Raw genomic sequence first — 115,343 nt, forward strand, 5'->3', positions numbered from 1 at the left:
CCGAAGGCTACGATCTTTGCTTTTGAATCAACCGCAATCAGCGCAACTGAAACCAGGTGGTTTTCAACTGGGTGTATTTGTCGAACGAATGCAGCGACAGGTCACGGCCGAATCCCGATTGCTTGCCACCGCCGAACGGCACCGTCACGTCGAGGGCATCGACAGTGTTGACCGACACTGTGCCGGCACGCAGTCGTCGCGCCACGCGGTGTGCGCGATGCAGATCATCGGTCCACAGCGACGACGCCAGCCCATACACACTGTCGTTGGCCAGGCGCACCGCCTCGTGTTCACCATCGAACGGCACCACCGCCAGCACTGGGCCGAACACCTCATCGCGAAACAGCGACATGTCGGCACTCACGCCGGTAAAAATTGTCGGCTCGATAAAGTTGTCCGAGCCATTCAAGCGCCGCTGCCGACCACCACACACAAGACTCGCACCCGCCTGCTCGGCACCGCGAATGGCGCGCATGATGCTCGCCGTCTGCCGCTGATCGACGATCGCCCCGGCACGACTCTGCGGGTCGAGCGGATCACCCGGCAGCCAGCGCTCGGCCTGGGCTTTCAGGCGCTCGACAAACTCATCATGAATCGAACGCTCGACCAGCAACCGCGAGTTCGCCGAGCACACTTCGCCCTGGTTGAAGAAGATCCCGAACGCCGCTTTTTCCGCTGCCAGATCCAGATCCTTGCAATCGGCAAACACCAGATTGGCACTCTTGCCGCCGCACTCCAGCCACACCTGTTTGAGGTTGGATTGCGCCGAGTACTGCATGAAATACTTGCCGACCTGCGTTGAGCCGGTGAATACAAGGCAATCGACATCCGGGTGCAGGCCCAAGGCTTTGCCGGTCTGCTCACCCAGCCCCGGCAACACGTTGAGCACACCCGGCGGCAGGCCCGCTTCCAGCGCCAGCTCGGCCAGACGCAACGCGGAAAACGGTGATTGCTCGGCCGGCTTGAGGATCACTGAGTTACCCGCCGCCAGTGCCGGCGCGAGCTTCCACGCGGCCATGTCCAACGGAAAATTCCACGGCACCACCGCCGCCACCACGCCCAGCGCTTCACGGGTGATGGTCGCCAGCACATTGGCGGCGCCGGGGGCGATCTGGTCGTAGAGTTTGTCGATGCTTTCGGCGTACCAGCGAAACACCCCGGCGGCGCCCGGCACATCAATGTTGTAAGCGTCCATCACCGGCTTGCCCATGTTCAGCGAATCGAGCAGGGCCAGCTCTTCGCGATGCTCCATCAGCAGATCGGCCAGCCGCAGCAGCACCTGCTTGCGCTCGGCAGGCGGACGTTGTGCCCAGATGCCGGCCTCGAACACTTGTCGCGCATTAGCCACCGTCGCGTCGACATCGTCCTCGCCACACGCGGCGACATTGGCCAGTAACCGGCCGGTGGCGGGATTGATCGCGGCGAAGGTCTGCCCCGATTGCGCGGCGCAGTGTTGACCATTGATTACGGCTTTATCGGGAAACTTCAAGGCAACGGCCTGGCGCTGCCACTCTGCAAGTTCGAACACGTCGAATGCTCCTTGGACGTTATTGTGCAGTCGATGGTGGCGCAGGCCCGGACGGGCGAAAAATAGTAAAAATGTCTTCGCAGGCAATGAAAAAACTGCTCAATCGGTTTCCCCAAAAACGCTGTGGGTGACTACTGTTCAAGGACAAAAACATCGTCGCGCAGCGGACGCGGCGGCGCACAAATTGCTTGGAAGTCGAGTCCGCTCGTCCTGAGGTTTGCCGTGGCCGCCTACAATTTGCGTCAGCTGAAATACTTCATCACCACCGTCGAATGCGGCAGCGTTGCCGAAGCCTCGCGCAAGCTGTATATCGCGCAACCGGCGATCTCTACGGCGATCAAGGGTCTGGAAGACAGCTTCGCCGTGCAACTGCTGATCCGCCATCACGCCCAGGGCGTTTCCCTGACGCCCAGCGGTGCACGGTTTTTTCGCAAGGCGCAGGAGCTGTTGCGCATGGCCCGGGAGTTCGAGCAGAACGCCCTCGCCGACAACGATATCGTCGCCGGACAGATCGACATCGGCTGCTTCGAAACCGTCGCGCCGCTGTACCTGCCGCAGTTGATTGCCGGATTTTCCGCGCTGTATCCGGGAGTGAAAATCCGCATCCGCGACGGCGAGCAGCAGGAACTGGTGCAAGGCCTGACCTCGGGTACGTTCGATCTGGTGATCCTCTACGAACACGAACTCGATGCCACCATCCAGACCGAACCGCTGATGCCGGCGCAACGCCCGTATGCGCTACTGCCGGCCGATCATCGCTTCGCCCAGTACAAGCAAGTGTCGTTGCGCGATCTGTGTCTGGAACCGATGATTCTGCTCGACGTGCAGCCGAGCCGAACCTACTTCGTCAGTCTTTTCGAAGAACTTGGCCTGACCCCGCGCATCGAGTTCAGCTCGCCTTCGATCGAGATGGTGCGCGGCATGGTCGGCCAGGGTTTTGGCTTCTCGGTGCTGGTGACGAAGCCGCACTCGGAGTGCACCTATGACGGCAAGAAAGTGGTGTGCGTCGACATTGTCGAAGATGTCACCGGTTCAGGCCTGGTTGCCGCGTGGCTCAAACGCGGGCAACTGACCAAACCGGCGCAGTTGTTCGCCGATTATTGCCGGGAACAACTGACGGGCAAGGCTGCGATCTTTTGATCTTCAGGTGCCGCGTGGCTTGGCCCGTGCCGTGGCCTCGGCCACCAACGGATCGTCCGGCCAATAATGCTTCGGATAACGCCCCTTCAGATCCTTTTTCACCTCGGCATAGGTGCTGCGCCAGAAGCTGGCCAGATCCTGCGTCACCTGCACCGGCCGGCGCGCCGGGGACAACAGGTGCAGCTTGACCACTTGCCGGCCGCCGGCAATTCGCGGCGTCTCGGCGAGGCCGAACAGCTCCTGCAAACGCACCGCGAGAATCGGTGGCTGTTCGCTGTAATCCAGACGAATCGATGACCCCGACGGCACGCTGATGTGGTGCGGCGCCAGCTCATCAAGCTTCTGCGGCAACGGCCACGGCAGCAGATTGCGGACGATGCTCGACAGGTCAAGATTGGCGAAATGGCTGAGCCGCGAGACCTTGCCCAGGTAAGGCATTAACCAATGCTCGAGGGTTTTCAGCAACGTTGCGTCGCTGACATCCGGCCACTGACTGTCATCCTGCGTAGTCAGATCCAATTGCCGTAACAGGGCAACCCGCGCCTGCCACTGGCGCAGTTCCGGCGTCCACGGCAACAACTCCAGCCCCTTGCGCCGCACCAGATTGACCAGCGCCTGACTGCGCGCCGCTTCGTCGAGACCGGTCAACGGTTCGCGGCTGAGGATCAGTTCGCCGACCTTGCGCTGACGCTCGGCGCGCAGCACGCCTTCGCGCTCGTCCCAGTCCAGTTGATCGACGACGTGCACTTGCTCGGCGAGCACCGAATCGAACAGCGCCGGATCGAAATCCGCCGCCAGGTAAATCCGTTCTTCCCGCTGACCCTGACGGCTGCCGAGGTCGGCGATGACAATCCACGGTTCCTTCATCAGGCTGTCGGCTTCGGCGAACAGCGCAGCGCGACCATTGGCCAGACGATATTCGGCGCCACCGGCACGCCGCTGTTGGGCGACGCGATCCGGGTAGGCCAGCGCCAGCAACGCACCGAGCCAGCGCGGATGATCGGGATCGCTGACCGGCTCGCTGGCCTTGCCGCGCAGGTAACCGCGATATTGCCGCGCCAGTTGCCGCGCACGTTGCACACCACCCTGTGCACCGCGTGCCGCGCGTTCTTCGCCGGAGAGCAGCACCAGGCGGCTGTGCAGATCGGCACCGGCACCGCGCAAAATATCGCGCTCGCCGAGCAGTGCGGCGACGTCGCACGCCATGTTCGCCAGCCCCAGCGCCTGACCGCGCAGCAACAAATGGGCGATGCGCGGATGCGCCGGCAGTTCGGCCATGGCCTGCCCGTGGGAAGTCAACGCCTCGCCTTCAAGTGCGCCCAGGCGCTGCAACAAATCCTGCGCCTGTGCATAGGCCGCTGCCGGCGGCACATCGAGCCACACCAGTTCGCCCGGGGTCACGCCCCAGCGTCCGAGTTGCAGCGCCAGACTCGCCAGATCCGCCGACAGAATTTCGGCACTGCCGTAAGCGGCGAGTTGCTCGTGTTGATCCTGCGACCACAAGCGGTAACACACACCCGGCTCCAGACGCCCGGCCCGGCCCGCACGTTGGGTGGCGCTGGCCTTGGAAATACGCTGAGTATCGAGGCGGGTCATGCCGCTGCCCGGGTCGAAGCGCGGCACCCGCGCCAGCCCGGCGTCGATCACCACGCGCACGCCGTTGATGGTCAGGCTGGTTTCGGCAATGTTGGTCGCCAGCACCACTTTGCGCTGGCCGGTCGGCGCCGGGTCGATGGCAGCGCGCTGGGCATTCAGATCCAGTTCGCCGTGCAACGGGCAGAGCAATACGTCTTCACGCTCGCCGATGGCATCGCTCAGTTGCTGATGCACGCGACGGATTTCCGCCTGCCCCGGAAGGAACACCAGCAGGCTGCCGGTTTCATCGTGCAGGGCTTCAAGTACGGTCTGGGTCACGCGCTGGTCGATGTATTCGCCGGGCTGGAACGGCCGGCCCCAGCGCATCGTCACCGGGTACATGCGCCCTTCGCTGCGCAGGATCGGCGCGTCATCCAGCAACCCGGCCAGACGCTCGCCTTCCAGCGTGGCGGACATCAGCAAAATCTTCAGCGGCTGTTCAGCGCGGAACAGTTCACGACCGTTCAAACTCAGGGCCAAGGCCAGATCGGCGTCGAGGCTGCGTTCGTGGAATTCGTCGAAGATCAGCAGACCGACGCCTTCCAGCGCCGGATCATCCTGCAGACGCCGGGTGAGGATGCCTTCGGTGACCACTTCGATACGGGTATTGGGGCCGACCTTGCTGTCGAGGCGGATGCGATAGCCGACGGTTTCGCCAACCTTCTCACCCAGTTCGCTGGCCAGACGTTCTGCGGCTGCACGCGCAGCGAGACGGCGCGGTTCGAGCATCAGAATGGTCTGCCCGGCCAGCCACGCTTCATCGAGCAAGGCCAGGGGCACGCGGGTGGTTTTACCGGCGCCGGGCGGTGCTTCGAGCACGGCTTCGTGGCGTGTCGCCAAGGCTTCACGCAGGGCGGGTAAAACTTCATCGATCGGCAAAGAAATCATGCTGGCTCCCCAGGGCGTGCCCACAGTAAATTGCGAGTCACGTTAAAGCTGTGAGCGTGCCAGGCAAGGCGCGGGACGCAGGTAAGGGTCGTTTCCTTGCCAAGTTCCGCAACGCAGCATGGCGCGTTCACAGCTTTAGCCCGGAGGGCCGAACCCCGCCAGGATTTATCAACCTTCACGCGGTGTCGATCTGGAGAAAACAACTTCAATCCTCAACGTATTTCGGTGGGGTGAGACGAGGCCGCAATTTACTGTGGGCGCGCCCTGCCGAGGGCGAGTATAACGGCGAACTGCCGGGCGTTTGTCAGGGTCTTAATTTCAAATGACGACGCTTCGTTTTCAAATGACTCAGGAGATTTTCCATGCGCTTACCTTCTCGCCTGATCGGCGGTGTACTGGTCGCCACCCTGCTCACTCAACTCACGGCCTGCGGTTCGATTTTCTACCCGGATCGTCGTGGCCAGATCGACGGCAAGATCGATCCGGCAATTGCCGTGCTCGATGCCGTGGGCCTGCTGTTCTACGTGATTCCCGGGCTGATCGCCTTTGCCGTGGACTTCACCACCGGCGCGATCTATTTCGAACCGGGCCATACCGCTCAGGTCGATCCGGCCAAGCTCAAACAGGCGGTCGGCCCGGACGGTCAGGTCGATAACCTCAAGTTGCAGGCTATTCTCGAAACTGAGCTGGGCCGCAACCTGCCGCTGGACGATCCACGCCTGATCCAGCACAAGGGCAGCACTCAGCAACTGGCGATGTTTGGCCTGCAACCCGCCGCATAAGGAAATCACATGACCACCAGCCCCGAACATGCCCGCCTGCTGCGGCTGGCAACCCGCGCTTCGGTGGCGGTGGCTTGCACGCTGATCATCGCCAAAGCCATCGCCTGGTGGCTGAGCGGTTCGGTGAGCATGCTCGCCGGCCTCACCGACTCGGCGCTGGATGGCGTCACCTCGCTGCTCAATCTGCTGGCGGTGCATTACGCGCTGCGCCCGGCCGATGACGATCACCGTTACGGCCACGGCAAGGCCGAATCGCTGGCGGGCATGGCGCAGGCGCTGTTCATCGGTGGCAGTGCGGTGCTGATTGCGTTTCAGGCGTATGAGCGCATCAAGCAACCGGAGCCGCTGGGCGCGCCGTGGCTGAGCATCGGCGTGATCGTATTCTCGCTGCTGCTGACCGCGGCGTTGCTGACGCTGCAACATCGAGTGATCAAGCAGACCGGCTCCAACGCCGTGCGCGCCGACTCGCTGCACTACCGGTCGGACATGCTGCTCAACGGCAGCATTCTGATCGCGCTGATCCTCGCCGGCATGGGCTTTCATCAACTCGATGCGTGGTTCGGCCTGGGGATTGCCGGGTACATTTTGTGGAGTGCGATCCAGATCGCCCGAGAAAGCTTTTCGGTGCTGATGGATGAAGAGCTGCCAACCGATGTCAGTCAGCACATGCTCGAACTGGCCTGCGGCGTACCCGGTGTGTTGGGCGCGCATGACTTGCGCACAAGGATCTCGGGTAACCACTGGTTTGTGCAGTTGCATCTGGAATTGCCGGGAGAGCTGACCTTGTCAGTCGCCCACGGCATCAGCGATCAGGCGGCCGATGCGATTCACGCCGCCTACCCGCGGGCCGAAGTGCTGGTGCACGCCGACCCGCAGGAAGTGGTCAAGACCGAACGGGCACAAACCCGGATTCAGTAAGACACTTGATAACCGCGACTGCTCAGGCAATTACCCTGAGCCTGACGGTACGCCTGCACCACTTGGGGCGCCGGCTGATATGTCGCTGTGCGCGGATCGAAACCGCTCTGCTGCACGGCGTATTGGTAGCACTGATAACCGTCCTGCTGCACCTGCTCCGGCGACTGGCCGTTGGCCGGATAAGCCTGCACGTCATACCCCTGGCTTTGTGGTTGAGGTGACGGCGGCTGAACCGGCGGCTCGACCACCACGTAATCCTGGGTGCTTTCTTCGTACGCATAGTAGGAGCCGGCAGCGAGGAACAGCAGCGCACCGCCGATCCACACTTCACGGGCGTAGTCCGGCAGATAGTGGGTACGAATGCCCCGGGGCGGCTGCACGACGATGTAGCGTGGGCCTTGCGGGCGATACCAGTAGCCACCGGAATAGAAGTAGTCCTGACCACGATACGGCACGCGGTATTCGCGATCCGGGAAGCGGTCGATCACATGCCCCGGGCGGTATTGCGGGCCGGGGCCCCAACCGTTCCCATGCCCGTCCGGGCGACCCGGCCAGCGATTGTCGTTGGGTCGATTGTTGCCGGCCTGCCAATGCTGGTTGTTGTAACCGTTCTGCGGACGCTCGTCGCGGTAGTAACCCTGGCGCGGCTCCTGAGTCTGGCGCACGGCGTCGGGCCGTGGCTGGATCGGCAGGTTGTTGGCCGGTGGCGGCGGTGGCTGATGCACGGGGGCCGGTTGATTCGGCGCGCGGTTCTGGTTCTGCCACTGACCATTGTTGTGCTCGAACTGGCGACTGTTGTCGCCACGAATGATTTCGTTGTTTTGCGGACGAGGTTGATTTTGCGGCGGCGGATTGTTCTGCCCGTGCGGCGGATTGTTGCCACCATGGCCTTGATTGTTGCCCTGATGCTCCGGACCACGCCCGTCATTCTCGGGGCCACGGTTCTGCGGCTCATCGGCAAGCGCTTGCGCACTGACACTCACACATAGCAAACCAACACTGGCCAGACGCCAGATGCGCGACTTCATGCTTTTCCTCACTGCGGGCTAGGCCTGTAATTGAGTGGACCTGTAGCTAAGACCGGGAAACCACAGTCCGGGTTCTGCGACAGGTTATCAGTCACGCAACTTATTTATTGAGGCCGGCATTCTCCGTGGCGGGCAAATCGCAGGCAAGAAAAAAGGGAGACCCGTCGGCCTCCCTTTAGAGAACTTCGTCCTGGCTCGACGCTTTTGACGTCGGCTCACCTCACGCCGTCTTCTGGACAGTGTGCAGCTCGGGGGCCGGCACATCCCCGGTGGGGGTGGCGGCCGCGGCGGGCCTGATTGGGCGGGCCGCAGTGGACTGTGTTACCGAGCAGTGATTCTGGTGATAAGAATAGGCCGCGAGGCGCGACAGAGGATTGCGAAGATTGCTCAAATAAACACCGCTTGCGCAATTTTTAACCCTGGATAGATAATCCGCCGCAATAGTTACAACCAAGGACAGATTCATGAGCAAACTCGACCGTTATGACCTGAGCATTTTGGCGGAATTGCAGCGCGACGCCCGCATCTCCAACCAGGAACTGGCCGAGCGCATCGGTCTGTCGCCCTCCCCCTGCTCGCGCCGGGTCAAGCAACTGGAGGACGACGGCTACATCTCGCGCCAGGTCGCCTTGCTCGATCGCAAGATGCTCGGCCTGAGCCTGACCGCCTACGTGCTGATCGGCATGGACCGGCACACCCCGGAGCGTTTCGAGAACTTCGAAGCGGCGATCCGCACTCTGCCGCAGGTGCTGGAGTGCAGCCTGGTGACTGGCGTCGATGCCGACTATCAGTTGAAAGTGGTGGTGCCGGACATGGATCACTATCAGAAACTGCTGCTGGGGCATCTGACCCGGATTGAAGGCGTAACCAGCGTGCGTTCGAGTTTTGTGTTGAATCAGGTGCTCAATAGCACTGAATTGCCGCTGACCCATCTGCGTAGCTGACATCGCCTTCGCGAGCAAGCCCGCTCCCACAGGGAAATGCATTGCAAATGTGGGAGCGGGCTTGCTCGCGAAGGGGCCGGCAAGGCGAACACCATCACTGCGGCGCACCGACACAGGTCAATGCGCCCGCAATCCCCCTCGGCGTATAATCGCCCAGCCCTTTCAGCCCTGTGCGCGCCGGAGATGCCCGATGGATCCTGCAGTATTCGAAGAGTGGATGATGACTGGCCTGGTCAGCATCCTGATCATTTTCATGGGTTTCATCGTCTGGGATCTGGCGAAGAAGTCCAAGGCCGGGCGTTTCGGCTCGTTCATCCTGTTCTTCGTCCTGGGCCTGGGCGTGGCCGCATTCATCATCAAGAGTGTGGTGATCGGCCTGATCGAATCCGGCGCTCTATAGACGCGCCGGCACTTCTTTCCACTGACCCTGATCGAGCCCTTCGAGCGTCCAGTCGCCAATCCGCACCCGCACCAGCCGCAACGTCGGCAACCCCACCGCGGCGGTCATCCGCCGTACCTGACGGTTGCGCCCTTCACGAATCACCAGCTCCAGCCAACGGGTCGGCACCGTCATGCGAAAGCGCACCGGCGGATTGCGCGGCCACAGTTCAGGTTCCTCCAGTTGCCGCGCCTCGGCAGGCAAAGTCATGCCGTCATTCAACTCGACGCCTTCGCGCAGACGCTGCAACTGCTCGTCTGTCGGCACGCCTTCGACCTGCACCCAGTAAGTCTTCGCCAGTTTGTGTTTCGGATCAGCGATGCGCGCCTGCAACTGGCCGTCATTAGTCAGCAACAACAAGCCTTCGCTGTCGCGATCAAGGCGTCCGGCCGGATAGATACCGGGCACGTCAATGTAATCCTTGAGCGTCGCCCGCCCGCCTTCGTCGCTGAACTGCGTCAGCACATCGAACGGTTTGTTGAACAGGATCAGCTTCGGCTCGGCCGGCGGCGCCTTGGCGACACGGCGTGGAGCTGAGGAGGATGGCTTCGCACCGGGACGGCGGGAAGGAGGACGCGGGGGACGGGACATGGGCAAAACAACATCTGGCGATCTGGGCTGACAATGCTAGTGCCCCGACCGCCAAATGACCACGACTAACCGTTAACGGAACGGCGGCTCGTCGAAGCTGCGCAGCTTGCGCGAGTGCAGCGAGTTGAGTTCGGTGCGCAGCAGATCCACCGCTTCGATGCCGATCTTCAAGTGCTGGCTGACCGCGCGCTCGTAGAACGCGTTGGCCGAGCCCGGCAGCTTGATTTCACTGTGCAGCGGTTTGTCCGAAACGCACAGCAGCGTGCCGTACGGCACCCGCAGGCGATAACCCTGGGCGGCGATGGTGCCGCTTTCCATGTCCACCGCCACGGCGCGGGACAGGTTGATCAGCGGACGTTCCTGCGCCCAGCGCAGTTCCCAGTTGCGGTCGTCGTAGGTCAGCACAGTGCCGGTGCGCAGGCGCTTTTTCAGCTCTTCGCCCTTCTCGCCGGTGATATTGGCCGCGGCTTGTTGCAGCGCCAGCTGCACTTCGGCGAGCGCCGGGATCGGAATGTTCGGCGGTACTACGCGGTCGAGAATCCCGTCGCGACGCATGTAGGCGTGAGCCAGCACGTAGTCGCCGATAGTCTGCGACTGCCGCAGGCCGCCGCAGTGACCGATCATCAGCCAGCAATGCGGACGCAGCACCGCCAGGTGGTCGGTGATGTTCTTGGCGTTGGACGGGCCGACACCGATGTTGACCAGGGTCACACCGTGGCCGTCATTGGCGATCAGGTGATAGGCCGGCATCTGGTAGCGGTGCCAGACCACGCCAGCGGCAATCGCCGACGCTTCGCCGTGATCCATGCCCTTCTCGATGATCACGTTGCCCGGCAGCACCATGCGCACGAAACGCGGGTCGTTGCGCAGTTGTTCCAGGCCATGAACGATGAACTGGTCGACGTAGCGGTGGTAGTTGGTCAGCAGGATCCACGGCTGCACATGACGCCAGTCGCTGCCGGTGTAGTGCACCAGGCGACGCAGGGAGAAGTCGACGCGCGCGGCATCGAACAGCGCCAGTGGCAGCGGATCGGTGTTTTCCCAATCGTAGAGACCGTCGGCAATGCCATCGGTGGCGGCGGACAGGTCGGTACTCGGGAACACCCGCGCCAGCACCGCAGCGGTAACGCCGGAGCCGGCCAGTTCATCGCCCTGCTCGACCACGTACGGATACGGAATGTTCTGCTGGCTGACGCCGACTTCCACGGTCACGGTGAAGTCGTGCATCAACGGCACCAGCTGTTCCAGCAGGTATTTGCGGAACGCCTTCGGATGGGTGACGGTGACGCTGTAGGTGCCCGGCAGTTGCACCTTGGCGTAGGCGCGGGTGGTCTGCGGCACTTCGCCCTGACACAGGTAGGTCAGACGCAGTTCGGGGTAACGAAACAGAGCACGCTGTTCGGCGTCGGGCTCGACGCGATCCTTGAGATACCGCTTGAGCGCCGAGTTCAGCGCAGTGGTGGCCCGCTCATGCAGCTCGGCCAGACGATCCACGGCTTGTTCGGCGGTTTGAACGACAATAAACGCTTCGGTCACGATCAGCTTCCTGTGTTCTGACTTGCAGAGCTTCATCTTGCCTGCATCGTGGCGTCACGGGAACAGTGGCGTTGTGGCTGTACCCAAATCTCCCTGTCAATGGAGATCCCCCTGTGGGAGCGGGCTTGCTCGCGAATGCGCAGTGTCAGTCGACCTATCCATTGACTGACACACCGCATTCGCGAGCAAGCCCGCTCCCACAAGGGGATTTGTGTTGAGTCAGAAACCCTGCGGGGTTGAGCGGGCGACGATGGCTTCGACGTCCAGGCCGCGCGGCAGTGCACCGTAGACCCGGCCGCCACCGCTCAAACGGCTGGCGATAAATGCATCACTCACTGCTGAGTTTCCGGCCTCCAGCAACAGCTTGGCCTGCAGCCCCAGCGCAATGTCCTCGGTCAACTGCCGCGCCCGATACTGAATGTCGCTGGTGTCCTTGAACTGTGCCTGCAACTGCTGGATATGCGCGGCCAAGCGCTTATCGCCATGACCATCGCCCAATTCGCTGAACAACACATCGAGCACACCCGGTTCTTTCGATAGCGCACGCAATACGTCCAGGCACTGCACGTTGCCCGAGCCTTCCCACGTCGAGTTGACCGGCGCCTCGCGATACAGGCGCGGCAGAATGCTTTCCTCGACATACCCCGCGCCGCCCATGCATTCGGCAGCTTCATTGATCATTCCGGGGGCGCGTTTGCAGATCCAGTATTTGCCCACCGCCGTCACCAGCCGGGCGAATTGCGCTTCATGGCGATCATCCAGATGATCCAGCGCCTTGCCCATGCGCAGACTCAGGGCCAGCGCGGCTTCGCTTTCCAGGGCCAGATCGGCCAGCACGTTCTGCATCAACGGTTGCTCGCTGAGCAGTTTGCCGCCGACCTTGCGGTGCGCGCAGTGGTGGCTGGCTTGGGTCAGCGCCTGACGCATCAAGGCGCTGGAGCCGACCATGCAATCGAAACGGGTCATCGCCACCATCTCGATGATGGTCGGTACGCCGCGCCCCTCTTCGCCGACCATCCACGCCAGCGCGCCGCGAAACTCCACTTCACTGGAGGCGTTGGACTGGTTGCCGAGTTTGTTTTTCAGGCGCTGGATGTAGAACTGATTGCGCGTGTCGTCCGGGCGATGGCGCGGCAGCAGGAAGCAGGTCAGGCCCTTGTCGGTCTGCGCCAGCGTCAGGAACGCATCGCACATCGGCGCCGAGCAGAACCACTTGTGCCCGAGCAGTTCATAAGCCTGCCCCGGGCCGCTGGCACCCACCGGATAGGCCTTGGTAGTGTTGGCCCGCACGTCGGTGCCGCCCTGTTTTTCGGTCATCGCCATGCCGATGGTTACGCCGGCCTTGTGCGCCATGCCGACGTTACGCAGGTCATATTCGGTGGCGAGGATCTTCGGTAGCCACTGTTCAGCCAGATCCGGCTGCAAACGCATGGCCGGGACGCTGGCGAAGGTCATGGTCAACGGGCAGCCACTGCCCGCCTCGGCCTGGCTGTGCAAATAGCTCATGGACGCGCGGGCGACATGCGCGCCGTCCTGCGGATGCGCCCATGGCAACGACGTCAGGCCATGTTCGATCGCGGTGCGCATCAGCTCGTGATAAGCGGGATGGAATTCCACCAGATCAATGCGATGACCGTAGCGGTCATGGCTGACGAATACCGGTTTGTTCTGATTGGCGAGGAACCCGGCCTCCATCAGCGGCCCACCGGCCAGAGCGCCATAGGTGTCGATCCGCGACTCGGCCCAACCGGCGCCAAAACGGCGCGACCACTCCTGCAGCGGCAGATCAATGCGGTACAGGTTGGCGCCGTCCAGCGACGGTGGCTGGTTGGTGACTTCGTGGGTTTCGGCGAACTGATGCAGGTTCATGACGGGGCTCCTTTGGTCAGCCAAGGAATCCAGTTAAGCACCGGGCCGCCGCTGATCAAAGTGTCATATGCGCCGAACTTCCGGCGCTTTCACCCTATTACGCGCTGAGCACCCGACGCTCCAGCGCCGTTTGCAGGTCTTCGAATTTCACCGGTTTGTTCAGGTAATCGATGCGCGTGCCAGGTGCGCAGTGCTCGCGATCCGTGCCCAGGGCCAGCATGAACACCGGCAGATTGGCGCAGCCGGGCAACCCATGAATCTGGCAGCACAACGAGGCCCCTTCGTGGCTGGGCAACTGGCAATCGATCAGCACCGCATCGAAGGCCTCGCGCTGCAGATAATCCAGCGCCGCCGCGCCGTTGTCCGCCGTGCGTACGCGGAACCCCAGTTTGAGCAGCATGCCGCGCATCACCAGTTGGTTGACGCTGTTGTCATCCACCAGCAACACCGTGCAATCCTGCGGCGCACGGCTGCGCTCGTGCAGCGCGTCCGCGGTTGGTGCCGCTTCGACTTCCGGCAGCTCGAACTCGACATCCAGTTGAAAACGGCTGCCGCTGCCAGGTTGGGAGCGGTGCGTGAGCTTGCCGCCGAGCAGTTCCACCAGTTGCCGACAGATCGCCAGCCCCACGCCCAGCCCACCGTATTCGCGGGTCATCGAGCCATCGAGCTGGAAGAAGCGCTGATACATCGTCGCCTCACCCAGATCGGTGAAACCGATGCCGGTGTCGATCACCGCAAACGACAGTGCCAAGCGATTGCCCGCCGACGGTTTGCCGGTCACGCGCAGCGCCAGACCACCGACCCGGGTGAACTTGATCGCGTTGTCCAGCAGGCACTCCAGGCACTGCGCCAGTTTAGCGCTATCGCCGTGCAAGCGATCCGGCAGGGTCGGCAGCACCTCGACCTTGAAGTCCAGCGACTTGCTCGCCGCGTTACCGTCGAACTGCACGCGCAAGGCCTCGACCACCGCGCGCAGACTGAAACTGCCCGGCGTCGCCTTGAGCTTGCCGGCCTGCAGTTCGGTGAGGGTGAGGATGCCGTTGACCATGCGCATCATGTCCCGGGCGGAACCGGCGGCGGTTTGCTGGTACTGCTCCAGCTCGGGTTCCAGCTCGACGGTCTGCATCAGCTCCAGCGAACCGATCACGCCGTTCATCGGCGTGCGCAATTCGTGAGTCAGCGTCGCGAGGAATTCATCCTTGAGCTTGTTGCTGTGGGCCAGTTGCTGGTTGAGCACTTCGAGTTTCTGCCCGGCATCGAACAGGGTCTGCGCCTGTTGCTCGCGCATCGCGTTGATGCGATCCGCCAGCGCCAGCGACAGCAGCGCCACTTCGATCGCCGAGCCGATCTGGCTGGCGTACATGGTCAGGAACACGTTCGGCAGCAGGCCGAGCACCATCAGCGTATTGACGATGCCGCCGAGCAGGAATGCCGACCAGGCAATGATGAAATAACGCGCCACGCGCAAGCCGCGCCACCAGGCGAGAATCCCGGCGGCGAAGATCACCACGGTGAACACCAGCGCCAAAAGGGTCGCCAGGCGCAGCGACAAGGCGTAACTGGTCATCAGCGACAGCCCGACCACCAGCGCGCCGAATGCGATCAGGGCGATCAGCAGATAGTCGAGCCAGCGGCTGTGTTTTTTGGTCTGCAGGAAACTGCGGGCGAACTGGCTGCCGAACAGGCCGGCGCAGCCGATGAAAAACGGTGTGGCGGCGTTGGTCCACCACGGATTGTCCGGCCAGAAATACTCGACCGCCGCGCCGTTCACCGACAGTTGATAAAGGCCGAACGAAGCGATGTAGAAGATGTAATAGAGGTAACTGGTGTCGCGCACGCTCAGGTAGATGAACAGGTTGTAGACCAGCATCCCCAGCAGCACGCCATAAATGATCCCCAGCACATACAGGCGCACCGGTTGATCCTCGAGGTACGCGGTGCTCGACCATAAGGTCACCGGCGCCTGGATCGAACCTTCACTGGCCAGGCGCAGGTACACGGTGCGTTGTTGATCCGGCTTGAACTCAAGGTCGAACAGGTAGTTGTTCTGGCGGATCTCGCGACTGGCGAACGGCAAGGCGTCGCCGGTTTGCCGGATCAGTCGGTAGTCGCCATTGGCATCGGCCATATAAAGGTCGAGGTGATCGAGCGGCGGATACGCCAGTTCCAGCAGCCAGGTGCGCTGGGCGGCCGGGTTGTTCGGGCGGTAATGCAGGTCGATCTTCAGCCAGAACGCCGAGCGCGAGTAACCGGCATTGAGCGTGGCTTTATCGTGAGGTTTGAAATTGCCCGCCGCCGCTTGAGCGCGGACGTCGGCGATGCTCGCCTGACCGCTTGGGTCCTCGAACACTTGCAATGAGCGGCCCAGGGGAAGGCTCTGGGTATTTTCGTCGAACTCGACGGCGCTTGCGAAGAGGGGCAAGCAGAACAGCAACATCAGCAAATAGCGCATTGAAGCCCCAGCGTGGCTCGTCCGGTTGTGTCAGGAAGCCCCCCATTCCCTTTGAGTAGACGTAAAACCGGTATTACCTGTTATTGGTTTGGATCCAGACTAGCATAGCCGTTGATGGCCATTGAGCACCATCGAAATTTTTCCTACAAAGGCTCTAGAACGGGCGTTTCAGAGCAAAGCAGCGAGCTAGAGCTGTTGAGTTGGTCAGCTCAATCATTGCGATCCGCTTTTGTGGCGAGGGAGCTTGCTCCCGCTCGGCTGCGCAGCAGTCGTAAAACCTGTAAATGCGCGGTGCCTGAATAAATGCAGGGGGCTGCTTCGCAACCCAGCGGGAGCAAGCTCCCTCGCCACAATGGTAGCTGCAGTGTTGTCCGACAATCTGCTCGCAAACACCGTCAGGACTGAACCCCAAAATCAGGTTTGGTGGTAAGCTCGCGCACCATGAATATCTACAGCTCCCGCCCCGTTGTCCTCTGTCTCTCCGGCCACGACCCCAGTGGTGGCGCCGGCTTGCAGGCAGATATCGAAGCCCTGCTCGCGCAGGGTTGCCATGCGGCTCCGGCCGTCACCGCCCTGACCGTGCAAGACACCGTCAACGTCACTGACTTTCGCGTCCTCGACCGTGAGTGGGTACTGGCCCAGGCCAATGCCGTGCTCAACGACTCCGAAGTCGCTGCGGTCAAACTGGGCATGCTCGGTTCGCTGGAAATGGTCGACACCGTGGTCGAACTGCTTTCGGCGCACCCGCACCTGCCGGTGGTCTGCGACCCGGTGTTGCGTGCCGGCGGCGGCGGACGCCTGGGCAAGGATGAAGTCGGTTATGCGATGCGCGAGCGTCTGCTGCCGCTGTCGATCATTGCCACCCCCAACCTTCCCGAAGCGCGGATTCTCGCCGAATTGCCCGAAGGCACGGCGGACGAGTGCGCGGAAAAACTCTTGCCGTTCGTCAAAAACCTGCTGATCACCGGCGGCCATGGCGACGAAACTGAAATCCACAATCGCCTGTACAGCCGTGACGGCCTGCGTGAAACCTTCTATTGCCAGCGTTTGCCGGGCAGTTATCACGGTTCCGGCTGCACATTGGCCAGCGCCCTCGCCGGTCGGCTGGCCCAGGGTGAAAACCTTGCCAGCGCCGTGCGTACCGCACTGGATTACACCTGGCGCACCCTGCGCGACGCCGAACAACTGGGCAAAGGCCAGTTTGTGCCGCGTCGCCTGCCGCTGGATTTTTGCTCGTAACGTCGTGAGGTCTGCCTGATGAAACTCCGTGGCCTGTACGCCATCACCGACAGCCAATTGCTGGCGGGCAAGTTTCTGTCGTACGTGGAGGCGGCGCTGGAAGGCGGCGTCACCCTGCTGCAATACCGCGACAAAAGCAGCGACGAGGCCCGCCGTCTGCGCGAGGCCGAAGCGCTGCGTAACCTGTGCGAGCGCTACAAGACGCAGTTGATCATCAACGATGACGCCGAGCTGGCCGCGCGTCTCAACGTCGGCGTGCACCTGGGGCAGACCGACGGCCCGCTGTCGCCGACCCGCGCCCTGCTCGGCTCCAAGGCCATCATCGGTTCGACCTGCCACGCGCAGCTCGAACTGGCTGAACAGGCCGCCAAGGAAGGCGCGAGTTATGTCGCCTTCGGCCGCTTCTTCAATTCCAACACCAAACCCGGCGCGCCAAGCTGCAGCCTCGATCTGCTCGACGAGGCCAAACGCAAGCTGCACCTGCCGGTCTGCGCGATCGGCGGCATCACCCTCGACAACGCCGCGCCGCTGGTGGCCCACGGGGTCGACCTGCTGGCGGTGGTCCACGGCTTGTTCGGTGCCGAGAGCACCGCCGAAGTGACCCGCCGCGCGCGCGCCTTCAACGAACTTCTGAAAATCTGATTTGAGAGCCCGATCATGTCTCGTTCCGAAACCCTGTTTGCCAATGCCCAGAAACACATTCCCGGTGGCGTGAACTCGCCGGTTCGCGCGTTCAAGAGCGTGGGCGGCACACCGCTGTTCTTCAAGCATGCCGAAGGCGCCTACGTCACCGACGAAGACGACAAGCGCTATGTGGACTACGTGGGTTCGTGGGGGCCGATGATCCTCGGCCACAGCCACCCGGATGTGCTCGACGCGGTGCGCAATCAGCTGCAACACGGCCTGTCCTACGGCGCGCCGACCGCGATGGAAACCGAGATGGCCGATCTGGTCTGCTCGCTGGTGCCGTCGATGGACATGGTGCGCATGGTCAGCTCCGGCACCGAAGCGACCATGAGCGCGATTCGTCTGGCCCGTGGTTACACCGGTCGGGACAGCATTATCAAGTTCGAAGGCTGCTACCACGGCCACTCCGACAGCCTGCTGGTCAAGGCCGGTTCCGGCGCGCTGACCCAAGGTGTGCCGAGCTCCGCCGGTGTACCGGCAGCGTTTGCCAAACACACCCTGACCCTGCCGTTCAACGACATCGACGCAGTGGAAAAGATGCTCGCCGAAGTCGGTCAGGACGTCGCCTGCATCATCGTCGAGCCAGTCGCGGGCAACATGAACTGCGTACCGCCGGCGCCGGGTTTCCTCGAAGGCCTGCGTTCGCTGTGCGACAAGCATGGCGTGGTGCTGATTTTCGACGAAGTGATGACCGGTTTCCGTGTCGCCCTCGGCGGCGCCCAGGCGCACTACGGCGTGACCCCGGATCTGACCACGTTCGGCAAGATCATCGGTGGCGGCATGCCGGTCGGCTGCTTCGGCGGCAAGCGCGAAATCATGGAGCGCATTGCGCCGCTGGGCCCGGTGTACCAGGCCGGCACCCTGTCGGGTAACCCACTGGCGATGGCTGCCGGTCTGACCACCCTGCGCCTGATCAGCCGTCCGGGGTTCCACGCCGAACTGACCGACTACACCACGCGCCTGCTCGACGGCCTGCAACAACGCGCCGATGCGGCGGGCATTCCGTTCGTGACCACGCAAGCGGGTGGCATGTTCGGCCTGTACTTCAGCGGCGCCGACGACATCGTCACCTTTGAAGACGTGATGGCCAGCGACGCGGCACTGTTCGGGCGCTTCTTCCACCTGATGCTCGAAGGCGGCGTTTATCTGGCACCGAGCGCTTTCGAAGCCGGTTTTACGTCGATCGCCCACGGCGAAACCGAGCTGAAAATCACCCTGGACGCTGCCGAGCGCGCCTTCGCCGCACTGAAGTAATGGCCGTCCCGCTGACGTTGGCCATGGCCAGCGTCAGCTTTTACCTACACCCACGCCGTTTTTCCCACGCCTCTGCTAAAAATCCGCCAGAAAGTGGGCGATATATTCCCCGCGCAGCAGAAAAACGAGTAAAGACTTTGTAAGGTTGGCCCCGCTTATTTCATAATGCGCGCTTATTGGATCCCTCGATGGGTCCGCGTGCCCTTCAGAGGTAAGTCGATTCCCATGAACCGCACCGGCCGCACCCTTGCCTTGGGCTGCCTGTTGCTCCTTCAGCCCCTGCTCGCGCATGCACAAGCAGGCGGCAACTCGTTGTTGATCCCGGCGATGGGTCGTTGCACCCTCAATACTCAGCCGCAAGACGTCACGCAGGCACTGGCTGCCTGCCAGAAAGCGGCGGACGAAGGGGATGCGCAAGCGCAATACGAGTTGGGTGAGTTCTACTACGACGGCAAGAATGCGCCGCGCGACCTCAATCAAGCCCTGAGCTATTTCGAAAAGGCCTCGCTGCAAGGCCATGCTCAGGCACAGTTCAAGCTCGGCACCATGTTCTTCCACGGCGAAGGCGTGCAGGCCAACAACATTCAGGCGTACATCGTGCTGAAGATGGCCGCGGTCAACGGCGCCGAAGATGCGCTGGACACCGCCGACGAAGTCTCGGAAAAAATGTCCCGCGAAGACCTCGAAACCGCGACCCAGGTACTCGGGCAAATTTTCCGTAAATACCTGATGGAACTGCAGAGCGCGGATGGGCGTACGCCGTTTTCGCCACTTCCCTGATTTCTGCTTTGCTCTGACTATCCCCCTTCGCGAGCAGGCTCGCTCCCACATTTGATCTCCAGCGCTGCGAAGATCTTTTGTGGGAGCGAGCCTGCTCGCGAAGGGGGCGACGCGGTTCTGAGCCCTACTTCTCAGGCATCGGCATCGGAAACGGCATCACATTGCCGACCGCGCCACGGGCTTCGCTGATTTTCGGGGTGCCCAGACGCTCCACCTCGTCGATGCGCACGATCGAATGCATCGGCACAAAGCTGCGCACCACGCCTTCGAACTGTGCCTTGAGCTTCTCTTCGCTCGGATCGACGACCACTTGCGTGCGCTCGCCAAAGACGAACTCTTCCACTTCCAGAAAACCCCACAGATCACTTTGATAGATCTGCTTGGCGTACATTTCGAACACCTGGCCCTGGTTGAGGAAAATCACCTTGTAGATTGGAGCTTCGCGTTTGGTCATGGCGGGCGGATAACATCGGGGATAAAAATGAGGGCGCAAACTATAGCATAGCCACCGGACGCACAGCGGTAGGAACCTGAGGGCTTGTTCCCTATAATGCGCGGTTCTTTGAATCACGTGACGACCCTACTCCATGGCCAAGAAGCTTTACATCGAAACCCACGGTTGCCAGATGAACGAGTACGACAGCTCGCGCATGGTCGATCTGCTGGGCGAACATCAGGCCCTGGAAGTCACCGCGCGTGCGGAAGACGCCGACGTGATTCTGCTCAACACCTGCTCGATCCGCGAACGCGCCCAGGATCGGGTGTACTCGCAGCTCGGCCGCTGGCGTGAACTGAAACTGGCCAACCCGGACATGGTGATCGCCGTCGGCGGTTGCGTGGCCAGCCAGGAAGGCGCGGCGATCCGTGATCGCGCGCCGTACGTCGACGTGGTCTTCGGCCCGCAGACCCTGCACCGCCTGCCGGAAATGATCGACGCTGCACGCAGCAGCAAGCTGCCGCAAGTCGACGTCTCGTTCCCGGAAATCGAAAAATTCGACCATTTGCCCGAGCCGCGCATCGACGGCCCGAGCGCCTACGTGTCGGTGATGGAAGGTTGCAGCAAGTACTGCACGTTCTGCGTGGTGCCCTACACCCGTGGCGAAGAAGTCAGCCGGCCGTTCGATGACGTGATTGCCGAGATCATCCACCTCGCGGAAAACGGCGTGCGTGAAGTGACCTTGCTCGGGCAGAACGTCAACGGCTATCGCGGCCTGACCCACGACGGGCGCCTGGCCGATCTGGCCGAGCTGATCCGTGTGGTCGCTGCCGTCGATGGCATCGACCGCATTCGCTACACCACTTCGCACCCGCTGGAGTTCTCCGACAGCCTGATCCAGGCCCACGCCGAAGTGCCGGAGCTGGTCAAACACCTGCACTTGCCGGTGCAGTCGGGTTCCGACCGGATCCTCGCGGCGATGAAGCGCAACCACACGGCGCTGGAGTACAAATCCAAGCTGCGCAAACTGCGCGCTGCGGTGCCGGGGATCTGCATCAGCTCGGACTTCATCGTCGGCTTCCCCGGCGAGACCGAAAAAGATTTCGAGCAGACCATGAAGCTGATTGCCGACGTCGGTTTCGACTTCTCCTATTCCTTCGTCTACAGCCAGCGCCCGGGCACCCCGGCCGCCGATCTGGCCGACGACACCCCTGAAGAGCTGAAAAAAGAACGCCTGAACGCCTTGCAGCATCGCTTGAATCAGCAAGGGTTCGAGATCAGCCGACAAATGGTCGGCTCGATCCAGCGCATTCTGGTCACCGACTATTCGAAGAAGGACCCGGGCGAGCTGCAAGGGCGCACCGAGAATAATCGTATCGTCAACTTCCGCTGCGATAATCCGACCCTGATCGGCCAGTTCGCCGACGTGCACATCGACGCGGCGCAACCGCACTCGCTGCGCGGCTCGTTGATTCAATAACACCGCATATCCCTGTGGGAGCGAGCCTGCTCGCGAAAGCGGTCTGTCAGACACCTCAATGTTGAATGTGTCGCCGCCTTCGCGAGCAGGCTCGCTCCCACAGGTACAGCGCCAGGGGCATGAATCGGGCGAGTTCATATAAGAGCTTTCGCACCCACGCCACTGGCGTTATCCTTGATTTCATCTTAATTGCCCCAGGGCGGCTAAATACGACCTTGAACGCACCCATAGAACCACATCGTTTTATCCTCGAGCCCTTTGAGGCTCGCCGCTTCGCCAATCTGTGCGGGCAATTCGACGAGCACCTGCGCTTGATCGAGCAACGCCTGGCCATAGAGATCCGCAATCGCGGAAACCAGTTCGAGCTGATCGGCGACCCCAAACACACCAAGTCTGCGGAAAACCTGCTGCGCCGCCTGTACCGGGAAACCAAGGGTACCGAGCTGTCGCCGGACATGGTGCACCTGTTCCTCCAGGAATCGGCCGTCGTCGAACTGGACAACCACGCCCCCGCCGAAGCCTCCGTCGCCCTGCGCACCAAGAAAGGCATGATTCGCCCACGTGGCTTGAATCAGCTGCGCTACGTGAAGGAAATCCTCGGCAACGACATCAACTTCGGCATCGGTCCGGCCGGTACCGGCAAGACCTATCTGGCCGTGGCTTGCGCCGTTGATGCCCTGGAGCGCGAGCAGATCCGCCGCATCCTGCTGGTGCGTCCGGCGGTTGAAGCGGGTGAAAAACTCGGCTTCCTGCCCGGCGACCTGAGCCAGAAGATCGACCCGTACCTGCGCCCGCTGTACGACGCGCTGTACGAAATGCTCGGCTTCGAATACGTGGCCAAGCTGATCGAACGTCAGGTGATCGAAGTCGCGCCGCTGGCCTACATGCGCGGTCGGACGCTGAACAACAGCTTCATCATTCTCGACGAAAGCCAGAACACCACCGTCGAACAGATGAAGATGTTCCTGACCCGGATCGGCTTCGGCTCTACCGCCGTCATCACCGGCGACATCACCCAGGTCGACCTGCCGCGCGGCACCAAGTCCGGGCTGCATCATGTGATCGAAGTGCTCAAGGACGTTCCGGGTATCAGCTTCACCCATTTCCAGCCCAAAGACGTCGTGCGTCACCCGTTGGTGCAGCGGATCGTCGAGGCCTACGAGCGCTTCGAGACCCGTGCCGAAGCTGCCAAGGAAACCTCGCGCGATGCTTGAGCTGGATCTGCAAATCGCTACCGAAGCGAACGCCCCAAGTGAAGCCGACTTCCGCAAATGGTGCGAACTGGCCCTGCGCCAGCGCACCGCCGACTCGGAAATGACCATTCGCCTGGTCGACGAGGAAGAAGGTCGCGAACTCAATCACACCTGGCGCCACAAGGATTACGCGACCAACGTCCTGTCGTTCCCGGCCGAAGTCCCGGACGAGTTTCTCGACATTCCGCTGCTCGGCGATCTGGTGATCTGCGTGGCCGTGGTCGAACGCGAAGCTGCCGAACAAGGCAAGGAACTCCAGGCCCATTGGGCACATCTAGTCATTCACGGCTGCTTGCATCTGCTCGGTTACGACCATATAGATGACGACGAAGCCGAAGAAATGGAAGCACTGGAACGCGAGTTGCTTGCCGAACTGGGCTATCCCGATCCGTACGCGGACGACGAAGCCGAAACCTCCCCTATCGTTACAACAAAGGATTCAGAGTAATCGCTATGAGCGAAGATCGATCGAGCAACGGGCAGAAGTCATGGCTGGGTAAACTGACCCAGGCTTTTGCCCACGAGCCGAAGAACCGTCAGGAGCTGCTTGAGCTGCTGCGTGATGCACATCAGAACAAACTGCTGGACAGCGAAGCGCTGGCCATCGTCGAAGGCGCCATTCAGGTGGCTGACCTGCAAGTACGCGACATCATGGTCCCGCGCTCGCAGATGATCAGCATCAAGGCGACCCAGACCCCTCGTGAATTCCTGCCTGCCGTGCTCGACTCGGCCCACTCGCGCTACCCGGTCATCGGCGAAAGCCACGACGACGTGATGGGCGTGCTGCTGGCCAAGGATCTGCTGCCGCTGATCCTCAAGGAGAACGGCGACAGCTTCAACATCAAGGACCTGCTGCGCCCGGCCACGTTCGTGCCGGAGTCCAAGCGTCTGAACGTGTTGCTGCGTGAATTCCGCGCCAACCACAACCACATGGCCATCGTCATCGACGAGTACGGCGGCGTGGCCGGTCTGGTGACGATTGAAGACGTGCTGGAGCAGATCGTCGGCGACATCGAAGACGAGCACGACGTCGAAGAAGACAGCTACATCAAACCACTGCCCAGCGGTGACTTCCTGATCAAGGCCCTGACGCCGATCGAGAACTTCAACGAGTTCTTCGACAGCGAATTCTCCGACGACGAGTTCGACACCGTCGGTGGTCTGGTGATGAGCGCGTTCGGGCACTTGCCAAAACGCAACGAAATCACTGAAATCGGCGCCTATCGCTTCCGCATCCTGAACGCCGACAGCCGTCGGATTCATTTGCTGCGACTGACGCCAATCGCTCGTTAAATCTAAGGACTGAAATGCGCTGGACAACCCGCCCCGGCTGGCCCGGTAACCTGTTGGCCGTGGCGGCCGGTGCAATCACCACCTTCGCCCTGGCCCCGTTCAACATCTGGCCGCTGGCCTTGCTGGCGGTCGGCCTGTTCTATGCCGGCCTGCGCGAGCTGAAACCGCGTCAGGCACTGGGCCGTGGCTGGTGTTTCGGTTTCGGCCTGTTCGGCGCCGGGACCAGTTGGATCTACTACAGCATTCACCACTTCGGTGGCGCCTCGGTGCTGCTGGCCGGGTTCCTGATGCTGCTGTTCACCGCAGCGATCGCGCTGTTCTTCGCCCTGCCCGCGTGGGTCTGGGCGCGCTGGTTGCGCCGCAACGAGGCACCGTTGGCCGATGCGCTGGCGTTTGCTGCACTGTGGGTCGGTCAGGAGGCCTTTCGCGGCTGGTTCCTCACCGGTTTCCCGTGGCTCTACTCCGGTTACAGCCAGCTCGACGGCCCATTGGCCGGGCTCGCGCCGGTCGGTGGCATGTGGCTGGTGTCCTTCGTTCTGGCACTGACTGCCGCGCTGATCTACAACGCGCCGCGCCTGCTGCAATCCGCTCGCAAAGGTTTTATCGCCGCAGGCCTGGTGTTGCTGGTCGGACCTTGGGTGGCGGGCATCGCGCTCAAGGGCCACGCCTGGACCAGTCCAGCCGGTGCACCGCTGACTGTCGCGGCGATTCAGGGCAATGTCGAACAAAGCATGAAATGGGACCCGGCGCAGCTCAACGCGCAACTGGCGCTGTACCGCGACCTGAGTTTCCGCTCCAAACCGGTGGACCTGCTGATCTGGCCGGAAACCGCGGTACCCGTGCTCAAGGAGTCCGCCGAGGGCTACCTGAACATGATGGGCACCTTCGCCGCCGAGCGTAAATCAGCACTGATCACCGGCGTGCCGATCCGCGAGACGGTGCGCCACGAAAAACGCTTCTTCAACGGCATCACCGTGGTCGGCGAAGGCGATGGCACCTATCTCAAACAGAAACTGGTGCCGTTCGGTGAGTACGTGCCGCTGCAGGATCTGCTGCGCGGCTTGATCGCGTTCTTTGATTTGCCGATGTCCGACTTCGCTCGCGGCCCGGCGGATCAGCCGTTGCTGCAGGCCAAGGGTTATCAGATCGCGCCGTTCATCTGCTACGAAGTGGTGTACCCGGAGTTCGCCGCCGGTTTGTCGGCACGCAGCGATCTGCTGCTGACGATCAGCAACGACACCTGGTTCGGCACCTCGATCGGCCCGTTGCAGCACCTGCAAATGGCGCAGATGCGCGCACTTGAGGCGGGCCGCTGGATGATCCGTGCTACGAACAACGGCGTGACCGGACTGATCAACCCGTTCGGGCAGATCACCGAGCAGATCCCGCAGTTCGAGCAGGGCATTCTGTATGGCGAAGTGGTGCCGATGCACAACCTGACGCCGTACCTTGAATGGCGTTCGTGGCCGCTGATTATTCTGTGCGTGCTGCTGTTCGGCTGGGCACTGATGGCGAGCCGGATGTCGAAAACCCTTTAAAAGCAGGTCACTGACCTGTGGCGAGGGAGCTTGCTCCCGCTCGGCTGCGAAGCAGTCGTAAATCCAGCGCACGCGATCTGTCTAAGACAGTGCGTTTACCTGGATCAGGCCTGCTGCGCAGGCCAGCGGGAGCAAGCTCCCTCGCCACAAAAGGCCTCACTGCCACTGAGTGATTTAGCGGTAAAACAGCGAATACCCCACCTGCCCCACCGCCTCATTCAGCAACTGTCCGCTCTGCCAGATCGACTTGAACTCCGGCAGCCAGCCACCAAACGGTCGTGCATTGTCGGTTCCGAGAAACCCTACGGGTGCCGGCACCACTTCAAAACCTGCCTGCTGAAAACACCAGACGGCGCGCGGCATATGCCAGGCCTGGGTCACCACCACGACACGTTTGATCCCCTGTGGCAGCAACATATCGGCGCTGAATTTGGCGTTCTCCCATGTGGTACGGCTCTCGCCTTCCTGCCAACGCGTTGTCACGCCGAAATCATCGCGCAGCGAATCGGCCATCAGCTTCGCTTCCGTCGGCGGTGTGCCGTAATGCAAACCACCACTGGTCAGGATCGGCAAGCCGGACGCCTTGGCCAGCCGCGCGGCGTAGCGCTGCCGCTCCAGTCCAACGCCGGTCGGCTGATCCTCGCCCCAGGCCAGATCGCCGCGCTCACGCCCGGAACCCAATACCACGATGGCGTCAGCCCGCTGCGCCAGCATCGACCACGCGTCACGGGGCAGCGGCGGCTCACGCTCCAGCGCCTTGGCGCCCCACTGCACCACCACTGGCAGGCTCATCAGCCAGAAACCACCCAGGCCAATGGCGAAACACGCAGCGGCCAGCCGCGGTCGGGAGCGGCGCAGCCACCAGGCGACCAACAACAGCAGCAAAAGAATGCCGGGCGGCAATAAAAGTTGTTTGATGAAGTAACGAAAAGGCATCGGGGCATCTCCAGAGATGCCCGAAGCCTAAGAGTGTTAATAGAGCGTTACAACCGATAGGGTCGGATCCTGTTGAAAAAGATCCGTTTCCTGCTGCCTTGCGCTTACTTGGCCTGCAAAGAGCGAACCTTGACGGTGTCTTTGCCGGGCGCCTTGTCCTTGAGCCAGATGACCTTGGCCGATTGTGGTGCATCGAGCTGCTTCACTGCCTGAGACAAGCTTCCATGCGTTTCACGTTCACAGCGATCCAGGTAGGCCTTGACCAGTTTGAACTCGGCGGGGCTCAAGCCACGCAATTCCAGTTCCAGGGGGCGCTCGTCGCGCAGCCGGCCAGCGGTTTTGGCAGCGTCGAGGGCCATGCCCAGACGATCCATCAACCGTTCGTACAACTCGGGTTTCGTCACGTTTTTTTGCCGTTGCTCCACCATCCCTCACCTCATTGAAGATAAGACTCACTCCCCAATAAGAGCTTAGCTTCGCTGCACAAACCGGCTGAACGCCGCGACCAACGGCCCTCGCCACGGTTTTCCGGGGCCAGACAGCTGTAATCAGGGTTTCCCTAGGCCAAGCGCGGTCATGTATGCTACGGCGCTTCCTGTAATTCCACTTCCAGCTTGTCCGGAGCATCCCCGGAGGGCGCGTTGAAGAGGATTAGGCCACCCCTATCCAGTACAAAAGTAGCCATGCACGAACAATATCAGCCCCGTGAAATCGAAGCCGCCGCCCAGTCGTTCTGGGACGAGCAAAAGTCCTTTGAAGTCAGTGAACAGCCAGGCAAGGAGACCTACTACTGCCTGTCGATGTTCCCTTACCCCAGCGGCAAGCTACACATGGGGCACGTGCGCAACTACACCATTGGCGACGTGATCTCCCGCTACCAGCGCATGCAAGGCAAGAACGTTCTGCAACCGATGGGTTGGGACGCCTTCGGTATGCCGGCGGAAAACGCCGCGATGAAGAACAACGTGGCACCCGCCAAGTGGACCTACGAAAACATCGCCTACATGAAGTCCCAGCTGCGCAGCCTGGGCCTGGCGGTGGACTGGTCCCGTGAAGTGACCACCTGCAAACCGGATTACTACCGTTGGGAACAATGGCTGTTCACCCGCCTGTTCGAAAAAGGTGTGATCTACCGCAAGAACGGCACCGTGAACTGGGACCCGGTCGACCAGACCGTACTGGCCAACGAGCAGGTGATCGACGGCCGCGGCTGGCGTTCCGGCGCGCTGATCGAAAAGCGCGAAATCCCGATGTACTACTTCAAGATCACCGCCTACGCGGATGAGCTGCTGGAGAGCCTCGACGAACTGACTGGCTGGCCGGAACAGGTCAAGACCATGCAGCGCAACTGGATCGGCAAGTCCCGCGGCATGGAAGTGCAGTTCCCGTACAACGTCGACTCGATCGGCGAAGCAGGCACCCTCAAGGTCTTCACCACCCGTCCGGACACCCTGATGGGCGCAACCTACGTTGCCGTGGCAGCCGAACACCCGCTGGCCACCCAGGCCGCGCAGAACAATCCTGAGCTGCAAGCGTTCATCGCCGAATGCAAGGGCGGCAGCGTCGCTGAAGCCGACGTTGCCACTCAAGAGAAGAAAGGCCTGCCGACCGGCCTGTTCGTCGAGCATCCGCTGACCGGTGAAAAACTCCCGGTATGGGTCGCCAACTACGTGCTGATGCACTACGGCGACGGCGCGGTGATGGCGGTTCCGGCGCACGACGAGCGCGATTTCGAATTCGCCCACAAGTACAACCTGCCGGTCAAATCGGTGGTGCGCACCAGCTCCGGTGACACCAACCCGGCTCCGTGGCAAGACGCCTACGGCGAGCACGGCACGCTGATCAACTCCGGCGAGTTCGACGGTCTGGACTTCGCTGGCGCGTTCGATGCCATGGAAGTTGCACTGATCAAGAAAAACCTCGGTGCCTCGCGCACCCAGTTCCGCCTGCGCGACTGGGGCATCAGCCGTCAGCGCTACTGGGGCTGCCCGATCCCGATCATCCACTGCGCCACCTGCGGTGACGTGCCGGTCCCGGAAGACCAGTTGCCGGTGGTTCTGCCGGAAGACGTGGTGCCGGACGGCGCCGGTTCGCCGCTGGCGCGCATGCCGGAATTCTACGAGTGCAGCTGCCCTAAATGCGGCCAGCCTGCCAAGCGTGAAACCGACACCATGGACACCTTCGTCGAGTCGTCCTGGTACTACGCCCGCTACGCTTCGCCGCACTTCGAAGGTGGCCTGGTGGAAAAATCCGCGGCTGACCACTGGCTGCCGGTGGATCAGTACATCGGCGGTATCGAACACGCGATTCTGCACCTGCTGTACGCGCGCTTCTTCCACAAGCTGATGCGCGACGAAGGCCTGGTCAGCTCCAACGAGCCGTTCAAGAACCTGCTGACTCAGGGCATGGTGATCGCCGAGACTTACTACCGTCGCGAAGCCAACGGTGCCTACACCTGGTTCAACCCGGCGGACGTGGAACTCGAGCGTGACAGCAAGGCCAAGGTCATCAGCGCCAAACTGAAATCCGACGGCCTGCCGGTGGAAATCGGTGGCACCGAGAAAATGGCCAAGTCCAAGAACAACGGCGTCGACCCACAGTCGATGATCGATCAGTTCGGCGCCGACACCTGCCGCCTGTTCATGATGTTCGCTTCGCCGCCGGACATGAGCGCCGAATGGTCCGACTCCGGCGTGGAAGGCTCGCACCGCTTCCTCAAGCGCGTCTGGCGTCTGGCTCAGGCCCACGTCACCCAGGGCCTGCCGGGCAAACTGGACATCGCCGGCCTGAACGACGAGCAGAAAGCCGTGCGCCGCGCCATCCACCTGGCCATCAAGCAGGCCAGCCACGACGTCGGCCAGAACCACAAATTCAACACCGCCATCGCTCAGGTGATGACGCTGATGAACGTGCTGGAAAAAGCCGCGCAAGGCACCGAGCAGGATCGCGCACTGATTCACGAAGGCCTGGAAGCCGTTACGCTGCTGCTGGCTCCGATCACGCCGCACATCAGCCATGAGCTGTGGAATCAATTGGGCCACGCTGACCCGGTGATCGATGCTGGCTGGCCAGCGGTCGATGAAAGCGCCCTGGTGCAGGACAGCCTGCAACTGGTCATTCAAGTGAACGGCAAGCTGCGTGGCCAGATCGAAATGCCGGCCAGCGCCACTCGCGAGGAAGTCGAAGCGGCAGCCCGCGCCAACGAAAACGTGCTGCGTTTCGTCGACGGTCTCACCATTCGCAAAGTGATCGTTGTACCGGGGAAACTGGTCAACATCGTCGCCAGCTAAATTGGATTGGGCGTCAGGTTCGCCTGACGCACTGTAAAACCTTTCGGGCCGCAGGGTCGGCCCACATGGTTTCAAGGGGAGCAACACAATGATCAAACGCAATCTGCTGGTGATGGGCCTCGCTGTTCTGCTGAGCGCCTGCGGTTTCCAGCTGCGTGGCACTGGCACCACCGAACTGGCAATCAAGGAACTCGACCTGAGCGCCCGCAACGCCTATGGCGAAACCGTCACCCAGCTGCGTCAGGTGCTGGAGTCCAGCGGCGTCAAGGTCTACAGCGGTGCACCGTACAAGCTGTATCTGGCTGACGAGCAGGAAAGCCAGCGCATCCTCAGCTACGCCGGCGCCGGCCGTACTGGCGAATACCAGGTCAACACCGTGCTGAACTACAACATCGTGGGCGAACACAATCTCAACCTGTTGAGCGACAAGCTTGAAGTACAGAAAGTGTTCATTCACGACGGCAACAACCTGGTCGGCTCCGATCAGGAAGCCAACGACGCTCGCAACGAAACTCGTCGCGAGCTGGTTCAGCGCATGATGCTGCGCCTGCAACAGCTGACGCCGGGTCAACTGGAGAAACTGCAGCAAGCGGCCAACGATCGCGCCCGGGCTGAAGCCGATGCCCTGAAAGCGGCACAGAAGGCTGAAGCGGAAACGCCGCGTCAGTCGCCGCTCGAACTGCCGCAGCAGTAAGACGTACGGGGCGCTCAGGCGCCCCGTTCGCCCTCTCTTATGAAGCTCGCTACCGCTCAACTCGGCAAACACCTGCAAGGCGCTCTTGCGCCCGTCTATATCATCAGCGGCGATGACCCGCTGTTGTGCCAGGAGGCCGCCGACGCCATCCGCAGCGCCGTCCGCCAGCAAGGTTTCGACGAACGCCAGGTGTTCGCCGCCGATGCCAATTTCGATTGGGGTACCTTGCTGCAGGCCGGCGCCAGCATGTCGTTGTTCGCTGAAAAGCGCCTGCTGGAGCTGCGTTTGCCTTCGGGTAAGCCCGGTGACAAGGGTGCTGCCGCGCTGATCGAATACTGCTCGCGCCCTGCCGAAGACACTGTGCTGCTGATCAGTCTGCCAAAGCTCGATGGCAGTGCGCAGAAGACCAAGTGGGGCAAGGCGCTGGTCGAAGGCCAGCAGACCCAGTTCATTCAGATCTGGCCGGTGGATGCCAATCAGCTGCCGAGCTGGATTCGCCAACGCCTCTCGCAGGCCGGATTGTCGGCCAGCCAGGACGCGGTCGAACTGATCGCCGCGCGCGTCGAGGGCAATCTGCTCGCCGCCGCGCAGGAAATCGAAAAGCTCAAGCTGATGGCCGAAGGTGGCCAGATCACCGTCGAAACCGTGCAGGCCGCGGTGGCCGACAGTGCGCGCTTCGACGTGTTCGGCCTGACCGACGCCGTGCTCAACGGTGAACCGGCCCACGCCTTGCGCATGCTCGAAGGCCTGCGCGGTGAGGGTGTCGAGCCTCCGGTGATTCTCTGGGCGCTGGCGCGGGAGTTGCGCCTGCTGGCCAATATCTCGCTGCAGTACAGCCAGGGCACGCCGCTGGACAAGTGCTTCAGCCAGGCAAAACCACCGGTCTGGGACAAGCGCAAACCGCTGATGAGCAAAGCCCTGCAACGCTATTCGGCACAACGCTGGGCGCAGTTGCTGCTCGAAGCCCAGCGCATCGATGCGCAGATCAAGGGGCAAGCCGCCGGTTCGCCGTGGATGAGCCTGAGTCGATTGGCGTTGTTGATGTCCGGCCAGCGCCTGACTCTTCCCGCCGAATAACCTGTCATACCGCATAACGACCCTTCGCGAGCAGGCTCGCTCCCACATTGAAATGCATTCCAAATGTGGGAGCGAGCCTGCTCGCGAAAGCGTCAGAACATTCCTACATATCAGGGACTGGACAGACATCCAACATCGGCAGATTATTTCCCCCGCAAAAACCAATCACTCGAGAGATCCATCATGAGCAAAAAGCCATCGAAACATGGCCCGAACAAGGCCAAATCCATCATCGCCCAACCCCTGTTCCGCAGCCGCCAGGAACGACCAACCAAGGGTAAAGGCAGCTACCGCCGCGAAGCCTTCCAGTCTGATAGCTGGGAGGCTTCTTACTTTCTGGCTGCCTGAAGCACAGTACCCCCCGGTCATGTTAAGGTCTGCACCTGATTCGTATCCCCTGGAACTGTGCATGCCCTTCAGTCTTTCCCGTCGTTGGCCCGTTCGCCAACTGATCGCTGCCTCCAGCTTCATTCTGCTTGTCGCCTGCGCGGAAAAACCTACCGCCGCCGATGCGCAACCATTACAGACCGTTCCTGCCGTCACGGCCCCAGCGATCATCCCGCCGGTAGTGCCGTCCGCCGACTCTCTCGACTTGCAGCCAACCCAGACCTTTGCCGAATGGCAGGCAGGTTTCCGCAAGGATGCGCTGGCAGCCGGTATCCGTGCAGATGTGTTCGACCGCGCGTTTGCCAATGTCAGCTTCGATGCCAGCGTGATCAAAGCCGACCGCAGCCAGCCGGAATTTTCCCGTCCGGTATGGGAATACCTCGACGGCGCCCTGTCGCCGCTGCGGGTGCGCAAGGGGCAGGCGCTGATCAGTCAGTACGCCGACATCCTGCAAAGCATCGAACAGCGTTATGGCGTGGATCGCCAGGCACTGGTGTCGGTATGGGGCATGGAAAGCAACTTCGGTCAGTTCCAGGGCACCAAATCGGTGATCAACTCGCTGGCGACCCTGGCCTACGAAGGCCGTCGCCCCGCATTTGCTCATGCCCAACTGATCGCGGCGCTGCAGATCCTGCAACAGGGCGACATCACGCCAGAAAAGATGCTTGGCTCGTGGGCGGGTGCGATGGGCCAGACCCAGTTCATTCCGACGACCTACAACACCCACGCCGTGGATTTCGACGGTGACGGTCGCCGCGACATCTGGGGCAGCCCGGCCGATGCGCTGGCCTCCACCGCGCACTATCTGCAAAGCTCAGGCTGGCAGCGTGGTCAGCCGTGGGGCTTCGAGGTGCAACTGCCGAGCGGTTTCAACTACACCCTGGCCGATGGCGCGATGCGCAAGACCGTTGCCGAATGGCGTCAACTGGGCGTGATCCTGCCCAATGGCGGTCAGGCCCCGGCCGGCTCGGAACAGCTGTCTGCCGCCCTGCTGCTGCCGGCCGGCTATCGTGGCCCGGCGTTCCTGATCCTCGATAACTTCCGGGCGATCCTCAAGTACAACAACTCGTCGTCCTATGCACTGGCGGTCAGTCTGTTGTCCGAGCGTTTCAATGGCGCAGGCCTGATCAACGGCACATGGCCGAAAGACGATCTGCCACTGAGCCGTTCCGAACGCATCGAATTGCAGAACCTGCTGAGCGCGCGTAATTACGATGCGGGCACGGCGGACGGGATTATCGGCGCCAATACCCGCAAGGCGATCCGCAGTGCCCAGCAGTCGTTTGGCTGGCCGGCGGACGGGTATCCGACGCATAAGCTGCTTGAGAGCCTGCGCTCCCAATAGAAAGATCGTCGTATGGCTGATGCCGCCTTCGCGAGCAAGCCCGCTCCCACATTGGTTCTGTGTACGACACGAATCCAATGTGGGAGGGGGCTTGCTCCCGAAGACTGACTCACCGGCAACCAAACCCTAGCGTTTGATCACTACATCCTGTTCCAACATCAATTCCTTCTTCCCGGCATCCAAGCGAACCAGCGCCCCCATCGGCAGCGTCAGGTTCGGATCACAATGCCCGCTGCGCCACCCCGACAGCACCGGAATCCGCAACGGCTCGAAGGTCTGCTTGAGCAAGCGATTCAACGCCTCGACATCCACCCCGGCGACATCCCCCACCAGCACACCGCGCAATCTGGCCAGTTTGCCGGCCAGGCGCATCTGCGTGAGCAAACGGTCGATCCGATACAGCGGCTCGTTGACGTCTTCGATCAGCAGAATCACGCCCTCGACATCAATCTCATAAGGTGTGCCCAGCGTCGAGGCAATCATCGCCAGATTACCGCCAAGCAAGCGCCCGTGAGCGATGCCAGGTTCGACCGTGGTCAATGGATAAGCCACCGGATGGCTCAACACACTCCCCGCCTTCAACTGACCGCGCAACATGGCGAAGAATGAGGTGACGGTGGGTGGCTCCTTGTCGCCCAGCAGGTCGGCATTGAGCAGCGGGCCATGGAAGGTCACGAACCCTGCGTAGCGACTGATCGCCAGATGCAGCGCGGTGATGTCGCTGTAGCCGACAAACGGCTTGGCGTGACGACTCAGCAAGTCGTAATCGATCCGGTCCAGCAGGCGCGGCGTACCGTAGCCGCCGCGCAGGCAGATGATCGCGTCGACTTCAGGGTCGACGAAAGCGGCGTGCAGGTCGTTGAGGCGCACGTCATCGCTGCCGGCCAGATAGCCGTCCTTCTCGTAGACACCGGGGAACACGTTCAGCGCATAGCCGCGGGCGCGCATCCACTGCACAGCCTTGTCAGTGTCCAGCGCGCCGGGGCCGGCGGGGGCAATCACGCCGATCTGCCCTTCGGACGGCAGCGCCGGCACAGGCTTATGCGGAAAAAGGGTGTGAGTCGGTCGAACGGTCATCCATGGGTCTCCCTGTGAATTCATGAACACACAGTAGTCAGGTACAGAGACAAACAAAAGAGTGCTCGGCAGGCCCAAACAAAAATACCCGCCGAGGCGGGTATTTTTTGGAGGCTATCAGCGCCGGATCAGGAACCGAGCAGCTCGGCCTTGACCAGTTTCGCCTGCTCGTCAGCGTGATACGAAGAACGTACCAGCGGGCCGGAAGCAACGTTCTTGAAGCCCATCTTGTAACCTTCTTCGGCGAACCAGGCGAAGGTGTCCGGGTGCACGAAACGCTGCACCGGCAAGTGGCTGCGCGACGGTTGCAGGTACTGGCCGAGGGTCAGCATGTCGATGTCGTGTTCGCGCATGCGCTTCATGACTTCGATGACTTCTTCGTCGGTCTCGCCCAAGCCGAGCATCAGGCCGGATTTGGTTGGAATGTGCGGCATCATCTGCTTGAAACGTTGCAGCAGGGTCAGCGACCACTGGTAGTCCGAACCCGGACGCGCAGCCTTGTACAGGCGCGGCACGGTTTCCAGATTGTGGTTGAACACATCCGGCGGCTCGGCAGCGGTGATTTCCAGAGCGATGTCCATGCGGCCACGGTAGTCCGGGACCAGGGTTTCCAGCTGCACGTTCGGCGACAGCTTGCGGATTTCGCGAATGCAGTCGGCAAAGTGCTGGGCACCGCCGTCACGCAGGTCGTCGCGGTCAACCGAAGTGATCACCACGTACTTGAGCTTCAGGTCGGCAATGGCGATCGCCAGGCTTTCCGGCTCGTTGACGTCCAGTGGCTTCGGACGGCCGTGGCCAACGTCGCAGAACGGGCAGCGACGGGTGCAGATGTCGCCCATGATCATGAAGGTCGCGGTGCCGCCGGAGAAGCACTCGCCGAGGTTCGGGCAGGACGCTTCTTCGCAGACGCTGTGCAGCTTGTGCTTGCGCAGCAGGCTCTTGATCCGGTCGACTTCCGGCGAAACCGGGATGCGCACGCGAATCCAGTCAGGTTTCTTCGGCAGTTCGGTGGTCGGAATGATCTTGACCGGAATGCGTGCAACCTTCTCGGCGCCGCGCAGCTTGACGCCGGCTTCAACCTTGGGACGCGGGGCCGGGCGCTCGGTCACGTCGAGCGTCGGGATCATGGTTTGCACTGCATCAGTAGTCATATCAGTCGATTCCGCCCGTCAGGGTCGTCTGCTCAGCATAGTCGAGGTGTTTGACGAGCTGCGCGCGCAGCCGGGCACTTACCTCGGCAAATTCAATCGATCCTGCGTGATCGCTCAGCTGGGTCATCGCCAGCCCGGCATAGCCGCAGGGATTAATCCGTCGAAACGGCTCCAGGTTCATATCCACGTTCAGGGCCAGGCCATGAAAGGAGCAACCGTGGCGAATCCGCAAACCCAGAGAAGCGATTTTCGCTCCGTCGACGTAGACGCCGGGAGCATCTGGCTTGGCTACAGCGGTCACGCCGTAGCTGGCCAGCAATTCGATCAGGCAGTGCTCCATGCGCGTGACCAGATCACGCACACCAAAACCCAGCTTGCGTACATCCAGCAACAGGTAGGCCACCAGCTGGCCGGGGCCATGATAGGTCACCTGCCCGCCGCGATCGACCTGTACCACCGGGATATCCCCCGGCAACAGCAAATGTTCGGCCTTGCCGGCCTGGCCCTGGGTGAACACCGGAGGGTGCTCGACCAGCCAGATTTCGTCGGCGGCATCGCTGCCGCGTTCGTTGGTGAAGCGTTGCATGGCATGCCAGACCGGCTCGTAAGCCATCTGGCCAAGTTCGCGAAAGCCCAGCGTGCCCGGCATCACAACACCATATGTACGAAACCGGTCGCCCGCAGTTCGCTGTTGATGTTGTACAGCTGATCCTGATCGGTCGCGACGATGTGCAACTGGATGGTGGTGTACTTGCCGTTGCTGCTCGAGCGTTCGTCGATGCGCTCATCATTGATGGTCGCGTGTTTCAGGACGATCTCGATGATCTTGTCCTTGTTGCCAACACCCGTATCGCTGATCACCTTAATTGGATAATCAGTCTGCGGGAATTCGATCTTTGGCGCCTTTACTTCGGTATCGGTCATGGCGTAACGGCCTCGTAAGCGTAAGCCGTGGTAACGCACATGGCCCCGATCCGGATGGGAACGGGGCCATGCAGGTCAACACTCAATCAGTTGAACAAGCCGTAGAAGAATAGACGGATGCTATCCCACATGCGACGGAAGATACCACCCTCCTCGACAGCGTCCAGGGCGATCAGGTCGGCGCTGTGCACCACCTTGTCGTCCAGTTTCACTTCGACTTTACCGATCACGTCGCCCTTGGCGATTGGCGCGGTCAGTTGCGGGTTCATGGTCATGCTGGCAGCGAGCTTTTTCAGCTGGCCTTTTGGCAGGGTCATGGTCAGGTCTTCAGCCAGGCCGGCCTTGACTTGGCTGGTGGTGCCTTTCCACACCGGGGCCTGAGCCAGTTCGGTGCCCTTCTGGTAGAAGGTCTGGGTTTCGAAGAAACGGAAACCGTAGGTCAGCAGCTTCTGGGTTTCAGCAGCACGGGCCACTTCGCTGTTGGTGCCGAACACCACGGCGATCAGACGCTGGCCATCACGTACAGCCGAGGACACCATGCAGTAGCCGGCTTCGTCGGTGTGACCGGTTTTCAGACCGTCAACGGTCTTGTCGCGCCACAGCAACAGGTTGCGGTTAGGCTGCTTGATGCCGTTCCAGAAGAACTCTTTCTGCGAGTAGATCGCGTAGTGAGCCGGGTCTTCGTGGATGATCGCGCGCGCCAGGATCGCCATGTCGTGAGCCGACGAGTAGTGCTCAGGGTTCGGCAGACCGGTCGGGTTCATGAAGTGGGAGTTGGTCATGCCCAGATCGGCGACCGTCTTGTTCATCAGGTCGGCGAACGCGTCTTCGCTGCCGGCGATGTGCTCGGACAGCGCCACGCTGGCGTCGTTGCCGGACTGGATGATGATGCCGTGCAGCAGGTCGCTGACGGTCACTTGCGAGCCGACTTTGATGAACATCCGCGAACCGCCGGTACGCCAGGCGTTTTCGCTGACGGTCACCGGGTCGTTTTCACCGATCTGGCCACGACGGATTTCCAGCGTAGCGATGTACGCGGTCATCAGTTTGGTCAGGCTGGCTGGCGGCAGACGCTGGTCACCGTTGTTCTCCACCAGCACGTTGCCGCTGCTGGCGTCCATGAGCACGTAGGCTTTTGCAGCCAGTTGAGGTGGCGACGGCATCATCTCGGCCGCGAAGGCGGCTGGCGAGAGGAGCAGCGGGACTAGCAGACACAGGCGTTTGGCAAAGGTGGTGATGTTCATCCGTCTCTCGAAATCGCTAATGGAAACTTGCCCGAGGGCAAAACTATTCAGACAGCCTTCTAACGGGCCATCGCGTGTTCAGTTGCTCACTCCAGTCACCCTTGCCGGGCTTTTGTTCTTCGACGAGCCAACAACCTGGTTCACCCCCCAAAACCGCAAGTGAACCGTCAATCAAGTGCTACGTTTCTTACTCTGTGACCACACTCGGCGAACCGAGGTTGGCCAGGCGCACGCTGTTCTGCACCTGGGCGATTTCACCCGGCGAACCGATCGGCCCCAAGCGAACCCGGTGCAGGGTCTGCTGATTGCGCACGATCGAGCTGATGAACACCGGAGCGCTCACCATCCCGCTGAGCTTCGACCTCAGGAGTTCTGCAGCGTCCGGGTTGGCGAACGCGCCCACCTGCAGATACTGGCCAGACGCTGGTGCAGAAGCGTTTTTTTTTGCGCTGATCTGTACAGGTACAGTGTCAGAAGCATGTTGCTGCGGCGGCGGGGTCCACTGCTCGATGGTACCGGCCGAGGCCGTGATCACCGGGGCGCTATTCTGCGCGACTTGCGGCTCGTTGAGCATCAGAGGCGCCGGACGGCCCTTCGCGGCCCACCATTGCTGCGGATCGATGCCTTCGACCTTGACCCGCGCGGTGCCGATTTCGGCATAACCGAGCTTCTTCGCGGCCGCGTAGGACAAATCGATGATCCGGTCCGAATAGAACGGCCCGCGATCGTTGACCCGCAGGATCACGCTCTTGTTGTTGTCCAGATTGGTCACCCGAACGTAACTTGGCAGTGGCAGAGTCTTGTGGGCAGCACTCATGCCGTACAGGTCATACACTTCGCCGTTGGCGGTGTTCTGCCCGTGAAACTTGGTGCCGTACCAGGACGCCGTGCCCGAGGCGACGTAGGTCTTGGATTCCTGCAACGGGAAATAGGTCTTGCCCAGCACGGTGTACGGGTTGGCCTTGTATGGGCCGGTGTGCAGGGTCGGCGTGGCATCCGGGATCCGCGAAACGTCGACATCCCACCAAGGCGCGCCGTCTTTGTGGGCGCGGTTGATGTCCAGCCCCGGCTGCGCACGCACGGCGGTGGACGAGGTCTTCTGGGTCGGCGCGCGGCTGGTCGAACAACTGACGACCAGTACCGCCAACGCAGCGAAAGCCACCAGCTTCAGGGGTTTATTGATAGGCAATGCCCGCATTACTTGACGCCCCGTGCTTTTACCAGCTCTTCAGACAGTTGATATACGGCCATGGCGTACATCACGCTGCGGTTATAACGCGTGATCGCGTAGAAATTCTTCAGGCCCATCCAGTATTCAGGGCCGTTATCGCCTTCGAGGCGAAATGCAGTAACCGGCATATCATCGCGCAGCGCATCATGACTTGACCAGCCCAGCGCCCGCAACTCTCCAACCGTCTTCGTCGGCTCGATGCCGGTGGTCAGGCCTTCATCGACCTGCTCGCCGCGCACATCGGCGCGGCTGACCACCGGTTCCCCGGCGACCCAGCCATGCCGTTTGAAGTAACTGGCAACGCTGCCGATCGCATCGTCCGGATTGGTCCAGATATTGATGTGACCGTCACCGTCGAAATCCACCGCATAGGCGCGAAAGCTGCTCGGCATGAATTGCGGCAGGCCCATCGCCCCGGCGTACGAGCCTTTGAGGGTCAATGGATCAACTTGTTCTTCACGGGCCAGCAGCAGGAACTCACGCAATTCCTTGCGGAAAAATTCGGCACGGGGAGGATAGTCGAAACCGAGCGTGGACAACGCATCAATCACCCGGTAATTGCCGGTATTACGTCCGAAAAAGGTCTCGACGCCGATGATCGACACGATGACTTGTGCCGGCACGCCGTATTCCTGCTCGGCGCGGGCCAGTACGGCCTCGTGCTGGCGCCAGAAGTCCACGCCACGGGCGATGCGCGCGTCGGTGATGAACATCGGGCGATATTCTTTCCACTGTTTGACCCGCTCGGCGGGCTTGGAAATCGCGTCGAGAATCGCCTGCTTGCGCTGGGCCTCGCGAAACACCGCCATCAGTTGCTCACCGGCAAAACCGTAGTCGCGGGTCATTTCACCGACGAATTCGGCCACCTGCGGCGAGCCTTCGTAATCGCCGGCCAGCGCTTCCTGCGCGCTGCCAAGGATGCCGACCAGGCCGACCCACGGCGCGTAACGAGTCGCCCAGCTGCGCATGACTTGCATTGAACTCTTCACCTTATTCAAACCTGTGCGATCCACTTGCGATGCGTATGAATCGACATCAAAACCCCAAACGCTGACAGCAGTGTCACCAGCGAAGTTCCTCCGTAGCTAATGAACGGCAACGGCACTCCCACCACCGGCAACAGGCCACTGACCATACCGATGTTGACGAAAACATAAACAAAAAACGTCATGGTCAACGCGCCGGCGAGCAGTTTGCCGAACAGCGTCTGCGCCTGGGCGGTAATCACCAGCCCGCGACCGATCAACAGCAGATAGATCAGCAGCAGCGCGCAGATGCCCACCAGACCGAACTCTTCGCCGAGGACGGCGATGATGAAGTCGGTGTGGCTTTCCGGCAAAAAGTCCAGGTGCGACTGGGTGCCCAGCAGCCAGCCCTTGCCGAACACACCGCCGGAACCGATCGCGGCTTTCGACTGGATGATGTTCCAGCCGGTGCCGAGCGGATCGCTTTCCGGGTCGAGGAAGGTCAGGATCCGCTGCTTCTGGTAGTCGTGCATGATGAAGAACCACATGGCGATCGCCACCGGTACGGCGGCGGCCAGCACGCTGAGGATCCAGCGCCAGCGCAGCCCGCCCATGAACAGCACGAACGCGCCGCCGGCCAGAATCAGCAGCGAAGTACCGAGGTCGGGCTGGCGCACGATCAGAGTGAACGGCACACCGATCAGCAACAGGCTGATGCCCACATGCTTGAGCTGCGGCGGCAGTGTGCGTTTGGACAGATACCAGGCAATCGTCGCCGGCATCAAAATCTTCATGAACTCCGAGGGCTGGAAGCGGATCACCCCGGGGATGTTGATCCAGCGCGTCGCGCCCATGGCGTTGTGGCCCATGATGTCCACCACCATCAGCAGCACCACGCCGACCACGTAACCGAGCGGCACCCAGCGCGCCATGAAACGCGGTTCGAACTGGGCGATGACGATCATCGACACCAGGCCAATGCCGAACGAAGTGGCTTGTTTGCCCAGCAGATCCCAGCTCTTGCCGCTGGCCGAATACAGCACGAACAGACTGCCTGCGGCGAGAATCAGCAGCAGGATCAACAGCGGGCCATCGATATGCAGACGTTGCAGCAGCGTCGCGCGGCGACGCATCACATCCTCGCTGGAGAGCATGCGATCAAAATTATTCATCACGGGCCGTAGCCTCCGCACTGATAGGACCGGCGTATTCGGCCTTCAACCGACCATCCTGGTCCAGAAGCCAGGCATCCATGACCTGACGCACCACTGGCGCGGCGACGCCCGAGCCGGACTCACCGTTCTCGACCATCACCGAGACCACGATTTTCGGGTTGTCGGCCGGGGCGAAACCGACGAACAAGGCGTGGTCGCGGTGGCGCTCCTGAACCTTGGAGCGGTCGTATTTCTCACCTTGCTTGATCGCGACCACCTGAGCGGTACCGGACTTGCCGGCGATGCGGTATTGCGCACCGATCGCCGCCTTGCGCGCCGTACCCCGGGCGCCGTGCATAACCTGCTGCATGCCGTGGTTGACCTTGGTCCAGTCCGACGGATCGCGCAGGACAATATCCGGCATCGGGTTTTCGTCTACCGGTTTGGCGCCTTCGATGGTCTTGGCCAGGTGCGGCCGGTTCCAGATGCCTTTGTTGGCCACCAGCGCCGTGGCCTGCGCCAGTTGCAACGGGGTGGACTGCATGTAGCCCTGGCCGATCCCCAGAATCAGGGTTTCGCCCGGGAACCACGCCTGTTTGCGCGTCGCGCGTTTCCACTCGCGGGACGGCATCAGGCCGGGGGATTCTTCGAACATGTCCAGCGAGACCTTCTGGCCGATGCCGAACTTGTTCAGGTAGGCCGACAACCGATCGATGCCCAGCTTGTGCGCCAGGTCGTAGAAGTAGGTGTCGTTGGAACGCATGATCGCCGTGTCGAGATCGACGAAACCGTCACCGGTGCGGTTCCAGTTGCGGTACTTGTGATCGTAGTTGGGCAGCATGTAATAACCGGGGTCAAACACCCGGCTCGACGCTGTCACCACACCGGCATCGAGACCGGCAATCGCCACCGCTGGCTTGATCGTCGAACCCGGCGGGTACAGACCGCGCAGCACCCGGTTGAACAGCGGCCGGTCGATGGAATCACGCAGCTCGGCGTAAGCCTTGAAGCTGATGCCGGTGACGAACAGGTTCGGGTCGAAACTCGGCTGACTGACCATCGCCAGCACTTCGCCGGTGTTCGGATCGAGCGCAACCACCGCGCCGCGACGCCCGCCCAGCGCGGCCTCGGCCGCTTCCTGCAGTTTGATGTCCAGGCTCAGGACGATGTCCTTACCGGGAATCGGATCGGTACGCTTGAGCACGCGCAATACGCGGCCTCGGGCGTTGGTCTCGACTTCCTCGTAACCCACCTGCCCGTGCAATTCCGGCTCGTAAAAACGCTCGATGCCGGTCTTGCCGATGTGGTGAGTGCCGCTGTAATTGACCGGGTCGAGGGTCTTCAGCTCTTTCTCGTTGATCCGCCCCATGTAACCCACCGAGTGCGCAAAGTGCGCGCCCTGCGGGTAGTGGCGCACCAGCTGCGCGACCACTTCCACCCCTGGCAGGCGGAACTGGTTCACCGCGATCCGGGCGATCTGCTCTTCGGTCAGCTCGAACAGGATCGGCACCGGCTCGAACGGCCGGCGCCCCTGACGCATGCGCTTTTCGAAGATCACCCGGTCCTCGGGCGTCAGCTGCAGCACTTCGACGATCACATCGAGCACTTGCTGCCAGTCGCCGGAACGCTCGCGGGTCATGCTCAGGCTGAAGCTCGGGCGGTTGTCCGCCACCACCACGCCGTTGCGGTCGAAGATCAAGCCGCGGGTCGGCGGAATCGGCTGCACGTGGACGCGATTGTTTTCCGAGAGCGTCGAGTGGTACTCGTACTGGATCACCTGCAAGTAGTACAGCCGCGCAATCAATACGCAGATCAACAGCATGACCGCAATGGCCCCGAACACGACGCGGCTACGCACCAGGCGGGCGTCCTTTTCGTGGTCCTTGATGCGGATCGGCTGAGACATGAGGGCAGGACTACTTGTGGTAAGGGTGACCGGACAGCACGGTCCAGGCACGGTACAGCTGTTCGCCGATCAGGATCCGCACCAGCGGGTGCGGCAAGGTCAACGGCGACAACGACCAGCGCTGATCGGCGCGGGCGCAGACTTCCGGCGCCAGCCCTTCGGGGCCGCCGACCATGAAATTGACCGTGCGCGAATCCAGCCGCCAACGGTCGAGTTCGACCGCCAGCTGCTCGGTACTCCAGGGCTTGCCGTGGACTTCCAGCGTGACGATCCGCTCGTTCGGCCCGACCTTGGCCAGCATGGCTTCGCCTTCCTGACGGATGAAACGGGCCACGTCGGCGTTCTTGCCACGGGTATTGAGCGGAATTTCCACCAGTTCCAGCGCCAGCTCGGACGGAAGACGCTTGGCATATTCATGCCAGCCTTCTTCCACCCACTTGGGCATGCGTGAACCGACGGCGATCAGTCGCAGTCGCACAGCAATCCCTTACAGCTGGTCTTTGTTGAGCTTGGTGAAATGCTCGTGGGTGTTTTCCGGGCTGTGGTGTCTGGCGTCTGCCGCACGGCTTTGCTCGGCACCGGCCCACAGGCGTTCCAGGTCGTAGAACTGACGCGCCGAGGCAGTCATCATGTGCACGATCACCAGGTCGAGGTCGAGCAGCACCCAGTCGCTGTCGCCCTTGCCTTCTTCGCCCAGCGGCTTGGCGCCCTGCTTTTTCACTTCTTCACGGACCTTGTCCAGCATCGCGTTGATCTGGCGATTGGAAGTACCGGTAGCGATGATCATGTAGTCGGTGATGCTCTGCTTGTCGCGAACATCGATGATCTGGATGTCTTGTGCCTTGACGTCTTCCAGGGCGGCCACGGCAACCTTGACCAGTTCGTCGCCTTTCAGCGGCTCGTTGGTGTTGGCCACTTCCGGCAGCGGCGCGCTCTTGAACGTGCCTTTACGCTTAACTTTGCTTACATCTTTGTCAGTCATATAAAACTCGTTTTGCTCATGTATTCGGCGGCTTGGCGATACGTGGATTCGTATCAGTGAAGCACGCCTTGTTCAGTTCGACGCACGGTACAGACCGTGCGCATCGATGTAGGCCAGGACCGCGTCGGGCACCAGGAAACGTACCGACTTACCGCTGGCCAGCAGTTGACGGATCTGGGTGGCGGAAACCGCGAGCGGTGTCTGCCAGACGAATGCAATCTGTCCGCTCGGCCCTTTCAGGGCCAGCGGGTCGCTCACCGAACGCGCTGCCAGCAGGTTGCGCAAGGCATCCGGCGGTTCGCTGTCGGCGTCCGGGCGCTGTAGCACCAGGATGTGGCAATGCTGGAGCAACTCTTCCCAGCGGTGCCAAGTGGGCAGGCCGCAAAATGCGTCCCAGCCCAAAAGCAGAAAAACCTGGGTCTCGGCGGCCATTTCGGCACGCATCAACTCCAGGGTATCGATGGTCCAGGACGGCTTGTCCCGCTGCAATTCGCGGGCGTCCACCACCAGCGGCGGCACTCCGGCCACCGCGCACTCAACCATTGCCAACCGATCCTGCGCCGACACCTGCGGCGTATCGCGATGCGGCGGCCGGGCGCTGGGCATCATGCGCAGCTCGTCGAGCGCCAGCGCTTCAGCGACTTCCAGCGCACCGCGCAAATGGCCTATGTGCACCGGATCGAACGTGCCGCCCAGTACGCCGATGCGCCGGGGTCGGAGTTCGCTGTCAGGCAGCGGCGCTGTCAGGTCGAGGTCGGTCAAGTCAGACCGTCGCCTGGCCGCGCAACTGGCCATCACCGACCACGATGTACTTCTCGCAGGTCAGTCCTTCGAGGCCGACCGGGCCGCGGGCGTGCAGCTTATCAGTAGAAATGCCGATCTCGGCACCCAATCCGTATTCGAATCCATCGGCGAAGCAGGTCGGGGTGTTGATCATCACCGACGCCGAGTCGACTTCCGCGACGAAACGCCGGGTGTCCGCCAGGTTTTCGCTGACGATCGAGTCGGTGTGATGCGAGCCGTAATGGTTGATGTGTTCGATGGCCTGGTCCAGTCCGTCGACCACGCGGATCGACAGGATCGGCGCCAGATACTCGGTGCTCCAGTCGTCTTCGCTGGCCGGCACCGCGTCAATGATCGCCCGGGTGCGTTCGCAGCCACGCAGCTCGACGCCTTTCTCGCGGAACTGGGCAGCCATCGACGGCAGGAAATCCTTCGCAACACTTTGATCGACGAGCAAGGTCTCCATTGCGCCACAGATGCCATAACGGTAGGTCTTGGCATTGAAGGCGATGCGCTGGGCTTTCGCCAGATCCGCGTGCTCGCTGACATACACGTGGCAGATGCCGTCCAGATGCTTGATCACCGGCACGCGGGCATCGCGACTGATGCGCTCGATCAGGCCCCGACCACCGCGTGGCACGATCACGTCGACGTACTCGGGCATGGTGATCATCGCGCCGACGGCGGCACGATCCGTGGTTTCGACCACTTGCACCACCGCTGCCGGCAATTCGGCCTCGGCCAGACCGCGCTGGATGCACGCAGCAATCGCCCGGTTGGAATGAATCGCCTCGGAACCACCGCGCAGGATGGTCGCGTTACCGGACTTCAGGCACAGGCTGGCGGCATCGATGGTCACATTGGGTCGGGATTCGTAGATGATCCCGATCACGCCCAGCGGCACGCGCATCTTGCCAACTTGAATACCGGACGGACGAAAGCTCATGTCGCGGATCGCCCCGACCGGGTCCGGCAGTGCCGCGACCTGGCGCAGGCCGACGATCATCCCGTCGATGCGTGCCGGGGTCAGCTCCAGACGTTCCAGCAAGGCCGGCTCCAGACCATTGGCGCGACCGGCGGCCAGATCGCGCTCATTGGCTGCTGCCAGCTCGGCGCGCGCGGCGTCCAGCGCATTGGCAGCAGCCTGCAGGGCGCGGTTTTTCTGCGCGGTGCTGGCACGGCCGATGACCCGGGAAGCTTCGCGGGCGGCGCGACCCAATCGGGTCATGTAGTCAAGAACGGACTCAGTCATGGTCTGCTGGGGTCTTGGCAAAGAGGAAAGCGGCAGATTATAGCTGTCGCGTCCCGGGACTAACAGCGGTGACAGGCGGATGGTCGAAATGGACTGCAATTTGCCGACGTTCAGCCGTAATTAAGGCTCGGATTGCTATCATCACGACCTCTTCCGCCTGGATAAACCTCGTTTGCCATGTCCAACCTGACCGTTCGCGCCACCGCCGAGCGCCTGCCACTGGGCCTTCCGGACGCTTTTTTCGACCGTGACGCTCAAGTGCTGGCCCGCGATCTGCTCGGCAAAGTCATCCGCCACCGGGTCGGCGATCTGTGGCTCAGCGCCCGGATCATCGAAACCGAAGCCTATTACTGCGCGGAAAAAGGCAGTCATGCGTCGCTCGGTTATACGGAAAAGCGTAAGGCTTTGTTTCTGGACGGTGGGCACATCTATATGTACTACGCCCGGGGCGGCGATTCGCTGAACTTCAGCGCCAAGGGGCCAGGCAACGCGGTGCTGATCAAGTCCGCCTACCCTTGGGTCGATGAAATCAGCGGGCAGGCGAGTCTGGCGCAGATGCTGCTGAACAACCCTGACACTCAGGGGCGGCCGCGCCCTTCACAAAAGCTTTGCGCCGGACAGACGCTGCTGTGCAAAGCGCTGGGCCTGAAAGTACCGATGTGGGACGCCAAGCGTTTCGATCATGAACGGATACTGGTGGAAGACACCGGGCCGGCGCCGTCCCAGATTATCCAGACCACCCGCCTGGGCATCCCACATGGCCGCGACGAACACCTGATGTACCGCTTCGTCGACGCCACGTACGCCCAATGGTGTACACGGAACCCGCTGCGCCGGGGCCAGGTCGAAGGTCGCGATTATTTTTTGCTGCCCTGAAGTGACGGATTTGAAATAGATGAAATCCCCCTGTGGGAGCGGGCTTGCTCGCGAAAGGGCCGTGTCAGGAGCGGATAAGTTGAATGACACAGCGCATTCGCGAGCAAGCCCGCTCCCACAGGGGAACTGAGTGCTGTTGAAAGTAGCCTGCACCCTTTGGGGCCAATTTGAAGATTTGATGGAGTTGCTTGTATGGGCCCATGGCTCGATAGCGTGACCGGGTGGCTCGCCGCCAATCCGCAGTGGCTGGCCGCTGCGGTGTTTATCGTCGCATTCGTGGAGTGTCTGGCGATTGCCGGAATTATCGTGCCCGGCACTGTGCTGTTGTTTGCCGTGGCCGTACTGGCCGGCAGCGGCGCACTGTCGCTGAGTGAAACCTTGCTGCTGGGGTTTCTCGGCGGGATTCTGGGCGATGCGGTGTCGTATTACCTGGGCCGTCATTTCCACCAGAACATCCGCCGTTTGCCCGGCCTGCGCCATCACCCGGAATGGATGGCCGGCGCTGAAACCTACTTCCAGCGTTACGGCATTGCCAGCCTGCTGGTCGGCCGTTTCATTGGCCCGCTGCGGCCAATGCTGCCGATGGTCGCCGGCATGTGCGACATGCCCTTCCCACGCTTCGCTGCCGTCAGTCTGCTGGCCGCTGCCGGCTGGAGCGTCGCCTACCTGCTGCCGGGTTGGGCCACCGGCGCGGCAATCCGCCTGCCACTACCGGAAGGTTTCTGGCTGCAAGCCGGGATCGTCGCCGGCAGTATCGCGGTGATGGTCGGCCTGAGCGTCAACAGCAGCCTGCGTCAGCATCGCCGCGCCACGCTGTGGATCAGCAGCATGAGTCTGTTGATTCTGATCGGCCTGTTCGTCGGCTATCCGTATCTGAGTGCGCTCGATCAGGGTGTGATGACGCTGGTGCAGGAGCACCGTCAACCCGTGCTGGATGAGATTGCGGTCACCTTCACGCTGATCGGTGAGTTCCGCAACATGTTCGTGTTCAGTGCATTGCTGACCGGCCTGCTGTTGCTGTGCAAGCAATGGCGACAGGCTATTTTCGTCGGCGGCACACTGTTGTTCACGGCGCTGGCAAACACCGCGACCAAGCAATTCTTCGCTCGTGTTCGACCGGAAGTTCTGACCGAACCGCTGACCAGTTTCAGCATGCCCAGCGGCCATGCGTCAGGGTCGTTTGCGTTGTTCCTGACCCTCGCCGTGCTGGCCGGACGCGGACAACCGCCGCGCATGCGCCTGACGTGGCTGCTGCTCGGCTGTATTCCGGCCATGGCGATTGCGCTGTCACGGGTGTATCTGGGCGCGCACTGGCCGACCGATATTCTGGCCGGGGCGATGCTGGCAGCGTGCGTCTGCGCTGCTGCCCTGTGGCTGAGCCAGCGCAACACGCCGCTCGAACCCATGCCGCAGAAAGTCTGGTGGCTGGTGCTGCCGGCACTGGTCGCGCTGTTCGGCTTCTTTGTTCTGCGGCATTTGCCGCATACGATGCTGCGCTACGCCTACTGACGCTCAGGCGAACAACTCGCCCTGCAGTTCATCAAGCAGCGCCTGGATCGCATCCAGCCGCTGCTGCGGATCGTCGAGTTGCAGCAGGTCGATCTTGTCCTCTTCGGCGAACGGCAGCAGATACGCCAGTTGATTGGCCAGTGACTGCTGGCCCAACGCCTCAGTGCCCATGTTCAAAGCCTCGACCATCGGGTGTTCGGCCAAGGCCTTGAGCAGCGCCACCAGATCGGCGTCTTCGTCCTGCAGCGGTTGCTCCGGCTCATCGTCCAGCCACTCGACGTCGGCGAGTATCAACTGATCACGCTGCACATCAGTGCGCAGTACCTGAAAACGCCGCCCGCCCTGCACGCGAATCCCCAGCAGACCGTTGTCCTGTTGCTGGAAATCGGTGATCCGCGCCTCGCAGCCAACCAGGGCAAAGCCTTCTGGCGCTACGCCGACTTCGTGGCCGTCAAGGATGCACACCACGCCGAAACCGCCGCCCTGTTTCATGCAGCGGCCGATCATGTCCAGGTAGCGCGCCTCGAAGATCTGCAAATCGAGATTGCAGCCAGGAAACAGCACTGTGTTGAGCGGAAAAAGCGGCAGACTCATAGACATTTCCTTAGACCACCATCGACACCGCCAACGGCAGGAACACCGCCGTGGCCAAGCCCATCAGACTCATCGCCAGCGCCGCGAAGGCGCCGCACTCATCGCTTTCCTGCAACGCCACCGAGGTGCCGACCGCATGCGCGGTCATGCCCAGCGCCATGCCGCGCGCCTCGGGGCTGTGGACACCGAGCCGGGTCAGCATGGCCGGGCCGAAGATCGCCCCGATCACCCCGGTGATCAGCACGAACACCGCCGCCAGCGCCGCGACGCCACCGATCTGCTCGGCCACCAGCATCGCTATCGGTGAGGTCACCGACTTCGGCGCCATGGTCATCAGGATCATATGATCGGCACCGAACCACCATCCCAGCAAAACCCCCATACCGGTGGCAACCACCCCGCCTATCACCAGCGTAGTAAAAATCGGCCAGAACAATTGGCGGATGCGTTTGAGGTTCAGATACAGCGGCACCGCCAGTGCCACCGTGGCCGGGCCCAGCAGAATGCTGAGGATCTCGGTGCTTTTGCGGTACTCGGTGTAAGTCAGGCCACAGCCGACCAGCACGCCGATCACCAACAGCATGGAGACCAGCACCGGTTGCAGAAAGATCCAGCGGGTTTTCTCGAACGCCGCCAGCACCAGTTGATAGGCACCGAGGGTGATGCCAATGCCGAATAGCGGATGATGGATGACCGAAGCCCAGGCACCTTGCCAATCGAAGAGCATCACGACTCCTCCGAGTGCGGCGCATGGCGCTTGACCAGCCGTTGCATCAGCACCCCGGCGAACGCCATCGACAGAATCAGCGACAGCACCAGCGCACCGACAATCGCCCAGAAGTCGGCGGCAATCGCCGAGGCATACACCATCACGCCCACCGCCGGCGGCACCAGCAGCAACGGCAGATAGCGCAGCAGGCTGCCGGCGGCAAGGTTCAGCGGTTCAGCGACTTCGCCGCGAATGATCAGGAACACCAGCAACAGCAGCAGGCCGATGATCGGCCCCGGCAGCACCGGCAGCAGCAAGTGGTTGAGCGCGGTGCCGAGCAATTGGAACAGCACCAGCATGGTCAGGCCACGTAACAACATCCGACATCCCCTGTGAAAAAGCGCCCCGCATTATAAGCACGCCGGCGCTATGCATCGGCATTCGCCAAAAGCATGGTCGGTTGACCGGAGCAAATCGCCATGTTGATCTACAGTGGTTCGCAGGGCGGTCAAATCCCCCACCTGAAAAACTATAAAACCGATGAACCCAAGGAGAGTCTCAATGCCCTATGTTCCAGTTGCAGAGCTCAAAGATTATGTCGGCAAGGAACTCGGACGTTCCGAATGGCTCACCATCGATCAGGAGCGCATCAACCTGTTCGCCGAAGCCACCGGGGATTATCAGTTCATCCATGTCGATCCGGTCAAAGCCGCGCAAACGCCTTTCGGCAGCACCATTGCTCACGGTTTCCTGTCGCTGTCGCTGATCCCGAAACTGATGGAAGACATCCTCGTGCTGCCGCAAGGCCTGAAGATGGTGGTCAATTACGGTCTGGACAGCGTGCGCTTCATCCAGCCAGTGAAGGTCAATTCGAAAGTTCGCCTGAAAGTCGATCTGGCCGAAGTGACCGAGAAAAAACCCGGTCAATGGCTGCTCAAGGCCACCGCGACACTGGAGATAGAAGGCTCGGACAAACCGGCCTACATCGCCGAACCGCTGTCGCTCTGCTTCGTCTAAGTGCCCCGGATGCGAAGCGGCTCACGCTGTTTCGCGTTCCCTCTCTATATATGCGACACATAGCTGCGGCATACTCGGTCGCCTAATTGCCCGGATCCCGCTATGCGCCCACTCGCTTCTCTTGCACCCATTGCCCTGACCCTGATGCTCACCGCTTGCGGCGACGGCGAATCGCTGTTGCCACCGGACGCACGGCTGCCGGACGGCGGACGCTATCGCGGCGAACTGGTCAACGGTTTACTGCAAGGTCAGGGTCGCGTCGACTACCCCAACGGCAGCTGGTACGCCGGCCAGTTCGACAAGGGTCAATGGCACGGCCAGGGTGAGTGGCACGGCAGCAACGGCGAGGTCTATCGCGGCCAGTTCCAGCAGGGACTGTTCGACGGTCAGGGCAGCCTGACCACCAACGCCAGCAGTTACACCGGCGGTTTCAAGCAGGGCCGACGCGATGGCGAAGGCACGCTGAAAGAAAACGCCATGACCTACCGTGGCGAGTTCAAGGCTGACCAGTATTCCGGGCTGGGCCGTCTGGAAATGGACGACGGCAGTTCCTATCAGGGCCAGTTCGCCCACGGCAAACCCAATGGCGAAGGCCAGCGCGGCGACTCTAGCGGCAATACCTTCAGCGGCCACTTCGTCAACGGCCAACTCGAAGGCAATGGCACCTTCAACAGTGCCGATGGCGACATCTATGTCGGCGGCTTCAAGAACAGCCAGCTGCACGGCAAGGGCCGCTACGAGAACGCCGACGGCGACGTATGGCTCGGCCAATTCAAGGAAGGCGCGCTGACCGGCAAGGGTGAATTGATCGGTGCCGACGGCAGCCATTACGTCGGCTACTTCAACGACTGGCGCTTCAGCGGACAGGGCCGTTTGAACCTGGCCGACGGCAGTTTCTACATCGGCGAATTCGACAGCGACAGCTACGCCGGACGCGGCACTCTGGTGCTGACCGACGGCACCGTCCTCAGCGGCACCTGGATCAACGGCCAGCGCGTACGTGACGCCGACGGCAAGCTGCTGCCCGACACCCTCGAACTCGGCCTGCTGGCTCAGGGTCGTCTGCTGGACGAGGCGCTGGCCGCCGTGCCCGCCTCAACGCCTGCGGTGGAGTTGTACACCCTGACCCTCGGTGGCGACGGCAAGCAAAGCGTGTTCCTGCGCGAGTCAGATTATGTCGCCAACATGCTCTCCACGCGGTTTGGTGCCTATGGACAAATCCGCCTGGTGAACCATCGCGACCATCTCACCGACCGTCCGATGGCCACCCGCGAAAACCTGCGCCGCGCCGCGCAGACCCTGGCCGAGCGCAGCGGCCCGGAAGACCTGGTGTTCATCTACCTGACCAGCCACGGCACCGCCGAACACGAACTGGTGCTCGACCAGCCGCGCATGGAGCTGGCCGACCTGCCCGCGGACGAACTTGCCACGGTGCTGGCCCCGCTGAAAAATCGCGACAAGGTAATCGTGATTTCCTCGTGCTATTCCGGCGGTTTCATCCCCGCACTGAAAGATGAGCGCACCCTGATCATGACCGCCTCGCGCGCCGACCGCGTGTCGTTCGGTTGCTCGGAAGAAGCCAACTTCACCTACTTCGGCGACGCCTTGTTCGCTCAGGCACTGAACCAGACCGATGATCTGGAGCAAGCGTTCAAACTGGCCAAGGCCACCGTCGCCGAGCGCGAACTGGCGGACAACTTCGAAGCCTCGGAGCCGCAGATCTGGGCACCGAAAACCGTACTGGCGCACTGGCAACTGCTGCGTAAACAGCAAGCGAGAAAAGCGTTGCAGAGTGCTGCATTGAACGACGGAGCAACAAACAGCAACTAAGCTGAACAGTATCAAGGGAGAAACACTATGTACTTGACGCCTCAGCACGTTTTGCTTGCCGGAGCCACCGGACTGACCGGTGAGCATCTGCTCGACCGTTTGCTCAACGAGCCGACGATCACCCGCGTGCTCGCGCCGTCCCGCCGGCCGCTGGCGGAACATCCGCACCTGGAAAACCCGGTGGGCGACCCCCAGACCTTTCTGCCGCAACTGAGCGGACGCGTCGATATCGCCTATTGCTGCCTCGGCACCACGATCAAACAGGCCGGTTCCGAAGCCGCGTTCCGCGCGGTGGATCTGGACATGGTCGTGGCCTTCGCCAAACGCGCACGGGAGATGGGCGCGCGGCACTTGATCGTGATCAGTGCGCTGGGCGCCGATCCGAAATCGTCGATATTCTACAACCGGGTCAAAGGCGAGATGGAGCAGGCATTACGCGCACAGGACTGGCCGCAACTGACCATCTGCCGGCCATCGCTGTTGCTGGGAGATCGCAGCGAACCGCGCTTGGGCGAACAGCTTGCGGCGCCGTTTTCCAAGCTGATTCCCGGCAAGTACCGGGGCATCGAAGCCTGCCAACTGGCCCGGGCGATGTGGCGTCTGGCGCTGGAAGAACAGGACGGGGTGCGGATAGTCGAGTCGGATGAGCTGCGCAAGCTCGGCAAGTAAACACGTACTTTGTGGCGAGGGGATTTATCCCCGATCGGCTGCGCAGCAGTCGTCGTTTTTCAGATTTTGGGGGCGCTGCGCACCCCATCGGGGATAAATCCCCTCGCCACACTCCCCTACAACCCGCCCGTCGCCTGAAATCCCACGCCAATCACGGTCAGCAAAGACAACGGCAACAGCAGCGTATCGAGCAATGCACTCGCCGGCAGATCCACGCCCGGATAGCTCGGCGCCTCAGCGCCGAAGCGATCCATCGCGCAGCACCCGCCATTCATCGCATACAAATCCAGGCGCGTCCCGGAATACACCACGGGCGCCCCCGGCTTGGCCGCATCCAGCGTGCGCGCGGTGGCGCAGCCGGCCAGTTGCAGGGCCAGCACAATTGCCAGCAGCTTATTCATCGCTGCTCAGATGATGTTCGCCCCAGCGCGGCAGCATGTCCTGCGGAATGCCCAACAGATTGAGAATCCGCGCGACGACGAAATCGATCAGGTCATCAATGGTCTGCGGCTGGTGATAGAAGCCCGGCGAGGCCGGCAGGATGGTCACGCCCATGTTCGACAGCTTGAGCATGTGTTCCAGATGAATGCTCGAATACGGCGCCTCGCGTGGCACCAGAATCAACTGGCGACGTTCCTTCAAGGTGACGTCCGCCGCGCGCTCGATCAGGTTGTTGCACGCGCCCGTGGCAATCGCCGACAAGGTACCCGTGGAACACGGCACCACGACCATCGCCGCCGGCGCGCCGGAGCCCGAGGCTACCGGCGACATCCAGTCTTCCTTGCCGTACACGCGGATCTGCCCGGCGGCCGCCCCGGTGTATTCGGTGAGGAACGCCTGCATCATCTGCGGCTTGGGCGGCAGCGTGACATCGGTTTCGGTGGCCATCACCAGTTGTGCGGCCTTGGAGATCAGGAAGTGCACTTCGCGATCTTCACGCACCAGACAATCGAGCAGGCGCAAACCGTACTGCGCGCCGGACGCGCCGGTCATCGCCAGCGTGATGCGTTCCGGGCCGCCGTTCTGGGAAAAAGTGTTCATTGCAGCGCCTCGGCGAGCTTGCCGTGCAGGCCGCCGAAGCCGCCGTTGCTCATGATCACCACGTGGGTTCCGGGCTGAGCCTGGCTCTTCACGCGTTCGATGATGCCGTCGAGCGAATCGCTGACAATCGACGGCACCGTGCACAGCGCAGCAGTGGCCGCCAGATCCCAACCGAGGTTAGCCGGTGCGTACCAGATCACCTGATCGGCATCGACCACGCTGTCCGGCAGACCGTCACGGTGCGCGCCGAGCTTCATCGAGTTGGAGCGCGGCTCGATGATCGCGATCAACGGGGCGTCGCCGATGCGCTTGCGCAAGCCATCGAGGGTGGTGGCAATGGCGGTCGGGTGGTGGGCGAAGTCGTCGTAGATGGTGATGCCGCGCACGTCGGCGACTTTCTCCATCCGGCGTTTGACGTTCTTGAATGCGCTCAACCCGGCGATGCCCATCGACGGCACCACACCGACATGCCGCGCCGCTGCCAGCGCAGCCAAGGCGTTGGCGACGTTGTGCTGACCGGTCAGCTCCCATTCGACAGTGCCCTGGGACACGCCCTCGAACATCACTTCGAACGCCGAACCATCGTCCTTGAGCAACTTGACCTGCCACTGACCGCCGACGCCGGTGGTTTGCACCGGGGTCCAGCAGCCCATTTCGATCACACGCTGCAGGGCAGGCTCGGTGGTCGGGTGGATCACCAGACCTTCGCTCGGGATAGTGCGGACCAAGTGGTGGAACTGACGCTCGATCGCCGGCAGATCGGTGAAGATGTCGGCGTGATCGAACTCAAGGTTATTGAGGATCGCCGTGCGCGGACGGTAGTGGACGAACTTCGAACGCTTGTCGAAGAAAGCGCTGTCGTACTCATCGGCCTCGATCACGAAGAACGGCGTACCGCCCAACCGCGCCGACACCGAGAAGTTCTGCGGCACCCCGCCGATCAGGAACCCCGGGCTCATGCCGGCGTGTTCCAGCACCCAGGCGAGCATGCTGCTGGTGGTGGTCTTGCCGTGCGTACCGGCAACCGCCAGCACCCAGCGCCCTTGCAGCACGTGATCGGCCAGCCATTGCGGGCCGGAGACGTACGGCAGGCCTTTGTTCAGCACATATTCCACCGCCGGATTGCCGCGGGACATGGCATTGCCGATCACCACCAGATCCGGCGCCGGATCGAGCTGGGCCGGATCGTAGCCCTGGGTCAGCTGAATGCCCTGGGCCTCAAGCTGCGTGCTCATCGGCGGATAGACGTTGGCGTCGGAGCCGGTCACGTGATGGCCCAGCTCTTTGGCCAGAACCGCCATCGAGCCCATGAAAGTCCCGCAGATACCCAGAATATGAATGTGCATAGTCGACCTCGTAAAACATGGCCGCAGGTTAGCGCAGGGAGGGGGAAATCGCACCTTGTGTTTCGCCTGCGCCGACGCCTTCGCGAGCAAGCCCGCTCCCACAAGGATGGCGCTAATCCTGTGGGAGCGGGCTTGCTCGCGAATGGCGCGACGCGGTTTAACGGGAGATCGCGTGCTTACGCAGCTTTCTATAGAGGGTGTTGCGGCTGACCCCAAGCTGCTCCCACAAGGATGGCGCCAATCCTGTGGGAGCGGGCTTGCTCGCGAACGGCGCGACGCGGTTTAACGGGAGATCGCGTGCTTACGCAGCTTTCTATAGAGGGTGTTGCGGCTGACCCCAAGCTGCTGCGCGGTCTGGGTCATATGCCAACGTGTCTGTTCCAGCGCATTAAGTAGCGCCACACGTTCAGCGTCTTCCAGCGGATGCTCGGACTCAACCGACTTCAGCTCCAGCGTCGGCCGCGCCTGCCGAATCATCACCGGCAAATCCTCCAGCCCGATCCGCCCCTCATCGCACAACGCCGCCAATGTGCGCAGCACATTGCGCAACTGCCGCACGTTGCCCGGCCAGTTGAAGGTCAGTAACGCCTGACGCGCCGGTTCGTCGATCACAATCACTTCGCCATCCGCCTCCTCGGCCAGCAGGAAATCCAGCAACTGCGACTTGTCGCTGCGCTCACGCAACGCCGGCAACGCGACCTCCAGGCCATTGAGCCGGTAATACAGATCTTCGCGGAAACTGCCGTCCGCCACCCGCTCCAGCAAATTACGGTGAGTGGCGCTGATGATCCGCACGTTGACCGCTTCCGGCTCGCCGCCGATCGGCACCACCTGCCGGTCTTCCAGCACCCGCAACAAACGGGTTTGCAGCGCCAACGGCATGTCACCGATTTCATCGAGAAACAGCGTGCCGCCATCGGCCTGCTGCAACTTGCCGCGCATGCCGTCCTTGCGCGCACCGGTGAAACTGCCGCCGCGATAACCGAACAGTTCGCTCTCGATCAGGCTTTCGGGGATCGCCGCGCAGTTGAGGGCGACGAAGGCTTTGTTGGCGCGCTGGCTGGCGTGATGCACAGCCTTGGCAAAGGCTTCCTTGCCCGAGCCGGTTTCGCCATTGATCAGCAGCGGCACGTCGCGTTCGAATACCCGCAGCGCCTTGCGGAAATCCGCTTGCAGTGCAGCGTCGCCGAGGCAAATGTTCGCCAGCGGTTGAAGCTTCGCCACGATTGGGGCCGGCAGGATCGGCGCCGGTTTACGCGATTCGCCGCGCAACAAGGCAAACAGATGCCGCCCGTCGCGGGTGCGCAGCGGCCAACTGGCGCTGGCATTGGCGCTGGCACGACCGAGCAATTCATCCAGCGAACAATCGAAAAACGCTTCCACCGGTTTGCCGAGCAAACCACCGCGAATATGCCCCAGCAGATTCAACGCACTCTGGTTGACCGCGCTGATCCGCCCTTCCCCGTCAAACGCCAGCAGCCCTTCGCTGAACAGGCCGACCGATTCGGCCTGAAGATGGAACCGCAGCAGCCACTGATTATCGAAGCAACGCAGGAAATAGCAGCTCTCGATCATCTTCGCCGACAGATTGACCAGCGCCATGGTGTGGAACTGGCTCTGCCGCGAGACGTCATGGCGCGCCGAGGACACGTCGAGCACCGCCAGCAGTTCGCCGTGCGGGTCGAACACCGGGCTCGCCGAGCAGGTCAGGCCGGTGTGGCGGCCGCGAAAGTGTTCGTCCTGATGGATGGTCAGCGCCTGGCGTTCGACCAGGCAGGTGCCAATGCCGTTGGTGCCTTCGCAGGCCTCGCTCCAGTCAGCTCCTAACCAGAGGCCGGCCCGTTCGAAAATCTTGCGCTCGGCAGGTGCGGTGACGCAGTTGAGGATCACCCCGCGCGCATCGGTCAGCAGCACCGCATGACCGGCGCCGGACAGCTGCTGATGCAGGCTGCTCATTTCATTGCCGGCGATCTGCAGCACCTGTTGCAGGCGTTCACGACTTTCGAGCACGCGTCCGTGCTCAAGCACGGTGGGCGCCATGGTCAGGGCCGGATCGAGGTGATAGTCCTCAAGACAGCGCAGCCACGAACGGGCAATCGAAGGGTCGGCACCGGGCCCGTGCAGGTGCGGCTTGCCCTGAGTGACGGTGAGCACCTGTTGGGCATGGCGACTCAAATGGTTGTCGTGCATTTCTTATTATTCTCCCCGAAAGGTCGACCCTTCCAGACTACCAACACTGACCTGTGGCGAGGGAGCTTGCTCCCGCTCGAGTGCGAAGCGCTCGCCAAAGCATATGAGCGGTAAACATTTCAGGACTGCTGCGCAGCCCAGCGGGAGCAAGCTCCCTCGCCACAAAAATCGACCGCTGGGCGATTGGCAGTCAGCATCCTCCAGCCATCGGCGCATTGCAATGCTGGCAAGACCACCCGGTCACAGGCTGTGCCAAAAGCGGTACAAACTGTCACCCCCTCTGTACCGAAACCATCACAGGCGCCGTCCGCCCGTCCGACACAAACCACGCAAGGCCTTGATTTGCCTGCTCTGCACGGCAGTGGCCCGACCTTTGCTCTACGCTTATAGCAAGCGCACTTGCGCGTTTCTCTAATAAGTACAAAGCCAAGGAGAACAAATCATGCGTTACGCTCACCCCGGTACTGAAGGCGCCAAAGTCTCGTTCAAGAGCAAGTACGGTAACTACATCGGCGGCGAGTTCGTCGCGCCTGTCAAAGGTCAGTACTTCACCAACACCTCGCCAGTGAATGGCCAACCGATTGCCGAATTCCCACGCTCCACTGCCGAAGACATCGACAAGGCACTGGACGCCGCCCACGCCGCTGCCGATGCGTGGGGCGCTACCTCCGTGCAGGCGCGCTCGCTGATCCTGCTGAAAATCGCCGACCGCATCGAACAGAACCTCGAACTGCTGGCGATCACCGAAACCTGGGACAACGGCAAAGCCATCCGCGAAACCCTCAACGCCGACATCCCGCTGGCGGCCGACCATTTCCGCTACTTCGCCGGCTGCCTGCGCGCGCAGGAAGGCAGCGCTGCCGAAATCGACGGCAACACCGTGGCCTATCACATCCATGAGCCGCTGGGCGTGGTCGGCCAGATCATCCCGTGGAACTTCCCGCTGCTGATGGCCGCGTGGAAACTCGCTCCGGCACTGGCCGCCGGTAACTGCGTGGTGCTCAAACCTGCCGAGCAGACTCCGCTGGGCATCTGCGTGCTGATGGAGCTGATCGGTGATCTGCTGCCACCGGGCGTGCTGAACGTGGTGCAAGGCTTCGGCAAAGAAGCCGGCGAAGCGCTGGCCACCAGTAAACGTATCGCCAAGATTGCCTTCACCGGCTCGACCCCGGTCGGCTCGCACATCATGAAATGCGCGGCCGAGAACATCATTCCGTCCACCGTGGAACTGGGCGGCAAGTCGCCGAACATCTTCTTCGAAGACATCATGCAGGCCGAGCCGACTTTCATCGAGAAGGCCGCAGAAGGTCTGGTGCTGGCGTTCTTCAACCAGGGCGAAGTCTGCACCTGCCCGTCCCGCGCGCTGGTACAGGAATCGATCTACGACGAGTTCATGGCCGTGGTGATGAAGAAAGTCCTGCAGATCAAACGTGGCGACCCGCTGGACACTGACACCATGGTTGGCGCGCAGGCGTCCGAGCAGCAATTCGACAAGATTCTTTCGTACCTGGAAATCGCCAAGGGCGAAGGCGCCGAGCTGCTGACCGGCGGCAAGGTGGAAAAACTCGAGGGCAATCTGGCGACCGGCTATTACATCCAGCCAACCCTGCTCAAGGGCACCAACAAAATGCGCGTGTTCCAGGAAGAAATCTTCGGCCCGGTGGTGAGCATTACCACCTTCAAGGACGAAGCCGAAGCCCTGGCGATCGCCAACGACACCGAGTTCGGCCTCGGTGCCGGCCTGTGGACCCGCGACATCAACCGCGCCTACCGCATGGGCCGCGCGATCAAGGCCGGTCGTGTGTGGACCAACTGCTACCACCTGTACCCGGCGCACGCCGCGTTCGGCGGGTACAAGAAGTCCGGCGTCGGCCGTGAAACTCACAAGATGATGCTCGATCACTATCAGCAGACCAAGAACCTGCTGGTGAGCTACGACATCAATCCGTTGGGCTTCTTCTAAGACCCGAGGGCGATACAGATATTTCTGTTTCGCCCGTTCGACCGCCTTCGCGAGCAAGCTCGCTCCCACAGGGATCTGTATTCGATCTCAATATTGGGTTCACCACATAAACCTGTGGGAGCGAGCTTGCTCGCGAAGGCGCCCTCAATGACACGACACATGGTCTGGCCGCTCTGGCACGGCCCTTGCGTACCCGTCATTCAGGAATTGTCGTGAAAACTGCCGCTGCGTGAACAGCTTCCATCCACCTCAACCGATGCACCCGAAAGTCCAACAGATCGAACAATAAAAAACAGAGAGGACTTATGACTTCCACCACAAAGCTCAAACCCACACTCGGCACCCTGCATCTGTGGGGCATTGCCGTCGGACTGGTGATTTCCGGCGAATACTTCGGCTGGAGTTACGGCTGGGGCACGGCGGGCACCCTCGGATTTCTGGTAACGGCGCTGATGGTCGCGACCATGTACACCTGCTTCATCTTCAGCTTCACCGAACTGACCACCGCGATTCCCCACGCGGGCGGACCTTTTGCCTACAGCCGCCGGGCGTTCGGCGAAAAAGGCGGGTTGATCGCCGGGATCGCCACGCTGATCGAATTCGTCTTTGCCCCACCGGCCATCGCCATGGCCATCGGCGCCTACCTCAACGTGCAATATCCGGGGCTCGATCCGAAAATCGCCGCAGTCGGCGCGTATTTCGTGTTCATGACCCTGAACATCCTTGGCGTCAGCATCGCCGCCACCTTCGAACTGGTGGTCACCGTGCTGGCGGTCGCCGAACTGCTGGTGTTCATGGGCGTGGTCGCGCCGGGCTTCAGCTTCAGCAATTTCGTGCTCAATGGCTGGTCGGGGGCCAACGAGTTCAGCATGGGCTCGATCCCCGGAATCTTTGCCGCGATCCCGTTTGCGATCTGGTTCTTCCTCGCCATCGAAGGCGCCGCCATGGCCGCCGAAGAAGCCAAGGACCCGAAACGCACGATTCCCAAGGCGTACGTCAGCGGCATCCTGACCCTGGTGTTTCTCGCCATCGGCGTGATGGTGATGGCCGGCGGCGTCGGCGACTGGCGCCAACTGTCGAACATCAACGATCCGCTGCCGCAGGCGATGAAAGCCGTGGTCGGCAACAACTCATCGTGGATGCACATGCTAGTGTGGATCGGCCTGTTCGGTCTGGTGGCGAGTTTCCACGGCATCATTCTTGGCTACTCGCGACAGTTCTTCGCCCTCGCCCGCGCCGGTTATCTGCCGAAAAGCCTGGCCAAGCTATCGCGCTTCCAGACCCCGCACCGGGCGATTCTGGCCGGTGGGGTGATCGGCATCGCGGCGATCTACAGCGACGGTCTGGTCAATCTGCAAGGCATGACCCTGACCGCAGCGATGATCACCATGTCGGTGTTCGGCGCGATCGTGATGTACATCATCAGCATGCTCAGCCTGTTCAAACTGCGCAAAACCGAACCGAACCTGGAACGCACCTTCCGCGCCCCGGGCTATCCGCTGGTGCCGGCGATTGCGCTGTTTCTGGCGGTGGTATGCCTGGTGGCGATGGCGTGGTTCAACACGCTGATCGGTTGTGTGTTCCTGGGTTTCATGGCCGCTGGCTATCTGTACTTCCAGCTGACCGCCAGGCAACGCGCCGAAGCCCCGGCAGACGCTATGCTCGAAGGTATCTAGTTGCACCGGCACCGGGCTCATCGCCCGATGCCCGCTATATAAAAGTGCATGAAAATCCCTCTGTGGGAGCGGGCTTGCTCGCGAAGGCGTCGTGTCATCCAACAACGATGTCGTCTGACACGACGCCTTCGCGAGCAAACCCGCTCCCACAGGGAGACCGAGTTACCCACAGAATCAGGAGGACACCGCCCCATGGCCGCATTTGCCCATTCCGTCGGCGCCCAGACCTACCGTTTCGACAGCCTCAAGGACGTCATGGCCAAGGCCAGCCCGGCGCGCTCCGGGGACTTTCTGGCTGGCGTCGCCGCGCTCAACGACGGCGAACGCGTGGCCGCACAAATGGCGCTGGCCGACATCCCGCTCACGCACTTCCTACAGGAAGCGCTGATTCCGTACGAGTCTGATGAAGTCACCCGACTGATCATCGACACCCACGACAAACAAGCCTTTGCCGTGGTCAGCCACCTCACCGTCGGCGGTTTCCGCGACTGGCTGCTCAGCGACGCCGCCGACGAAACCAGCCTGCGCGCCCTCGCCCCCGGTCTGACCCCGGAAATGGTCGCCGCCGTGTCGAAGATCATGCGCGTGCAGGATCTGGTGCTGGTGGCGCAGAAGATCCGCGTGGTCACCAGGTTTCGCGGCACCCTCGGCCTGCGCGGGCGCCTGTCAACCCGCCTGCAACCGAACCATCCAACCGACGAACCGTCCGGCATCGCCGCGAGCATTCTCGACGGCCTGCTGTACGGCAACGGCGACGCGATGATCGGGATCAACCCGGCCACCGACAGCATCGCCTCGATCTGCGCGATGCTGGAAATGCTCGACGCGATCATCCAGCGCTACGACATCCCGACCCAGGCCTGCGTGCTGACCCACGTCACCACTTCGATCGAGGCGATCAACCGTGGTGTGCCGCTGGATCTGGTGTTTCAGTCGATCGCTGGCACTGAAGCGGCCAATGCCAGTTTCGGCATCAACCTCAATGTCTTGCAGGAAGGCTATGACGCCGGGCTGAGCCTGAAGCGCGGCACTCTGGGGCAGAACCTGATGTATTTCGAGACCGGTCAGGGCAGCGCGTTGTCGGCCAACGCCCACCATGGTGTCGACCAACAAACCTGCGAAACCCGGGCCTACGCCGTGGCGCGGCATTTCAAGCCGTTTCTGGTGAATACCGTGGTCGGCTTCATCGGCCCGGAATACCTCTATAACGGCAAACAGATCATCCGCGCCGGCCTCGAAGACCATTTCTGCGGCAAGTTGCTCGGCGTGCCGATGGGCTGCGACATCTGCTACACCAACCATGCCGAAGCCGATCAGGACGACATGGACACCCTGCTGACCCTGCTCGGTGTGGCCGGGATCAACTTCATCATGGGCATCCCCGGCTCCGACGACATCATGCTCAACTACCAGACCACCTCGTTTCACGACGCGCTCTACGCGCGCCAGACCCTGGGCCTGAAACCGGCGCCGGAGTTCGAGCAATGGCTGGCGAACATGGGCATCTTCACCCAGGCGGACGGCAAGGTTCGCTTTGGCAACAACCTGCCGCCGGCCTTCCGCCAGGCGCTGGCGCAACTGGGATGAGTGTTATGGAAAAACCGCCTGTCGACCCGCAAAACCCATGGCTGGAACTGCGCCGCCTGACCCCGGCGCGCATCGCCCTCGGCCGCACCGGCACCAGCCTGCCGACCAGCGCGCAACTGGACTTCCAGTTTGCCCACGCTCAGGCACGGGATGCGGTGCATCTGCCGTTCGATCATGCCGGGCTCAGCGCGCAACTGCGCGAACGCGGGCGCGAGAGCCTGTTGCTGCACAGCGCGGCAACGGATCGCAACAGCTATCTGCAACGGCCGGATCTGGGGCGCAAGCTCAGCGACGCGTCGGCACAGACCCTGCGTGATTACACTGCGGCGCACCCTGGCGGCGTCGATCTGGCGATTGTGGTGGCGGATGGTCTGTCGGCGCTGGCGGTGCATCGGCATACCCTGCCGTTTCTCGGCCGTCTGGAGGAACAAATGGCCGCTGATGGCTGGTCCGTTGCCCCGGTGGTGCTGGTGGAACAGGGCCGCGTCGCCGTCGGTGACGAAATCGGCCAGTTGCTCGGCGCGAAAATGCTCGTAATGCTGATCGGAGAGCGTCCGGGCCTCAGCTCGCCCGACAGCCTGGGGTTATATTTCACCTACAATCCAAAGATCGGGCTGACCGATGCCTACCGCAATTGCATCTCCAACGTGCGGCTTGAAGGTTTGAGTTACGGGATGGCGGCACATCGCTTGCTGTATCTGATGCGCGAAGCCTGTCGGCGGCAGCTGTCGGGGGTCAATCTGAAGGACGAAGCACAGGTGCAGACGCTGGAGTCGGACGCCGGTGCGGACATGAAGGGAAACTTCCTACTTGATCCGCCCACAACCTGAACCGTTTCCGCATTGCGTTTCTGCGCTGCTTTAAGGCAGGATCGATGCACGGCCGCAGGGTTTCCCATCGCCGTCAGAGCAGTTGAAGACAGCCACTTGAAGACGAGACCTATCATGCGGATTATTCAAGCGACCCTCGAACACCTGGATTTGCTGACCCCGTTGTTCGTCAAATATCGCGAGTTCTACGGTTCCCTGCCTTACCCGGATTCCTCCCGCGCGTTTCTCGAAAAACGCCTGCGCCGCAAGGAATCGGTGATTTATCTGGCCCTGGCCGATGATGACGACAAGAAACTGATGGGTTTCTGTCAGCTGTATCCAAGCTTTTCCTCGCTGTCGCTCAAGCGCGTGTGGATCCTCAACGACATCTATGTCGCCGAAGACGCGCGCCGCCAACTGGTGGCCGACAACCTGATCCGCACCGCGAAGAAAATGGCAAAGGAAACCCAGGCCGTGCGCATGCGCGTTTCCACCAGCAGCAATAACGAAGTGGCGCAGAAGACCTACGAGTCGATTGGCTTCAAGGAAGACACCGAGTTCAAGAACTACGTGCTGCCGATCAGCGACGAGCTCTAGCACCATCAAGGGCCTGTTGTGGCGAGGGAGCTTGCTCCCGCCGGGCTGCGAAGCGGCCCCACCTCAGTCATCTCAACAGGTCAGGCAAATCAAGGCTTGGGAGTGCTCCGCCCTCCAGCGGGAGCAAGCTCCCTCGCCACACCCACCTTGCCGCCACCATCAATGCCTGCCTGACATTTGTTCACACCCCGACATCCCTCGCTACAAAACCAACGCGCTTTTCACCTCTCAGCCCGTATAATCCCGAGCTTTCCGGCTTGTAAGAAAAACTACACCCCGCTGTAGGCTTACACCCGAATCATCCGCACAGGCTTGCCGAGTCAGGCCATCACCACAGGTGCCCCCATGGATTTCAACCCGCTCGACCTTATCCTGCATCTCGACGTGTATCTCGATTTGCTGGTAACCAACTACGGGCCGTGGATCTACGCGATTCTGTTCGCTGTCATCTTCTGTGAAACCGGACTGGTGGTGATGCCGTTCCTGCCGGGCGATTCGCTGTTGTTCATCGCCGGTGCCGTTGCTGCGGGCGGTGGCATGGATCCGGTGCTGTTGGGCGGTCTGCTGATGCTCGCGGCGATCCTCGGCGACAGCACCAACTATGTGATTGGACGAACGGCAGGCGAAAAACTCTTCAGCAACCCGAATTCGAAAATCTTCCGTCGCGACTACCTGCAGAAAACCCACGATTTCTACGACAAGCACGGTGGTAAAACCGTGACTCTGGCGCGTTTCCTGCCAATCATCCGCACGTTTGCCCCGTTCGTCGCCGGCGTCGGGAAAATGCCGTACCCGCGCTTCTTCGCTTTCAGCGTGTTCGGCACCATCCTCTGGGTCGGCGGCCTGGTGACCCTGGGTTACTTCTTCGGCAACGTGCCGTTCATCAAGAAGAACCTGTCGCTGCTGGTGGTCGGCATCATCCTGCTGTCGCTGGTGCCGATGATCATCGGTGTGGTGCGCAGCCGTTTCGGCGGCGCCAAAGCCGAAACCCACTGATCCGATGTGGTCACTGAGCGCCTGGCGTCGCCGGCGCATTCTGGCCAGGCACCCGATTGCCGACGAGATGTGGCAACGGGTGCGTCATCACCTGAGCTTTCTCGACGGCATCAGCGCCGCCGAAGACCAGTGGCTGCGTGAAGCCAGCGTCCTGTTCCTCGAAGAAAAACACCTGACCGCCCTGCCCGGTGTCGAACTGCATCAGGAACAACGCCTGCTGCTCGCCGCCCAGGCCCAGTTGCCGTTGCTCAATCTGGGCGACTTGAACTGGTATCAGGGTTTCCACGAAATCGTCCTCTACCCCGATGACTTCCTCAGCCCGCAACGGCATCGCGATGCCAGCGGGGTCGAGCACGAGTGGGACGGCGAGCACAGCGGCGAAGCCTGGCAACAGGGGCCGATCATCCTCGCCTGGCCGGGCGTGATGGCCAGTGGTGGCTGGGAAGGCTACAACCTGGTGATCCACGAACTGGCGCACAAACTCGACATGCTCAATGGCGACGCCAACGGCCTGCCGCCGCTGCACGCCGACATGCGCGTCAGCGACTGGGCCGAGGTCATGCAACACGCTTACGATGACCTCAACCGCCAGCTCGACCGCAACCCCGATGCCGAAACCGCCATTGACCCCTACGCCGCCGAGAACCCGGCGGAATTCTTCGCGGTCACCAGCGAATACTTCTTCAGCGCCCCGGATCTGCTGCACGCGGCTTATCCACAGGTCTACTTGCAGCTGCAGCTTTTCTACCGGCAGGATCCGTTGGGCAGGCTGCGGCAACTTCAGGCCACAGACCCGGTCTATCAGGCGCACGAGTAAGCGCTGCACGACTTCTGGTACGTGGCGTCGGCTTAGGAATATGCCTATAATCGCCGCCACTTTTTGGTCAATCCGGCCAAGTGTTTTTGGTCAACTACGGGGGCAACGCCCAATGAGCTACAGCAAGATTCCGGCTGGCAAAGACCTGCCGAACGACATCTACGTCGCGATCGAGATCCCGGCCAACCACGCGCCGATCAAATACGAAATCGACAAAGACAGCGATTGCCTGTTCGTTGACCGTTTCATGGCCACCCCAATGTTCTACCCGGCCAACTACGGTTACATCCCGAACACCCTGGCTGACGACGGTGATCCCCTCGACGTGCTGGTTGTGACCCCTTACCCGGTTGCTCCAGGCTCGGTGATCCGCGCGCGTCCAGTCGGCATCCTGAACATGACCGACGACGGCGGCGGCGATGCCAAAGTCATCGCAGTCCCACACGACAAGCTGTCGCAGCTGTACGTCGACGTGAAGGAATACACCGACCTGCCACCGCTGCTGATCCAGCAGATCGAGCACTTCTTTGCAAATTACAAAGATCTCGAAAAAGGCAAATGGGTCAAGATCGAAGGCTGGGACGGCGCTGACGCCGCTCGCGCTGCGATCACCAAGTCGGTTGCTGCCTACAAGGGCTAAGCGCCTGCTTGCTGCATGACGCTTGAAGAAAACCCCGGTTGATCCGGGGTTTTTTGTGCCTGGGAAAAGTCGTCTTAAACAGCGTGTTTACGACGGACTACAGAAAAGTTTTAAGGCGTGTAATTTCCCACAAGCACGTCTTACATCCAGTCGCAAAATACAGCCGCTTTTTGAACACCCAGTTTATTCAAACCGCTCTAGCACGGCCGTAGACTCCGTGTTTATGAGAAAGAACACTAGCGGTCCAAGATTCAAGGCACTCCTGGAAGCAGCGAACATCACCACCACGGGATTCGCAAAGTTCTGGGGCACGGAAGCCCAAAATATTCATAACTGGTACACCCGGGGCGTCCCGGCGTATCGCATGGAGGAAGTCTCACGCCTGCTCTCGGTCAACAGCGACTGGCTGAAAACCGGCGAAGGCACCAAGGAGTCACCCCGCCTGCACACCCCTGCCAGCAACGGCGACATCTTTGACGCGCAGTCCGTCAACGGCGTCTATTCGATCATCGACCCCAACGACATCGAACTGCCGTTTTTCAAGGAAACACCGCTCAGCGCCGGAGCCGACAAAACCCACGTCATCCTCGACCCCGAACATACCGTCCGCCTGCCCCGCGCCCACCTCGCCCAACTGGAAATCCGCCCCGGCGACGCCATCTGCGCACACATGATCGGCAACAGCATGGCCGAGCGCATCGAAGACGGCTCGATCATCGGCATCGACCGCGGCCTGACCCAGGTGGTCGACGGCGAAATCTACGCCATCGAACACGACGGCATGCTGCGCATCAAATACCTGCACCGCATGCCCGGCAACGCCCTGCGCCTGCGCAGCCACAACAGCGCCGAATACCCGGACGAAATCTTTCGCGCGGCGCAGATCGATGAGCAGCGGATACATATTCTGGGCTGGGTATTCTGGTGGTCGACTCTGGGCAAACGCCGGCCGGTGGTGCCGTTTCTCTGATCCCTGACGAGCAGCATCCTCCCATGTAGGAGTGAGCCTGCTCGCGATGAGGCCCTGATAGTCGGTACAAATCGCGAATTTGTTCTACTGCGGTCGCTCTAAACCGCACGTCAGGCTGGGAATCCCCAACAAAACTCAGTATCCTGCGCCCCACATTTGCGCATCGCCCCGCTCCCGCGGCTCAGATGACGCCTGACGCGGCAGACCAACGTCTGACCAAGTCCCACAGCCGGACGCAGATCCGGGTGTACGTTTTGAAGGCTGGCGCGGTTTACCAAAAATAAACCAAGCCAGTCCCCGAGAAGCCGGCCACAAGCCGGCTTTTTAATGCCTGAAAGAAAGCCAGGCCTACCGTCTGAAACCTGAAATCCCATTTGCCTGGTTCGGTGCCCCTTGCTACCGTAACGACAAACGTCATTACAGGTATCGCATCATGGCCTCCATCAACATCCGCATTGATGATGAGCTGAAACAACGCTCCTTTGCCGAGCTGGAGAAGCTCGGCATCACACCTTCGGAGCTTCTGCGCCAAACACTTCAATACGTCGCTGAGCGGGGCAAACTGCCGTTCAAGACCGCACTGATCAGCGAAGAAGATGAAGCGCTCATTGCCGTAGTCAGCGAACGTCTCGCCTCACCTCAACGTGTCAAGGTAAGTCTGGATGACCTATAGCCTTGAATTCGATCGTCGTGCATTAAAAGAGTGGAACAAACTGGGCGATACGATTCGCCAGCAGTTCAAAAAGAAGCTCTCTGAGGTGTTAGAGAATCCTCGAGTAGAAGCCAATCGACTTCGCGAACTGCCGGATTGCTACAAAGTGAAGCTGAAAAGCGCTGGATATCGCTTGATCTACCAGGTGCTTGATCAAGAGATCGTGGTGTTTGTAGTCGCTATAGGGAAGCGAGAGCGAGAGGTTGCTTACGAGGTCGCGCAAGATCGGCTGTCGCCCCAGCCCTGAGCTTCTTTGAAATGGGCAGCAACCTGCTGCCCAATCCTCACGGATAACTGAACGACTTCACTAACGTCAACTCCCCCACCGCCCGCATCGGCACCACAAACGTCTCCATCTTCTCGCTCGGCGTACCTTCTTCGGTAATCACCGTCACCTGCGCCGTGGTCAACGGCTGCACCGCCTCTTCCCCACCCTCGTCATCCCCGCGATAGCCGCCACCAAAATAATTCACATACACCAGATACTGCCCTTTGATCGGTGCCGGCATGGCGAAGATTTCCGGGCCATAACCTGTGGTGACGTCGACGTCGAGCGTACCGCCGTTGGGCGCGACGCGGTCGCCGTACCAGATGTGCGCGCCGTCGGGGGTGATCAGGTGCAGGTCGAGGTCGGTGCCGTCGCTGTCCCACGACAGCAGCACGCGCAGTTTGGCCGGGGTGGCGCCGCCGCTGGCGTTGAGGAATTGGGTGCGATGGCGTTGCTGACCGTCAGGGCTGCGTACTTCGACGCTGTTGCTGCCGTTGGGGAAGGAGAACGGACGGTCAAAATGGCCGCTGTCGTCGATTTTCAGCGGCATGCTGACGCCGTTGACGATCAACCGGCCGGGATCCTTGCTCTTGGGGGTGGCTTTGATTTCACCGCTGATGCGTGCGGTGTTGGCTTGGCCGACCGGTGTATTGACCGAGGAGGCCGGGTAGTTGACGGTCTGGCGGAAGTTCTCGCCTTCGCCCTCGGGCGCGCCGGTGCGCCAGCCGCCGACCGGGGTGTCGAGTTTGACGCTGTCGGCGGCCATTGCCATCGGCAATGCATGGAACGCGCAGAGCAACAGCAAGACCTGTGGATAACGGAGTGTCATGGTCTATTCCAGCAAGAGGTGACGGGCGAGCCCTTCGATGTAGGTTTCATCCTGGCCATTGGGATGTGCCTCAAAGGCCAGGTGCAGGTATTCGTGAGTCAGGTCGAGGCGATCCTGCAGCGTCAGCACGCCGCGCACGTAAATACGTTGGCGTTCGCGATCGACAAAGGGGCGACCGAAAGCGAGTTTGCACACGGCGAAGGTGCTGACTTCGTTGTAGCCGGTTTCGCTTTCAAGCTTAGGACGCCAGCCACGACGCTGCTTTTGCAGCCAGTCTTGCGCGGCGGGCAGTGCTTCGCAGGAGGCGACCGGGTTGTCCCAGCGGCTGAGACTGGCGCGCGGGTAGGCGTGCAGCAGAATCGCATCGTAGCGCTGGCCGGCGTTGGCCTGTTCGACGGCTTGTTGCCAGGCAAGTTTGTCCGGGCCGGGTTGATCGGAGTGATAGGTGACGGTGCTGCCGGCCAGCACCAGATCCGCTGTCCACGCCGCGATGTTGCGCGACTCGGCGGAAGCCGGGCGTGGGGCGACGCGCTGACGGTTACTGCTGTCGTCGATACTCAGACAATCGCCATTGCGCGTGGCGTTTTGCAGCAAGTAGGTGCGGATCGCCACGGCCAGCGCCTTGGCGGCTTCGGCGGGTTCGGGTTTGGCTTCACGCTCAAGGACCCGGGCGACGTATTCTTCGCGATCGAGCCGTGCGACGAGTTTGTCGTTGAGCAGAAACAGTTCGCCGGCGCTGTGGATATCCAGCGCATTGCCATTGGCGAATTCGACGCGGTAGTCGCCCTGCAAAGGCCCGGAGCCAGCAACGCGTTCACCCGACAGGACTCGCAAAACCGGATAGCGCGAGAACAGTTCGACCTCAACACAACGCCCCGCCTCGGCCGGCCAGGTTGCTGGCAACACCGACGCCAACGCCTGCCCGTAATGGCGCAAAACCATCTGACTGGTGCCACGTCCACCGGCCCAGATCGGCGAGCCATCTGCCGTCCAACCGGCGAAACCGCCCTGTCGCGATTGCAGATCCTGATCGCCGAGCCAGCTCCAGGTTTTCACCCGCAGGCGACCACCGAGTTCGCCGACGACATTGCCATCCGCCGCATTCAGCACGACGTCGAGCAATACGCGGCGCATCTGCTCCTGCGCCGGCAGCACCGACAACACCTTCAGCAAGTCAGCCACCGAAACCCGGGTAGCCGGTTGCACGATTGGCAAATCCAGCAACCACGACGGTGCCTGCCGCGCCTGCCAATACGTGCGCCAATCGGCAGCAGCAATGCCCAATCGCGCCGGCTCAAAGTACAACCCGCAGGATTTGACCAACGCCTGATCGCGCTCGATCTTGCCGCCCGCCGAGCAGCAATAAACCTCTTCCTTGGATTGCCCGTGACATTCATACGCCGGCTCATGCGCACCGGTATCCACCAGCCACGCGTAGACGAACAATTTCCACAGGCTGCCCAGCGGCGTATCCAGCGTCGGCGGCAAGGGTTCGCGGGCGATCAGTTGCGTGTGATTCAACGACAGCAACTCGCCCTTGTACGCCAGCCGCAACGGCTCATCCTGCGCCGTCGCCAGCGCAGGCATCACACACATCAGCAGCCACAGCAGCGGCCGGTTCATGTCAGTTGACCGTGACCTGACCGAGGGCAGCTTGCGCTTCCTGGGCCTGATGCTGCGAGGCGTAGACCTGAGTGAAGCGCACCGGCGGCAGGTTGAACTGGCCCTTCTGCGAGAAGCGCACCAGATGGCGCAGACGCAATTCGCCGCTCAGCGCATCCACCGGCACCGCGTAAGCCAGTTGCCCCGGCTCGAAGCGTGCTTTCTCCAGCGCGGTCGGTTCGGTGCCGTCCTTGCCCTGCAACTTGATGCCCCAGGTGGTGCGCTCGACATCGGCGCCCGGTGGCAACGGCACCTCGAGCATGCCGTAGCGCAGCGGTTTCGGCGCCTTGCTGGTGAGGATCACTTCGTCCAGGTACAGGCTGTCGCTGGACAGCGGTTTGCTGCCGACCGGCTCCAGTTTGAAGGTGAAGACTTCGTCGCCCGGCACCAGTCGCGACAGGCGCCGGGTGATGGTCACGGCCATTGGATCGACCGCCGGTTGCCGGGTCTGGAAGCTCAGCGCCGCCCGCAGCGGACGCTCCTGAGTGCCGGACACCGACAACACGCTCGGCACCGGTGTCGCACCCTGCCACGTCCAGAACATCTCGCCGGTCGCGCCGTAGTTTTTCTTCCAGCCTTCACCCGGCATCAGCGCGATGGTCGGCGAGGCCTGGGCGATGCTGCGTTGCAACCAGCTCAGCGCCAGGGCGCGCTCGAGCGTCGATTGCTGTGGCAGCAGACGTTGCAGCAACGCCGTCGCACGGGCCTGATCGAACGCTTGCAGCGACAGGTTCAGCGCTTCGGCAAACGGCTGCGAACTGACCGCCAGACGCTGTTGCGCCGCGCCAACCTGACGATTGAATGCGTCCGGCAACGCGACTTTCGACTGCGTCGCCAGCGCCGCGGTCAACACCCGCGCCGCCGCCAGACCGAGCGCCGAATCCGGGTCGCTCATCACCAGGCTGTCTTCGCCGTCGTCCATCAGGGTTTCGGCATTGCCCTCACCGGCCTTGGCCAGATCGTCCATCAAACCGCTGAGCAGGGTATTCACCGGCAGGTGCATCTGCTTGGCGAACGACAGAATCAGTGCCCGCTGCAGCAGCGGCGTGTTCGGCGCTTGCTTGGCGTAAACCTCCAGCACGCGCTGCCAGTGTTCCGGCGGCAGGGTCAGTTCCAGCACCTGACTGGCGTTCCAGTCGGCGTAGTAGGCGTAGGCGGTGAGGAACGCGTCCGGCTCGCCGTCGAAGCCCCACCAGGTGAAGCTCGCCGACGGCCCGGCCATTTGCACCAGACGCAGACGGCTGTTCTGCATGATCAGGCGCAGGCGATCGCGGATCTGCGGGCTCGACGCCAGCGACGGATAAGCGATGCTCAGCGGCAGCAAACGGCTGGCCGTCTGCTCGACGCCGCCATACGGGTAGCTCAGCAGATCATCGAGTGCGGAACGGAACAGCGCTTGCGGACTGTCATCCAGACGCAGACGAATGTCAGTGGCGTCCGCCGGCAGGCTCAACGGAGTGTCGCCGCTGGCCACGTCGAGGCTCTGGGTTTGCGTGACTTGCCAGCCGTCACCGGTCGCGCTCAGGCGCACGGCCAGCGAGTCCGCGGTTTTGCCATCCTGCACCAGCTCGGCAGTCCACTCACCCGAGGCCAGGGCGAACGCCGGCAGAGGCACGTAGTTGATGCCGTTATTCAGGGTCAGCGGCAGGCGTTGTTCGGCGCCAGCGTAATGGGTGACCAGCTCAGCCTTGACCGGTTTTTCCGCCTGGCTGAAGGCGAACACACCGAGTTGCGGCTGATCGCCCTTGCGGAATTTGCTCGGCCCGCTCCATTTCAGGTACAGCGGTTTTTCCGAACGGACGAACTGCTTCTTCTGCCCGACCTGACCGTCATCGGCAATGGCGCGGGCGGTGATGCGCCAGCGGGTCAGCGAGTCCGGCATCTTGAAGGTGAACCGGGTTTTGCCGTCGGCACCGGTCAACAATTCCGGCTGCCAAGCAGCGGTGTCGACGTCTTCGCGACGCGGACGCTCCAGCACTTTCACCCCACGCTCGCTGCGGTTGGCCTTGCCCGGCGCGCCGGGGCTGCCCGGCAACGCCACGTCGTAACTGATGAACGACAGGCTGGCACTGGTGCGCACATTATTGCGGCGTGGGTGGTAGAAGAACTGGTCGATGGTCGGCGCGACTTCCGGTTGCAGCGCGTAGACCATTTCATCGACGACGCTGACGGTCAGATGCGCCGGGACCGCTTTGCCGGCGAACTGCGTGGTCAGGTCAACCGTTACCGTGTCGCCCGGCAGATACACCGCTTTGTCGGTGCTGATGGCCACGTCGATTTGCGGTGCGATCACTTTGATCCCGGCGTTCTGGAAGCTGTACTGCCCGCCCTTGGTGTACAGCACCGAGAAGGTCAGGTTCGGCGCAAAATTGTCCTTCACCGGAATGCGTGCGCGGTATTGGGTGTCGCTGAGTTTTTCCAGTTTCAGCCAGTCGCCGCCCTTGGCCAGCAGCGCGGTGGCTTCGACCTTGTCGCGCTCCAGCGACAGCAGAGCATCGCTGACAGGCTCCGGGAAGGTGATCAGCGCCAGGGCTTCATCGCCGGCTTTGTACTCAGGCTTGTCGAGGACGATTTCCACAGTGCCCGGCACCGCTTTGACGCCGTCACCAGTGACCGAATGGCCGGTGGCGCCGAGGACGCGACCGTGCTGATCCTTCAGCGTCAGGTTGTAAGTACCCGGACGCTCGAAGGCGATGCTGAAACCCTTGTCCGTCGCCGCAAGCTTGCCTTCAGCGGTGCTCTGGTCTTCCAGGCGCACCCAGCTGTAGCTGCTCGGGGTGACGGCTTTGCTCTGCTCGCTGCCACCTTCGTTGACGTAGCTGAACGCGACTTTGTCGTTGACCGCGCTGAAACGTTGCGGCGCGCTCAGACGGAAACTTGCGGCGCCACGGTCGATGAGGATTTCCTTGGTGGTCTTGACCCGATACGCCGCGCCGTCGCTGGCGAACACGGTGAGCATGTAGCGGCTCGGTTTGTCGGCGGCCGGCAGGTCGAGGGTCGCGTTGCCCTTGCTGTCAGTGGTCAGTTCGGTGCTGGTCAGTTCCACCGGGAATTGCCCAAGATATTGCAGCTCGTTGTCGACCATCGACAGTTGTTGGGCACGCAGACTCAGGGTCAATTTGGCGTTGGCCACCGGTTTGCCGTCCGGATACAGCAGCACCAGACTGCCCTTCACCGGCTCGCCGGTGCGGTAATCCTGCTTGGCCAGGTTCAGCGAAATCTCGAAGTGCGGCTTGATGTATTCAGCCACACGGAAGGCGCTGCTGTAGGCCTGATCCTTGTAGTTGAAGCGGATCTCGTAGCCACCGGCCACGGCGTTATCCGGCAACTGGAAACGGCCTTGAGTACCGGCCTTGGAATCGAGCTTCAGGTCGAGGTGTTGCAACTCGGTGCCGGTGGCATCCAGTACGCTGACCGTGACATCCGCCGCACCCGGCAATACCGAATCCCGCGCATTCTTGAACTCGCGACCGACGATTTTCAGCGACACCCAATCACCCGGGCGATACAGCGGTCGATCAGTGAACGCGTAGAGTTTGGTGTCGTAGATTTCGCTGTCGTAATAGAAGTTCTCGGAGACGAACACCCCGCCCTCTTCGTCCTCGCCGATCACGAACGAGCGCTCGGGGCTGACGTGTTTCAGACGCAGCAAACCATCGGCATCGGTGGCGCCGCTGCTCATCACGCCGAGGCCGTCAGTCCACAGCACATTGACCTTCGGCACCGAACTGCCTTCGTGTTTGCGCGCAGCCCAGACCAGCAATTCATCACCGGCAATCTTGCTCACCGCCACGGTGTTGGAGACGAAAACCATGGTGGTCGCGCGGTACTTGCCGATCAGCGCTTCGACCAGATACAGGCCCGGTTTCAGCTTGCCCAACGGGATGTACACGTTACCCGGTGCAACGCTGACGAACTCGCTGGACGACCCGGCCAGATTGACCCCGGCCGGCGGCTGGATCGGTTTGGCCTGCCACAGTGGATAACGGAACTGGCTGACCAGCGGCAGACCCGGAATCAACGCGAATTGCGGCTGTGCGTCGTACGGGGTCGGCGCGGCGATGGCGTTGCCCATCTTCAGTTCCGGCACTTCCTCGGTGACCTGCTTGCGCGATTCGTAGGAGAACGCACGCTGCATCACCCGTCGCGATTTGCGGTACCAGTTGTCCCACAGGTACGCGAGGGTGTTGGACAGGCCTTCGCCCTTGAACTGACCGTCGCTGACCACGCGGTGCAGGTTCTTCTGGCGCTTGAGGAAATCCAGCGGTTTGTCGATGCGGTACACGCGAATGTCGGCGCCGCCGTATGGTTCCATGCGGAAGCGGCGGTAGTCGCGACCGGGTGCTTCGAGACGGACCATCGCCTGCTCGTCCGCCGCGAAACTGCTGTCGGCCAGCAGGAAAAAGCTTTCACCAGAGACCGGCGTGTAGCCGCTCGGCTCCACTGAATCTTCAGCGTTGACGGTCGCCAGTGGCAGCAACAGCGCCAGCAGCAGGGGAATTCGAGCGCAGAGTCGCAGCATGCGGGCACCGGTCATTGGGAGAGAAAGTTCAGTCGATAGACGCCGATGAAGTTGGGGTTGGCTGCGTCGGGTATCCATCGGGTGTCCTTCCATGTCATGAGTTGCTGCAGGCTTGCCGAACGCATGCCGTTGTCAGTGGGGGTGGTCGTGCCGGTGTGATAGGCGATGTAACGGCCCATCCAGATCATCAGGTGCTGGTCGTCACCCTGATCGAAAAACATCAGGTCGCCGGGGCGTGCCTGGGACACGTCACGGCTGACCAGATGGCTGTTGAACTGAATCAGTTTGATCGCGTTGACGTACGGCCCGACCTTGCCGCCGCCCTGCTGCCATTGCTGGGCGAGCTTGCGCTGCTCATCGCTGAGCGTCAGCTCCGGGGGCAGGTAGCGATTGGACAGGCCATTGCTGCGCAGCCATTTGTCGTCGTGGACTTTCAACGCTTCGTTGGCAGCGAAACGCACCAGCCCCGCGCAGTCCTGCTGATACCAGCGCGGGCTCGGCCCCTGGCTCAGTTGCTCCTGAGCGATGCGCACGAACCAGGCGCGGAACACCTGGGACTGCGCCGGATCGAGTGCAGGCGCTTCGACGGCTCGGGCGCCGGCGCTGAGTAACAGCGCGAGCAGGCCGAGGCTGCGGATCAGTGTCGTCACAGCGCTTTCCATTCCAGCGGCAGCCATTGCCAGTGGCCGTCAGGCTCGCTGCCTTCGGGCAAGGTCAGCGCGTATTTGCCATAACCGCCGAGGGTGCGCAGTTTCGGGATCAGGTAGGTTTGCGCGGCGTTGTAGAACACCGGCTCCATGTCCTGCGGCAGGCTGTCGAGGGTTTCCTGCTGCATCAGTTGCGCCATCGCATCCGGACCGAAGTAGATCGGCATCAGCACGTCTTTGGGCAGCACGTCGGCCATCGGCGGGAAGCGTTTGTCGAGGGTGCCAATCGCCTTTTCCACCAGTTTGTCGTCGAGGGAAAACAGCAGGGTCGAGTTGTGACGCGCCATGCTGACTTTCATGAACGCCTTGCCGGTGATCGCGTCCGGGTTCTCGGCATCCTTGGCCGGGTACTGGCCAAAGTTCGAGCTGACCTGACGCTGCCACACGTGGCTCTGGCCTTCCTGCTTCTCGACCACCGGGAATGCGTGGTACTCAACGTTGTTTTCATACGCGCCGATCATCGAACTGAACAATGCACCCAGTTCACCGTCGATCCGGCCGGTGTCCTCGTTCTTCAGGCTCGCCACCAGCAACGGCGTGTACAGGCGTGAGTCGGCATACCAGCACAGCCCGGCGGCACCGGCGACGTGGGTGATCATGCGTCCGGCCACGGCCTCGTCGGCGCCGAGTTTCACCAGCAATGGTTTCTGCGGTTCGGCCGCCACCGGCAAGGTCACGCAGGCACTGGCGCCCAGCGGCATGGCTTGCCACACCGGTTTGAAATCGAAGTCCGGCTGATTGTCCAGTTCGTCCATGGCCAGAAAGCTGTGCCAGCCCTTGTCGTCCATGTCGAAACGCAGTCCGGCGAAGTTCGGGATGAAGCGCTGATACCCCATGGCAAGCACGCTGGAGCTCACCGACAGGCGCTGTTTGATTTCCGGCGCTTTCGTTGCCAAACCGAAGGCTTCGGGGAACAGTTTGTCGCCATTGAGCAACGCTGCCAGCGCTTGTGAAGACACGTGGCCCGACTCCTCCGAGGCGCCGTTGTCGGCGTCGTAGTATTTGGCCGGATTGGACAGCACTACCAGCTTGTCGCCGCGCGAAGCGAACAGCAGCGATTTGCTGGCGTTGTAGCTGAGCTGATAGAGCGTCACCTCGTCGCTGCCGACTTTCAGCGTGCCGAACTTGCTCAGTTGCGAGTCATCCAGCGCGACTTTCGCCAGCGGCTCCAGCAGTTTCGCCAGACCGCCGCGATCCATCACCAGCAGGAAATCCTTGAGTCGGCCATCGGCGCCGCGCCACAACGCGACATCGGCTGGCTGATCGAAAAGCTGCTCGATCAGGCTGTCCTGCAGCTTCAGGTCGTGCTCGTAAATGATCCGTCGCAGGCTGCCGATCAGGCCGAGGCGGTCACCGTGGGTTTCGTAATAGAAGACGAAATCTTCGGTGAGCGTGGCCTTGAGGAACGGCACCGTCAGCAGGTCCTTGGGCAACTGGCTCAGGGAGCGGGTTTCCAGCAGTGCGTCCGGGCGGCTCAGGCCGAGCTTGTCGCTGGCAAGTAGAGCCGCCGGCAACTTGGGCTTGTGCAGCAGCCAGCCGAGACCGCCCGCCACCCCGGCCACCAGGACCAGGCCAATCAGCAGCGCCGGCCAGCGCCGGGAAGGTTTGCCGGCAGGTGTCGGGACGGCCGGAGAAGCAGCGTTATCACTCATGTTCACAAAACCCGAAGTTCATCCGTGGAGCGGGATGCTTAATAGTTGAAAGTCTTGACCAGCAGCAGATCACCGATCGCCCGCAGGGGCACGATGAACGTTTCACGTTTTTCGTCGACCGTGTTTTCGTTGAGCACCAGCGTGATTTGCGAGGTGATGACCTCGTTCTGATTGCTGGCCTCCTCGAAGTTATAGCCGCCGTCGCCAAAGTTGCCCCAATAGTTGACGTAAACCAGATAGGTGCCATGCAGCGGCGCGGTCATGGTGAACATTTCCGGGCCGGGGCCATCGACGCCGTCCGGGTCCAGACCGCCGCCGTTGGTCAGCGCCGTGTGGGCGAAAAACGCGTGCTGACCGTCGGGCGTAATGATGTGCAGGTCGAGTTCGGCCTTGGGATCGTCCCAACCCAGCACCACACGGATTTTCGCCGGAGTGCGCAGGTTGTTCGCTTCGTAGAACTGCACGCGCTTGAGCGACTGGCCCTCGGCACTGCGCACTTCGACACTGTTGGAACCCGCGCCGAACGCATACGGCCGGGCAAATCGCCCGTCATCGTCGGTGTACAGATTCAGTGGGTTGCCATTGACCGCCAGCGTGTGCGGCCCGCGCTGATTGCCGATGGCCTTGAGCTGGCCCTGGATCATCGTGCGATTGCGCTGGATGCCACGGTCGATTGGCGGCGTCGGATAGGCGACTTGCGGGTTTTCACTGCGATCAAGCAGACCGTTGTAGCGCCAACCGCCCGACGGTTCCGACAGTTCGGCAGTCGGCGCCGCCAGCAGCGCAGGCGCGCAAGCCATGCCGATCAGCAACAAAAGAAATGAACGCATGTAGTGCCTCCTGCCATGCCTGAACGAAACCTTGCACCCGATCCTCGGTACTTCACAGCGGTGGAAACTGCGTTTCGTCTGAAAGACCCCGTGACTAGCGGGTCGTAGAAGGCGCGAAGATTAGCGATTCGGCAGTTTTTTAACAATCGGATACATCTGGATTTGCTGTGGGATTCACGCCGTACGGGTGGACTGTGAGCCGAATAGCCGTCATATTCGGCTCACTAAATGAGCCGAATAGCATTTCTATTCGGCTCACGCCCCTATTACAGGCAGTAACCGATGACCACTCAATGGATCTGGCAGCAGCCGGATTGGCCCGACTTCAACTGGCAGGCAGAACGTCTGGCGCCGCTGCTGCGTGAATGCGTTCAGGCACAAGGTCAGTTGATGGGCATGGCCGGATCCGTGGGCAACTCCCTGAGCGCTCAGACCGAACTCGACGCACTGCTGCAAAACATCGTGACCTCTTCGGCCATTGAGGGTGAGCAGTTGAATGTCGGCTCGGTGCGCTCGTCATTGGCTCGACGCCTGGGGCTGGAGTTGCCCGATAGCGATAAAGTCAGTCAACGAAGCGAAGGCTTGGCACAACTGATGCTCGACGCCACGCGACGCTTCGCCGAACCACTGACTCTGGATCGACTGCTGGAATGGCATCGATGGTTGTTTCCGGATCAGGAAAGCGACTTCAGCGCACGATCAATGCATGTCGGTGCGCTTCGCGGCGAGGAGCCGATGCAGGTAGTTTCCGGTCGTCTCGACCGGCCCACTGTGCATTTCGAGGCCCCTCCGCGCCAAGGTCTCGAGCGGCAGGTGGATAAATTTCTCGCCTGGTTCGAGGCCAGCCAGCATCAAACAGCGCTTGATCCTTTGCTACGTGCCGGCATCGCGCATTTCTGGTTTGTCACGCTGCATCCGTTTGATGACGGCAATGGTCGCCTTACTCGCACCCTTACCGATCTGGCGCTGGCGCAAGGTGAAGCCCAGGCGATCCGCTTTTACGCGATGTCGGCCAGCATTCTGGATGACCGCAACGGCTACTACCGAGTGCTCGAGGCCAGCCAAAAGGCCACGCTGGACGTCACCCAATGGCTCACCTGGTTTCTGCAGACTCTTTTACGCAGTCTGCAGCAAGCCATCGCACGGATCGAAAGCGTGCTGGGCAAAACACGCTTCTGGCAGGCACACCGTGAATCCGAACTGTCGGTGGAACAGAGTAAAGTGCTCAATCGCCTGCTCGACGGTGGAGAACGAGGTTTCGAGCACGGCATCAGCGCGGCACAGTATCAGGCGGTGGCCAAGGTCTCGAAAGCCACGGCAACACGCCATCTGGCGGAACTGCTGGAAAAGGGCTGCCTGCAAAGAATGCCGGGGGGGGGACGGAGTACCCGCTACAAAATCAATTACCCGGGCGATTCCTCAAACTGACCACTGGCATCTGTAGTGAGGGGATAAGGGTCTGCCGCGCGCCGCTCATTTGCCCATAAACCCCCTATCTGCTAGTGTCGCGCCGGTTTAACGTCAACCGGAAATCGCCGCCATGGCCCGCAAAAAAGCTGCACTGGATTTCGAACAGTCCCTCGCCGACCTGCAAACACTGGTCGAGCGTCTGGAGAACGGTGAATTGTCGCTGGAAGACTCGCTGACCGCTTTCGAGCAGGGCATCGGCCTGACCCGTGACTGCCAGGCAGCGCTGGCCCAGGCCGAGCAGAAGGTGCAAGTGCTGCTGGAGCGCGATGGCGAACTCGCCGAGGAACCCTTCGACGCGGAACAGCCAGAATGATTGCGGCGTATTCGGCGACCAGTCAGGCGCGGGTCAATGCGGCACTGGAAATCCTCTTCAAGGCTCCGCTGCCGGAACTGTCGCGCCTGTATGAGGCGATGCACTACAGCGTGATGATCGGCGGCAAACGCGTGCGCCCGCTGCTGGCCTACGCCGCGTGCGAAGCGCTCGGTGGCAAGGCTGAGCAAGCCAACGGCGCGGCCTGCGCGGTGGAGCTGATCCACGCCTATTCGCTGGTGCACGACGATTTACCGGCGATGGACGACGACGATCTGCGTCGCGGCCAGCCCACCACCCACAAGAAATTCGACGAAGCCTGTGCGATTCTCGCCGGTGACGGCTTGCAGAGCCTGGCCTTCAGCGCCCTGCTCGACCCGCGCCTGAGCAGCCTCGACGCTGACATCCGTCTGCTACAGGTCACGGCGCTGGCGCATGCGGCAGGCCCGGCGGGCATGGTCGGCGGTCAGGCCATCGACCTCGGTTCGGTCGGTCTGAAGCTGGATCAGCAAGCACTGGAGCAGATGCACCGGCACAAGACCGGCGCGCTGATCGAAGTCAGCGTCAAACTCGGCGCCCTGGCCAGCGGCCGTGCCGAGCAGGATGAACTCAAAGCCCTGCAGACTTATGCACAGGCCATCGGTCTGGCCTTCCAGGTACAGGACGACATTCTCGACGTCGAAAGCGATACCGAAACCCTCGGTAAACGCCAGGGCGCCGACATCGCCCGCGACAAACCGACCTACCCGGCCTTGCTGGGGCTGGACGCGGCCAAGGTCTACGCCCTGGAACTGCGCGATCAGGCACTGCACGCGCTGCGACCGTTTGACGCGGCAGCCGAGCCTTTGCGCGACCTGGCCCGGTATATCGTCGAGCGGCGTAACTGAACGCCAACCTGCCAAAAAAGACCAACGCGTGGGCAGGGGGCGATGCATCAGGTAAACTGCCGCATCTTTTATACCTATAACGATTCGCCTGATGCCCACGACGTTTCATGAGATTCCCCGCAAGCGCCCGACCACGCCCCTGCTCGACCGCGCGAACACGCCGGACGGCCTGCGCCGGTTAGGCGAAGCCGAGCTGGAAACCCTGGCCGATGAGTTGCGCCTGGAATTGCTCTACACGGTCGGCCAGACCGGTGGGCATTTCGGTGCCGGCCTGGGCGTCATCGAGCTGACCATCGCGTTGCATTACGTCTTCGACACCCCGGATGACCGGCTGGTGTGGGACGTCGGTCATCAGGCGTATCCGCACAAGATCCTCACCGGTCGCCGCCAGCGCATGGAAACCCTGCGCCAGAAGGACGGCATCGCCGCTTTCCCGCGTCGCGCCGAGAGCGAGTACGACACCTTTGGCGTCGGCCACTCCAGCACCTCGATCAGCGCCGCGCTGGGCATGGCCATTGCCGCCCGCCTGCAAAACAGCGATCGCAAGGCGATTGCGGTGATCGGTGACGGCGCGCTGACCGCCGGCATGGCCTTCGAGGCGCTGAACCATGCGCCGGAAGTCAACGCCAACATGCTGGTGATCCTCAACGACAACGACATGTCGATCTCGCGCAACGTCGGTGGTCTGTCGAATTATCTGGCGAAGATCCTTTCCAGCCGCACTTACGCGAGCATGCGTGAGGGCAGCAAGAAAGTCCTGTCGCGCCTGCCCGGCGCCTGGGAAATCGCCCGTCGCACCGAAGAATACGCCAAAGGCATGCTGGTTCCCGGCACCCTGTTCGAAGAGCTGGGCTGGAACTACATCGGCCCGATCGACGGCCACGACCTGCCAACCCTGATCGCTACCCTGCGCAACATGCGCGATCTGAAAGGCCCGCAGTTCCTGCACATCGTCACCAAGAAAGGCAAAGGCTTCGCCCCGGCGGAAGTCGACCCGATCGGTTACCACGCGATCACCAAGCTCGAACCGCTCGACGCTCCGGCCGCTGCGCCGAAAAAGGCTGGCGGGCCAAAGTATTCGGCGGTGTTCGGCGAATGGCTGTGCGACATGGCGGCGGCTGATCCGCGACTGGTCGGCATCACCCCGGCGATGAAGGAAGGTTCAGACCTGGTGGCGTTCAGCGAACGTTTCCCGTTGCGCTACTTCGACGTGGCGATTGCCGAACAGCACGCGGTGACGTTCGCCGCCGGCATGGCCTGCGAAGGTGCCAAGCCTGTGGTGGCGATCTACTCGACGTTCCTGCAACGCGGCTATGACCAGTTGGTGCATGACGTCGCGGTGCAAAACCTCGACGTGCTGTTCGCCATCGACCGCGCCGGTCTGGTGGGCGAAGACGGCCCGACCCACGCCGGCAGCTTCGATCTGTCCTACCTGCGCTGCATCCCGGGCATGGTCATCATGACCCCGAGCGATGAAAACGAATTGCGCAAGATGCTCACCACCGGCCACCTGTACAACGGCCCGGCGGCAGTGCGCTACCCGCGCGGCACTGGCCCGAACGCGACCATCGACAAGGATCTGGAGCCGATCGAAATCGGCAAGGGCATCGTCCGTCGCCAGGGCAGCGAAGTCGCCCTGCTGGTGTTCGGCGTGCAACTGAGCGAAGCGCTGAAAGTCGCCGAGAAGCTGGATGCAACCGTGGTCGACATGCGCTTCGTCAAGCCGCTGGATGAGGCACTGGTGCGCGAAATCGCCGGCAACCACGAGTTGCTGGTGACGATCGAAGAGAACGCGGTCATGGGCGGTGCCGGTGGCGCGGTCAGCGAATTCCTGGCGCGCGAGAACATCCTCAAGTCGATGCTGCATCTGGGCTTGCCGGACATCTACGTCGAGCACGCCAAACCCGCGCAGATGCTGGCCGAGTGCGGGCTGGACGAAGCGGGAATCGAAGCTTCGATTCGTGAGCGTCTGGCTTTACTCGACAAATAAACGCAATACCCATGTGGGAGCGGGCTTGCTCGCGAAGGCGCCGGTTCAGTCGATGATGAGTTGACTGAACCGGCGCCTTCGCGAGCAAACCCGCTCCCACATTTGATTTGTGTACATCAGAAATACCCAATGGATCACCGATGAACCTCTCGCGCCTCGCCCTGCCCCTCCTCCTGCTGCCAGCCGCCAGTGCCTTCGCCGACACCTTCGAACGCGACGAAGCCCTGAAACTGCCGGACACGCTGATCAGCGCCAACCGCCAGGTCGAAGCGCGCAACGACAGCAGCGCCGCCAACACCGTGTTCACCCGCGAAGACATCGACCGCCTGCAACCGAGCAGCGTCACCGACCTGCTGCAACGGGTGCCGGGCGTGCAGGTGGCGCAGGCCGGTGGGCGCGGCAGCCTGCCGGGGATCTACATTCGCGGCACGCAATCTGCGCAGAGTCTAGTGCTGGTCGACGGCCAGCGCATCGGCAGCTCGACCTCCGGCGACAGCAACCTGCAGCACCTGAACATCGACCAGATCGAACGCGTGGAAGTGCTGCGCGGTTCGCGTTCGGTGATCTACGGTAGCGATGCGATTGGCGGGGTGATCCAGATCTTCACCCGGCGCGGTAACCAGCAAGGTTTACAGCCTCGCTTGCACGTCGGTTTCGGCAGCAACCAGACCTGGGAACGCAGTCTCGGCCTGTCGGGTGGCGACGAGAAAACCCGCTTCAACCTGGGTGCCAGCCTCGATGACACTGCCGGTATCGACCGTACGCACGAGTCCTACCCCAGCGACGGCGATCACGATGCGTACCGCAATCAATCCGTCAGCCTGAGTCTCAGCCATGCGCTGACCGATGACATCGAAGTCGGCGCCAACCTGCTGGATAACCGCGGCAAAAGCGAGTTCGACAACCCGTTCGGGCGCTTCGATACGACCACTTTCGAGTCGGTGCAACAGCAGCCCTACAGCGACTTCAACGTCAGCAGTGTCAGCAGCTACGTCGATGCCCGGATCAACGAAATCTGGAAAACCCGCGTCGAATTCGGTCACACCGAAAACCGCGAAAATACCCTCGACAAACTCAGCGACGAGCGCACGGTGTTCAACACCTATCGCGATTCGGTGAACTGGCAGAACGACCTGACTCTGGATGCGCGCAACAGCCTGATCCTCGGCGGCGACTGGTACGAAGACCGGGTCAACAGCAGCACCGCGTTCGACGAGGACAGCCGCTGGAACCGCGCGGCGTTCATCCAGCATCGCTATCAGGCCGACAGCTTCTCCACGGAGCTGGGCCTGCGCCACGACGACAACCAGCAGTTCGGCAGCCAGAACACCTGGAGCGGCACCTTTACCCTGCCGCTGAACCCGGACAACGATCTGCTGCTGAGCTACAGCGAAGGCTTCCGCGCGCCGACCTTCAACGACCTGTACTACCCGGATTTCAGCAACCCGAACCTGAAACCGGAAACCTCGAAAAGCTACGAGCTGCAATGGCGCAGCCAGTTGAGCGATTCCAGTCGTCTGGAAACTTCGATTTACCGCACAGACCTGGAAGACGCGATCATCTTCGGCAGCAACTCACGCCCGGAGAACGTGGCCTCGGCACGGATCAACGGTTTCGAAGCGGCATTGAAGCAGGAGCTGTTCGGCTGGCAGAGCAATCTCGGCGTGGCGATCATCGATCCGCGTGATCGCGATACCGGGCACACCTTGGCCCGCCGCGCACGGCGCACGATGAGTTGGGATCTGGATCGACAGTTTGATCGACTGGGTCTGGGCGCCAGTTGGCAGGCGGTAAGCAGTAGCTACGACGACAAGGACAACACCCAGTCACTGGGCGGCTACGGCTTGATCGGATTGCGCAGCAGTTGGGCACTGAACCGTGAGATCAAACTGGATATGAAGGTCGAGAACCTGTTCGATAAAGGCTATAGCCGCGCGCTCTACAGCTATGACGGCAGCCAGTATGGCTATCGCGAGGAAGGTCGGGCCTGGGTGTTTGGGGTGACCTGGACGCCGGAGCTCTGATCCGGAATTTGCGCTGCTTCGACTGGCCTCTTCGCGAGCAAGCCCGCTCCCACAGGGGGAACGCATTCCAAATGTGGGAGCGGGCTTGCTCGCGAAGAATTCACCTCGGTCTCAGCGGTCAGGCGCAATCAGATGGCAGAGTTTGGCGGTTGCCTCGATCATCTGCCCGCTCGGGCGCTCAAGGCCTTTATCAGTAACCAACAGTAGTTTCCCCTGCTTCACCGCCGCCACCTGCGGCCAGGCTTTCCAGGCATCAAGCTGGGCCTGATCACCGCCCAGAATCACCCCGGGATCGCGCTGCAACACCGCTTCGATACTGACCTGCGGCGCCGGCAAACTCAGATCGGCAAACACATTGCGCGCGCCGCATACCTCAAGCGCATCGCTGATGATCTGCCCGCCACCGACGGTGTACAGCGGCTTGTCCCAGACTTGATAGAACACTGTCAGCGGCGTCTCCCGGCGATAGCGTTGGCGCAGGTCATCGAGTTTCTGGCGCAGATCCGCCACCAGTGTCACCCCACGTTCAGGCCGGCCGAGTTGCGCGGCAATGGCTTCGATCTGTGCAGAGAGCTGTTCGAGATTGTGCGGTTCGGCGACGTAGGTCGGGATGTTCAGGCGTTTGAGCTGATCGCGTTGCGCCGGGCCGACACTGCCGGGCCACAACAGCAACAAATCGGGCTTCAAACTGAGCAGACGCTCCATGTCCAACTGACCGTAGCGGCCCACTGACGGGACATCCTTGAGCGCGGCAGGACGCTCGCCGGCATCGAGCACGCCAACCAGCAGATCGGCCGAGTCCAGCTCGACAACGATTTCCGACAGCGAAGGCGCGAGGCTGACCACCCGCAGACTCGCCAGCGCCGGGCCGGCGACGGCCAGCAGCAGAAGCGCCAGCCACAGACGACGCATCAGCCGAGTTGACGCGGGATGCGATAGAGGTAGAACAGCACGGCCGTGGACAGCGCCAGCAGCATCAGCGGTACGGCTTCGAGGCCGACGAACACGGCCAGCGCACCGATCCATGCCGGCAACGATGCAGCGAGGAACGCAATACGGCGACGGGCCGCGAGCGCTATCCAGGCCGCCGGCTCGGCAGGCGTATCAAGGGCTTTCTGGGTGGCGATCAGTGCGTGTTTGTAGCCACCGAAAAACTTCAGGCTGACAAACATCGAGGCCACGCCGGCAATGAACATCGGCATGGTCAGTACCGGCAGAAACGCTTCATATTGGCCGAACAGTGCGTTGAGCACGAACAGCGGCAGCAGCGCCAACGCCAGATACTTCCACCAATCGACCGCCAGACGGCGGCGCACCTGACCGCGGGTCACGCGCGGTCGACCTCGCCCTGATGCTCGTTGCCCATCATGTGGTCGAGCTTGCTGGCCTTGGTCGCCAGATAGAGCTTGTTGTGCGGATTATGGCCGGTGTGCAGCGGCACGCGTTCGGCGACGACGATGCCCATGTCGGTCAGGGCTTTGACCTTGCGCGGGTTGTTGGTCATCAGGCGCAGGGACTTCACGCCCAGATGCTCGAGCATCGGCAGGCACATCGCGTAGTCACGCTGGTCGGCGGCGAAACCCAGACGCTCGTTGGCTTCCACGGTGTCGGCGCCGCCGTCCTGCAACTCGTAGGCGCGGATCTTGTTCAACAGACCGATGCCACGACCTTCCTGACGCAGGTACAGCAGCACGCCACGGCCTTCGCGGGCGATGGCCTTGAGCGCCGCTTCGAGTTGCGAGCCGCAGTCGCAGCGCTGGCTGAACAGGGCGTCACCGGTCAGGCACTCGGAATGCAACCGGCCAAGGACCGGGGCACCGTCGTCAATTTCACCCAGGCTCAGCACAACGTGCTCGCGGCCGGTGGCTTCATCGAGAAAACCGTGCATGGTGAATTGCGCAAAAGGCGTTGGCAGCTTGCAAGCGGCGACAAAAACGACAGGCACCTGTGTGCTCCTGATCTAAAAAGTCTGAAGATTCGCAGGCCGGCATTGTAACAGCAGGTTCCGGCAGGCGCTTAGGCTGAATTATCGGGCATAACGATCAAAAAGTTTGATAACACCCGGTTGGCGTGCCCCCCCCTGTGGGAGCGGGCTTGCTCGCGAAGGCGTCGTGTCAGTCGGCAATAGGCTGGCGGAACCACCGTATTCGCGAACAAGCCCGCTCCCACAGGGGGCACAGTGTTGGGCACAAGATTCGCAATCAGGGCGTATCAAACGGATACGGCTGCTTCCACTGCTCGAAAATCGGCTTCAGCTCGCCGCTCTTCAGCAACTGCTCCATGCGCCTGTCGAACAGCGCCATCAGCGTGCGCGCTTGCGGCGTATCGGCGAAGCACAGGTACAGCGGCAATTCGGCGATATGGGTCTTGCGAAACTGCGTCGGATCCTTGGCCCGGCCAACCACGTAATCGATTTCGGTCTGCGCATCGATGTAATAGTCAGCGCGGTTGTGGGTGAGCATCGACAGGATCCCGGTACGTCGCATGACTTCGTTAAAGTTATGCACATTGGGCAAATAATCCTGATAGTCATAGCCGCGCACCCAGGCCAGGCGATAGCTGCCGAGAGTGTCCGGGGTCGGTGAAGGATTGCTCGCCAGGCCCAGGGCGTAGATGTGGTCGGTGTCGAAATTCCAGCGCGGATATAGCAGGTCGCTGGCCTCGTTTTTATACGAGCCGACGCAAGCATCGACTTCGCCGCGCTGGGCCAGACCCACGGAGCGCGTGTAAGGCTCGGTGCGGATGTCGAGTTGCACCCCGGCCGGTTCGAAGACCTTGCGCAGCACGTCCCAGCCCAGGCCGTGACCGTCAGCGGCGGTGTAGTCTTCCCAGTCTTCGCTGGCCAGATGGATGACCGCGGGCGTCGGCGCAGCTTCCTGCGCACTGGCGACAGTGCCCAGCAAGGTAAAAAACACCAGCGCCAGCCAGCGACTAACCATCCTTAGTCTCCCCACTTAACCCTGACAATCCGGATCAGGCGAAAATCCACACCAGTCCCTGCATCGCCAGCCAGGCGAACACGCCGGCCAGCACGTCGTCGAGCATGATGCCGACGCCGCCGTGGACATGCCGATCGATCCAGCGAATCGGCCATGGCTTGAGAATGTCGAAGAAGCGGAACATCAGGAACCCCGCGAGCAACCAGTACCAGCCTTCCGGCACCAGCCACAGGGTGATCCACATCCCGACCATTTCGTCCCAGACGATGCCTTCGTGGTCGTGTACCCGCAGATCGTCGGCGACCTTGCCGCACAGCCAGAAGCCGAACAGCATGGTGATCCCGAGCATCAGCCAGTAACCCCAGTCGGGCAACATCTGCCACAACGGAATAAAGGGTAGCGCAACTAACGAACCCCACGTGCCCGGCGCTTTCGGCAAGGTGCCGGAGCCGAAGCCGAACGCGAGGAAATGCCAGGGATTGCGCCAGACCGACGGCGGAACGAATTCGGCCGGAACCTGTTTCGGGTGATCTGTCACGGTGTCTCCTGAAAATGTTGATAACCCCGGATTTGCGGGGTGATGTCGTGTCCTTCGCGATCCAGCAGGACCACACCCTGGCCCTGCGCCACACGCCCGATCACATGGATCGGCCAACCATCGGCCAGCAGTGCCGGCAACTCGACGGACGGTAGCGTGAAGGCCAGCACATAGTCATCGCCGCCGCTCAACGCCGCCCGTTCGGCGCCACGCTGGCCGAGAAACGCCACTAAAGCATCGGACAACGGTACGCGCTCGCGTTCAACCTCAAGCCGCACCTGCGAAGCCAGAGCGATATGGCCGCAATCGGCAAGCAGGCCATCGGAGATATCCAGGGCCGAGGTGGCCTTGCCGCGCAAGGCCTGACCGAGCCCGAGTTGCGGTTGCGGCGACCAGTAATGACTGAGCAGCGGCGCGGCAATATCAGTGTCGGCTTCACGCTGGCCAAGCACCAGCGGCAAGGCACCGGCGGCATTGCCCAGTTCGCCGCCCACACAAAGCAGGTCGCCCGGTTGTGCGCCGCTGCGGGTCAAGGCCTGCCCGGCCGGGACGCGACCGAACACGGTGACGGTCAGGCTTAACGGCCCACGGGTGGTGTCGCCGCCCACCAGCGCGACGCCGCAGCTCTGCGCCATGCGGTTCAAACCGCGGGCATAGGCTTGCAGCCAATCGGCGGTCACCGTCGGCACAGTCAAGGCAAGGGTAAAGGCAACGGGCGTGGCGCCCATGGCGGCCAGGTCGCTGACCGCAACGGCCAGCGAGCGCTGACCGAGCAGAAACGGATCGCAGGGATCGGCGAAGTGCACGCCGGCCACCAGCGTATCGGTGGAAATCGCCAACTGCTCCCCGGGGGGAACCGCCAGCAAGGCGCAGTCGTCGCCGATCCCCAGGGCAACGCCCTCGCCGCCCTGCGCACAAGGCGCGGCGGCGAAGAAATTGCGGATCAGCTCAAACTCGCCCATTGCGATATCAAGCGCTGATCAGCGCTTGAACGCCTTGACTTCAGCTTCACGCAGGCGCGGAGCCAGCTTGTCGAGTACACCGTTGACGAACTTGTGGCCATCGGTCGAACCGAAGACTTTCGCCAGCTCGATACCTTCGTTGATCACCACGCGGTACGGCACGTCGACGCGCTTGAGCAGTTCCCAGGTGGACAGACGCAGAACCGCCAGTTCAACCGGGTCCAGCTCTTCGATTTCGATGTCCAGGCACGGCTTGAGCGCGGTGTCGATTTCGGTGCGGCTCGCCGGAACCCCGTGGAGGATTTCGCGGAAATACGCGCCATCGACATCGGTGAAATCGTTATCAACGCGGAACTGCGCTTCGATTTCGTTCAGCGAAGCCTTGGCCATGTGCCACTGATACAGAGCCTGAGTCGCGAGCTGACGGGCTTCGCGACGCTTGACGCTTTTCGATGGCTTGCCGGCATCCGCAGGTTTCGGATCGCGCGGGTTGAAACGATCGCTATCGTCGCTAATCACTTGGCCTCCAACTGCGCCAGCAGGCTGACCATTTCCAGAGCGGACAGGGCAGCTTCAGCACCTTTGTTGCCGGCCTTGGTGCCGGAACGTTCGATGGCTTGCTCGATGGAATCAACGGTCAGGACGCCGAACGCGACCGGTACGCCGAACTCCATGGACACCTGGGCCAGGCCCTTGGTGCATTCGCCAGCCACGTATTCGAAGTGCGGAGTGCCGCCACGAATGACCGCGCCGAGGGCGATGATGGCTGCGAACTCGCCTTTCTGAGCGACTTTCTGCGCAACCAGCGGGATTTCGAAGGCGCCAGGTGCGCGGATGATGGTGATGTCGCTTTCGCTCACGCCGTGGCGAACCAGGGCATCAACTGCACCGCTGACCAGGCTTTCAACCACGAAGCTGTTGAAACGGCCCACTACCAGAGCGTAGCGGCCTTTAGGGGCGATGAAGGTACCTTCGATGGTCTTCAGGGTCATTCGTCAGATCTCTTAAAGAGCCGGGACGCGTTTCGTACGCATCCCTCAGTGATATTAGCCACAAATTCATGACCGGAAACACCGCATTGCTGTTCGATGACGAACCTGTGGCGAGGGAGCTTGCTCCCGCTGGGCAGCGTAGCGCCCCCCTTTTGTGGGCGCTGCGCACCCAAGCGGGAGCAAGCTCCCTCGCCACAATCGTTCTACGTCAACAATGCCGAATTCACCGGGTCATTATTCGGAGGGCACGTATTCTACAACTTCCAGATCGAAACCGGATATCGCATTAAATTTCATTGGCGCAGACATCAAGCGCATTTTGCGTACGCCGAGGTCACGCAGGATCTGCGAACCGGCACCGACGATGCTGTAAGTGGTCGGTTTTTTCACCGCCGCCTGCTCACCGGTTTCGCGGATATGCGCCAGCAGCACGTCGCCGTCGAGCGGGTGACCGAGCAACAGCACCACACCGCTGCCGGCCTCGGCGACCGCAGCCATCGCGGCGCGCAGGCTCCAGCGGCCCGGTTGCTTGACCATCAGCAGGTCGCGCAGCGGATCCATGTTATGCACGCGAACCAGGGTCGGCTCTTCGGCGCAAACCGTGCCCAACGTCAGGGCCATGTGCACATCGCCTTCCACCGAATCACGATAGGTCACCAGGTTGAATTGGCCCAGTTCGCTGTCCAGCGGCTGTTCGGCAATCCGCTGAACGGTACGTTCGTGGATCATCCGGTAGTGAATCAGGTCGGCGATGGTGCCGATCTTGATGTTGTGTTCGGCGGCAAACGCTTCCAGTTCGGCGCGACGGGACATGGTGCCGTCGTCATTCATCACTTCGCAGATCACGCCGCTTGGTTCGAAACCGGCCATGCGCGCCAGGTCGCAGGCGGCTTCAGTGTGACCGGCACGAGCCAGGGTGCCACCGGCCTGAGCCATCAGCGGGAAGATGTGCCCCGGGCTGACGATGTCTTCCGCCTTGGCGTCTTTGGCGGCGGCCGCTTGCACGGTGCGCGCACGGTCGGCGGCGGAAATACCGGTGGTGACGCCTTCGGCGGCTTCGATCGATACGGTGAACTTGGTGCCGAAACCGGAACCGTTGCGTGGCGCCATCAGTGGCAGCTTCAACAGTTCGCAGCGCTCGCGGCTCATCGGCATGCAGATCAGGCCACGGGCGTGCTTGGCCATGAAGTTGATGTGCTCGGCCTTGCAGCATTCGGCGGCCATGATCAGGTCGCCTTCGTTCTCGCGGTCTTCGTCATCCATGAGGATGACCATCTTGCCTTGGCGGATGTCTTCAACCAGTTCTTCGATGCTATTGAGCGCCACAAGGCACCCCCTTCAGTCAGGATTTGAGGTAGCCGTTGGCGGCCAGAAAGCTTTCAGTAATACCGCCAGCGCTTGGCTCAGCAGCCTTGTCGCCGAGGAGCAGGCGCTCCAGATAACGCGCCAGCAAATCGACTTCCAGGTTCACCCGGCGGCCCGGCTTGTAGGAAGCCATGATGGTTTCGCTCAGGGTGTGCGGAATGATCGTCAGCATGAATTCGGCGCCATCGACCGCGTTCACGGTCAGGCTGGTGCCGTCGACGGTGATCGAACCTTTATGGGCGATGTACTTGGCCAGTTCTTTCGGCGCGCGAATGCGAAATTCCACGGCGCGGGCATTGTCGCTGCGTGACACCACTTCGCCGACACCGTCGACGTGACCGCTGACCAGATGACCGCCGAGACGGGTGGTCGGGGTCAGGGCTTTTTCCAAATTGACCGGGCTGCCGCTTTTCAGGTCATTCATGGCGGTGCAGTCGAGGGTTTCGCGGCTGACGTCAGCGGCAAAGCCGTTGCCCGGCAGCTCAACCGCCGTCAGGCACACGCCGTTGACGGCGATGCTGTCGCCGAGTTTGACGTCGCTCAGGTCGAGCTTGCCGGTTTCGACATGCACCCGCACATCACCGCCCTTTGGGGTCAGTGCGCGGATACTGCCGATGGATTCGATGATGCCGGTAAACATGGGGTTCTCCTTGAGAACGAAGCCAGCGCTAACGCGATGGCCGGGAATTATACGCTCGCCGAAACGACTGGCGTCGCAGTGACTCGCCAGTCATCGCCAACCGCGCGGATTTCAGTGATTTTCAGCTCGGGAGCGTCCTTCATATAGGCCAGCGGCCAGTCCAGCAACGGCCGCGCCGTGGAGCCGAGAAACTTGCCGGCAATGAAGATCACGAACTCATCGACCAGACCGAGCTGCGCGAACGCTCCAGCCAGACGCGGGCCGGCCTCGACCAGCACTTCGTTGACGCCACGGTTGGCCAGTTCGATCAGCAGTTGATGCAGATCGACCTGACCGTCGTCACCCGGCACGATCAGGCATTCCGGGCCATTGGCGTATTGCTCTTCGACTGCCATGCACGTCGCGACCAGCGCCGGGCCGGCCTTGAAGAACGGCGCGTCCAGCGGCACCCGCAGGCGCCCGTCGATCAGCACCCGCAGCGGCGGACGGCTCATGGCCAGTGCGGTTTGTTCGGCATCCAGACCCAGTTCGTCGGCGCGTACGGTCAGGCGTGCGCCGTCAGCCAGTACGGTGTCGGCGCCGGTCAGCACCACGGCCGCCTGCGCGCGCAAACGCTGCACGGCGGAACGCGCGGCCGGGCCGGTGATCCACTGGCTCTCGCCACTTTCCATCGCCGTGCGGCCGTCGAGACTCATGGCCAGTTTGACCCGCACGAACGGCAAGCCGTGTTCCATGCGTTTCAGGAAACCTTGATTGAGCTGGCGCGCCTCGGCTTCGAGCACGCCGCTTTCGGTGGCGATCCCGGCATCGGTCAGTCGCTGCAAGCCACGCCCGGCGACCTGTGGGTTCGGATCGCGCATCGCGGCGACCACCCGAGCAACCCCGGCATTCACCAGCGCATCGGCGCACGGCGGTGTGCGGCCATGGTGGCTGCACGGCTCAAGGGTCACGTAAGCGGTGGCGCCGCGGGCCCGTTCACCGGCAGCGCGCAGGGCGTGGACCTCGGCGTGGGGTTCGCCGGCGCGCTCGTGAAAGCCTTCGCCGACAATCTGCCCGTCACGCACGATCACGCAGCCAACCCGTGGATTGGGGTGGGTGGTGTAGTGGCCCTTGCGCGCCAGTTGCAGCGCGCGCGCCATGAAGTGGGCGTCGAGGATCGCCTGCTCGGCGGCGCTGGTCATTCTTTCACCGGTTCGCGGGCGAGGCGGTCGATCTCTTCGCGGAACTCATTGAGATCCTGGAAGCGCCGGTACACCGAGGCGAAACGGATGTAGGCCACTTCATCGAGCTTTTGCAGCTCGGCCATCACCAGTTCGCCGACCACGAGGGATTTGACCTCGCGCTCGCCGGTGGCGCGCAGCTTGTGCTTGATGTGAACCAGAGAGGATTCGAGGCGCTCGACGCTCACCGGACGTTTCTCCAGGGCGCGTTGCATGCCGGCGCGGAGCTTTTCTTCGTCGAACGGTTGGCGGCTGCCGTCGGTTTTGATCAGGCGCGGCAACACCAGTTCGGCCGTCTCGAATGTCGTGAAACGCTCGCCGCAGGCCAGGCATTCACGCCGGCGGCGCACCTGTTCGCCCTCGGCGACCAGACGCGAGTCGATGACCTTGGTGTCGTTGGCACCGCAGAAGGGACAGTGCATGGTGGCTGGCAACAAAAAAAGGGAGGGCCATGGTAGCGCATCCCGGTGGCAAGACAAGCCATAGGGTTTGCGGTATACAGACGGGCATGATCATTTGATCCATGGATTTCATTTTGCTGGAGCAGCCCATGCCGCTACGACCGCTCGTTTTGCTCAGTCTTTTCGCCCTGCTGGTGGCCTGTGGCAGCGATAAACCCAAGCCGCAGCCGCCAACGCCGGGCCCGGCGCCACAGCAGGCGCAGAAAAAAGCCCGGGAAGCCGCTGACCTCGGTCCGCTGCCGGCTTATCAACGGGAACTGAGCGGCACCCTGCAAGGCGTGCCGGCCGGGGCCGAAGTCGAACTGGCGTTGCTGGTGATCGACGATAAGTCCCGCCCGCAACAGTTGCTCGCCAGTTCCACGCTGATAGGCAATAACCAGGCGTTGCCGTTCCGTCTGCGTTTCAACCCCGAAGCATTCCCCGCCGGCGCGCGGGTTGAGCTGCGCGGCCGTGCCACGCAGTCCGGTCAGTTGATCCTGCATCTGCCGTCGCAACCCATTACCCAGCCGACCACTCAGGCGCTGGGTCAACTGCAATTTGTCAAAGCACCATGACGCCACCGCTCGACCTGCAACTGGCGTTAGGTGAATTGCTCGGTGATGCCCGGCTCAAGGCCTGTGCATTGCCGGGTACCGATTTGCAGCTTTGGCTGATCGACGGCGACAACATGGATCGCGAATTCAGTCCGGACGAAACCCGGCGCATCCTCCACGAACCGCCGTATTGGAGTTTCTGCTGGGCCAGCGGCCTGGCGGTGGCGCGCTATCTGGCGGAGTTTCCCGAGTGGGTGCGCGGCAAGCGGGTACTGGATTTCGGCGCCGGCTCCGGGATCGCCGCGATTGCTGCGGTGAAGGCCGGGGCGTTGGAGGTGGTGGCTTGCGATCTTGATCCGCTGGCGATTGCTGCGTGCCGGGCCAATGCTGAACTCAATGATGTGCAGATGAGCTATTCGACGGACTTCTTTGCCGAGGCTGATCGTTTTGATCTGATTCTGGTGGCGGATGTGCTCTACGACCGCGAGAACCTGCCGCTGCTCGATGCGTTTCTCAGCCGTGGCCGCGAGGCTCTGGTGGCGGATTCGCGGGTTCGGGATTTTCGTCATCCGTTATATGAGCGCATCGAAATGCTTGAGGCGATGACCCTGCCGGATCTGGCGGAGCCGGAAGAATTCAGGCATGTCAGTCTTTACCATGCGCGGCGTGGCTAAAAGCTTCGCGAGCAGGCTCGCTCCCACAGGGGTAACGCATTCCACATGTGGGAGCGAGCTTGCTCGCGAAGGCGTCCTATCAGGCAACACATCTCTAAACCTGCCCCCGCTTCCGGCCACACCCCGCCAAGCCGTATAGTTGCCCCATCCACGCCTTTACGAGATCCCCCATGAGTCAGCAAACGCCGTACATCTTCGACGCCACGACTGCCGATTTCGACCAGTCGGTGATCGAAGCTTCCTTCAACAAACCGGTGCTGGTGGATTTCTGGGCCGAGTGGTGTGCGCCGTGCAAGGCGTTGATGCCGATGCTGCAAGGCATTGCCGAGAGCTATCAGGGCGAACTGCTGCTGGCCAAGGTCAACTGCGACATCGAGCAGGACATCGTGGCCCGCTTCGGTATCCGCAGCCTGCCGACTGTGGTGCTGTTCAAGGACGGTCAACCAGTCGACGGTTTTGCCGGTGCGCAACCGGAATCCGCCGTACGCGCCTTGCTTGAGCCGCATGTGCAGATGCCGCCGCCGGCCGCCGCCGATCCGTTCGAACAGGCGCAGGCGCTGTTCGATGAAGGGCGTTTCGCTGAAGCAGAAGCGGCGCTGGTGGTGATGCTCACCGAAGACAACAGCAACGCCAAGGCGCTGATCCTCTACGCCCGCTGCCTGACCGAACGCGGCGAACTGGGCGAAGCGCAAACCGTGCTCGACGCGGTCAAGAGCGATGAGCACAAGGCTGCACTGGCCGGGGCCAAGGCGCAGATCAAGTTCCTGGGACTTGCCCGTGATCTGCCGGATGCTGCCGACCTCAAGGCGCGCCTGGCCAAAGATCCGCAGGACGACGAAGCGGTGTATCAACTGGCGATCCAGCAACTGGCGCGTCAGCAATACGAAGCGGCGCTGGAGGCCTTGCTCAAGCTGTTCATCCGTAACCGCAGCTATGGCGAGGGTCTGCCGCACACGACGTTGCTGCAGGTGTTCGAACTGCTGGGCAACGATCACCCGTTGGTGACTGCTTACCGTCGTAAGGTCTTCGCAGCGCTTTATTAAGATCAAAAGATCGCAGCCTTCGGCAGCTCCTACATTCGATCGTGTTCACCCGTATTTGCGGATGAACGCTGAACCTGTAGGAGCTGCCGCAGGCTGCGATCTTTTGCGGCTCACTCGCTCCAGCTGTAGAGCGGCGTATCGCCGCCGCTCACCACTTTCACCTGTGAACTGTGGCGCAGGCGCACCAGCAGGCGTTTGCCTGCGGCCGCGCTGCCGGTCAGGCCCTCAAGCTGCTCCAGAAGATCCGGCCCGCTGAGTTGCCTGGCCTTGCGCAACAGATCCTGCGCGACCTGCCACAACGCATCGTCCTGGTTCAGCGGTTTCGCTGCCGGCGCGCTCAATGTCGCTTCAGGCTGATCGCCCTGCGACTGCGCGCCAAGGGCTGCGCCAAGCTTTGCCCAATCGCTGTCATCCAGCTCCACCGTCAAATCCACCGGCATCGCGCCGACGGTTCCGCGTATCCGCAACATCTGCTTCGCTCCTGCACATTTCTGACCTGCATGCTCCCACGGGACTTGTGCAACGCCAAGCGCACGGGCAAACTCTGCGAACTTTCGTTATAAGATTACATAACAAACTCTTCACTTTACTTTCCGGAGACCGCCATGCGTCGTCTGCTGCTCGCTTTGCCGTTTGCCCTGTTGCCGCTGGCCATCGCCCATGCCGCCGATGAGCACGATCATGACCATGAGCACGGCAGCCTCGGCGCCCACGAACATGGCGTCGGCCGACTGAACGCCGCACTCGACGGCCAGACCCTGGAACTGGAACTGGAAAGCCCGGCGATGAACCTGGTGGGCTTCGAACACGCCGCCACCAGCGACGCCGACAAGGCCAAAGTCGCCGCCGCCCGCGCCAAACTGGAAAACCCGCTGGCGCTGTTCAGCCTGCCGGCCGCCGCTGGTTGCAAAGTCGCCAGCCAGGAACTGGAAAGCCCGCTGTTCGGCGACAAACCGGATGCCGACGACCATGACGATGATGATCACGATGCCGCCGCCAAGGGCGGTGAAGCGCATCACCATGAACACAGCGAAATCCACGCGCACTACCAATTCAGTTGCGCTGCACCGGGGGCCTTGAAGACTCTGAATCTGGCGAACCTCTTCAATACCTTCCCGGCCACCCAGAAAATTCAGGTACAACTGATCGGCCCGAACGGCCAGCAAGGTACGGAAGTGACGGCCAAGGCGGCTGCCCTGAAATTCTGATCACACCGACAATCCCCTGTGGGAGCGGGCTTGCTCGCGAATGCGGTGGGTCAGTCAACATGGATTTGGCTGATCAACCGTATTCGCGAGCAAGCCCGCTCCCACAAGGGGTTACGTGTTCACTTCATGAAATTGGTGCCATGACCCAAGCACTCATCGAACTGTCCGACCTGGGCTTCAACTGGCCCGGTCACCCGCCGCTGCTGGACATCCCGGCGTTTCGCCTGGAGCCGGGCGAAACCCTGTTCCTCAAAGGCCCCAGCGGCAGTGGCAAGACCACCCTGCTCGGCCTGCTCGGCGGCGTGCAGAAACCCGGGCGCGGCAGCATTCGCCTGCTCGGCCAGGAGCTGACCGAACTCGGTGCCGGCGCCCGCGACCGCTTTCGCGTCGATCACACCGGCTACATCTTCCAGCAGTTCAACCTGTTGCCGTTTCTTTCAGTACGCGAGAACGTCGAGTTGCCCTGCCACTTCTCCAGACTGCGTGCAGAACGGGCGAAACAGCGCCACGGCAGCGTCGATCAGGCCGCCGCCACCCTGCTCGCCCACCTGGGTCTGAAGGACGAAAGCATCCTCGGTCGTCGCGCCGATTCGCTGTCGATCGGTCAACAGCAACGGGTTGCCGCCGCCCGCGCGTTGATTGGCCAACCGGAACTGGTGATCGCCGACGAACCGACCTCGGCGCTGGATTACGACGCTCGGGAAAACTTCATTCGTCTGCTGTTCGCCGAATGCCGCGAAGCCGGGTCGAGCCTGCTGTTCGTCAGCCACGACCAAAGCCTGGCGCCGCTGTTCGACCGTCACCTGTCCCTGGCCGAGCTCAATCGCGCCGCCACGTCTGCCGAGGTCTGAGATGTATCTGTTTCGTCTGGCCATGGCCAGCCTGGCCAACCGCCGCTTTACCGCCCTGCTCACCGCGTTCGCGATTGCCCTGTCGGTCTGCCTGTTGCTCGCCGTCGAGCGCGTACGCACCGAGGCCAAGGCCAGTTTCGCCAGCACCATCAGCGGCACCGACCTGATCGTCGGCGCCCGCTCCGGCTCGGTGAACCTGCTGCTGTACTCGGTGTTCCGCATCGGCAACGCGACCAACAACATCCGTTGGGACAGCTTCGAACATTTCGCCAGCAACCCGAAAGTGAAGTGGGCGATCCCGATGTCCCTCGGCGACTCGCATCGCGGCTACCGGGTGATGGGCACCACTGAAGCGTATTTCGAGCATTACCAATACGGCCGCCAGCAGCACCTGGAACTGGCCGACGGCCGCGCCTTCGCCACCGATCCGTTCGAAGTGGTGCTCGGCGCCGAAGTGGCCGAAGCGCTGCATTACAAGCTCGGCGACCAACTGGTGCTGGCCCACGGCGTGGCGGCGATAAGTCTGGTCAAGCATGACGACAAGCCGTTCACCGTGGTCGGCATTCTCAAGCGCACGGGCACCCCGGTGGATCGCACGTTGCACATCAGCCTCGGCGGCATGGAGGCGATTCATATCGACTGGCACAACGGCGTGCCGGCGCGCGGCAACGGCCGGATCACGGCGGATCAGGCACGCAACATGGACCTGACGCCACAGGCGATCACCGCGTTCATGCTCGGCCTCAACAGCAAGATTTCCACCTTCGCCCTGCAACGCGAGATCAACGAATACCGTGGCGAGCCAATGCTGGCGATCCTGCCGGGCGTGGCCTTGCAGGAGTTGTGGAGCCTGATGAGCACTGCGGAAAAAGCCTTGTTCGTGGTCTCGCTGTTCGTGGTGCTGACCGGGTTGATCGGCATGCTCACGGCGATTCTCACCAGCCTCAACGAGCGTCGCCGCGAGATGGCGATTCTGCGTTCGGTCGGTGCGCGGCCTTGGCACATCGCAAGCCTGCTGGTGCTGGAAGCCTTTGCCCTGGCGCTGACCGGCGTAATCGCCGGACTGGCATTGCTGTACATCGGCATCGCCGCCGCGCAGGGTTATGTGCAGGCCAATTACGGTTTGTATCTGCCACTGGCGTGGCCGAGCGAGTATGAATGGACGCTGCTCGGTGGCATTCTGGCTGCCGCGCTGCTGATGGGCAGCGTGCCGGCCTGGCGCGCGTATCGCCAATCCCTGGCCGATGGCCTGTCGATCCGTTTATGAGGATGTTCACCATGCCCCGCGCCGTGCTTGCGCTGCTGTTGCTGGTTGCCCTGCCCGTGTGGGCGGCGGCGCCGAAAGACCTGACCTGGTCGGAGATGATCCCGCCGGACGCCGCGCCGGAAGTGCCGAACATGACGCCTCTGCACGACATGTCGAAGATGAGTGATGCGCTGTCTGCCGAGTCGGCGCCCGCGGCGAAACAGGACATGCCCAACGCGCCGGTGGTGCAGAGTCTCGACGGGCAGAACATCCGCCTGCCGGGTTACATCGTGCCGCTGGAAGTCAACGAAGAGGGCCGCACCACGGACTTCCTGCTGGTGCCGTACTTCGGCGCCTGCATCCATGTGCCGCCACCGCCGTCGAACCAGATCGTGCACGTGAAAAGCGAGTTGGGCGTGAAGCTCGACGAGCTGTATCAGCCGTACTGGGTCGAGGGACCGTTGCAGGTCAAGGCGTCCACCAGCGAACTGGCCGATGCCGGGTATCAGATGGCGGCGGACAAGATTTATGTGTATGAGCTGCCGGAGTAGTTCCGGTAATTCTGCACTGTTCGGCCCATTGTCTTCGCGAGCAGGCTCGCTCCCACAGTTGACCGAGCTCTAATGTGGGAGCGAGCTTGCTCGCGAAGGGGTCGGCCAAGGTTCCACAAATAAACCCGCCATCACTGTTTCATTGAGCTGAGTCAAAAGACCGTATCAGTTGGCTTCATACCATAGGACATCAGACATTTTTAACGTCCTTTTGGAGCTCCCATGAACAAGTCCTTGCTCAGCGCCGCGCTGTTTGCAGTCGCGCTCGCAGCCCCGCTCGCCCACGCCCACGAAGCCGGCGATATCATCGTTCGCGCCGGTGCGATCACCGTCAACCCGAAAGCCGACAGCTCCAGCGTCAAGGTCGATCAGGGTCCGTTGAGCGGCACCAACCTGGGCGGCAAGGCGACCATGAGCAGCGACACCCAACTGGGTCTGAACTTCGCCTACATGCTGACCAACAACATCGGTATCGAGTTGTTGGCCGCCTCGCCGTTCGAGCATGACGTGAAAATCAAAGGCACCGCGCTGCCAGCCGCCAACGGCAAACTCGGTACGCTGAAACACCTGCCGCCGACCCTCAGCGTCGTGTACTACCCGCTGGATTCCAAGTCGCCGTTCCAGCCGTACATCGGCGGCGGCATCAACTACACCTGGATCTATGACGAGCACGTCGGCAGCGAAGCCCAGTCCAACGGCTTCAGCAACTTCAAGGCGAAAAACTCCTGGGGCCTGGCCTGGCAGGTCGGCGCCGACTACATGCTGACCGACAACATCATGCTCAACGCCCAAGTGCGTTACATGGACATCGACACCCGCGCGACTGTCGAGAACAACGCCGTGGCGCCGGGCACCCGTGCCAAGGTGAATGTGGATGTCGATCCGTTTGTGTACATGGTGGGTCTGGGCTACAAGTTCTAAGCAACAGTCGAACATTCGCGTGGTGGTGAATGAGGCTTTGGGTGAGCAGGCTTAGAACTGACGACGATCACTTCGTGATCGATCGGGGATAAATCCCCTCGCCACAGGATTAGCGACAAATTCCGGCCGTGAAAAAGGCGCCTGTAAAAAGGCGCCTTTTTCATGTCTGCGATAAACCTACTTGCCGAGCAACCGCGCCAGCCCCACACGCATCGGCGTCGGCTCTGGCAGCTGGAAGCGTTGCAGCAAACGCGCGTTGTTCGCCCGCGAATGGCGGATGTCGCCGGAGCGCGCCGGGCCGTAGCTGACCGGGGGCAACTCGCCGACCACTTCCTGCAGCGCTTGCAGCATCTGCTTGAGGTTCATTGCCTGATTCCAGCCGACGTTCATCGCGCCCACTTCCACTTCAGACTTGTCGATCGCTTGCACCAGCACGTCGACCAGATCCTCGACATAGAGGAAATCACGGGTCTGCTCGCCATCGCCGAACACCGTGATCGGCAGGCCTTTCTGTGCCCGCTCGCTGAAGATGCTGATGACCCCGGAGTACGGCGAGGACGGATCCTGGCGCGGGCCGAAGATGTTGAAGAAGCGGAAGATCACCGGCTCCAGGCCATGCTGGCGACGATAGAAATCGAAGTAGTGCTCGCCGGCCAGTTTGTCCGAGGCATACGGCGTCAGCGGAGCTTTTGGCGTGTCTTCGTCAATCGACTCGCCTTCACCGTTGTTACCGTACACCGCTGCGCTGGACGCGTAGAGCACACGCTTCACTCCGGCTTGGCGCATCGCTTCGCAGACATTCAGGGTGCCGATGAAATTGCTCTGGTGGGTCTTCACCGGATCGTCTACCGAAGCCTGCACCGAGGCCACCGCCGCCAGGTGCGCGACGGCGCTGCAGCCTTGCATGGCCTGCGCAACCAGCGCGGCGTCGGCAACGTCACCGACGATCAGTTCGACCTGCGGATGGTCCAGCGGCAGGTTGGCGCGTTTGCCGGTCGACAGATCATCGAGAATCCGCACCGAATGGCCGCTGGCGAGCAATGCATCCGTCAGGTGCGAGCCGATGAAACCGGCGCCGCCGGTGATTAAAACAGGGCGTTCAGCCATGACGATAAAACCTATCCAGTAAAGCCGGGAGCCCGGCGCGCCAGGCGCGGGGCTTGATCCCGAAAGTGTGCAGAATTTTCTTGCAGGCGAGTACCGCGTGTTGCGGTTCCTCGGCAGCGTCCGGCCGCGCGGCATGGGCCTGCGCGGTCGGCGCTTCGATCGCCAGCGGATGCAGGTTGCGCGCTTCGCTCAGAATCGCCTGACCCAGCGCCAGCGGCGTGGTCGCCTCGTGGCCGGCGTAATGGTAAGTACCCCACAGCGGCGCGGCGCAATCGAGTTGCTTGAGCACCGAAATGATTACCCGTGCCGCGTCATCGACCGGTGTCGGATTGCCACGGCGGTCATCGGCCATGAGCAATTCGTCCGGTTGTTCGGCGCGGGCGAGGAAGCGTCCGAGGGTGCCTTCAGGACTGTCATCGAGCAGCCAGCCGAAGCGCAGCAGCACGTGTTGCGGGCAAGTGGCGCGAACACTTTGCTCGATGCGCCACAGCGCCTGACCGCGCAGGCCCAGCGGCACCGGCTCGTCTTTCTCGCTGTAGGCGGTCGCCCGCGAACCGTCGAACACCCGATAGCTGGAAGGCTGCACGAGGATGATGTTGTGGTGCTGGCACAGTTCGGCCAGCCGCTCAATGGCGCGTTCCTGCCCGGCCAAACGGCTTTCGCTGACGGTCTCGGCCTGGAACCAGTCGAAATAGTAGGCGAGGTTGATCAACGCATCCGGACGGGTATCGTCGAGCAGTTGCGTCAGGCTTGCGGCATCCCAGCCGTCTTCTGGCGGGCGGGGGGCGAGGAAACCGATGTCTTCTTCCGCACCGAGGCGAATCAGCGCCTGCCCAAGGGCATTTCCGCCGCCCAGTAACATAAGGCGCATTCGCATAGAGTCAGCAGGCCCAGTCTGATTGGAACGATGGCTTTAGCGACGGTGCTGGTGACACCGTCATCGATAATTGCCGGAATCGTTGCATTTTGCGGGTTTAGTGCGCAACCGTCACCCGTAAAGTGTAGATCGCCGGGAAATGTGCTGAATCAACTGGCCCCATCGCGAGCAGGCTCACGCCTACAGTTGATCGCGTTCCCCTGTGGGAGCGGGCCTGCTCGCGAAGAGGCCCGGCCAAACGCTGAAGATCCCAGCGGTACTTGCATCTTGCCGCCCCCACCCGCATAACTTGAGCCATGAATCTGCCCATCCCCAAGGACGCGGCCCTGGCAGGCTTCCACCCCGCCGTCAGCGCCTGGTTCAGCAGCACCTTCCCGACGGTCACCGCCGCCCAGGCCCGCGCATGGCCGTTGATCCGCCAGCGCCGCTCGACACTGATCGCCGCGCCCACCGGCTCCGGTAAAACCCTCACCGCATTCCTCGCCGTGCTCGACGACCTCGTCCACCGTGGCCTGGAAAACCCCGAAGGCCTGCCCGACGCAACCCTCGTCGTCTACGTTTCGCCGCTTAAGGCGTTGTCCAACGACATCCGCATCAACCTGCAAAACCCGCTGGCGGGAATCACCGAACAATTACGCCAGATGGGCCTGCCCGAACTGCAAATCACCACCGCCGTGCGCACCGGCGACACCCCGCAAAAAGACCGCGCCGCCATGCGCAAGCGCGCGCCGCACATTCTGGTGACCACCCCGGAATCGTTGTACGTGCTGCTCGGCTCCGAGTCCGGACGCAAAATGCTCGGCAGCACACGCACGGTGATCATCGACGAGATCCACGCCATCGCTGCCGGCAAACGCGGCAGTCATCTGGCGCTGAGCCTCGAACGCCTGCAGGCGCTGTGCGCGGAACCACTGACCCGCATCGGCTTGTCCGCCACGCAAAAACCGATCGACGCCGTGGCGCAGTTTCTGGTCGGCACCGATCGCCCCTGCGAGATCATCGACATCGGCCACGCGCGCCCTAGAGATCTGGGCATCGAAGTGCCGCCGGTGCCGTTGTCGGCAGTGATGGCCAACGATGTCTGGGAACTGGTCTACGACCGCCTCGCCGAGTTGGCCCGCGAGCACCGCACCACGCTGATTTTCGTCAACACCCGGCGTCTGGCCGAACGCCTCAGCCGACACCTCAGTGAACGTCTGGGCAAACAGGCGGTGGCGGCGCACCACGGCAGCCTGGCCAAGGAGTTCCGTCTCGACGCCGAACAGCGGCTCAAGCGCGGCGAACTGCAAGTGCTGATCGCCACTGCGTCGCTGGAGTTGGGCATTGATATCGGCGAAGTCGATCTGGTCTGCCAGATCGCCTCGCCGCGTTCGATTGCCGGGTTCCTGCAAAGAGTCGGTCGCTCCGGGCACCAGGTCGGCGGCACGCCCAAGGGCCGCTTGTTCGCCACCACCCGCGACGACCTGATCGAATGCGCCGCCCTGCTCGACTGCGTGCGCCGTGGCGAACTCGACACCCTGCACATTCCCGAAGCGCCGCTGGATGTACTCGCGCAGCAGATCATCGCCGAAGTCAGTTGCCGGGAATGGGCGGAAGACGCGCTGCTGGCGCTGTTTCGCAAAGCCTCGCCGTACCGCGATCTCGACGAAAAACACTATCAGGCGCTGCTGACGATGCTCGCCGAAGGCTACAACGGTCGTCAGGGCATCCGCAGCGCCTACCTGCATCGCGATGCGGTCAGCCGCACCCTGCGTGGCCGCCGTGGCGCGCAACTGACCGCCGTGACCAGCGGCGGCACCATCCCCGACAACGCCGACTACAGCGTGCTGCTGGAACCGCAAGGTCTGAACATCGGCAGCGTCAACGAAGACTTTGCCGTGGAAAGCATCGCGGGCGACGTGTTCCAGCTCGGCAATACCTCCTACCGAATCCTGCGGGTGGAAACCGGCAAGGTGCGGGTCGAGGATGCCCAAGGCCAGCCGCCGACCATTCCGTTCTGGCTCGGCGAAGCACCGGGGCGCAGCGACGAATTATCTGCGGCGGTGGCGCGTCTGCAAGCGACCCTCGACGACCTGCTCGGCGCCCGCCCCGGCGATCTGCAACCGGCCCTCGACTGGCTGACCGCAACCCTCGGCCTGAACCACGCCAGCGCCGAACAACTGATCGAATACCTCGCCCGCGCTCGCTTGACCCTCGGCGCCCTGCCCTCGCAGGACACGCTGCTGATGGAGCGATTTTTCGATGAATCCGGTGGCACCCAACTGATCATCCATTCACCGTTCGGCAGCCGCATCAACCGCGCCTGGGGCCTGGCCCTGCGCAAGCGTTTCTGCCGCACCTTCAACTTTGAGTTGCAGGCCGCCGCCAGCGAAGACGCGATTGTCCTGTCGCTGTCCACCAGCCACAGTTTCGAGCTGGATGACGTCTGGCGTTACCTGCACAGCAACAGCGCCGAGCACATCCTGATTCAGGCGATTCTCGACGCGCCATTGTTCGGCGTGCGCTGGCGCTGGAATGCCGGGGTGGCGCTGGCGTTGCCGCGTTTTACCGGCGGGCGCAAAGTCGCGCCGCAGTTGCAGCGGATGAAAAGCGAAGACCTGATTGCCAGCGTGTTTCCCGATCAGATCGCCTGCCTGGAAAACCTCGCCGGCGAACGGGAAATTCCCGAGCATCCGCTGGTGGAACAGACCCTCGACGACTGCCTGCACGAGGCGATGGACAGCGACGGCTGGCTCAATCTGCTGCGGCGCATGGAGCGCGGCGAGGTGCGGTTGATCAGCCGCGACCTGCCAGCACCTTCACCGCTGGCCGCAGAAATGCTCAGCGCGCGGCCGTACAGCTTTCTCGACGATGCGCCGCTGGAAGAACGCCGCACCCAAGCGGTGCTCAACCGGCGCTGGAGCGACCCGCAATCCACCGATGATCTCGGTGCGCTGGACGCAGACGCCATCAACGCGGTGCGTGAAGAAGCGTGGCCGACGCCGGCCAACGTCGATGAAATGCACGAGGCGCTGATGAGCCTGGCCTGCATCAGCGACCTTGAAGTTCAGGCTGGCGAACACTGGCGCGAATGGCTTGACGCGCTGACTGCGAGCGGTCGCGCCTGCCGCTTGGCCGTTCCGCCAGTAACGGCAAAAGAAAAGCTTCGCGAGCAGGCTCGCTCCCACATTCAACCGGGTTCCGCCAGTTGGAACACAGTCAACTGTGGGAGCGAGCCTGCTCGCGAAGACGGCCTCACCGTCACTACACATCCACAGCCTGGCTCGTTGTGGCTGGCGCGAGAACGCCTGACCTGCCTGTTGGCGCTTTATCCACAGGCCACGCTGCAACCGCAGCAAGAGGCCTTGCCCGGTTTCAACGAACCTTGGACGTTCGAGCAAGCGCTGGTCGAAGTGCTCCGCGCGCGATTGGGCGCATTTGGCCCGCTGCCTTTAGCCGCCATTGCCGAACCACTCGCGTTGCCGATACCGCAGGTCGGTCAGGCCCTCGCGCAACTGGAGCGCGAAGGCTACGTGCTGCGCGGTCAATTCACTCCGGGCGCGACGGTTGAGGAATGGTGCGAACGGCATCTGCTGGCGCGCATTCATCGCTACACCGTCAAGCGTTTGCGCCGGGAAATCGAGCCGGTGGCCCTGCAGGATTTCATGCGTTTTCTGTTCGACTGGCAGCATCTGTCCTCCGCTACGCGCGCTCAGGGCAGCGCGGTGTTGCCGGCGATTGTGGGTCAGTTCGAAGGTTACCCCGCAGCGGCTTCGGCGTGGGACAGCGACCTTCTCCCGGCACGCCTGAAAGACTACTCGCCGAGCTGGCTGGATGAGCTGTGCCGCAACGGCAAACTGGTGTGGACCCGGCTCAGCGCCCGACAGAAAGTCAGCGGCACGGCGCTGCGCAGTACGCCGATTGTGCTGTTGCCGCGCAGTCAGGTCGGACTGTGGAGTGGATTGGCCGAGCAAACGCCGGTCAGCGAGCTGTCAGCGAAAACGCAGAAGGTCTACGAGGCGCTGAATCAGCACGGTGCGCTGTTTTTCGATGAACTGATCCATGAAGCGCATCTGCTGCGCACCGAACTGGAAATCGCCTTGCAGGAACTGGTCGGCGCCGGCCTGGTAAACGCTGACAGCTTCGCCGGTCTGCGTGCGCTGATCACCCCGGCGAGCAAGCGCCAGCAACGCAGCAGTCGTCGCGGACGTGGAGCGTTTGTCGGCGGCATGGACGATGCCGGACGCTGGGCGTTGTTGCGGCGCGGGCCGCTCATGGAGAACAGCCAGAGCGCTTCGCCGGAAACCCTCGAACATGTCGCCATGACCTTGCTGCGCCGCTACGGCGTGGTGTTCTGGCGTCTGCTGGAGCGCGAGGCGGATTGGCTGCCGAGCTGGCGCGAATTGCTGCGCACGTTTCATCGGCTGGAGGCCCGTGGCGAGATTCGCGGCGGGCGGTTTGTCAGTGGTCTGGCGGGGGAACAGTTTGCCTTGCCGGAGGCGATTCCGTTGCTGCGCGAAGTTCGGCGGCGGGCACATGACGGCAGCTTGATCGCGGTGTGCGGGGTGGATCCGTTGAACCTGGCCGGGACGCTGTTGCCGGGGGCGAAAGTGCCGGCGCTGGCGAGCAATCGGTTGGTGTATCGCGATGGGGTGCCGGTTGCTGCCGAGATTGCCGGCAAGCAGGTTTTCTGGACAGAGCTGGATCAGGTGACCATGGAACAGGTGCGGAGCAAGCTGATCCGGCATTGATGTCGACAGTTCCGGCCCTTTCGCGAGCAAGCCCGCTCCCACAGGGGATCGGCGGCGTTCACCAATCCAATGTGGGAGCGGGCTTGCTCGCGAAAGGGCCGGCAATCCCACCACAAAATCCGGCGGTCAGGTACTCGACCGTTGTGGCGCCTCGCTCGCCAACAGCTCCTTCTCACCCTGCCGCTTGGGCAACAAAACCTGCTGTGGATAAGTCTGCGCGAAATGCACGTCGGGACTGTTATCCACAAGCTTTTTCAAACGCTGGTTGAACGCCCGGCTCACCGCATACTGCCCACCCGACACAGTACGGAACTGCGCCGTCAGCACCACGCCGTTCAGGTCCATCCGGTCCACCCCGAACACATCCAGCGGCCCTTGCAGGTTGTACTTGAGGAACGGGTCTTCGCGGATCGAATCGCCGGTCTCGCGGATCAGTTCGATGGCCTTGTCGACATCGGTGTCGTAGGTGAACTGCACCGAGAAAAACGCGTAGGCAAACTGCCGTGATTGGTTGGTCACTGCCTTGATCTGGCCGAACGGCACCGAGTGCACGAAACCCTTGCCGTCACGCAGGCGCAGGGTGCGGATGGTCAGGCCTTCGACGGTGCCGGCATGTCCGGAATCGAGCACCACCCAGTCACCGATCGACAGCGTATCTTCAATGATGATGAACAACCCGGTGATCACGTCCTGCACCAGTTGCTGCGAACCGAAACCGATGGCCAGACCGACCACCCCGGCACCGGCCAACAGTGGCGCAACGTTGATCCCGAGGTTGGCCATGGTTGTAATCGCGCAGATCACCACCAGGATGATTTTGATCGCGTTACGCAGCAGCGGCAGGATGGTTTTCACCCGAGTGCTGGGCTGGCGCGACGAGCGTTTGCTGACCGGTGGCTTCAGCGCTTCCTGAATCGCCGTGTCGAGCACCACCCACAACAGCCATGTGACGAGAAAGATCAGGCCGATGCTGCTCAGCGCGTTGCTGATCGCCCGTCCGACCGTGCTGCTCTGGGCGAAATCGAGCAGTGAGACGCCCCAGATCCGCCCGAGAATATCGATGAAGGCAATCGCAATGACAATCCGCAGCAACGCATGCAACAGGCTGAGAAAGCGCTCCTTGTAGGCACTGCTGCGCTGGATCGATTCGGCTTTTCGTGACTTGAACAAATGCTGGAGGATGGTGCTGAGAAACACCGTGCCGATCAGCAGCACCGTGGTGAACAACGCGCAGCGCAGGGCCTTTTGGTTGTCCTCGCCGATGCCGATCAGATTGACCGCCGAGACCAGCACCATCAACACGATCGGCCAGTACCAGAGCCCGGAAAAAATCCGCAGCGACTCCTGCAACGACGGCTGTTTCAGACGCTGCGCCAGCGGTCGGTTGCGTATCAGGTGCGCCACCGGCCGGCGCAGGCGAATCACCAGCAGACCGAAGATGATCGAGGCGATCAACCCGGTGAACACCGCGACGCTGCTGGTGATGTTGCCGCCTAACTGACGGGCGATCTGTGGGCTGGTCAACGCGTCACTGAGGGCAGCAAGAAAACCGATCAGGAACAGCGGTTTCGGACAGTAGTCGCGGATGATCCGCGCGGCGGGCCGTTTGTGGCCGACGTTGAACATCACCACCACGCACAACAGCATCGAGGTGGAGAAAATCCCGCTGCTGGTGGCGTAGGCAAAACACAGCGCCAGCGCCCGGCCGATCGAGGCTTGCAGAAAGTGGCTGACGTACAGCGTCAGCGGCAAGCAGATCAGCGCCGGCAGCGTGTACGGCAGCAGGTAACCAACCAGGTCCTGACTGCGCTGGCGGGTGCGCAGCCAACGACCCTGACTCAGCCGCTTGGCCAGCAGGCTGCCGAGCACCGTGAGCAGCGCAAAAGTGCCAAGCCAGACGCCGGACAACATCAGGAAATCCCCGGCGACGCTCCAGCCCGAACGATCCGACGGCTGGTTGACCAGTTTGTCGATCTCATCCGCTGCGCGATCGGCCCGCAGGCGCCAGGCGTCGACCAGATGCTCGTTGAGATCGAGTTTGTCCTGCACGTCGTCGATGCTCGTACTGATCGCGCCGAGCAAGCCGCCCTGCACGATCGGCTCGGGTTTGGCCGGTTCTTCAGCGGTGGCCGGAACGCCCGGCAACGCGGCGGCTTGCACCATCTGGCCAGCGCCCAACAGCAGCGCCCCCAGCAAAACAGCGACCCTGAACTTGATCAAAACTCCGATCCCCCTTGGCTGAACCTGTAAGGAACTGATCGGTAATTGTCTGGCAAGTTCAAGAGCACCCTCACCCCAGCCCTCTCCCCGAGGGAGAGGGAGCCGACCGAGTTGTGCTCTCGAGCTACATCGACCTGAAATATCCAGCCGAACTCAATATTGAGTGCAACCGAGATCAGCTCCCTTCCCCCTCGCCCCTTTGGGGGAGAGGGTTGGGGTGAGGGGGAGCGCTTTTGACCTTTGCGTCCAAGGCAAATATCAAATGCCCAACCCCGTATTTTTCCGCACAAGCCAAACCCCGACACTGCGCTCCATTCAAACCTCTACCGGAGTGCTGTCATGCCCATTGCCTTGCTCGCGCTGACCCTCAGCGCATTCGCCATCGGGACGACCGAGTTCGTCATCGTTGGCCTGTTACCCACCATTGGCGCCGATCTCGGCGTCAGCCTGCCGTCCGCCGGGCTGCTGGTCAGCCTCTATGCGTTGGGCGTTGCCATTGGCGCGCCGGTGCTGACCGCCCTCACCGGCAAAGTCCCGCGCAAACTGTTGCTGCTGTCGCTGATGGTGCTGTTCACCCTCGGCAACCTGCTGGCGTGGATGGCGCCGAGTTACGAATCGCTGGTGCTGGCGCGGATCGTTACCGGCCTGGCGCATGGGGTGTTCTTCTCCATCGGCTCGACCATTGCCACCAGTCTGGTGCCCAAGGAAAAAGCCGCCAGTGCGATTGCGATCATGTTCACCGGCCTCACCGTCGCCTTGGTGACCGGCGTACCACTGGGCACTTTCATTGGTCAGCATTTCGGCTGGCGCGAAACCTTCCTCGCCGTCTCGGCGCTGGGTGTAATCGCCTTCATCGGCAGCCTGCTGTATGTGCCGAACAACATCGCCCACAGCAAACCGGCGTCCCTGTTGCAACAGCTGCAAGTGCTGAAGCAACCGCGTTTGTTGCTGGTGTACGCCATGACTGCGATCGGTTACGGCGGCTCGTTCATCGCCTTCACTTTCCTTGCGCCGATCCTTCAGGACATCTCCGGCTTCAGCGCCGGCACCGTCAGCCTGGTGTTGCTGGTGTACGGCGTGTCGGTGGCGGTCGGCAACATCTGGGGCGGTAAACTGGCGGACAAACGCGGGCCGATCAGCGCCCTGAAAATCATCTTCGCCCTGCTCGCCGCCGTGCTGTTCGTACTGACCTTCACCGCTGGCAATCCATGGCTGGCGCTGGCCACGGTGCTGGTGTGGGGCGCGGTGGCGTTCGGCAACGTGCCGGGTCTGCAGGTGTATGTGGTGCGTCAGGCTGAACATCACACACCGCAGGCAGTGGACGTGGCATCGGGGCTGAACATTGCCGCGTTCAACCTCGGGATTGCCGGCGGGGCGTGGGGCGGCGGGCTGATCGTCGAGCATCTGGGCCTGATTCATACGGCGTGGATCGGTGGTCTGGTGGTGCTGGTGGCGCTGGCACTCACCGCATGGAGCGGTCGACTGGATCGGCTCGGTCCGGTCTATGCCGAACCGGCTCAAGGCCGAGTAATCACGGGTCACTGAGTAACCCTGTGGGAGGGGGCTTGCTCCCGAAGGCGGAGGGTCAGTCAGCATCAATGGCGACTGATACACCGCTTTCGGGAGCAAGCCCCCTCCCACATTAGCTTTGTGTTGCTCTCAGGGATGTACCGTCCGTAACGCCACCGAAACTTTCCCGAACCGCCCACAGTCATCAACAGACACAGGCTGTACGAGGACTGACAACGGGAGGGCGACATGGCAACGATTCACATCGGTATTTCCGGCTGGCGCTACGCCCCGTGGCGCGGGGATTTCTACCCGAAAGGACTGGCGCAGAAACGCGAATTGCAATTCGCTTCGCGGGCCGTCAACAGCATCGAAATCAATGGATCGTTCTACGCCCTGCAACGGCCCGAACGTTATGCCCAGTGGTACGCCGAAACGCCCGACGACTTCGTGTTCAGCGTCAAGGCGCCGCGCTTCATCACCCACATTCGCCGTTTGCGCGAGGTCGAAAAACCGTTGGCGAATTTCTTCGCCTCCGGGGTGCTGGAACTCAAGGAAAAACTCGGGCCGATCCTCTGGCAGTTCCCGCCGAACTTCAAATTCGATCCCGAGCGCTTCGAACACTTCCTCGCCCTGCTCCCTCACGACACTGAAGCGGCCGCCGCCCTCGCCCGCCAGCATGACTCGCACCTGCACGGCCACGCCAGCCTGAAGGCCTGGCGCAAAAAACCGCTGCGCCATGCCGTGGAAATTCGCAACGACAGCTTCATCGACCCCGACTTCGTGCGCTTGTTGAAACGCTACAACACCGCCCTGGTGATCGCTGACACCGCCGGCAAATGGCCGTACCGCGAAGACCTCACCAGCGATTTCGTCTACCTGCGTCTGCACGGTGCCGAGGCACTTTACGCCAGCGGCTACAGCGAACCGGCGCTGCAGAGTTGGGCCGAACGCATCGACGCCTGGCACCACGGTCAGCAACCGGACGATGCGCATCTGATCGCGCCGCGCCTCAAGCCTCGGGCACGTAAATCCCGTGAAGTGTTCTGCTATTTCGACAACGACGTCAAAGTCCGCGCGCCCTACGACGCCCGCAGTTTGCTGCACCGTTTTGAGCTGGATAAAACCCTCGCCACCACCCCCGGCGAACCGGCAGCCGAAGGGGTGTTGGCATGAGTATTCCAGAGCCGGTCGGGGTCACCGACGAACAGACCAGCGTCGAAGTGTCGGTGCGCCGTTTCACTGTGCTGACGGTCAACACCCACAAGGGCTTCACCGCCCTCAATCGACGCTTCATCCTCCCGGAGTTGCGCGAAGCGGTGCGTAGCGTGGCGGCCGACGTGGTGTTTTTGCAGGAAGTCCACGGCACCCACGAACACCATCCAAAACGCTACAGCAACTGGCCGACGATGCCGCAGTACGAGTTCCTCGCCGACAGCCTCTGGCCGCAGTTCGCCTATGGGCGCAACGCGGTGTATCCGGAGGGCGATCATGGCAATGCGTTGCTGTCGAAATTCCAGATCATCCGCCACGACAACCTCGACGTCTCGATCAGCGGCCACGAAAACCGTGGCCTGTTGCATTGCGTGCTGCGCCTGCCCGGTGATGGCGTCGAGGTGCATGCGATCTGCGTGCATCTGGGTCTGCGCGAAAGCCATCGCAATGCACAACTGAAGCTGCTCGGCGAGCGTCTGGCGGAGCTGCCGGTTGACGCCCCAGTGATCGTCGCCGGTGACTTCAATGACTGGCGTCAACGCGCCGATGCGTTGCTCGAACCCTGCGGTCTGCGCGAGGTGTTCGCCGAGCATCACGGCAAACCGGCGCGCAGTTTTCCGGCACGCCTGCCGACGCTGCGGCTCGACCGCATTTACGTGCGCAACCTCAAGGCCAGCCAGCCGACAGTCCTGGCGAATCGGCCCTGGTCACACCTTTCCGACCACGCCCCGTTATCGGTGGAGATCGAATTATGAGCAGCGCACCGCTGGAGAAATCCGCCGTGGCACCGATCAGCATCAACCCGCCGGTGCGCGAGCCCGGGCATGTCGATGTCGAGTACGGCTGGCAGGGCAACAACCGCGTCGAGTTGCTGGAAAACGGCGAGGAATATTTCCCCCGGGTGTTCGACGCCATGCGTGCGGCGAAGAGTGAAATCCTGCTGGAGACCTTCATCGTTTTCGAAGACAAGGTCGGTGCCGAGTTGCAGCAGATCCTGATCGACGCCGCACGACGTGGCGTGCGCACCACTGTCAGTCTCGACGGTTTTGGTTGCGGCGAATTGTCCACCGGTTATCTCGCGGCTTTGAGCGATGCTGGCGTGCACCTGCAAATGTTCGATCCGGCGCCCAAACATCTGGGTTTTCGCACCAACTGGTTCCGCCGCCTGCACCGCAAGATCGTGGTGGTCGACGGACTGATCGCGTTCATTGGCGGGATCAACTTTTCCGGCGATCACCTGGCCGATTTCGGCCCCGAGGCGAAACAGGATTACGCGGTGCAGATTCAGGGGCCGGTGGTCGCTGACATCCATCACTTCGCCCTGCTGCAAAGTGGTAGGCCGGGCCGTGCGCGGTTCTGGTGGCAGCGCCGCCGTCAGCGCCGAGCGGACATGGCTTTCAACGATCACGACGGTCAGGTACGGCTGGTGTTTCGCGACAACGATCAGCATCACACCGACATCGAAGACGTGTATTTGCAGGCATTGCGCCGGGCCAAACGTCGGGTGGTGATCGCCAACGCCTACTTCTTCCCCGGCTACCGCCTGCTGCGCGAGATCCGCAATGCCGCGCGCCGTGGTGTCGAGGTGCGGCTGATCCTGCAAGGCCAGCCGGACATGCTGGTGGCGAAACTGGCGGCGCGCATGACCTACGACTACCTGCTCAAGGCCGGCGTGCAGATCCACGAATATTGCCAGCGCCCCCTGCACGGCAAAGTCGCCTTGGTGGATGAGGA

The 115,343-nt window shown here is 62.0% G+C and carries 105 protein-coding genes and 1 pseudogene (1 of these 106 running past the window's edge); 54 read left to right on the plus strand and 52 right to left on the minus strand.

The features are described from left to right. Positions 1–37 precede the first annotated feature (37 nt). Positions 38–1,528: an aldehyde dehydrogenase gene (locus tag M0814_RS23855; RefSeq protein WP_103485502.1), complete on the minus strand. Its 1,491-nt coding sequence runs from the start codon at positions 1,526–1,528 to the stop codon at positions 38–40. Positions 1,529–1,750: 222 nt separating this feature from the next. On the opposite strand from M0814_RS23855, the gene M0814_RS23860 reads away from it, so the two are divergent. Continuing rightward, on the plus strand, positions 1,751–2,668 hold the full coding sequence (locus M0814_RS23860) for a LysR family transcriptional regulator (RefSeq protein WP_007968494.1): 918 nt from the start codon (positions 1,751–1,753) through the stop codon (positions 2,666–2,668). A 3-nt stretch (positions 2,669–2,671) separates the two neighbouring features. Here the strand turns inward: M0814_RS23860 and hrpB are convergent, their stop codons facing one another. Continuing rightward, entirely contained in the window at positions 2,672–5,191 is a 2,520-nt protein-coding gene (gene hrpB, locus M0814_RS23865) for an ATP-dependent helicase HrpB (RefSeq protein ID WP_103485501.1), read from the minus strand. A gap of 362 nt (positions 5,192–5,553) precedes the next feature. On the opposite strand from hrpB, the gene M0814_RS23870 reads away from it, so the two are divergent. Further along, a complete protein-coding gene (locus M0814_RS23870) occupies positions 5,554–5,973 on the plus strand; it encodes a hypothetical protein (protein ID WP_003228492.1) in 420 nt (139 codons plus the stop codon). Between the two features lie 9 nt (positions 5,974–5,982). Then, complete coding sequence (locus M0814_RS23875) at positions 5,983–6,891, plus strand: cation diffusion facilitator family transporter (RefSeq protein ID WP_047602562.1); 909 nt, start codon at positions 5,983–5,985, stop codon at positions 6,889–6,891. On the opposite strand, the gene M0814_RS23880 is transcribed toward M0814_RS23875, so the two are convergent. Beyond that, a complete protein-coding gene (locus tag M0814_RS23880; RefSeq protein WP_103485500.1) occupies positions 6,885–7,919 on the minus strand; it encodes a DUF6515 family protein in 1,035 nt (344 codons plus the stop codon). The two genes, M0814_RS23875 and M0814_RS23880, sit on opposite strands and share 7 nt — an antisense overlap. A gap of 464 nt (positions 7,920–8,383) precedes the next feature. Between M0814_RS23880 and M0814_RS23885 the strand changes: the two genes are divergently transcribed. Both M0814_RS23885 and M0814_RS23890 read left to right on the plus strand, forming a co-directional pair. Beyond that, positions 8,384–8,863, plus strand: a complete 480-nt coding sequence (locus M0814_RS23885; protein WP_007909658.1) for an Lrp/AsnC family transcriptional regulator — start codon at positions 8,384–8,386, stop codon at positions 8,861–8,863. A gap of 190 nt (positions 8,864–9,053) precedes the next feature. Beyond that, complete coding sequence (locus tag M0814_RS23890; RefSeq protein WP_003228500.1) at positions 9,054–9,263, plus strand: DUF2788 domain-containing protein; 210 nt, start codon at positions 9,054–9,056, stop codon at positions 9,261–9,263. Here M0814_RS23890 and M0814_RS23895 read toward each other — a convergent pair. Both M0814_RS23895 and amn read right to left on the minus strand, forming a co-directional pair. Then, entirely contained in the window at positions 9,258–9,893 is a 636-nt protein-coding gene (locus M0814_RS23895) for a pseudouridine synthase (RefSeq protein WP_103485499.1), read from the minus strand. The two genes, M0814_RS23890 and M0814_RS23895, sit on opposite strands and share 6 nt — an antisense overlap. 72 nt (positions 9,894–9,965) lie before the next feature. Beyond that, entirely contained in the window at positions 9,966–11,465 is a 1,500-nt protein-coding gene (amn, locus tag M0814_RS23900) for an AMP nucleosidase (RefSeq protein ID WP_177434769.1), read from the minus strand. Positions 11,466–11,506: 41 nt separating this feature from the next. Here amn and M0814_RS23905 point away from each other — a divergent pair. Next, positions 11,507–11,632 (plus strand): annotated as a pseudogene (locus tag M0814_RS23905) (metal ABC transporter ATP-binding protein); the annotation flags it as partial. 16 nt (positions 11,633–11,648) lie between these two features. Here M0814_RS23905 and M0814_RS23910 read toward each other — a convergent pair. Next, positions 11,649–13,298, minus strand: coding sequence for an acyl-CoA dehydrogenase family protein (locus tag M0814_RS23910; RefSeq protein ID WP_103485498.1), 1,650 nt, complete (start codon positions 13,296–13,298; stop codon positions 11,649–11,651). A 97-nt stretch (positions 13,299–13,395) separates the two neighbouring features. Continuing rightward, a complete protein-coding gene (locus M0814_RS23915; RefSeq protein ID WP_103485497.1) occupies positions 13,396–15,750 on the minus strand; it encodes a hybrid sensor histidine kinase/response regulator in 2,355 nt (784 codons plus the stop codon). A gap of 441 nt (positions 15,751–16,191) precedes the next feature. On the opposite strand from M0814_RS23915, the gene M0814_RS23920 reads away from it, so the two are divergent. From M0814_RS23920 to M0814_RS23935, 4 genes are all read left to right on the plus strand, one after another. Next, complete coding sequence (locus M0814_RS23920; protein WP_007960553.1) at positions 16,192–16,989, plus strand: hydroxymethylpyrimidine/phosphomethylpyrimidine kinase; 798 nt, start codon at positions 16,192–16,194, stop codon at positions 16,987–16,989. 18 nt (positions 16,990–17,007) lie between these two features. Next, entirely contained in the window at positions 17,008–17,631 is a 624-nt protein-coding gene (gene thiE, locus M0814_RS23925) for a thiamine phosphate synthase (protein WP_003228513.1), read from the plus strand. A gap of 15 nt (positions 17,632–17,646) precedes the next feature. Then, complete coding sequence (gene hemL, locus M0814_RS23930; RefSeq protein WP_098965768.1) at positions 17,647–18,930, plus strand: glutamate-1-semialdehyde 2,1-aminomutase; 1,284 nt, start codon at positions 17,647–17,649, stop codon at positions 18,928–18,930. Between the two features lie 225 nt (positions 18,931–19,155). Further along, the gene (locus M0814_RS23935; RefSeq protein WP_003228518.1) at positions 19,156–19,710 is read left to right on the plus strand and encodes a tetratricopeptide repeat protein; all 555 of its coding nucleotides are present in this window, start codon (positions 19,156–19,158) and stop codon (positions 19,708–19,710) included. A gap of 124 nt (positions 19,711–19,834) precedes the next feature. Here M0814_RS23935 and M0814_RS23940 read toward each other — a convergent pair whose 3' ends face one another. Then, positions 19,835–20,164 (minus strand): DUF1820 family protein, encoded by a 330-nt coding sequence (locus tag M0814_RS23940; RefSeq protein ID WP_003185742.1) that lies wholly within the window; start codon positions 20,162–20,164, stop codon positions 19,835–19,837. A 133-nt stretch (positions 20,165–20,297) separates the two neighbouring features. Here M0814_RS23940 and miaB point away from each other — a divergent pair, with 133 nt between their 5' ends. The 5 genes from miaB to lnt all read left to right on the plus strand — a co-directional run bounded on the left by miaB (position 20,298) and on the right by lnt (position 25,710). Beyond that, the gene (gene miaB / locus M0814_RS23945) at positions 20,298–21,626 is read left to right on the plus strand and encodes a tRNA (N6-isopentenyl adenosine(37)-C2)-methylthiotransferase MiaB (protein WP_007960557.1); all 1,329 of its coding nucleotides are present in this window, start codon (positions 20,298–20,300) and stop codon (positions 21,624–21,626) included. A 215-nt stretch (positions 21,627–21,841) separates the two neighbouring features. Continuing rightward, positions 21,842–22,840, plus strand: a complete 999-nt coding sequence (locus M0814_RS23950; protein ID WP_103486295.1) for a PhoH family protein — start codon at positions 21,842–21,844, stop codon at positions 22,838–22,840. Next, the gene (ybeY, locus tag M0814_RS23955) at positions 22,833–23,327 is read left to right on the plus strand and encodes an rRNA maturation RNase YbeY (protein ID WP_003228524.1); all 495 of its coding nucleotides are present in this window, start codon (positions 22,833–22,835) and stop codon (positions 23,325–23,327) included. Before M0814_RS23950 ends, ybeY begins: the two co-directional genes overlap by 8 nt. Positions 23,328–23,332: 5 nt before the next feature. Then, positions 23,333–24,172 carry an HlyC/CorC family transporter gene (locus M0814_RS23960; protein ID WP_003228526.1) on the plus strand — a complete coding sequence of 280 codons (840 nt, stop codon included), beginning with the start codon at positions 23,333–23,335 and terminating at the stop codon, positions 24,170–24,172. Between the two features lie 14 nt (positions 24,173–24,186). Next, the gene (gene lnt, locus M0814_RS23965) at positions 24,187–25,710 is read left to right on the plus strand and encodes an apolipoprotein N-acyltransferase (protein WP_103486296.1); all 1,524 of its coding nucleotides are present in this window, start codon (positions 24,187–24,189) and stop codon (positions 25,708–25,710) included. A 174-nt stretch (positions 25,711–25,884) separates the two neighbouring features. Here lnt and M0814_RS23970 read toward each other — a convergent pair whose 3' ends face one another. Together M0814_RS23970 and M0814_RS23975 are read right to left on the minus strand one after the other, a co-directional pair. After that, the gene (locus M0814_RS23970) at positions 25,885–26,646 is read right to left on the minus strand and encodes a YdcF family protein (RefSeq protein WP_103486247.1); all 762 of its coding nucleotides are present in this window, start codon (positions 26,644–26,646) and stop codon (positions 25,885–25,887) included. A 104-nt stretch (positions 26,647–26,750) separates the two neighbouring features. After that, positions 26,751–27,074, minus strand: coding sequence for a hypothetical protein (locus tag M0814_RS23975; protein WP_103486248.1), 324 nt, complete (start codon positions 27,072–27,074; stop codon positions 26,751–26,753). Positions 27,075–27,329: 255 nt separating this feature from the next. On the opposite strand from M0814_RS23975, the gene leuS reads away from it, so the two are divergent. From leuS to M0814_RS24000, 5 genes are all read left to right on the plus strand, one after another. Beyond that, the gene (leuS, locus tag M0814_RS23980) at positions 27,330–29,936 is read left to right on the plus strand and encodes a leucine--tRNA ligase (RefSeq protein ID WP_003228532.1); all 2,607 of its coding nucleotides are present in this window, start codon (positions 27,330–27,332) and stop codon (positions 29,934–29,936) included. A gap of 88 nt (positions 29,937–30,024) precedes the next feature. Then, positions 30,025–30,630, plus strand: coding sequence for an LPS assembly lipoprotein LptE (lptE, locus tag M0814_RS23985; RefSeq protein ID WP_003228533.1), 606 nt, complete (start codon positions 30,025–30,027; stop codon positions 30,628–30,630). Positions 30,631–30,669: 39 nt separating this feature from the next. Continuing rightward, positions 30,670–31,707 carry a DNA polymerase III subunit delta gene (holA, locus tag M0814_RS23990; RefSeq protein ID WP_103486249.1) on the plus strand — a complete coding sequence of 346 codons (1,038 nt, stop codon included), beginning with the start codon at positions 30,670–30,672 and terminating at the stop codon, positions 31,705–31,707. 183 nt (positions 31,708–31,890) lie between these two features. Then, entirely contained in the window at positions 31,891–32,055 is a 165-nt protein-coding gene (gene arfA / locus M0814_RS23995; protein ID WP_003228536.1) for an alternative ribosome rescue factor ArfA, read from the plus strand. Between the two features lie 61 nt (positions 32,056–32,116). Further along, the gene (locus M0814_RS24000) at positions 32,117–33,439 is read left to right on the plus strand and encodes a lytic murein transglycosylase (RefSeq protein WP_003228538.1); all 1,323 of its coding nucleotides are present in this window, start codon (positions 32,117–32,119) and stop codon (positions 33,437–33,439) included. A 126-nt stretch (positions 33,440–33,565) separates the two neighbouring features. On the opposite strand, the gene M0814_RS24005 is transcribed toward M0814_RS24000, so the two are convergent. The 13 genes from M0814_RS24005 to M0814_RS24065 form a co-directional block, all read right to left on the minus strand. Continuing rightward, a complete protein-coding gene (locus M0814_RS24005; RefSeq protein ID WP_103486250.1) occupies positions 33,566–34,516 on the minus strand; it encodes an LD-carboxypeptidase in 951 nt (316 codons plus the stop codon). Positions 34,517–34,644: 128 nt separating this feature from the next. Next, complete coding sequence (lipA, locus tag M0814_RS24010; protein WP_160768663.1) at positions 34,645–35,643, minus strand: lipoyl synthase; 999 nt, start codon at positions 35,641–35,643, stop codon at positions 34,645–34,647. Positions 35,644–35,668: 25 nt separating this feature from the next. Further along, positions 35,669–36,316, minus strand: a complete 648-nt coding sequence (gene lipB / locus M0814_RS24015) for a lipoyl(octanoyl) transferase LipB (RefSeq protein WP_003228543.1) — start codon at positions 36,314–36,316, stop codon at positions 35,669–35,671. Further along, on the minus strand, positions 36,316–36,591 hold the full coding sequence (locus tag M0814_RS24020; protein WP_064589396.1) for a DUF493 domain-containing protein: 276 nt from the start codon (positions 36,589–36,591) through the stop codon (positions 36,316–36,318). The genes lipB and M0814_RS24020 overlap by 1 nt, the downstream gene beginning before the upstream one ends. An 86-nt stretch (positions 36,592–36,677) precedes the next feature. After that, a complete protein-coding gene (locus M0814_RS24025) occupies positions 36,678–37,835 on the minus strand; it encodes a D-alanyl-D-alanine carboxypeptidase family protein (RefSeq protein ID WP_003228546.1) in 1,158 nt (385 codons plus the stop codon). 187 nt (positions 37,836–38,022) lie between these two features. Then, the gene (locus tag M0814_RS24030; RefSeq protein ID WP_103486251.1) at positions 38,023–39,033 is read right to left on the minus strand and encodes a septal ring lytic transglycosylase RlpA family protein; all 1,011 of its coding nucleotides are present in this window, start codon (positions 39,031–39,033) and stop codon (positions 38,023–38,025) included. Next, complete coding sequence (mltB, locus tag M0814_RS24035; RefSeq protein WP_103486252.1) at positions 39,033–40,043, minus strand: lytic murein transglycosylase B; 1,011 nt, start codon at positions 40,041–40,043, stop codon at positions 39,033–39,035. The genes M0814_RS24030 and mltB overlap by 1 nt, the downstream gene beginning before the upstream one ends. 17 nt (positions 40,044–40,060) lie before the next feature. After that, positions 40,061–41,164, minus strand: a complete 1,104-nt coding sequence (rodA, locus tag M0814_RS24040; protein WP_177434772.1) for a rod shape-determining protein RodA — start codon at positions 41,162–41,164, stop codon at positions 40,061–40,063. A gap of 31 nt (positions 41,165–41,195) precedes the next feature. After that, positions 41,196–43,091, minus strand: a complete 1,896-nt coding sequence (gene mrdA / locus M0814_RS24045) for a penicillin-binding protein 2 (protein WP_003228554.1) — start codon at positions 43,089–43,091, stop codon at positions 41,196–41,198. 10 nt (positions 43,092–43,101) lie between these two features. After that, positions 43,102–43,569, minus strand: a complete 468-nt coding sequence (rlmH, locus tag M0814_RS24050) for a 23S rRNA (pseudouridine(1915)-N(3))-methyltransferase RlmH (RefSeq protein WP_003185785.1) — start codon at positions 43,567–43,569, stop codon at positions 43,102–43,104. A 9-nt stretch (positions 43,570–43,578) separates the two neighbouring features. After that, a complete protein-coding gene (gene rsfS, locus M0814_RS24055) occupies positions 43,579–44,073 on the minus strand; it encodes a ribosome silencing factor (protein ID WP_003228555.1) in 495 nt (164 codons plus the stop codon). Positions 44,074–44,145: 72 nt separating this feature from the next. Next, positions 44,146–44,868 carry a nicotinate-nucleotide adenylyltransferase gene (gene nadD, locus M0814_RS24060; RefSeq protein ID WP_103486254.1) on the minus strand — a complete coding sequence of 241 codons (723 nt, stop codon included), beginning with the start codon at positions 44,866–44,868 and terminating at the stop codon, positions 44,146–44,148. Then, the gene (locus M0814_RS24065; RefSeq protein WP_103486255.1) at positions 44,837–46,108 is read right to left on the minus strand and encodes a glutamate-5-semialdehyde dehydrogenase; all 1,272 of its coding nucleotides are present in this window, start codon (positions 46,106–46,108) and stop codon (positions 44,837–44,839) included. Before M0814_RS24065 ends, nadD begins: the two co-directional genes overlap by 32 nt. Positions 46,109–46,285: 177 nt before the next feature. Here M0814_RS24065 and M0814_RS24070 point away from each other — a divergent pair, with 177 nt between their 5' ends. Both M0814_RS24070 and M0814_RS24075 read left to right on the plus strand, forming a co-directional pair. After that, positions 46,286–46,984 carry a DNA-3-methyladenine glycosylase gene (locus M0814_RS24070; RefSeq protein WP_103486256.1) on the plus strand — a complete coding sequence of 233 codons (699 nt, stop codon included), beginning with the start codon at positions 46,286–46,288 and terminating at the stop codon, positions 46,982–46,984. A 192-nt stretch (positions 46,985–47,176) separates the two neighbouring features. Then, the gene (locus M0814_RS24075; protein WP_103486257.1) at positions 47,177–48,493 is read left to right on the plus strand and encodes a bifunctional DedA family/phosphatase PAP2 family protein; all 1,317 of its coding nucleotides are present in this window, start codon (positions 47,177–47,179) and stop codon (positions 48,491–48,493) included. A gap of 3 nt (positions 48,494–48,496) precedes the next feature. On the opposite strand, the gene M0814_RS24080 is transcribed toward M0814_RS24075, so the two are convergent. Genes M0814_RS24080 through M0814_RS24090 form a run of 3 tightly spaced genes read right to left on the minus strand, consistent with a single transcriptional unit; the run spans position 48,497 to position 50,176 of the window. Then, on the minus strand, positions 48,497–49,087 hold the full coding sequence (locus M0814_RS24080) for an LON peptidase substrate-binding domain-containing protein (protein WP_103486258.1): 591 nt from the start codon (positions 49,085–49,087) through the stop codon (positions 48,497–48,499). A gap of 10 nt (positions 49,088–49,097) precedes the next feature. Continuing rightward, positions 49,098–49,814, minus strand: a complete 717-nt coding sequence (locus M0814_RS24085) for an LrgB family protein (protein ID WP_103486259.1) — start codon at positions 49,812–49,814, stop codon at positions 49,098–49,100. Continuing rightward, a complete protein-coding gene (locus tag M0814_RS24090) occupies positions 49,814–50,176 on the minus strand; it encodes a CidA/LrgA family protein (protein WP_103486260.1) in 363 nt (120 codons plus the stop codon). Before M0814_RS24090 ends, M0814_RS24085 begins: the two co-directional genes overlap by 1 nt. Positions 50,177–50,357: 181 nt before the next feature. Here M0814_RS24090 and M0814_RS24095 point away from each other — a divergent pair, with 181 nt between their 5' ends. From M0814_RS24095 to M0814_RS24105, 3 genes are all read left to right on the plus strand, one after another. Continuing rightward, complete coding sequence (locus M0814_RS24095; RefSeq protein ID WP_003228575.1) at positions 50,358–50,813, plus strand: MaoC family dehydratase; 456 nt, start codon at positions 50,358–50,360, stop codon at positions 50,811–50,813. Positions 50,814–50,915: 102 nt separating this feature from the next. Continuing rightward, complete coding sequence (locus M0814_RS24100) at positions 50,916–52,643, plus strand: C13 family peptidase (RefSeq protein ID WP_003228577.1); 1,728 nt, start codon at positions 50,916–50,918, stop codon at positions 52,641–52,643. 27 nt (positions 52,644–52,670) lie between these two features. Next, positions 52,671–53,312 (plus strand): oxidoreductase, encoded by a 642-nt coding sequence (locus M0814_RS24105; RefSeq protein WP_003228578.1) that lies wholly within the window; start codon positions 52,671–52,673, stop codon positions 53,310–53,312. A 116-nt stretch (positions 53,313–53,428) separates the two neighbouring features. Here the strand turns inward: M0814_RS24105 and M0814_RS24110 are convergent, their stop codons facing one another. The 4 genes from M0814_RS24110 to M0814_RS24125 form a co-directional block, all read right to left on the minus strand. Further along, on the minus strand, positions 53,429–53,713 hold the full coding sequence (locus M0814_RS24110) for a YceK/YidQ family lipoprotein (RefSeq protein ID WP_047602534.1): 285 nt from the start codon (positions 53,711–53,713) through the stop codon (positions 53,429–53,431). After that, entirely contained in the window at positions 53,706–54,353 is a 648-nt protein-coding gene (gene ubiX / locus M0814_RS24115; RefSeq protein WP_003228582.1) for a flavin prenyltransferase UbiX, read from the minus strand. Before ubiX ends, M0814_RS24110 begins: the two co-directional genes overlap by 8 nt. Then, the gene (gene mpl, locus M0814_RS24120; protein WP_103486261.1) at positions 54,350–55,699 is read right to left on the minus strand and encodes a UDP-N-acetylmuramate:L-alanyl-gamma-D-glutamyl-meso-diaminopimelate ligase; all 1,350 of its coding nucleotides are present in this window, start codon (positions 55,697–55,699) and stop codon (positions 54,350–54,352) included. Before mpl ends, ubiX begins: the two co-directional genes overlap by 4 nt. 282 nt (positions 55,700–55,981) lie before the next feature. Continuing rightward, on the minus strand, positions 55,982–57,889 hold the full coding sequence (locus M0814_RS24125; RefSeq protein WP_112997854.1) for a sigma-54-dependent Fis family transcriptional regulator: 1,908 nt from the start codon (positions 57,887–57,889) through the stop codon (positions 55,982–55,984). A gap of 442 nt (positions 57,890–58,331) precedes the next feature. Between M0814_RS24125 and M0814_RS24130 the strand changes: the two genes are divergently transcribed. The 11 genes from M0814_RS24130 to M0814_RS24180 all read left to right on the plus strand — a co-directional run bounded on the left by M0814_RS24130 (position 58,332) and on the right by M0814_RS24180 (position 68,903). Continuing rightward, positions 58,332–59,852 carry an aldehyde dehydrogenase family protein gene (locus M0814_RS24130; RefSeq protein WP_003228584.1) on the plus strand — a complete coding sequence of 507 codons (1,521 nt, stop codon included), beginning with the start codon at positions 58,332–58,334 and terminating at the stop codon, positions 59,850–59,852. A gap of 305 nt (positions 59,853–60,157) precedes the next feature. Beyond that, a complete protein-coding gene (gene eat / locus M0814_RS24135; protein ID WP_103483847.1) occupies positions 60,158–61,528 on the plus strand; it encodes an ethanolamine permease in 1,371 nt (456 codons plus the stop codon). Positions 61,529–61,720: 192 nt separating this feature from the next. After that, on the plus strand, positions 61,721–63,115 hold the full coding sequence (locus tag M0814_RS24140) for an ethanolamine ammonia-lyase subunit EutB (protein ID WP_103483848.1): 1,395 nt from the start codon (positions 61,721–61,723) through the stop codon (positions 63,113–63,115). 5 nt (positions 63,116–63,120) lie between these two features. Continuing rightward, positions 63,121–63,945: an ethanolamine ammonia-lyase subunit EutC gene (gene eutC, locus M0814_RS24145; protein ID WP_103483849.1), complete on the plus strand. Its 825-nt coding sequence runs from the start codon at positions 63,121–63,123 to the stop codon at positions 63,943–63,945. A gap of 114 nt (positions 63,946–64,059) precedes the next feature. Beyond that, the gene (locus M0814_RS24150) at positions 64,060–64,521 is read left to right on the plus strand and encodes a GNAT family N-acetyltransferase (protein WP_003228592.1); all 462 of its coding nucleotides are present in this window, start codon (positions 64,060–64,062) and stop codon (positions 64,519–64,521) included. 345 nt (positions 64,522–64,866) lie between these two features. Continuing rightward, complete coding sequence (locus M0814_RS24155) at positions 64,867–65,517, plus strand: DedA family protein (protein WP_003228594.1); 651 nt, start codon at positions 64,867–64,869, stop codon at positions 65,515–65,517. 4 nt (positions 65,518–65,521) lie between these two features. Then, positions 65,522–66,334: a zinc-dependent peptidase gene (locus M0814_RS24160; RefSeq protein WP_003228597.1), complete on the plus strand. Its 813-nt coding sequence runs from the start codon at positions 65,522–65,524 to the stop codon at positions 66,332–66,334. A gap of 112 nt (positions 66,335–66,446) precedes the next feature. Continuing rightward, complete coding sequence (gene ppa, locus M0814_RS24165) at positions 66,447–66,974, plus strand: inorganic diphosphatase (protein ID WP_003228599.1); 528 nt, start codon at positions 66,447–66,449, stop codon at positions 66,972–66,974. Between the two features lie 223 nt (positions 66,975–67,197). Beyond that, positions 67,198–67,944, plus strand: a complete 747-nt coding sequence (locus M0814_RS24170) for a S24 family peptidase (protein ID WP_003228601.1) — start codon at positions 67,198–67,200, stop codon at positions 67,942–67,944. Positions 67,945–68,377: 433 nt separating this feature from the next. Next, positions 68,378–68,617: a type II toxin-antitoxin system RelB/DinJ family antitoxin gene (locus tag M0814_RS24175; RefSeq protein WP_103483850.1), complete on the plus strand. Its 240-nt coding sequence runs from the start codon at positions 68,378–68,380 to the stop codon at positions 68,615–68,617. Further along, positions 68,607–68,903 (plus strand): type II toxin-antitoxin system RelE/ParE family toxin, encoded by a 297-nt coding sequence (locus tag M0814_RS24180; RefSeq protein WP_103483851.1) that lies wholly within the window; start codon positions 68,607–68,609, stop codon positions 68,901–68,903. Before M0814_RS24175 ends, M0814_RS24180 begins: the two co-directional genes overlap by 11 nt. A gap of 37 nt (positions 68,904–68,940) precedes the next feature. On the opposite strand, the gene M0814_RS24185 is transcribed toward M0814_RS24180, so the two are convergent. Genes M0814_RS24185 through M0814_RS24210 form a run of 6 tightly spaced genes read right to left on the minus strand, consistent with a single transcriptional unit; the run spans position 68,941 to position 79,126 of the window. Further along, on the minus strand, positions 68,941–69,753 hold the full coding sequence (locus tag M0814_RS24185) for a DUF2135 domain-containing protein (RefSeq protein ID WP_103483852.1): 813 nt from the start codon (positions 69,751–69,753) through the stop codon (positions 68,941–68,943). Positions 69,754–69,756: 3 nt separating this feature from the next. Next, positions 69,757–71,376, minus strand: a complete 1,620-nt coding sequence (locus M0814_RS24190; RefSeq protein ID WP_103483853.1) for a DUF2300 domain-containing protein — start codon at positions 71,374–71,376, stop codon at positions 69,757–69,759. Between the two features lies 1 nt (position 71,377). Next, positions 71,378–75,952 carry an alpha-2-macroglobulin gene (locus M0814_RS24195; RefSeq protein WP_103483854.1) on the minus strand — a complete coding sequence of 1,525 codons (4,575 nt, stop codon included), beginning with the start codon at positions 75,950–75,952 and terminating at the stop codon, positions 71,378–71,380. Further along, positions 75,949–76,599 carry a DUF1175 family protein gene (locus M0814_RS24200; RefSeq protein WP_003228618.1) on the minus strand — a complete coding sequence of 217 codons (651 nt, stop codon included), beginning with the start codon at positions 76,597–76,599 and terminating at the stop codon, positions 75,949–75,951. The genes M0814_RS24195 and M0814_RS24200 overlap by 4 nt, the downstream gene beginning before the upstream one ends. After that, positions 76,584–78,296 carry a DUF2138 domain-containing protein gene (locus tag M0814_RS24205; RefSeq protein ID WP_103483855.1) on the minus strand — a complete coding sequence of 571 codons (1,713 nt, stop codon included), beginning with the start codon at positions 78,294–78,296 and terminating at the stop codon, positions 76,584–76,586. Before M0814_RS24205 ends, M0814_RS24200 begins: the two co-directional genes overlap by 16 nt. A gap of 38 nt (positions 78,297–78,334) precedes the next feature. Then, positions 78,335–79,126, minus strand: a complete 792-nt coding sequence (locus M0814_RS24210; protein ID WP_103483856.1) for a DUF2135 domain-containing protein — start codon at positions 79,124–79,126, stop codon at positions 78,335–78,337. A 282-nt stretch (positions 79,127–79,408) separates the two neighbouring features. Between M0814_RS24210 and M0814_RS24215 the strand changes: the two genes are divergently transcribed. From M0814_RS24215 to M0814_RS24235, 5 genes are all read left to right on the plus strand, one after another. Further along, a complete protein-coding gene (locus tag M0814_RS24215; RefSeq protein WP_103483857.1) occupies positions 79,409–80,554 on the plus strand; it encodes a Fic family protein in 1,146 nt (381 codons plus the stop codon). 112 nt (positions 80,555–80,666) lie between these two features. Continuing rightward, on the plus strand, positions 80,667–80,909 hold the full coding sequence (locus M0814_RS24220; protein WP_003228627.1) for an exodeoxyribonuclease VII small subunit: 243 nt from the start codon (positions 80,667–80,669) through the stop codon (positions 80,907–80,909). After that, entirely contained in the window at positions 80,906–81,793 is an 888-nt protein-coding gene (ispA, locus tag M0814_RS24225; protein WP_103483858.1) for a (2E,6E)-farnesyl diphosphate synthase, read from the plus strand. The genes M0814_RS24220 and ispA overlap by 4 nt, the downstream gene beginning before the upstream one ends. A 91-nt stretch (positions 81,794–81,884) precedes the next feature. Beyond that, entirely contained in the window at positions 81,885–83,783 is a 1,899-nt protein-coding gene (dxs, locus tag M0814_RS24230; protein WP_103483859.1) for a 1-deoxy-D-xylulose-5-phosphate synthase, read from the plus strand. Between the two features lie 140 nt (positions 83,784–83,923). Next, positions 83,924–85,807, plus strand: a complete 1,884-nt coding sequence (locus M0814_RS24235; RefSeq protein WP_103483860.1) for a TonB-dependent receptor — start codon at positions 83,924–83,926, stop codon at positions 85,805–85,807. Between the two features lie 111 nt (positions 85,808–85,918). Here the strand turns inward: M0814_RS24235 and M0814_RS24240 are convergent, their stop codons facing one another. The 12 genes from M0814_RS24240 to nrdR all read right to left on the minus strand — a co-directional run bounded on the left by M0814_RS24240 (position 85,919) and on the right by nrdR (position 94,885). Continuing rightward, positions 85,919–86,719: a cobalamin-binding protein gene (locus tag M0814_RS24240; protein WP_103483861.1), complete on the minus strand. Its 801-nt coding sequence runs from the start codon at positions 86,717–86,719 to the stop codon at positions 85,919–85,921. Continuing rightward, complete coding sequence (locus M0814_RS24245; protein WP_003228636.1) at positions 86,719–87,138, minus strand: hypothetical protein; 420 nt, start codon at positions 87,136–87,138, stop codon at positions 86,719–86,721. The genes M0814_RS24240 and M0814_RS24245 overlap by 1 nt, the downstream gene beginning before the upstream one ends. Continuing rightward, positions 87,135–87,752, minus strand: a complete 618-nt coding sequence (gene ribA / locus M0814_RS24250) for a GTP cyclohydrolase II (protein ID WP_003228637.1) — start codon at positions 87,750–87,752, stop codon at positions 87,135–87,137. The genes M0814_RS24245 and ribA overlap by 4 nt, the downstream gene beginning before the upstream one ends. 256 nt (positions 87,753–88,008) lie before the next feature. Beyond that, complete coding sequence (locus M0814_RS24255; RefSeq protein WP_103483862.1) at positions 88,009–88,746, minus strand: transporter substrate-binding domain-containing protein; 738 nt, start codon at positions 88,744–88,746, stop codon at positions 88,009–88,011. A gap of 34 nt (positions 88,747–88,780) precedes the next feature. After that, entirely contained in the window at positions 88,781–89,284 is a 504-nt protein-coding gene (locus M0814_RS24260) for a phosphatidylglycerophosphatase A (protein WP_003228639.1), read from the minus strand. Next, the gene (thiL, locus tag M0814_RS24265; RefSeq protein WP_103483863.1) at positions 89,281–90,246 is read right to left on the minus strand and encodes a thiamine-phosphate kinase; all 966 of its coding nucleotides are present in this window, start codon (positions 90,244–90,246) and stop codon (positions 89,281–89,283) included. Before thiL ends, M0814_RS24260 begins: the two co-directional genes overlap by 4 nt. A gap of 18 nt (positions 90,247–90,264) precedes the next feature. Next, positions 90,265–90,765 (minus strand): transcription antitermination factor NusB, encoded by a 501-nt coding sequence (nusB, locus tag M0814_RS24270; protein WP_003228643.1) that lies wholly within the window; start codon positions 90,763–90,765, stop codon positions 90,265–90,267. Next, entirely contained in the window at positions 90,762–91,238 is a 477-nt protein-coding gene (gene ribE, locus M0814_RS24275) for a 6,7-dimethyl-8-ribityllumazine synthase (protein WP_003228649.1), read from the minus strand. The genes nusB and ribE overlap by 4 nt, the downstream gene beginning before the upstream one ends. A 234-nt stretch (positions 91,239–91,472) precedes the next feature. After that, a complete protein-coding gene (ribBA, locus tag M0814_RS24280; RefSeq protein ID WP_003228650.1) occupies positions 91,473–92,564 on the minus strand; it encodes a bifunctional 3,4-dihydroxy-2-butanone-4-phosphate synthase/GTP cyclohydrolase II in 1,092 nt (363 codons plus the stop codon). Positions 92,565–92,580: 16 nt separating this feature from the next. Then, entirely contained in the window at positions 92,581–93,243 is a 663-nt protein-coding gene (locus M0814_RS24285) for a riboflavin synthase (RefSeq protein ID WP_103367225.1), read from the minus strand. Between the two features lie 47 nt (positions 93,244–93,290). Next, positions 93,291–94,424, minus strand: coding sequence for a bifunctional diaminohydroxyphosphoribosylaminopyrimidine deaminase/5-amino-6-(5-phosphoribosylamino)uracil reductase RibD (gene ribD / locus M0814_RS24290; protein ID WP_103483864.1), 1,134 nt, complete (start codon positions 94,422–94,424; stop codon positions 93,291–93,293). Further along, entirely contained in the window at positions 94,421–94,885 is a 465-nt protein-coding gene (gene nrdR, locus M0814_RS24295) for a transcriptional regulator NrdR (protein ID WP_003228656.1), read from the minus strand. Before nrdR ends, ribD begins: the two co-directional genes overlap by 4 nt. A gap of 128 nt (positions 94,886–95,013) precedes the next feature. Between nrdR and M0814_RS24300 the strand changes: the two genes are divergently transcribed. The 3 genes from M0814_RS24300 (at position 95,014) to trxA (ending at position 97,174) form a co-directional block, all read left to right on the plus strand. Beyond that, complete coding sequence (locus M0814_RS24300; protein WP_003228658.1) at positions 95,014–95,478, plus strand: YbaY family lipoprotein; 465 nt, start codon at positions 95,014–95,016, stop codon at positions 95,476–95,478. Next, positions 95,475–96,131, plus strand: a complete 657-nt coding sequence (locus M0814_RS24305; RefSeq protein ID WP_103483865.1) for a 50S ribosomal protein L11 methyltransferase — start codon at positions 95,475–95,477, stop codon at positions 96,129–96,131. Before M0814_RS24300 ends, M0814_RS24305 begins: the two co-directional genes overlap by 4 nt. Before the next feature lie 170 nt (positions 96,132–96,301). Next, entirely contained in the window at positions 96,302–97,174 is an 873-nt protein-coding gene (gene trxA, locus M0814_RS24310) for a thioredoxin (RefSeq protein WP_103483866.1), read from the plus strand. 110 nt (positions 97,175–97,284) lie between these two features. Here the strand turns inward: trxA and M0814_RS24315 are convergent, their stop codons facing one another. After that, positions 97,285–97,644, minus strand: a complete 360-nt coding sequence (locus M0814_RS24315; protein ID WP_103483867.1) for a hypothetical protein — start codon at positions 97,642–97,644, stop codon at positions 97,285–97,287. A 135-nt stretch (positions 97,645–97,779) separates the two neighbouring features. On the opposite strand from M0814_RS24315, the gene M0814_RS24320 reads away from it, so the two are divergent. From M0814_RS24320 to M0814_RS24340, 5 genes are all read left to right on the plus strand, one after another. Then, positions 97,780–98,382: a DUF2796 domain-containing protein gene (locus M0814_RS24320; protein WP_003228666.1), complete on the plus strand. Its 603-nt coding sequence runs from the start codon at positions 97,780–97,782 to the stop codon at positions 98,380–98,382. Positions 98,383–98,522: 140 nt separating this feature from the next. Continuing rightward, the gene (locus M0814_RS24325; protein ID WP_003228669.1) at positions 98,523–99,233 is read left to right on the plus strand and encodes an ABC transporter ATP-binding protein; all 711 of its coding nucleotides are present in this window, start codon (positions 98,523–98,525) and stop codon (positions 99,231–99,233) included. A gap of 1 nt (position 99,234) precedes the next feature. Then, positions 99,235–100,500 carry an ABC transporter permease gene (locus M0814_RS24330; RefSeq protein WP_064589441.1) on the plus strand — a complete coding sequence of 422 codons (1,266 nt, stop codon included), beginning with the start codon at positions 99,235–99,237 and terminating at the stop codon, positions 100,498–100,500. Positions 100,501–100,511: 11 nt separating this feature from the next. After that, the gene (locus M0814_RS24335) at positions 100,512–101,030 is read left to right on the plus strand and encodes a DUF3299 domain-containing protein (protein ID WP_003228673.1); all 519 of its coding nucleotides are present in this window, start codon (positions 100,512–100,514) and stop codon (positions 101,028–101,030) included. 222 nt (positions 101,031–101,252) lie between these two features. Beyond that, positions 101,253–101,951: an OmpW family outer membrane protein gene (locus M0814_RS24340; protein ID WP_003228675.1), complete on the plus strand. Its 699-nt coding sequence runs from the start codon at positions 101,253–101,255 to the stop codon at positions 101,949–101,951. 177 nt (positions 101,952–102,128) lie between these two features. Here the strand turns inward: M0814_RS24340 and M0814_RS24345 are convergent, their stop codons facing one another. After that, positions 102,129–103,058: an NAD-dependent epimerase/dehydratase family protein gene (locus M0814_RS24345; RefSeq protein ID WP_103483868.1), complete on the minus strand. Its 930-nt coding sequence runs from the start codon at positions 103,056–103,058 to the stop codon at positions 102,129–102,131. Beyond that, on the minus strand, positions 103,051–103,935 hold the full coding sequence (locus M0814_RS24350) for a sugar nucleotide-binding protein (protein WP_103483869.1): 885 nt from the start codon (positions 103,933–103,935) through the stop codon (positions 103,051–103,053). The genes M0814_RS24345 and M0814_RS24350 overlap by 8 nt, the downstream gene beginning before the upstream one ends. Positions 103,936–104,231: 296 nt before the next feature. Between M0814_RS24350 and M0814_RS24355 the strand changes: the two genes are divergently transcribed. Further along, positions 104,232–108,665: a DEAD/DEAH box helicase gene (locus M0814_RS24355; protein WP_103483870.1), complete on the plus strand. Its 4,434-nt coding sequence runs from the start codon at positions 104,232–104,234 to the stop codon at positions 108,663–108,665. A 126-nt stretch (positions 108,666–108,791) separates the two neighbouring features. Here M0814_RS24355 and M0814_RS24360 read toward each other — a convergent pair whose 3' ends face one another. Then, a complete protein-coding gene (locus M0814_RS24360) occupies positions 108,792–110,885 on the minus strand; it encodes a mechanosensitive ion channel family protein (protein WP_103483871.1) in 2,094 nt (697 codons plus the stop codon). 339 nt (positions 110,886–111,224) lie between these two features. On the opposite strand from M0814_RS24360, the gene M0814_RS24365 reads away from it, so the two are divergent. The 4 genes from M0814_RS24365 to clsB form a co-directional block, all read left to right on the plus strand. Next, positions 111,225–112,430 carry an MFS transporter gene (locus tag M0814_RS24365; RefSeq protein WP_103483872.1) on the plus strand — a complete coding sequence of 402 codons (1,206 nt, stop codon included), beginning with the start codon at positions 111,225–111,227 and terminating at the stop codon, positions 112,428–112,430. Between the two features lie 213 nt (positions 112,431–112,643). Continuing rightward, on the plus strand, positions 112,644–113,570 hold the full coding sequence (locus M0814_RS24370) for a DUF72 domain-containing protein (RefSeq protein ID WP_103483873.1): 927 nt from the start codon (positions 112,644–112,646) through the stop codon (positions 113,568–113,570). Further along, positions 113,567–114,364: an endonuclease/exonuclease/phosphatase family protein gene (locus tag M0814_RS24375; RefSeq protein ID WP_103483874.1), complete on the plus strand. Its 798-nt coding sequence runs from the start codon at positions 113,567–113,569 to the stop codon at positions 114,362–114,364. Before M0814_RS24370 ends, M0814_RS24375 begins: the two co-directional genes overlap by 4 nt. Beyond that, positions 114,361–115,343, plus strand: the 5' portion of a protein-coding gene (gene clsB, locus M0814_RS24380) for a cardiolipin synthase ClsB (RefSeq protein ID WP_103483875.1). The gene runs 292 nt beyond the window's last position; 983 of the gene's 1,275 nt are visible here — the first part of the coding sequence; it begins with the start codon at positions 114,361–114,363; its stop codon lies off the right edge, out of view. The genes M0814_RS24375 and clsB overlap by 4 nt, the downstream gene beginning before the upstream one ends.

The organism is Pseudomonas sp. MWU12-2020 (assembly GCF_023100605.1).
In the GTDB taxonomy this organism is placed as follows: domain Bacteria; phylum Pseudomonadota; class Gammaproteobacteria; order Pseudomonadales; family Pseudomonadaceae; genus Aquipseudomonas; species Aquipseudomonas fluorescens_H.

Coding starts and splice junctions, on each gene's coding strand:
- hrpB (WP_103485501.1), bottom strand. CDS start 5,191: ATGATTTCTTTGCCGATCGATGAAGTTTTACCCGCCCTGCGTGAAGCC.
- M0814_RS23870 (WP_003228492.1), top strand. CDS start 5,554: ATGCGCTTACCTTCTCGCCTGATCGGCGGTGTACTGGTCGCCACCCTG.
- M0814_RS23875 (WP_047602562.1), top strand. CDS start 5,983: ATGACCACCAGCCCCGAACATGCCCGCCTGCTGCGGCTGGCAACCCGC.
- M0814_RS23880 (WP_103485500.1), bottom strand. CDS start 7,919: ATGAAGTCGCGCATCTGGCGTCTGGCCAGTGTTGGTTTGCTATGTGTG.
- M0814_RS23885 (WP_007909658.1), top strand. CDS start 8,384: ATGAGCAAACTCGACCGTTATGACCTGAGCATTTTGGCGGAATTGCAG.
- M0814_RS23890 (WP_003228500.1), top strand. CDS start 9,054: ATGGATCCTGCAGTATTCGAAGAGTGGATGATGACTGGCCTGGTCAGC.
- M0814_RS23895 (WP_103485499.1), bottom strand. CDS start 9,893: ATGTCCCGTCCCCCGCGTCCTCCTTCCCGCCGTCCCGGTGCGAAGCCA.
- amn (WP_177434769.1), bottom strand. CDS start 11,465: ATGAAGCTCTGCAAGTCAGAACACAGGAAGCTGATCGTGACCGAAGCG.
- M0814_RS23910 (WP_103485498.1), bottom strand. CDS start 13,298: ATGAACCTGCATCAGTTCGCCGAAACCCACGAAGTCACCAACCAGCCA.
- M0814_RS23915 (WP_103485497.1), bottom strand. CDS start 15,750: ATGCGCTATTTGCTGATGTTGCTGTTCTGCTTGCCCCTCTTCGCAAGC.
- M0814_RS23920 (WP_007960553.1), top strand. CDS start 16,192: ATGAATATCTACAGCTCCCGCCCCGTTGTCCTCTGTCTCTCCGGCCAC.
- thiE (WP_003228513.1), top strand. CDS start 17,008: ATGAAACTCCGTGGCCTGTACGCCATCACCGACAGCCAATTGCTGGCG.
- hemL (WP_098965768.1), top strand. CDS start 17,647: ATGTCTCGTTCCGAAACCCTGTTTGCCAATGCCCAGAAACACATTCCC.
- M0814_RS23935 (WP_003228518.1), top strand. CDS start 19,156: ATGAACCGCACCGGCCGCACCCTTGCCTTGGGCTGCCTGTTGCTCCTT.
- M0814_RS23940 (WP_003185742.1), bottom strand. CDS start 20,164: ATGACCAAACGCGAAGCTCCAATCTACAAGGTGATTTTCCTCAACCAG.
- miaB (WP_007960557.1), top strand. CDS start 20,298: ATGGCCAAGAAGCTTTACATCGAAACCCACGGTTGCCAGATGAACGAG.
- ybeY (WP_003228524.1), top strand. CDS start 22,833: ATGCTTGAGCTGGATCTGCAAATCGCTACCGAAGCGAACGCCCCAAGT.
- M0814_RS23960 (WP_003228526.1), top strand. CDS start 23,333: ATGAGCGAAGATCGATCGAGCAACGGGCAGAAGTCATGGCTGGGTAAA.
- lnt (WP_103486296.1), top strand. CDS start 24,187: ATGCGCTGGACAACCCGCCCCGGCTGGCCCGGTAACCTGTTGGCCGTG.
- M0814_RS23970 (WP_103486247.1), bottom strand. CDS start 26,646: ATGCCTTTTCGTTACTTCATCAAACAACTTTTATTGCCGCCCGGCATT.
- M0814_RS23975 (WP_103486248.1), bottom strand. CDS start 27,074: ATGGTGGAGCAACGGCAAAAAAACGTGACGAAACCCGAGTTGTACGAA.
- leuS (WP_003228532.1), top strand. CDS start 27,330: ATGCACGAACAATATCAGCCCCGTGAAATCGAAGCCGCCGCCCAGTCG.
- lptE (WP_003228533.1), top strand. CDS start 30,025: ATGATCAAACGCAATCTGCTGGTGATGGGCCTCGCTGTTCTGCTGAGC.
- holA (WP_103486249.1), top strand. CDS start 30,670: ATGAAGCTCGCTACCGCTCAACTCGGCAAACACCTGCAAGGCGCTCTT.
- arfA (WP_003228536.1), top strand. CDS start 31,891: ATGAGCAAAAAGCCATCGAAACATGGCCCGAACAAGGCCAAATCCATC.
- M0814_RS24000 (WP_003228538.1), top strand. CDS start 32,117: ATGCCCTTCAGTCTTTCCCGTCGTTGGCCCGTTCGCCAACTGATCGCT.
- M0814_RS24005 (WP_103486250.1), bottom strand. CDS start 34,516: ATGACCGTTCGACCGACTCACACCCTTTTTCCGCATAAGCCTGTGCCG.
- lipA (WP_160768663.1), bottom strand. CDS start 35,643: ATGATCCCGACGCTCGACGTGACCGAGCGCCCGGCCCCGCGTCCCAAG.
- lipB (WP_003228543.1), bottom strand. CDS start 36,316: ATGCCGGGCACGCTGGGCTTTCGCGAACTTGGCCAGATGGCTTACGAG.
- M0814_RS24020 (WP_064589396.1), bottom strand. CDS start 36,591: ATGACCGATACCGAAGTAAAGGCGCCAAAGATCGAATTCCCGCAGACT.
- M0814_RS24025 (WP_003228546.1), bottom strand. CDS start 37,835: ATGAACATCACCACCTTTGCCAAACGCCTGTGTCTGCTAGTCCCGCTG.
- M0814_RS24030 (WP_103486251.1), bottom strand. CDS start 39,033: ATGCGGGCATTGCCTATCAATAAACCCCTGAAGCTGGTGGCTTTCGCT.
- mltB (WP_103486252.1), bottom strand. CDS start 40,043: ATGCAAGTCATGCGCAGCTGGGCGACTCGTTACGCGCCGTGGGTCGGC.
- rodA (WP_177434772.1), bottom strand. CDS start 41,164: ATGCGTCGCCGCGCGACGCTGCTGCAACGTCTGCATATCGATGGCCCG.
- mrdA (WP_003228554.1), bottom strand. CDS start 43,091: ATGTCTCAGCCGATCCGCATCAAGGACCACGAAAAGGACGCCCGCCTG.
- rsfS (WP_003228555.1), bottom strand. CDS start 44,073: ATGACTGACAAAGATGTAAGCAAAGTTAAGCGTAAAGGCACGTTCAAG.
- nadD (WP_103486254.1), bottom strand. CDS start 44,868: ATGGCCAGTTGCGCGGCCAGGCGACGGTCTGACTTGACCGACCTCGAC.
- M0814_RS24065 (WP_103486255.1), bottom strand. CDS start 46,108: ATGACTGAGTCCGTTCTTGACTACATGACCCGATTGGGTCGCGCCGCC.
- M0814_RS24070 (WP_103486256.1), top strand. CDS start 46,286: ATGTCCAACCTGACCGTTCGCGCCACCGCCGAGCGCCTGCCACTGGGC.
- M0814_RS24075 (WP_103486257.1), top strand. CDS start 47,177: ATGGGCCCATGGCTCGATAGCGTGACCGGGTGGCTCGCCGCCAATCCG.
- M0814_RS24080 (WP_103486258.1), bottom strand. CDS start 49,087: ATGAGTCTGCCGCTTTTTCCGCTCAACACAGTGCTGTTTCCTGGCTGC.
- M0814_RS24085 (WP_103486259.1), bottom strand. CDS start 49,814: ATGCTCTTCGATTGGCAAGGTGCCTGGGCTTCGGTCATCCATCATCCG.
- M0814_RS24090 (WP_103486260.1), bottom strand. CDS start 50,176: ATGTTGTTACGTGGCCTGACCATGCTGGTGCTGTTCCAATTGCTCGGC.
- M0814_RS24095 (WP_003228575.1), top strand. CDS start 50,358: ATGCCCTATGTTCCAGTTGCAGAGCTCAAAGATTATGTCGGCAAGGAA.
- M0814_RS24100 (WP_003228577.1), top strand. CDS start 50,916: ATGCGCCCACTCGCTTCTCTTGCACCCATTGCCCTGACCCTGATGCTC.
- M0814_RS24105 (WP_003228578.1), top strand. CDS start 52,671: ATGTACTTGACGCCTCAGCACGTTTTGCTTGCCGGAGCCACCGGACTG.
- M0814_RS24110 (WP_047602534.1), bottom strand. CDS start 53,713: ATGAATAAGCTGCTGGCAATTGTGCTGGCCCTGCAACTGGCCGGCTGC.
- ubiX (WP_003228582.1), bottom strand. CDS start 54,353: ATGAACACTTTTTCCCAGAACGGCGGCCCGGAACGCATCACGCTGGCG.
- mpl (WP_103486261.1), bottom strand. CDS start 55,699: ATGCACATTCATATTCTGGGTATCTGCGGGACTTTCATGGGCTCGATG.
- M0814_RS24125 (WP_112997854.1), bottom strand. CDS start 57,889: ATGCACGACAACCATTTGAGTCGCCATGCCCAACAGGTGCTCACCGTC.
- M0814_RS24130 (WP_003228584.1), top strand. CDS start 58,332: ATGCGTTACGCTCACCCCGGTACTGAAGGCGCCAAAGTCTCGTTCAAG.
- eat (WP_103483847.1), top strand. CDS start 60,158: ATGACTTCCACCACAAAGCTCAAACCCACACTCGGCACCCTGCATCTG.
- M0814_RS24140 (WP_103483848.1), top strand. CDS start 61,721: ATGGCCGCATTTGCCCATTCCGTCGGCGCCCAGACCTACCGTTTCGAC.
- eutC (WP_103483849.1), top strand. CDS start 63,121: ATGGAAAAACCGCCTGTCGACCCGCAAAACCCATGGCTGGAACTGCGC.
- M0814_RS24150 (WP_003228592.1), top strand. CDS start 64,060: ATGCGGATTATTCAAGCGACCCTCGAACACCTGGATTTGCTGACCCCG.
- M0814_RS24155 (WP_003228594.1), top strand. CDS start 64,867: ATGGATTTCAACCCGCTCGACCTTATCCTGCATCTCGACGTGTATCTC.
- M0814_RS24160 (WP_003228597.1), top strand. CDS start 65,522: ATGTGGTCACTGAGCGCCTGGCGTCGCCGGCGCATTCTGGCCAGGCAC.
- ppa (WP_003228599.1), top strand. CDS start 66,447: ATGAGCTACAGCAAGATTCCGGCTGGCAAAGACCTGCCGAACGACATC.
- M0814_RS24170 (WP_003228601.1), top strand. CDS start 67,198: ATGAGAAAGAACACTAGCGGTCCAAGATTCAAGGCACTCCTGGAAGCA.
- M0814_RS24175 (WP_103483850.1), top strand. CDS start 68,378: ATGGCCTCCATCAACATCCGCATTGATGATGAGCTGAAACAACGCTCC.
- M0814_RS24180 (WP_103483851.1), top strand. CDS start 68,607: ATGACCTATAGCCTTGAATTCGATCGTCGTGCATTAAAAGAGTGGAAC.
- M0814_RS24185 (WP_103483852.1), bottom strand. CDS start 69,753: ATGACACTCCGTTATCCACAGGTCTTGCTGTTGCTCTGCGCGTTCCAT.
- M0814_RS24190 (WP_103483853.1), bottom strand. CDS start 71,376: ATGAACCGGCCGCTGCTGTGGCTGCTGATGTGTGTGATGCCTGCGCTG.
- M0814_RS24195 (WP_103483854.1), bottom strand. CDS start 75,952: ATGACCGGTGCCCGCATGCTGCGACTCTGCGCTCGAATTCCCCTGCTG.
- M0814_RS24200 (WP_003228618.1), bottom strand. CDS start 76,599: ATGGAAAGCGCTGTGACGACACTGATCCGCAGCCTCGGCCTGCTCGCG.
- M0814_RS24205 (WP_103483855.1), bottom strand. CDS start 78,296: ATGAGTGATAACGCTGCTTCTCCGGCCGTCCCGACACCTGCCGGCAAA.
- M0814_RS24210 (WP_103483856.1), bottom strand. CDS start 79,126: ATGCGTTCATTTCTTTTGTTGCTGATCGGCATGGCTTGCGCGCCTGCG.
- M0814_RS24215 (WP_103483857.1), top strand. CDS start 79,409: ATGACCACTCAATGGATCTGGCAGCAGCCGGATTGGCCCGACTTCAAC.
- M0814_RS24220 (WP_003228627.1), top strand. CDS start 80,667: ATGGCCCGCAAAAAAGCTGCACTGGATTTCGAACAGTCCCTCGCCGAC.
- ispA (WP_103483858.1), top strand. CDS start 80,906: ATGATTGCGGCGTATTCGGCGACCAGTCAGGCGCGGGTCAATGCGGCA.
- dxs (WP_103483859.1), top strand. CDS start 81,885: ATGCCCACGACGTTTCATGAGATTCCCCGCAAGCGCCCGACCACGCCC.
- M0814_RS24235 (WP_103483860.1), top strand. CDS start 83,924: ATGAACCTCTCGCGCCTCGCCCTGCCCCTCCTCCTGCTGCCAGCCGCC.
- M0814_RS24240 (WP_103483861.1), bottom strand. CDS start 86,719: ATGCGTCGTCTGTGGCTGGCGCTTCTGCTGCTGGCCGTCGCCGGCCCG.
- M0814_RS24255 (WP_103483862.1), bottom strand. CDS start 88,746: ATGGTTAGTCGCTGGCTGGCGCTGGTGTTTTTTACCTTGCTGGGCACT.
- thiL (WP_103483863.1), bottom strand. CDS start 90,246: ATGGGCGAGTTTGAGCTGATCCGCAATTTCTTCGCCGCCGCGCCTTGT.
- ribE (WP_003228649.1), bottom strand. CDS start 91,238: ATGACCCTGAAGACCATCGAAGGTACCTTCATCGCCCCTAAAGGCCGC.
- M0814_RS24285 (WP_103367225.1), bottom strand. CDS start 93,243: ATGTTTACCGGCATCATCGAATCCATCGGCAGTATCCGCGCACTGACC.
- ribD (WP_103483864.1), bottom strand. CDS start 94,424: ATGACCAGCGCCGCCGAGCAGGCGATCCTCGACGCCCACTTCATGGCG.
- nrdR (WP_003228656.1), bottom strand. CDS start 94,885: ATGCACTGTCCCTTCTGCGGTGCCAACGACACCAAGGTCATCGACTCG.
- M0814_RS24300 (WP_003228658.1), top strand. CDS start 95,014: ATGCCGCTACGACCGCTCGTTTTGCTCAGTCTTTTCGCCCTGCTGGTG.
- M0814_RS24305 (WP_103483865.1), top strand. CDS start 95,475: ATGACGCCACCGCTCGACCTGCAACTGGCGTTAGGTGAATTGCTCGGT.
- trxA (WP_103483866.1), top strand. CDS start 96,302: ATGAGTCAGCAAACGCCGTACATCTTCGACGCCACGACTGCCGATTTC.
- M0814_RS24315 (WP_103483867.1), bottom strand. CDS start 97,644: ATGTTGCGGATACGCGGAACCGTCGGCGCGATGCCGGTGGATTTGACG.
- M0814_RS24320 (WP_003228666.1), top strand. CDS start 97,780: ATGCGTCGTCTGCTGCTCGCTTTGCCGTTTGCCCTGTTGCCGCTGGCC.
- M0814_RS24325 (WP_003228669.1), top strand. CDS start 98,523: ATGACCCAAGCACTCATCGAACTGTCCGACCTGGGCTTCAACTGGCCC.
- M0814_RS24330 (WP_064589441.1), top strand. CDS start 99,235: ATGTATCTGTTTCGTCTGGCCATGGCCAGCCTGGCCAACCGCCGCTTT.
- M0814_RS24335 (WP_003228673.1), top strand. CDS start 100,512: ATGCCCCGCGCCGTGCTTGCGCTGCTGTTGCTGGTTGCCCTGCCCGTG.
- M0814_RS24340 (WP_003228675.1), top strand. CDS start 101,253: ATGAACAAGTCCTTGCTCAGCGCCGCGCTGTTTGCAGTCGCGCTCGCA.
- M0814_RS24345 (WP_103483868.1), bottom strand. CDS start 103,058: ATGGCTGAACGCCCTGTTTTAATCACCGGCGGCGCCGGTTTCATCGGC.
- M0814_RS24350 (WP_103483869.1), bottom strand. CDS start 103,935: ATGCGAATGCGCCTTATGTTACTGGGCGGCGGAAATGCCCTTGGGCAG.
- M0814_RS24355 (WP_103483870.1), top strand. CDS start 104,232: ATGAATCTGCCCATCCCCAAGGACGCGGCCCTGGCAGGCTTCCACCCC.
- M0814_RS24365 (WP_103483872.1), top strand. CDS start 111,225: ATGCCCATTGCCTTGCTCGCGCTGACCCTCAGCGCATTCGCCATCGGG.
- M0814_RS24370 (WP_103483873.1), top strand. CDS start 112,644: ATGGCAACGATTCACATCGGTATTTCCGGCTGGCGCTACGCCCCGTGG.
- M0814_RS24375 (WP_103483874.1), top strand. CDS start 113,567: ATGAGTATTCCAGAGCCGGTCGGGGTCACCGACGAACAGACCAGCGTC.